Origin of the sequence: Stutzerimonas stutzeri, from assembly GCF_002909485.1 — a bacterium.
GTDB lineage: Bacteria > Pseudomonadota > Gammaproteobacteria > Pseudomonadales > Pseudomonadaceae > Stutzerimonas > Stutzerimonas stutzeri_AH.
Window position 1 is genome coordinate 57,232 of the sequence record NZ_PPXG01000009.1, and the last position, 113,106, is coordinate 170,337.

Below are 113,106 nucleotides of genomic sequence, written 5' to 3' on the forward strand. Positions count from 1 at the left end.
TGCGTAGCATGTGCGGGTTCCTTTGCGTGCGAGTGAACGAAGCCGAGGGCTGCTCGGAAGCTATCAATAATGCGAAAGATTTTCATTTTGTGCAAAGCCAATGCGTGCACAGGCTCTCTCTTCCGTTTCGGTGCAGCCGGTAGAATGCTGGCGTTCTGACGGCCTTTGTCCCTGGAGATGCTATGAGCCTGAGCGCTGTGGTTGTGCTGGTTGTGCTGTTTCTCGTCGCCGCTTACGCGGTGATTCTCTACAACGGGCTGGTGCGTCTGAAGCATGGCGTCGGCAAGGTCTGGGCCAATATCGACGTGCTGCTGCGTCAGCGTCATGAAGAGTTGCCCAAGCTGGTGGAGACCTGCCGGCAGTACATGCAGCATGAACGCAATACGCTGGAGCAGGTGATCAGCGCGCGCAATGCCGTGTCCAGCGCGCGCGAGCAGGGCGATGTGAGCGCGCTGGGGCAAGCCGAAACCGGTCTGCGTGCCGGCCTCGGGCGGCTGTTTGCGCTAGCCGAGAACTACCCCGAGCTCAAGGCCAACGAGAGTTTCCGCCATCTGCAGCAGCGCATCAGCGGACTGGAAAGCGGAATCGCCGATCGCCGTGAGCTGTACAACGAGGCGGTCAACCTGAACAACGTGCGCATCGAGCAATTCCCCGATGTACTGCTGGCGCGGACGTTCGGTTTCAAGGAGGCTGCCCTGCTGCAGTTCAGCGAGGCGGAGAAGGCCGACGTCGATCTCAAGGCGCTGTTCGGCTGAAATGCATCCGGGCCAGGTTTTCACACTCATTCTCGCCGCCCCGCTTTGCGTCGGCGGGGCGTGGATCTGCATCGGTCGCTGGTCGCGTGCCCGTCATTTGCTCGATACCCCGACTTCTCGCATTCGCTCGGCAGCCCAGGGGTATGTCGAGCTGGTTGGCGTGCTACGCGAGCTGATGGTGCCGCAACCGATGGCGCCGCTGACCGGCGAGCGCTGCCTGTGGTGGCGCTACCGTATCGAGGAGTACCGTTCCAACGGCAAGCGCAGCAGCTGGAGTGTGGTCGAACGCGGCGTCAGTGAAGCCTGGCTGCGCCTGGCCGATGCCACCGGCGAATGCCTGATCGACCCGCGTGGCGCGGAGGTCCATCCCGCCTTCCGCAAGGTCTGGACCGGCGATCTGCGCCACCCGCGCGGTGTCGCTCCGAGTGGCTGGGTCGGCCTGTTCAGCATCGGCAAGCGCTATCGCTACACCGAGGAACGTCTGCACGAGGGTGAACCGCTTTACGCACTCGGTGATTTCCGCACGAGCGGCGGCGGGCGACAGGGCCTCGACCTGCAATCCGCCAAGCGCGACGTGATCCGTCAGTGGAAGGGGGATTTCGCCGGCCTGCTGCAGCGTTTCGACAGCAACGCCGACGGTCAGCTCGACGAGCAGGAGTGGAGTCGCGTACGCCTGGCGGCGCGCCTCGAGGCGGAAGATCGGCATCGCGAGAGCAGCGCCGCGCCGGCATTGCACCAGCTGGGGCAGCCCGGGGAGGCGCTGCCTTTCGTACTGTCCAGCCACGGTGAAGAAGTGCTCACGCAGCGCTTCTACTGGCAGGCCGCCGGTGGTGCACTGATGTGCCTGGCTGGCGCCGTCTGGCTGGCGTCGCAGCTGGGTGTGACGGCCTGGTAAACCGGCCGGCTCAGCGCTTGCGTTTTTCGGCGATCCAGATGGTATGCCGGGTGCCGCGGTTGCCGTGGGCGAACACCTGCACTTCTTCGGCCTTGAAGCCGGCCTTGGCGAGCTTGTCGGAAAAGGCGCGGTCGGCGCTGGCCGACCAGACCGCGAGGATGCCGGACGGGCGCAACGCGCGGGCGCAGGCGTTGAGGCCGTCAGCAGAGTACAGCCAACTGTTGCTCTTCTGCGTCAGTCCCTCGGGACCGTTGTCGACGTCCAGCATGATCGCATCGAAGCCCTGGGCTAACTCGGCGACGTCCTGGTTCAGCACCCGTGCGCGGGCATCGCGCAGCGGATTGCCGGACTTCTCGCCGAGTGCACCGCGGTTCCACTCGATCACCCCTGGCACCAGTTCGGCGACCAGCACCTCGGCGTCCGGCCCGAGATGGCGCAACGCAGAAGCGAGGGTAAAGCCCATCCCCAGCCCACCGATCAGCACGCGGGCCTGCGACCGTGCGGCGATCCGTTTGCAGGGAATCTCCGCCAGCGCGTCCTCTGAGCCATGGGTGCGAGTGTTCATCAGCTGATTGCCGTTTCCGCCCTGGATCTTGATGACGAAGTCATCGCCATATTCGAACAGGCACAAGGCGCCGCCAGTGGGAATGGCGGCGGTATCCAGGAGTACGAAGCGTTTCATCGGGGACTCGTTGTAGGCGCGGGCGATAAAAGGCTGGAAGTGTGGCCCATGTGCTCATGACTGGCCAGCGCCAGGGGGTAAGTGCGGGTGGCGATTCGAGGCGGCGATGCGCGCCAGCCGCGCGCTGTCGGGCTAGCGCAGCTCGGAATTGACTGCCCGATCGAATGGCGTCGACTGGCGCAGCAGCAGGTCGAGATCGCGGGCGGGCAGCGGCTTGCTGTAATAGTAGCCCTGGCCTTCCTGGCAACCTTCGGCGATCAGATAGGCTTCCTGCTCCGGTGTTTCGACCCCCTCGGCGATCACCGTCATGCCAAGGCTTTTGCCCAGCTGGATGACCGCGCGCACGATGGTCGCGCCCTCGTCCTGGCCGATGTCCTGGACAAAGCTCTTGTCGATCTTGATCTTGTCCAGCGGCAGGCTCTTGAGATAACTCAGCGAGGAGTAACCGGTACCGAAATCGTCGATCGCGATCAGCGCGCCGGAGCGCCGCAGGCTGTGCAGGTTGTGCGCTGCCGCGTCGATGTCTTCCATCAGCCCTGTCTCGGTCACCTCCAGTTCGAGGGTTTCGGCCGGCAACTGGTGCTTCTGCAGCAGCTCGCCGATCATCTGCGGTAGCTGCGGGTGGCGCAGTTGTACCGTGGAAAGATTCACCGCAACGCGCAGACCGGTGTAGCCCTCGGCATGCCACTGCCGCAGCTGGCTGCAGGCCTGATCGAGCACCCATTTGCCGATCTCGATGATGCTGCCGTTCTGCTCCGCCAGCGGGATGAACAGATCCGGTGGGACCAGCTTACCCTGGGGGTGTTTCCAGCGGATGAGTGCCTCGACGCCGGTGATGCGGTTCTGGCGGTAGTCGACCTGGGGCTGGTAGACCAGATGGAACTCGTTGCGCTTGAGCGCTTCGCTGAGGTCCTTTTCCAGCTCCCGACGGGCGCGCATCTCGCTGTCGATGCTGGCGACATAGAACTGGTAGCGGTTGCGCGAGCGGCTCTTTGCCAGCGTCATGGTCTGCTCGGCCTTTTGCAGCAGCTTCTCGGTATTGTCGCCATCTTCCGGGTACAGCGTGATGCCGATGGTGGCGCGCAACCGAATCGGGTCGCCGTCGAATTCGATGGGGTTTTCCAGATCGTCCAGCAGCGCCTGAGCGAGCTCGGCGGCCTCGTAGGGCTGCTCGATGCCGCTGAGTACGAGGACGAACTGATCGCCGCCCAGTCGTGCCAGCGCACCGAGACGGCCAGCGGAGCCGCGCAGGCGGTCTGCCAGGGCCTTGAGCAGGCAGTCGCCGGCCTGATAGCTGTACTGCTCGTTTACACCCTTGAAGTCGTCAAGCCCCAGACAAAGCACTGCGACGCGCCGCTGCATGCGTCGAGCCTCGTCGAGAATGTGGTCGAGCTGACTTTGCAGCTGCTGCCGGTTCGGCAGACCGGTCAGGGAGTCGTACTGGGTCATGCGATACAGGCTGCCTTCAGCCTCCTGACGCAGGTGCATGTTGTGTTCGATGGAGGCGAGCAAGCCGTTGGCCGTTTCCACCCACAGGCCTAGCTCGTTGCGCTCATGCCCACGGATCATCGGCAACTTGTGCTCGCCGGGCCGGTCGGGGTTGATCCGCGCCAGATGCTCGATGAGCTTGGTCAACGGACGGGTCAGCAGCCACTGGTAGATCAGGAAGAGCACGAAGCCCAGCGTAAGCGCACGGAGGATGCCGACGATGAAGATCACGATGGAGTCGTTGATGAATTCCTGGCCGTATTTGGCGGTGTCCAGGGTTATGCGCAGCTCGCCGTAATATTCGTTGTAAGGCGGCTTGCCGATCAGCGGAATCGAGAACTGTCGATCGCGATGGAGAATCGGATCGGTCAGCCAGCGTGTCGGTAGGTCGATAGGTGGTCTGATCTTCAGCGCCAGCATGCCTTCGTCCGGATGGCCGATGGATGCCATTCGAATCGATTCGTGCTGGAAGAGCCCCTCCATCACCTGGGCGCCCATCTCGCGGTCGAGGCTGTAGATCGCCTGAGTGGATGGGTCGCGGGTCATGCGCAGGATGCGTTGGGCATCGGCTTCGATCAACTGGCGTGTCTTGTAGGCGCCGAAGATGATCTGTGCGCAGCTGAGTACCAGCCCTACCGTAAGCGCCGATAGCAGGACTACACGCAGGAGCTTACGCGACAGGCTATTGCGCATTTCCAGCTTCAAATGAAGGTCCTTTTCCGTGCCGACGCTCGGTTGCGGAAGTATTGTTAGTCATTCGGCAATCGTCAAAGGCAATTAAACCAGTAAGTCAGCAAGCTCCGACTGTGCCGGCAGTACGTCTTAGGATGCAAGCCCAAAGGCGTAATCCTAAGGAAACATTGCGCGTCGATTACCGATACCGTAAGGCGACTTTTTTCCGGGCTGCAAATGTATAGCGGCAGGCGACACCTAACCCTTAAATGAAAATGCCCGCAACAAGTGCGGGCATTTTCGTTAGCGCTGGGTGGCTCAGCCGGCGAAGTTCTTCGCGACGAAGTCCCAGTTGACCAGGTTCCAGAACGCTTCGACGAACTTCGGACGAGCGTTGCGGTAGTCGATGTAGTAGGCGTGTTCCCAGACGTCACAGGTCAGCAGTGGCTTGTCACCTGCAGTCATCGGGTTGCCGGCACCGATGGTGCTTGCCAGGCCGAGGCTGCCGTCGGACTTCTTCACCAGCCAGGCCCAGCCGGAGCCGAAGGTGCCGATGGCGGTCTTGGTGAACTCTTCCTTGAACTTGTCGAACGAGCCGAAGGATGCGTTGATGGCATCGGCCAGCGCGCCAGTCGGCTGACCACCGGCGTTCGGCGCCAGGCAGTTCCAGAAGAAGGTGTGGTTCCAGACCTGAGCGGCGTTGTTGAAGATGCCACCGGAAGAGGTCTTGATGATGCTTTCCAGATCCTTGCCTTCGAACTCGGTGCCCTGGATCAGGTTGTTCAGATTGGTCACGTAAGCAGCGTGGTGCTTGTCGTGGTGAAACTCAAGCGTCTCGGCGGACATGTGCGGCTCGAGAGCGTTCTTTTCGTACGGCAGCGGCGGCAATTCGAAAGCCATGATGTATCTCCTACTCAGGTGTCGAGGATTGATGCGGCCAGCTGGAAGGAGCGTGTGAGGCGTGCCGGCGATACCGGTGAGCAGGAGCGAATGTGCGTCCCGCCCTGACCTCTGTCGTTCCCTTCGCTCGCTACATGCTTGCGCAATCTCTGGCCGTTCACGGTCGGCCGAACAGACAGACTGAAGCCTTCCGCTTCATGTCTGCGAGCCAGCGATCATAGCACCCGACCTGCGGCAAAACCACGCGGCAACTGTATGGAATATAGGTTCCAGAGGGGTTGGCGAGGCGAGGCAGCGGATGCAAACAACTGGCTGCGCCTTGCGTGGACCGCGCCGTCGGGCTGGGCGTTCCTTGCGACCTGCAAAAATGGCGCGCGGCCGGTTGTCGCGCGCCAGGGCGTCAGCTGGCGAATGCGAGCTGTGCGGCAATCGCGAACATCATGGCGGCGACGCCGAGGTCGATCAGATGCCAGGTCAGCGGGCGGGCCAGCCAGGGCGCAAGCCAGGCGCCACCGAGCGCCAGGGTCATGAACCACAGTGTCGATGCACTGGCAGCGCCCAGTGTGTAGGCGCCTGGCTCGGGCTGTTGTGCGCCGAGTGAGCCGATCAGTACCACTGTATCGAGATAGACGTGCGGATTGAGCAACGTCACCGCCAGCGCGGCCAACAGCACCGCCCGCAGCGGTCGCGGCTGCGCATCAGTGCTGCGCAGGCTCTGTGGCTTGAACGCGCGACGCAGCGCCAGGGTACCGTACCAGAGCAGGAAGGCGACGCCGCCCCAGCGGGTGATCTCCAGCAGTAGCGGGTTGTCCGCCAGCACCGCTGCCAGTCCGAATACACCGACGCTGACCAACAGTACGTCACAGACGATGCACAGCGCCGCCACTGGCAGATGGTGCTCCCGGCGCAGGCTTTGCGCGAGCACGAACGCATTCTGCGCGCCGATCGCCATGATCAGCCCCGCCGCGACCAGAAGGCCGTTGATATAGCTTTGCCAGATTGCATTCATGCCGCACGCCTCGTCCGATTTACTGGCGAGTCTGGGCAGTGGGGCGTTATAAGAGAAACAAATTCTCTTCAGGGTGCATTAGGAATACTGATGTTCGATTACAAATTACTCGCGGCGCTTGCGGCCGTTGTCGAGCAGGCGGGTTTCGAACGAGCCGCGCAGGCGTTGGGGCTTTCGCAATCGGCCATATCCCAGCGGATCAAATTACTTGAGGCGCGCGTCGGCCAGCCGGTGCTGCTGCGCGATACGCCGCCCCGGCCGACCGAGTTGGGTCAACGATTGCTCAACCATGTGCAGCAGGTGCGCTTGCTCGAGCGGGACCTGCAAGGGCAGGTCCCGGCGCTGGACGAAAATCGCCTGCCCGAGCGATTGCGTATTGCCCTGAATGCCGACAGCCTGGCGACCTGGTGGGCGGGCGCGGTGGCGTCGTTCTGCGCCGAGCATCGGGTGCTGCTCGATCATGTGGTGGAAGACCAGGCGGTCGGGCTCAAGCGCATGCGCGCTGGCGAGGTCGCAGCCTGCGTGTGCGCGGCGGAACGGCCGCTGGCAGGTGCGCGCAGTCAGTTTCTTGGGGCGATGCGCTATCGCGCGCTGGCCAGTCCGGTCTTTGTCAGTCGGCATTTCCAGCGACCGGCAGCCGCTGCGGATCTGGCTCGGGTGCCTGCCGTGGTCTTCGGCCCGGATGACCAGCTGCAACACCGCTACATGGCAGCAGTCGGCGGGGGAGAGGCGTTCGTCCATCACCTCTGCCCGTCGTCCGAAGGTTTCGTACGCCTGCTGCAGAGCGGGCTTGGCTGGGGGTTGGTGCCGGAGTTACAGGTGCGCGGCGAACTTGCGCGCGGGGAATTGGTCGATGTGCTGTCCGGACCGCCGATCGACGTGCCTTTGTATTGGCATCACTGGCGTAATGGCGGGCAATTGCTCGACGAGCTGACCCGGCATCTGGTGCGTTGCGCCAGCGACTGGTTACTGGTTGATTGAGCGCTCAGGCGAGTACGCGCTGGCCTCGGTAAATGCGTACCGTGGCGCCGCTGCTGGCCGCGCGTGGTGGAGGTGGTGCCGGCAACCGATCACTGAACGCGGCGAGCTGGCGTCCGAGTTCGCGGGTCAGCTCATCGTTGGAGTTCATGCACCCGGCAAGCATTGCCGTAACCGCATCCGGTTGGTCGAGATGGATGTCGAGTTGCTGCTCATCGCGAAGTCTGCGTCGCAGGCTGCGCATGCAGTCGATAACCGCCTTGTTCAGCTCCATGCTGTGTTCCTCGTGAATTGCCCTAAGGCCCAACATCCCTGTCGGAAGTGTCTATCCGCTGGCAAGAGAGACAGAGCAAGTGGCGTACCAATTTCCGGCGTTGCTGCGCGGTTTTTGCATCTGGCAGGCGAAGCGCCCGGCTGGCGAGGCCTGCAGACTGCCCGTAGGCGATGGTCACCGCTGTGGTGCCTGTTCGCGGGGCTGCCGAGTGCGCCATTCGATGCACCGTGATGCGTATCACAAGCGGCGCACTGCTCTACCACGGTGCATCTGCTCCACCGGCGCGCCGTCACTGATGGGCACGCCCTGAATCGTTATACTGCGCGCTGTATTTCGCACCGCGCCATTGAAGGTACCCCATGCGCAACGATGCTCACGACGAACTGGACAACATTCCCAGCCTGACCGCAGGCCGTGACCGCGTGGAGCCCTATCCGGCGCCGGATCTCGAGCCGATCCGCAGAACCGCCGATGAGCCTGTGGATGACGGGCGCTCCCGCCAGAAACGTCGCCCTGCAAGCACTGCTGGCAAGGTGAGTACGGCGCCGCTGTGGGTCATGGTGCTGGCCTTGCTCCTCAGCCTTGGCGCGCTCGGTTGGTGGAGTTATCAGAAGATCGCCATGCTGGAAATGCAGCTGGTCGCCACCCAGGAAAGCTTCGCGCGTATCAGTGAGGATGCCGCCGGACGACTGCAGGACATCAGCGGGAAAGTCGTTGCGACCGAGTCCAATGTGACTACGGAAAGCGAGGCGGTGAAACTGCGCATCAAGCAGCTTGAGCAACAGGCCATCGATCTTGACCGCAAGCAGCAGGCCTTTGCTACCGAACAGCAGAGTCTGACTGGCAAACAGGGCAATCAGGATCGACGCATGGACGAGCAGGGCAAGCGCCTCGAGCAGCTGGGTGCCGACCTGCAGGCTCAGCAGGGGAGTACTGCGACACTGGCAGAGAGCGTCAAGGCGTTGGGCAGCGAGCAGGCGTCACTCAAAACGACCCTGGACGAGCAGGGCAAGCTGGCCGGACGGGTCGACAGCTTGAGCAAGGACATCGCGGCGCTGAAGCAGGGCGGTAACCAGAGTCAGGCGATCAGCCGGCTGGAGCAGGACATCCTGGTGCTGCGCAGTGAGCTGGACAATCGGCCGGCGCCCGCGCCAAACGCGATCAACACCGCCGAGTTCGACTCCTTCCGGGCTCAGGTCACCCGCACCATCAATTCCATGCAGGGGCAGATCGCCAATCTGCAAGGTCAGCTCGACGGACGTTAACCGCGTAAGAGCCGCCGCGCGTATTCGCGACGGCGGCCTTTGCGCTCTACGAACCTTACAGGTCCCAGGCCAGTGACAACCCCACTCCGTGGTCGCGGTTATCGTTGCCGCGGTAATGGTAGTTGGCGCGCAGCGCCAGACCGGGCGTCAGGCGGTGCGTCAGGCCCACGCTGAAGCGCGTCTGGTCGCCGGTCGGTACCGCGCCCGGCAGCTCGAAGCTGTTGCCCGACACGCTGTTCAGCGACATGCGCAGGTCACGCCGATCCTCGTCCTCGCGCTCCACCTCCCGCGCCACCTCGCCGAATAGCCGCGTGCGTTCGCTCAGCGCATAGTCGCCGAACAGGCCGAGTGAGAGGCGCAGCGAATCCAGTTCCTGATCGTCATAGCTCAATGCAGTGGAGCGCTCGCCCTGCTCGCTGTAACCATCGACTTCGACCTTCTGATAGCTGGCACCGACGAATGGGCCGAACTGGAGTTGATCGCCTGGCTGCATCAGGTTGAAGCCAGCCTTCGCCGCCGCACCCCATAGCGTGCCTTCGGTGTCACCCTTTTCCGTGCGCTCGCTGATGCCAAGGGCGAACGTACGCTTGAGGTCGTGGTAGTCCAGATACCCGGCGCTGAGGCTGAAGTCGGCGAACAGACGCTGGTATTCGTAACGGGCGAAGGCCGTGGCCAGGTAGCTGCGCATGTCGTACTCGGAGTCGTTTCTGCCCAGTTCCAGCGAGTTTTCCGCCAGGCCCAGGCTGACGCCGGCCAGCCACGTCTCACTCAAACGCTGGGTAACACCAAGCGACAGACTCAGGCCGCTACCGTCACCGCCACCGTAACCGTCGTACTCAGGCCGGTTGTAACCACCCTGGACGAAGGTGCGCCAGGCGCCGACCGCCTGCCAGTCGCCGCGCCGCGCAGACAGTTCGTTGTCCAGTTGCTGCAGGTGAGCGCGCAGTGCCGAGCGGCCCATTTCCGGTAGCAGGGATACTTCCCACGGAGCGGAAATGATCGAGTACAGGTAGTCGGCGCTGATCTGATGAACAGCGGTGGTTGGATGGACGGCGTCGTTGAACAGCAGGCGGCTAGGATCAGGTGCTGTGCCGCCTAGGCTGTAGGTCGGGTCCGGCAGGCAGGTGCCGCCCGACGCATCGAAACACACGGCTGTCTGTGCCACGTTGGGGTCGAAGCCGAAGGCAGCCAGGTCAGCACGTACCTCGGCCAGCAACAGGCGGTTGTTCACCAGCACGTAGTTGCCACCCTGGGCTTGCAGCTGGCTCGCCAGCTCGGTGTTGAACTGGTCGCTCAGAAAGTTGAATGTGGCGGCCTGGCCAGTGATGAAGCCCAGTGGCGTGGTGCCGACGTCCGGCAGATCGGAGACGATGATGTAGCGCGCGCCCGCGGCCTGTAGTGCAGCGACGCCAGCCACCAGATTACCGGCGGCGTCAGCCATCGTGACCGGGTTGGTGCCGAGCTGGAAGATGTCGTTACCGCCGCCGTTCAGGTAGTACAGAGCATTGCTGTCGACGCGCGGGTTCTCGACCAGATAGCCGGGCCGGGTCCGGGTAGAGCCGCCCGCGGAAACGGTCGAGTCGAGGGTGATCGAATCGAGAATCTGGTCGGTGCGGTAACCGCCGACGGCATAGTTGGTGCCGTCCGGATTGCCTGTGAGGACTGCCGGTAACAGCGGCGTGGAGGGTAACGATTGAAGGCCCAGCATGCTCGCCAGGCGTTGCGTGCCGACCTCGCCGATATATTCGCCGGCACCGTAGGTAGGGCCGGTGCGGTTGGTGAAGCGCAGACCTCCTGTAGGGTTGCCCCCGAGGGTCGGGCTTTGCAGGTCGGGAAAGTTGCCAGCATCGCTCAGCGAGTCGCCGAACACGACGAACTGACTGAACGGGCCATCATCGGCGATGGCCGCGTCTGTCGCGCAGGTGAGTAGAACGGCTGCCGCAAGCGGTTTGAGGGCGCTCTGCACGGGTAACTCCTTATTGTTCTTTTTGTTTGGATGCATCGCTCGCACATGCGCGGGCGATCCGGCCACGCTATTGGGAGCCGCCAGCGGGTATAAGCGCCCGAAAGGGCGATTTTTCCGAACGGTAGATCGTTCTTAGGAGTTACTGGCAGCTTTGATTTCATTGTCCTGGCTCAAGGGTTTTTGATGGCCAACTGATACCATTCGCCGCGCTTGCGCTTCTGTGGACGCCCAATGCGCCGCCGAACGGTGATGCGTTGAGACGGATATTGAAAAGCAGCGAGCGGCAACCGGAGCCGTCCGCTGTGTAAAGAACCTTCCCTGCCTGGGAGCACAATAATAAATGCCATCGATTCTCGACCTGCTGCGCAGTCGCCTGAGCTCGTTGCTGCCCAGCGAACTCAAGCCCAGCGAGCTTCGCCATCTGCTGAGCCCGCGACGCCATCCACTGCTGCTCTGCCAGCGCCGCGCGACCTTGATCGTCAACCGCGTTCGCCTGTTCGCCTTTCTGTTCGCAGTGCTCACCCCGCTGTGGAGTCTGATCGATCTGATGGTGTTCGAGCCCAGGCTGTGGGCGGCGCTAGCCGGTTTTCGGATGATGGCGTGCCTGGCGTTCACTTGCCTGCTGTTGTTCTACCGCCCGAGCGGCAATCTGCTGGACGCCTATCGGGCGATCGCAATCCTGTTCGCCATTCCGACCATCTTCTACATCGCCTCACATACCTTGCTCGGCAGCTATCAACTGGCGCAGTTCTCCGCCGTGGTCGGCGCCGGCTACGCCTTTCTGCCGTTCGTGCTGATGGCCGGGCTTACCATTTTCCCGCTGACCCTGGTGGAGAATCTGGTGCTCTCCAGCCTGTTGCTGCTGGCCCAGGCGCTGGCCGGCTATCTCAGCTGGGCGACGCTGAACTGGCCGTCGTTCGCCGGTGCCTTCTGGCTGTTGATCCTGATCGCCGGCGTCGCCAGCCTGGCCAGCATGAGCCAGCTGGCGTTCATGTTCGCGCTGGTGCGCCAGGCCATCCGTGATCCGCTCACCGGGGTTTTCTCCCGCGGCAGCGGCGAGGAGATCCTCCGGTTGCAGTGGGACAGCGCACAGCGCAAGGATGGTCCGCTGGCGCTTGCATTCATCGACCTCGACCACTTCAAGTCGATCAACGACAACCATGGCCATGAGTCCGGCGATCAGGTCCTGCGCGAGGCGGCCAGGCGTCTGGTTGCGACGCTGCGAGGCTCCGACAGCCTGCTGCGCTGGGGCGGCGAAGAGTTCCTGCTGATCATGCCGGAGACCGACATGCAGCAGGCGCACCTGGCGCTCGAGCGCATCGTTGGCCAGGGCCTCGGCGTGCGGCCGGACGGTGCGCCGCTAACGGCGAGCATCGGGTTGGCCGAGCGCCGTTGCGATCAGGTGGCGGACTACCGGGACCTGCTGGAGCTGGCAGACAAGCGCATGTACTACGCCAAGACGAGCGGGCGTAATCGCCTCTGCGCCATGGAGCCGGAGGCTGTCCAGCCGCCGCAGGCATTGGCCATGGGCGGCTAGCCGTCAGCCATTGGCCAGGCCGAAGACGTGCCGCATGTAGCTGACGAATGCCTCGTCGCGGCACATGGTCTTGCCTGGCGAGTCGGAGATCTTCGCCACCGGCTGACCATTGCAGGCGGTCATCTTGATGACCATGTTGGTCGGCTCGACGCCCGGGATGTCGCAGGTCAGGCCGGTGCCGATGCCGAAACTCGGATTGCTGCGCCCGATCAGCGCGCGATGGAGTTCCAGCGCTCTGGCCAGGTCCAGGCCATCGGAGAAGATCAGCTGGCGGGTTTTCGGATCGATACCCAGGCGCTGGTAATGCGCGATGGCCTTCTCTGCCCACAGCAGAGGGTCGCCAGAGTCATGACGCAGGCCGTCGAACAGCTTGGCGAAGTACAGATCGAAATCGCGCAGGAAAGCATCCATGGTGATGCAGTCGGTGAGCGCGATGCCCAATGCCCCACGATATTCGCGAACCCAGCAGTCCAGCGCCGCAACCTGGCTGTCGATCAGCCGCGGGCCGAGTTGCTGGTGCGCCATGATCCACTCATGGGCCATGGTGCCCATCGGCTTCACATTCCGCGTGCGTGCCAGATGCACATTGCTGGTGCCGGCGAACCGGCCGGGAAAATCGCATTGCAGTCGGTCCACCACCATCGCCTGCACGGCAAAGGAGAAACGACGGCGTGTGCCGAAATCCGCCAGGGTGAAGCTGGCCAGTTCGTCGCTGCTGGCCTGGCTGCGTAGCCAGTGCAGCTTCTCATCCAGCCGGTCGCGCGCCTGGCCCAGCGTCACCGCCGGGTAGCGCGCGCGGTTGCGCACCTCGCTGACGATGGCCAGCAGCGGCACTTCGAACAGGATCACATGGAGCCAGGGGCCGCGCAGGTGCATCACCAGCTCGCCGTCCTCGATGCTCACCTGCAGATAACGCAGATCGAAACGGAACAAACCGAGGAAGCGGATGAAGTCGGGCTGCATGTAGGGGATGCGCTCGAGGTAGGCCAGCTCCTCGGTTGTCATCTGCAGCTCGGCAAGCGCCTCGATCTGCTGGCGGATCTCGTCGAGGTAGGGCGTCAGGTCCTCACCGGAGCGGCTGCGGAATGCCCACTCCACCTCTGCGTTCGGATAGTGATGCAGCACTGCCTGCATCATGGTGAGCTTGTAGAAATCGGTATCCAGCAGGCTCTGGACGATTCGTTCGGAAAAGGCGCTGCTGTTCATCGACCGCTCCAGCTTGAAATGCCTGTCGATGATATCGACAAACGGCAAGGGATGCAGGTCATCGTTATAAGTTGGGAATGAATAAAATAACGGCAGATATCAGCTTCTGCCTGGCCGTCGCTTTGCGCAAACGGCTTAAAAATATAATTCCGCCGGCTATACATCGTTCGGATAGCAATATCGCATTACTTTGCAATTTCGTTTTTTGATTATTCGCTTAAAAGATTGAATGGAGAAATGAAGAAGGGCAGGGCCGTACGGCGCCTGCCCCTCTTCATTTCTTCAGCTTTTAGCTGCTGCGGCCACCGCCGTGGCTGTTCTGGCCACCCTTGCGTCCGGCCTCGGAGGCCTTCTCGCGGTCGTTGGCGAAGTTGCCGCCGCTGTTGTGGCCACCCTTGCGGCCGGCCTCGGAAGCTTTCTCTCGATCGTTGGCGAAGTTGCCAGGATTACTATTTGCCATGTGTTTTTCTCCTCAATTGGATAGACACGTTCACAAACGGCTGAAAGAGAGAGATCAATCAGCCTCACTGTGTCAGAGGAAGACTTCAGGCAAGAGTTTCGGTGAATTCAAAAGTGTAGACGAATGGTTTTCCCCATGTTGCGTATGACTATGGCGGACTGAAATTACAGGCGAAGCGGCAAAGTTGCAGGAACGAATTACGATTATCCGAGCGCGGACTTATCCAGCCGCGCCTCAGGCCGCAAGTTTCGTCTTGCGCTCGGCCAGAAGGCGCATCACGTAGCCGATTTTCAGCGCCGTGGGGCCGAGGATGACCAGCGCATGGGCCGCGATGATGCTGCCCATCGCCAGATGTCGATCGAACAGGTAGGCGCCGCTGATGCCCAGCAGCAGGAGCAGTATGCCTGCGACCATCAGCGCATTTGCGGCGCCCATCAAGCGTTGTGGAGAAGCTGAGTGATAAAGCATGACTGAATCTCCTTCGGGGAGAGGCTCGCGCCGGGCGAGCCTCCGAATGGATCAATCGAGTGCCGAAGCGGGACCGAAGAACTCGTAGCGGGTTTGCTGTTCCGGCACACCGAGTGACTTCAGCTGACGGCGGACGGCAGCCATGAAGGGTTTCGGCCCGAGGAAATAGGCGTCCACGTCGCGGTCTTCCGGTAGCCACCTGCCAAGCTGTTGCTCGGTCAGGCGGCCAACGGCATCCGGCGCGGCATCTGCGCCGTCGTGCTCCTCATAGCAGTAGAAACGCTTGAGCTGGGCGTGACGCTCGGCCAGCGCGTCCACGCTGCGGCGGAACGCATGCACGCCGGCATTGCGCGCGCAGTGGATGAAGTGCACCGGTCGTGCGCTGGCCAGAGCCTGTTCCAGCATCGCCAGGGTAGGCGTGATACCGACGCCGCCGCTGATCAGCACCAGGGGCTTGTCGCCCGGTTCGAGGGTGAACTCGCCAGCCGGCGCGAACAGCTCCAGCACGGCACCTTCGGGCATGGCATGCAGCGCGTTCGAGGCGACGCCGCCGGGCTCGCGCTTGACGCTGATGCGGTATTCGCTGCCATTGCTGGCGGCGGACAGCGAGTAGTTGCGGCGCACCTCCTGGCCGTCGACCTCCAGGCGCAGGCCGATGTACTGGCCGGGCAGAAAGTCCATCAGCGCGCCGCCATCTTCCGGCTGCAGGTGAAAGGAGGTGATCTCTGCGCTTTCGACGATCTTGCGCGCAATGCGAAAACGCCGCGCCCCCCGCCAGCCACCATCCGCCTCGGCCTTGGTCTGGTAGAGATTCTCCTCCTGACCGATAAGGATGTTGGCGAGTTGCTGGTAGGCGGCGCCCCAGGCGTCGATCACGGCGTCGGTAGCGATCTCGTCACCGAGCACTTCGCGGATCGCCCGCAGCAGGCAGGAGCCAACCAGCGGGTAATGCTCTGGCAGTACCTGCAGCGCGACATGCTTGTTGATGATCTGAGCGACCAGCGGGCCGAGGGCGTCGAGCCGGTCGATGTGTTTGGCATACATCAGCACGCCGTTGGCCAGTGCACGCGGCTGTTCACCGCTGGCCTGGTGGGCCTGATTGAACAGCGGGCGCACTTCGGGATGCTCACTGAGCAGCAGGTTGTAGAAATGGGTGGTCAAGGCCTCGCCGCCGCTTTCCAGCAGCGGCACGGTGGCTTTGATAAGGGCAGCCTGTTCAGCGCAAAGCATTGCTAACTCCTCTGATGGGAAAGTCGTCCTGTATTCGCGGGGCGAACACGAAACGTTCTGCCATAGAGGCTTTCAACAATCGTTCCAGGTCGAAAATTGACTTGAATCAAGGTTTGCAGGATGTGCGAGGTAAAAAGAACCTTGGCTTTCCATGGTGATATGGACCTTATAGGGTCGAAATTACCTTGACGGTGACGATCGAACCTCGCCCGCTGACAGCTTTCTTACCAGGGGCGATCCGCGATATTTCATTCAACAGCAGGAGAGAGGGCCATGGAGATCTACCACATCACCCACGAAGATGACCGCTGGGTGCTACGCGAAGAAGGCGATCAGCGCGCGTTGCTCGAAGCCGGGAATCGACAGGACATTCTCGATGAGACGCGCGACTACATGAAGCTGCGTACTGCGCTGGTGAACGTCCACGGCGACGACGGCAGCATCGAGGAGGAGCATCGCTACCCGCAGGAGCAGAACCCGCTGGAGACCAAGGGCTGACCGCTTGGCCATTGTGCGCTGGGTGGGTTGCCGACCTAGTCGAGGACTTCGATGCGCAGCGTGTTGGTGGTGCCAGGTTGGCCGAGCGGCACGCCAGCGGTGATCAGCACCGTGTCACCACTGCCGGCCATGCCCTGGGCGCGCGCCAGCTCGAGGGCGTGGCTGCTGACCTGCTCCATATCGCGCATCGGTGCATCCACCACCGAATACACGCCCCAGGCCACCGTGAGCTTGCGCGCGGTGGCGGTGCTCGGCGTCAGGCTGAGGATCGGCGTGGCCGGGCGCTCGCGCGAGGCGCGCAGGCTGGAGCGGCCTGATTCCGTGTAATTGACCAGCACCGCAATCGGCAGGATGCCACTGATGCGGCGGATTGCGCAGCTGATGGCATCCGGCAGCGTTGCCTCGGCATTCGGTCGGTGCACATCGAGCTGGGCCTGGAAATCCGGGCCGCTTTCCACCTGACGGATGATCTTGCTCATCATGCTCACCGCTTCCAGCGGGTAGTCGCCCGAAGCGGTTTCCGCCGACAGCATCACCGCGTCCGCACCCTCGGCAACCGCGTTGGCCACGTCGGTGACCTCGGCGCGCGTCGGCGCCGGGGCGAAGCGCATGGATTCGAGCATCTGCGTGGCCACCACCACCGGGCGGCCGAGCTGGCGGCAGATGCGCACGATGTTCTTCTGAATGCGTGGCACATTCTCCGGCGGCACCTCCACGCCGAGGTCGCCACGCGCGACCATGATCGCGTCGGACAGCCGCGCGATCTCGCGCAGGTGCTGCACCGCCGAAGGTTTCTCGATCTTCGCCATGAGGAAGGCGCGCTCACCGATCAGCTTGCGCGCTTCGTGGATGTCCTGTGGGCGCTGGACGAAGGACAGGGCCACCCAATCCACGCCCAGCTCAAGGCCGAACGTCAGGTCGCGGCGATCCTTCTCGGTCAGCGGACTAAGCTCCAGCACTGCTTCCGGCACGTTGACGCCCTTGCGGTCGGACAGCTCGCCGCCGGCGACCACGCGGGTGTCGATGGCATCGCTGTGGCGCGCGGTGACCGTCAGACGCAGGCGGCCATCGTCGATCAGCAGCTGCATGCCCGGCTCCAGCGCGGCGATGATCTCCGGGTGCGGCAGGTTCACGCGTCGGTTGTCGCCCGGCGTCGGGTCCAGATCCAGACGGAAGGCCTGATCGCGATCCAGCCGCACCTTGCCCTCGGCGAAGCGGCCGATCCGGAGCTTGGGCCCTTGCAGGTCCATGAGGATGCCGATCGGTTGGTTCAGCTCACGTTCCACCTCGCGAATCCAGGCGAAGCGTTCGGCATGGTCGGCGTGCTCGCCATGGCTGAAGTTCAAGCGGAACAGGTTGACCCCGGCGGCGACCAGCGCCCGTACATCATCGATGCTGCGGGTGGTGGGGCCGAGGGTGGCAAGTATCTTGACCTTCTTGTCGGGTTTCATGGCGGGCTCGCTGGCAGGTGAGCGCCCTCGGTCTAGGCCGAGGGCGGCAGAATCAGGATGGCGCGGAAATCGTTGACGTTGGTGCGTGTCGGACCGGTGACGATCAGGTCGTCCAGCGCGGCGAAATAGCCATAACCGTCGTTATCGGCCAGCGCATCGGCGGCGCGCAGGCCCAGGGTTTCGGCGCGGGCATAGCTGTCCGGCATCATCAGCGCCCCGGCGTTGTCTTCCGAGCCGTCGATGCCGTCGGTGTCGCCGGCCAGCGCATAGACGTTCGGCAGGCCTTGCAGGTTTTCGGTGAGGGCGAGCAGGAATTCGGCGTTACGCCCGCCACGGCCATTACCGCGCACGGTCACCGTGGTCTCGCCGCCGGAGAGGATCACGCAGGGCGCGGCGATCGGCTGGCCGTGCAGCACCACCTGGCGGGCAATGCCGGCATGCACCTTGGCCACCTCACGCGCTTCGCCTTCCAGGTCGCCGAGGATCAGCGGGGTGATACCGGCGGAGCGGGCCACCTCGGCCGCGGCGTCGAGCGACTGCTGCGGCGTGGCGATCAGCTGGAAGTGGCTGCGCGAGAGCATCGGATCGCCCGGTTTCAGCGTTTCCGAGCGTGGGTCTTCGAGCCAGGCGCGCACGTTGGCCGGCACCTCGATGTGGTAGCGCTCGAGGATCGCCAGCGCCTCGGCGGAGGTAGTCGGGTCGGCCACGGTGGGGCCGGAGGCGATCACCGTGGCCTCGTCGCCGGGCACGTCGGAAATCGCGTAGGTGTACACGCTGGCCGGCCAGCAGGCCCTGGCCAGGCGGCCGCCCTTGATCGCCGAGAGATGCTTGCGCACGCAGTTCATCTCGCCGATGTGCGCGCCGGAACGCAGCAGCGCCTTGTTGATCGCCTGCTTGTCCGCCAGCGAGATGCCCTCGGCTGGCAGTGCCAACAGCGAGGAACCGCCGCCGGAAAGCAGGAAGATCACCCGGTCGCTTTCCTCAAGGTTGCTGACCAGTTCCAGCACGCGGCGGGCGACGCGCTCGCCGGCATCGTCCGGGACCGGGTGTGCGGCCTCCACCACCTCGATGCGGCGGCAGTCGGCGTGATGTTCATAGCGGGTCACCACCAGGCCGGACAGCTCGCCTTCCCAGACCTTCTCGATGGCTTCGGCCATGGCCGCAGCCGCCTTGCCGGCGCCGATGACGATGGCTCGGCCGCTGCGGTCTTCGGGCAGATGGTCGGCGAGCACATGGCGCGGATGGGCGGCCTCGATGGCGCTATCGAACAGCTGGCGCAGCAGGGCTTGGGGATCGATGGGCATCTCTGGCTCCTTGGGTCTTTTTGCAGAGGACGATTGCAGACCTTAGGGCTCGGCAATGCAAGCGCTAAGGGTTGAAATCGACCCGCCCGGCAGTAGGGCCGTGACTCCTTGTGCCGGGCGAATCGAAAAGGTGCCGTCCGCAGACGGCGATTGGTGTGCAGGCGCGCGGGGCCCTGGTCGTGGGGGAGATGCGATGATTCCGACCCCGCGTACCTGCACACCAACCCTTTGAGCATCACTGGTGCCGAGCGTTGCGCTGATCCCACCACCTGGTCTGTCTGTCCCTGAAGGTGGGGGCGCAGGCCGACTCAGTGCGCTCGAAGGCTTTACTCCTTGCGGATCGAGAAATTGGCCATGTGCTCCAGGCCCTTGATCAGTGCCGAGTGGTCCCAGCCGCTGCCGCCGATGGCTGTGCAGGTGCTGAACACCTGCTGGGCGCTGGCGGTGTTGGGCAGGTTGAGGCCCAGCTCGCGGGCACCGGCCAGGGCGAGGCTGAGGTCCTTCTGGTGCAGGCTGATGCGGAAGCCCGGATCGAAGGTGCCCTTGATCATGCGCTCGCCGTGCACCTCGAGGATCTTCGAACCGGCGAAACCTCCCATCAGCGCCTCGCGCACCTTGGCCGGGTCGGCGCCGTTCTTCGCGGCGAACAGCAGGGCCTCAGCGACCGCTTGAATGTTCAGCGCGACGATGATCTGGTTGGCCACCTTGGCGGTCTGGCCGTCGCCGTTGCCGCCGACCAGTGTGATGTTCTTGCCCATTGCCTGGAACAGCGGCAGGGCGCGCTCGAAAGCCGCTTCGCTGCCGCCGACCATGATCGACAGGGTGCCTGCCTTGGCGCCGACTTCACCGCCGGATACCGGGGCGTCGAGGTACTCGGCGCCGGTGGCCTTGATCTTCTCGGCGAACTGCTTGGTGGCGCTGGGGGAGATCGAGCTCATGTCGATCACCACCTTGCCCGGGCTGACGCCAGCGGCGATGCCCTGGTCGCGGAACAGCACGTCCTCGACCTGCGGGGTATCCGGCACCATGACGATGATGAACTCGGCCTCCTGCGCGACTTCCTGCGGGGTGGCCAGGGCGATGGCGCCGGCCTGCACCAGGTCGGCGGGTGCCTTGTCATGATGTTCGGAAAGGAATATCTGGTGGCCTGCGTTCTGCAGGTTGCTTGCCATGGGTTTGCCCATGATTCCGGTGCCGATAAATCCGATCTTAGCCATGGTCGTTTCTCCTCAAATTCTGTTCGGGTCAGATGGCGTTGTGTGTCTTCAGCCAGGCGAGGCCTTCGGCGGTGCTGGTGGCCGGCTTGTACTCGCAGCCGACCCAGCCCTGGTAGCCGATGCGATCCAGATGCTCGAACAGGAAGCGATAGTTGATCTCGCCGGTGCCCGGCTCGTTGCGACCGGGGTTGTCCGCCAGCTGGATATGGTTGATGGCCGCCAGGTTGTTCTCGATGGTCCGCGCCAGGTCTCCCTCCATGATCTGCATGTGGTAGATGTCGTACTGCAGGAACAGGTTGGCGTGACCGACCTTGCCGCGAATCTCCTGCGCCTGGGAGGTGTTGTTGAGGAAAAAGCGCGGGATGTCGCGGGTGTTGATCATCTCCATCACCAGGCGAATGCCGGCTTCCTCGAGCTTCTGCGCGGCGTAGCGCAGGTTTTCGATAAAGGTGATTTCCAGCTGGCCGAGGTCGGCGCCACGCGGGGCAATGCCGGCCAGGCAGTTGACCTGGGTGTTGCCCAGCACCTTGGCGTAGGCGATGGCCTGGTCCACGCCGGCGCGAAATTCCTCGACCCGCTCCGGCAGGATGGCGATGCCGCGCTCGCCACCAGCCCAGTCGCCGGCCGGCAGGTTGAACAGCACCTGGGTCAGCTGGTTGGCGTCCAGCCGGGCCTTGATCTCCTCGGCCGGGTGGTCGTAGGGGAACAGGTATTCGACGCCGGTAAAGCCGGCTTCGGCAGCGGCGGCAAAGCGGTCAAGGAAATCGACCTCGGTGAACAGCATGGACAGATTGGCGGCAAAGCGGGGCATGGTTCTCTCTCCTGATCTGTAGGGATCAAACTCGGTTCTGCATTACGGCGGTGTGGTGACCACCCTGGGTGTTGCGTTGCGGTGGATATGCTTCGCGATATCCACCCTATGGTTGCTTCGGTGCCCGTCGCTGATAACTGCGGCGGCCGGTAGGACGGGTGGCCGCCCCGTGGAAGAGCGCGAAGCGTCTTCCACGCGGTTGTGGTTACGGGCGAATCAGTCCAACAGCCCAACCGCCGTCGGCGCGTCTTCCCGGCCTTCGGCCAGCGCCTCGAACTCGTTGATGGCGTCGATCTCGGTGCCCATGGCGATGTTGGTCACCCGTTCGAGGATCACCTCGATCACCACCGGCACCTGATGCTCGGCCATCCAGGCCTGGGCCTGTTCGATGGCCGGGCGCAGGTCTTCCTGCTTGAACACGCGCAGTGCTTTGCAACCGAGGCCCTCGACCACCGCAACGTGATCGACGCCGTAACCTTCCATGCCGCTCTGGTCGGCATTGATGTTCTCGAAGCCGAGCTGCACGCAGTAATCCATCTCGAAACCGCGCTGCGACTGGCGGATCAGCCCGAGGTAGGCGTTGTTCACCAGGATGTGGATGTACGGCAGCTTGAACTGCGCGCCCACCGCCAACTCCTCGATCATGAACTGGAAGTCATAGTCGCCCGAAAGCGCCACCACCTTGCGCGCCGGGTCCGCGGCAACCACACCGAGCGCTGCCGGAATGGTCCAGCCGAGCGGGCCGGCCTGGCCGCAGTTGATCCAATGGCGCGGCTGGTAGACGTGCAGGAACTGCGCGGCAGCGATCTGCGACAGGCCGATGGTGCTGACGTAGCAGGTGTCCTTGCCGAAGGCGTTGTTCATGCACTGGTACACACGCTGCGGCTTCATCGGCACGCTGTCGAAGTTGGTCTTGCGCAGCATGGTGCGCTTGCGCTCCAGGCAGTCGGCGGCCCAGGCGCGACGATCCGGCAGACGACCTGCGGCCTTGCGCTCCTTGGCTACCTCGACAAACAGCTCGAGCGCGGCGCGGGCGTCGGAGACGATGCCGTAGTCCGGCGCGAACACCCGGCCTATCTGGGTCGGCTCGATGTCGACGTGAACGAAGGTGCGGCCCTTGGTATAGGTTTCCACCGAGCCGGTGTGGCGGTTGGCCCAGCGGTTGCCGATGCCGAGCACGAAGTCGGATTCCAGCATGGTCGCGTTGCCGTAGCGGTGGCTGGTCTGCAGGCCGCACATGCCAGCCATCAGCGGATGGTCGTCGGGGATCGAGCCCCAGCCCATCAGCGTCGGGATCACCGGCACGCCGACGGTCTCGGCGAACTCCACCAGCAAGGTTTCGGCCGCGGCGTTGTAGATGCCGCCGCCGGCGACGATCAGCGGACGCTCGGCGGCGCAGAGCATGTCGATGGCCTTCTCGATCTGCTTGCGGGTCGCCGCCGGCTTGTACACGGCGAGCGGCTCGTAGGTGTCGATGTCGAATTCGATCTCGCCCATCTGCACATCGAACGGCAGGTCGATCAGCACCGGTCCGGGACGCCCCGAGCGCATCACATGGAAGGCCTGCTGGAACACCCGCGGCACCAACGCCGGTTCGCGAACGGTAACCGCCCATTTGGTCACCGGCTTGGCGATAGATTCGATATCGACGGCCTGGAAATCTTCCTTGTGCAACTTGGCGCGCGGCGCCTGGCCGGTGATGCAGAGGATCGGGATCGAGTCGGCCGAGGCGGAATACAGGCCGGTGATCATGTCGGTGCCGGCCGGGCCAGAGGTGCCGATGCACACGCCGATGTTGCCCGGCTTGGCACGGGTATAGCCCTCGGCCATGTGCGAGGCACCCTCGACGTGGCGGGCGAGGATGTGGCGGATGCTGCCGTCGGCCCGCAGGGCGGAATACAGCGGGTTGATCGCGGCACCGGGGATGCCGAAGGCGGTGTCGATGCCTTCCTTGCGCAATACCGCGACGGCGGCGTCGATTGCTCTCATGCGGGCCATGGATCACACCTCTTATTCGATAGTTTTTCTACGTGGCTCAAGCATGCCGCCCTGGATTCGCTGGCGGAATTGGTCGAGACTTCAATTCTGTCGATATCAGGAGTATCGAATGGATCGCTATACGACCCTGCGCAGCTTCGTGCTGGTGGCCGACTGCGGCAGCTTCGCCGCGGCTGCGCACAAGGAGAACGTCACCCCGGTGGTGATGGGCCGGCGGCTGGATGCGCTGGAGCGGCATCTGGGTGTGAAGCTGATGCACCGCTCGACGCGCGGGCTGTCATTGACCGATCTGGGTGAGCAGTATCTGGAGCGCGCCCGCGGGCTGCTGAAGGATTTCGATGAGGTGGATGCCAGCATCAGCCACGACCGCACCTCGGTACGTGGCCATCTGGTGGTGTCGGCGCCGGCGGCATTCGGGCGTCGGCATATCGGCCCGCACGCACCGGCGTTCCAGGCGCGCTATCCGGACCTGCAACTGTCGTTCAACTTCACCGACAGCGTGGTCGACCTGGTGCGCCACGGTTACGACATGGGCATTCGCATCGGCGAGGTGACCGACCCCAACTATGTGGCGGTGCGGCTGTTTCCGAACAGGCGGGTGGTATGCGGCTCGCCGGAGTACTTCGCCCGCCATGGCACGCCGACGGCATTGGAAGAGCTGACGCAGCACAACTGCCTGGCCTTCAACCTGCAGGGCGGGCAGCAGCGGGGCTGGACTTTCCTGCGCGACGGCAGGCAGGTGGCGATCCGCGTGGCTGGCAATCTGGACTGCAATGACGGTGAGCTGCTGTTCGACTGGGTCAAGCAGGGCCTGGGCATCGGCTGGCGCTCGACTTGGGAGATCCAGGCCGAGCTCAAGCGTGGCGAGCTGGTCACGGTACTCGACGAGTACGCGCTGCCGGCCTACGACATCCAGGCGGTGTACCCGCAGCAGCGCTATCTGCCGGCCAAGGTGCGTTTCTTCATCGACTACCTGAAGGACATCTACAACGCACCGGGCTATTGGGAAGTGCGCTGAGCAGCTCAGTTGCCGCGGTAGGTGGAGAAGCCGTAGGGGCTCAGCAGCAGCGGGATGTGGTAGTGCTCGACGCTGCCATCGGCTTCGAAGATCACCGGAACTTCGGGGAAAAAGGTGCTGGCCTTCTGCGTGGCGAACCAGTCGCCGGTCATGAAGGTGACGCGGTAGGTGCCCTTCTCCAGCGCCTTGCCTTCGGGATACAGCGCCGTGATCCGACCCTGCGCGTTGGTCTCGCCACTGTTGAGTGATTTCCAGGTGTCGCCCTGGCGCTGTTCCAGGGTGACGCGCACATCCGGTGACGGCAGGCCGCTTTCCAGATTGAGCACATGCACGCTGAGCGGATTGCCGGCGGCCAGGGTGAGACCGGACAGGCCGCTGAGCATCAAGCCGGCGGCGATTGAACGTAGTGCTTTCATGGGGTTTTCCTTTTCTTCAGTGGGAGGAGGGCAGCAGTTTTTCGATGGCGGCCATGGCGCAGGCCTCGTCGTTCTTGGCACCGCCGGCACCGGCCACGCCGATGGCACCAATCACCTCGTCGCCGACCTTCAGCGGCACGCCACCGCCGAGCAGCAACAATTCATCCAGCGTGTTGAGGTTGGCGGCATCCGGCGTAGCGGCGGCGCGTTCGGCGAACAGGCGGGTCGGGGTCTTGCTCGACAGCGCGGTGTAGGCCTTGCGCTGCGCCGCGAGGGTGTTGTGCGGGCCGACGTTGTCGTCGCGGCGCAGGGCCACGAGGTTGCCGCCGCGATCCACCACCGCGACCACCGCCGTGCGGTTTTCCGCGTGGCACTGGTCCAGCGTGGCCTGGATCAGGCCGTCGGCCAGGGCCAGCGAGACGTTCTGCTGGGTGATCGGTGCTGGCGTGGCGGCGTTGGCGCTTAGGGCCGGGGTAAGTAATGCCAGCGTCAGCAATGACAGTGTGGCTGCGATACGCATATCGGTTTCCTTGGGTGGCTGAGCTTCGGGGCGCATGGTGCCGATGCCTGCCCGTCAGAACCGTTGCCTGCGCATTACGCTTTTGTAATGGCTCGCAGTGCGCCGACTCCCTAACCTAGCAGGCAGTTGAAGAACTACCTGCGTTGCCATCGCTGCGTTGAAAACAGGCTCAAAATGCTCATTTACCACTTGTAAACTGCGCTTTTTCGCCTCTTTTCGCCTTGCGCTGGCTGCCTCGCTGACGTTCTTCAACGACCTGCGGCGCACATTCAGCGAGGTGATCCGATGCGAATTCTGGTGGTGGAGGACGAGGCCAAGACGGCCGACTACCTCAAGCGTGGTTTGGAGGAGTCCGGCTACCGTGTGGAGGTCGCGCGCAACGGCGTCGACGGCAAACATCTGATCGAGGAGGAGCCGTTCGACCTGGTGATCCTCGACGTCATGCTGCCGGGGCTCGATGGCTGGCAGCTGGTGCAGGTGGTGCGCAAGCGTTCGACGCATACACCGGTGCTGTTCCTCACCGCGCGCGATGCGGTGGAAGACCGTGTGCGCGGGTTGGAGCTGGGCGCCGACGACTATCTGGTCAAACCGTTCTCCTACGCCGAGCTGCTGGCGCGGGTACGCACCCTGCTGCGCCGCGGGCCGCCGCGCGAGGTCGAACGCTTCCACGTCGCCGATCTGGAGCTGGACCTGCTGCGCCGCCGCGTTACTCGCCAGGGCGAGCGCATCAGCCTGACCAACAAGGAGTTCGCCTTGCTGCATCTGTTGCTCAGTCGCCAGGGCGAGGTGCTGTCTCGCGCGCAGATCGCTTCGCAGGTCTGGCAGATGAATTTCGACAGCGACACCAACGTGGTCGACGTCGCGATCCGGCGCCTGCGCGCAAAGGTCGACGATCCCTATCCGCTCAAGCTCATCCACACCGTGCGCGGTATGGGTTACGTGCTGGAGACGGCATCGTGAGGCTGTTGCCGCGCTCGCTCAGCCTGCGCCTGGCCATCGCTTTCGCCCTGGTGGCGGTGGTGCTGCTCGGTGCCATCGGCCTCTATCTGTACCGCTCGCTGGACCGGGAAATCAGTTGGCGTGACGATCAGGCGCTGCTCGGCCGGCTGGAGCGCATGCAGGCCCTACTCGAGGACAGCGCCAGCGTCGAGGCGCTTCGGCAGCGTCCCCAGCTTTACGAAAACATGCTGGGCAATCGCGACAGCCTGCTCTGGTTGCTCGACGCTCAGGGACGCGCGCTGATCGAGATCAACCCGGCGCGGCTGGCGATACCACCACTGCCGGCCGGCGATGCTGCGGAGCTGACCGATACTGATGGAGCGCGGCTGGCCTGGCGGCGGCTGCCGGGCGAGGCGGGGTTGACGCTGGTCGCCGGGCGCATGCTCGTCGAGCGCGAACAGATGCTCGCCGCCTACCGTGTGAAGCTGTGGTGGGCGTTGAGCCTCGGTGCGCTGCTGGCGTCAGTGCTTGGCTGGCTGATCAGCCGGCGCGCCTTGCGCCCGGTGCGGCACCTGACGCGTCAGGCGCTGGCCATCGATGTGCAGCATCTGCACCTGCGCATCAATGACTCGACGATGCCCAGCGAACTGGAGCCGCTGCGTGGGGCGCTGAACCAGATGCTCAATCGCTTGGAACAGGGCTTCGCGCGGCTGTCACGCTTCAGCGAAGACCTTGCCCACGAGATGCGTACGCCGCTCGGCAATCTCATGGGGCAGACCCAGCAACTGTTGCACAAGGACCGCGATGCCGAGGCCTATCACGCACTGCTGGTGTCCAACCAGGAAGAGTACGAGCGTCTGGCGCGGATGATCGACAGCATGCTGTTCCTCGCCCGTGCCGAGCAGCCGGCTGCGGCCATCGAGCGGCAGCGCTTTGCATTGCCGGCACTGGTCGAGCAGCTGTGCGACTACTTCGAAGGCGTCGCCGAAGAGCGCGGCATTCAGCTGCTCGACGAAACCGAGGGTGAGCTGGTCGGTGACCCTGAGATGATCCGCCGGGCGCTGGCGAACCTGCTGGCCAATGCGTTGCGCTACGGCGCCAGTGACAGCCCGGTGCGCATCGTCAGTGGCTCAGGAGTAGGTTGGCGGTCGGTCAGCGTGATCAATCTGGGACCTCCGATCCCGCCCGAGCATCTGCCGCGGCTGTTCGATCGCTTCTACCGCTGCGACCCATCGCGCGCCGAGCCGGGCGATACCGGCGGCCTGGGGTTGGCCATCGTGCGCTCGATCATGCAGCTGCATGGCAGCGAGGTGAGTGTTCGCAGCGACGCCGGGGTGACCGAATTCACCCTGCGTTTCGCCGAAACGCCGGCCTGATTCCGATCATTGGCACCGGATCGGGACGCCGCACTGCGCTGTCACAGCTAAGGTGGATATAACCGCCTGTGAGAGACGCGCTTGTGGATAGTCTGAAAATCGCTACCTACAACATCAATGGCATCCGTGCACGTCGGGCCAATCTGCTCGAATGGCTGGCGCGCGAGCAGCCCGATGTGGTCTGCCTGCAGGAGCTCAAGGCGCAGGACGCCGATTTTCCCATCGATGACATCCGCGCGGCCGGCTATAGCGCCATCTGGCATGGGCAGAAGTCCTGGAACGGGGTGGCGATTCTGGCCCGCGATTGCGAGCCGCTGGAGATCCGCCGCGGGCTACCGGGCGATCCCGATGACAGCCACAGCCGCTATCTGGAAGCGGCCGTGCAAGGCGTGATCGTTGCCTGCCTCTACCTGCCCAATGGCAACCCGCAGCCGGGGCCGAAATTCGATTACAAGCTGGCCTGGTTCGAGCGCTTCATTGAGCACGCCGCCGGCCTGCTCGCCAGCGGCCACCCGGTGGTGCTGGCCGGCGACTACAACGTGGTGCCGACCGACGAGGACATCTACAACCCGCGCTCCTGGAAGAAGGACGCGCTGCTGCAGCCGGAAAGCCGCGAATGTTTCGAGCGCCTGCTGGCGCAGGGCTGGACCGACGCGTTGCGCGCCAGGTACCCCGACGAGCGCATCTACACCTTCTGGGACTACTTTCGCCAGCACTGGCAGAAGAACTCCGGGCTGCGCATCGACCATCTGCTGCTCAGCCCGGACCTTGGGCCGCGGCTGCAGGATGCCGGCGTCGATCGCTGGGTACGCGACCAGGAGCATGCCAGTGACCATGCGCCTACCTGGATAACCCTGAAAGGTGGCGCGGGCGCGGCGGCCGAGCCGGCGAAGTCGAGCAAGCGTGGCAAGACGGGGGCGAGCAGCTAGAGGCCGGCGGTGCGAGGCGGGGCTCGAACGATGCGGCAACGTGCGACGCGGCCGGTTCTGCAAGGCCTTGTGCCAATCGTCGCTGAGACATCGGCAGATCGACGGTCGCGACTAGTATCCGGGCAACTGGTCGGCAAACGACATCGCCGGCTCCAGCGGCTCGCTGTCGACGGTATTCATACGGCAGCAATGGCAGCCAGCAAACGGGGAGGGACTCCATGTCTGATGACATACAGCAGGATCAGGTCGATCGATTCGGGGTGGCCGATGATCCGCTCTCCATTCTGCGTCGCCTGGAGAGCGCCAACCTTTCATTGAGCGAGATGCTCGTCGAAACCCTGCATGCCGTGCGCACGCATCTGGGGATGGATGTCGCGTTCATCAGCGAGTTTCGCGGCGGCAGCCGGATTTTTCGCTACCTGGACGGCAATTTCGTACCCCTGCAGCTCGAGGTCGGGGCGTGCGATCCTCTGGACGACAGTTACTGTCAACGCGTGCTCGACGGGCGCTTGCCCGAGCTGATTCAGGACGCGGCGACTCTACCGGAGGCGTTGGCCATGCCGGTGACCAAAGCCTTGCCGGTCGGCGCGCACCTCAGTGTTCCGCTGCGCTTCAGCGATGGCCGGCTCTACGGCACCTTCTGTTGCTTCAGCACCACGCCGGACAACAGCCTCAACGAGCGAGATCTGAATACGCTGCGGCTGTTCGCCGACTTCGCCGGCAGATTGCTGGAACGCCATGCGCTCAATGAGATTCGCTATGCCGAGACGCTCACGCGCATCCGCTCGGTGCTCGAGCAGCGCGCGTATTCGGTGGTGTACCAACCCATCGTGCACCTGGTGGAAAACCGCATCGTTGGCCACGAGGCGCTTGCGCGGTTCACCGACGAGCCTGTGCGCAGCCCGGACAAGTGGTTCGCCGAGGCCGGGCTGGTCGGCTTGCAGCAGGAGCTGGAGGTCGCCCTGATCGAGGCGGCCCTGCACGACTTCGATCAGCTGCCGGCAGATAGCTACCTTTCGCTCAATGTTTCGCCGGAAACCATCCTCGCTGGCGCGCTTGGCACGGTGCTCGCCGATCAACCGCTGGCGCGGCTGATGCTCGAGGTGACCGAACACGCATCGGTACAGGACTACTCGCAGCTGGCCGAGGCGCTCGAACCACTGCGCAGCAAGGGGCTACGGCTGGCGGTTGACGATGCCGGCGCCGGCTACGCGAGTTTCCGCCATATCCTCAAACTCAAGCCGGACGTGATCAAGCTCGACAGCAGCCTGATCCGCAATGTCGACAGCGACACCGGCTGCCGCGCGCTGGCCGCCGCGTTGATCCGCTTCGCCGAGGAAACCGGCTGCAAGGTCGTCGCCGAAGGGGTTGAGACCCAGGAGGAACTGGCCATGTTGCGGCGGCTTGAAGTGAACAAGGCGCAGGGCCACCTGATCGGTCGCCCGATGCCATTGCATCACGGGCTCGCCATGAGCCGACAGGCATAGCCGGCGTTGCCGGGGGATGAGCCAGGAGGGTGCCTTCGGGCGGTTTCGCTGAACCTTTATGGTGCGTGGGCAGTCGACTTTATAACGCGGGCGGCAGCGATGCAGCCCTTTCCGAGTCGACTTGTCAGGAGGTACAAGATGGATACGAAAGACACGATTTCAGTGCTCAACGACCTGATTGAAACCAGCAAGGATGGCGAAAAGGGCTTCCTCGAATGCGCCGAAGACCTGCGCGATCCGCAGCTCAAGAGCACCATGAATCAGCGTTCGCGCGACTGCGCCACGGCCGCCGCCGAGCTGCAGCAACTGGTTCGCTCCATGGGCGGCGATCCGGAGACCAGCACCAGTGTGGCTGCCGACATGCACCGTCGCTGGGTCGACCTCAAGTCGATGATCACCGGCAAGGACGACGAGGCCATTCTCAACGAGTGTGAGCGTGGTGAGGATGTCGCGGTTAAGAGCTACCGTAAGGCGCTGGAAAAAGACCTGCCAGCCGAAGTGCGGATCGTGGTCGAACGTCAGTACCAGGGCGTACAACGCAACCATGATCAGGTGAAGGCTTTGCGCGACGCGGCTCGCGCCCGGAGCTGATGCTTCGCCAGCCGGTCAGGGTTTGAAGAACGCCAGCGCATGCTGGCGTTTTTCGTTTCCGCCGGTCAGTCGGCCTGTGTGGGCTCGGCGATTTCGCAACCCTTGAGTACCAAGCGAATGATGGTGTCGGCCGCCGCATCGTAGTCGGCGTCGTCGAGGCGGTTCTTGCCGGTGACGGTGCTGATCTGCCAGTCGAAATCGGCGTAGGTCTGGGTCGCCGCCCAGATGCTGAACAGCAGGTGATTGGCATCGACCTTCGCCATCAGGCCGTCGTCGATCCAGCGCTGGATGCAGGCGATGTTGTGTGCGGCCTGGGCGTTGAGTTGCGCAGTGCGTTCCGGGGACAGGTGCGGAGCACCGTGCATGATCTCGTTGGCGAACACCTTCGAGGCGCAGGCGTGGTCGCGGGAAATCCTGATCTTGGTGCGGATATAGGCGCGCAGGACCTCGGCCGGATGGCCTGGCTGGTTGAACGGCGCCGAGGCTTCGAGCAAGGGTTCGACGATGCTCTCCAGCACCTCGCGGTAGAGATTTTCCTTGGACTTGAAGTAGTAGTAGACGTTGGGCTTGGGCAGTCCGGCGCGGGCGGCGATGTCACTGGTCTTGGTCGCGGCGAAGCCCTTTTCGGCGAATTCTTCGCTGGCGGCTTTGAGGATCAGCTCTTTGTTGCGCTCACGGATACTGGACATGGGGGCCTTTCGCTGGCTGCCGGCGATACGAACAAGCGCCCGCATGCTAGCACCCTGGTCGCAAGCCCCTCAACCGAAGCGCCGGAGGAGAGGCGAAGGGGCGAGGAGCCCCTTCGCGACAGCACTCAGAAATGCGCTTTGACGATAGCGCTGAAGGTGTTCTGGTCGGTTTTGCCAACGAAGTTTTCGCTGACGAAGCCGCCATTCTCGATGCCGTACTTGTCCGACCAGTAGTCGTACTCGATACCGACGTAGAGCTGCTTCTCGCCCCAGTTCATCGCCTTGCCTAGGTCGTACTTGATCTGCGGGTTGATGTGCAGGTTGGCGTGATATTCCTCACCGCGGGAGTTGCTGTCGTTGTCGACCACCCAGTCGATGAAGCCGTCGAAGAGGATGTCGGAGTTGCCCACCGGCAGGGTGTAGCCCCACACCGGGGTGACCTGCCAGGTGCCGTCGCCTACGCGGTCACCGTCAGTGTCGCGGTGGTAGACGTTCACCGAGACATAGTCGAAGCCGGGCACGTCCAGATCGAAGCCCGGGCCGATCATGTAGGTTTCCACATCGCCTTCGCCGAACTCGTAGGTCATTGCGACCAGCACATCCTTGATCGGGCCGAAGCTCAGGTCGCGCTGGAAGATCTTGCCGAACGACAGGCGCGGCGAGAATTCGCCGTAGAAGGTGCTGTCGTCGTTGCCGTTGTCGTTACCCTTGCCGTTGAAGTGGATCGAGTCGAGAAACAGGAACGTATCGCCATACTTCCAGCCGTTGACGTGCTCGAAGGTGACAGTCTGCTGGATCGGCGCATCGATCTTGTAATCCTTGCCGTACAGGTAGGTCAGGCTGTTGCTGTGCCAGTGGAGCAGACCTTCGGCCATCGCCGGGGCGGTCAGCAGGCTGCCGGCGAGCGCGACGGCGAGGGGAGCGGTCTTCAGTTGCATGTGGATTTCCTTGAAGTGGGTGACGGCTTTTTTTGGGCGCCATTGTCTTTCAAGACTGGCGTGGCGAGAAGCGCACGATGGCGTGATTCTGACCATCAGACGGATCGCCCCGCACAGGAAGTCGTGGCGTTATCCCTGCGTGCCGAATAGTCAGGAATATTCACCGACAGCGTATTCGTGCCGACGGCATCCTCGACCAGCTCCTCGGGGTCGAATACATCGACTTCGCTCGGTTCGCGCGGCAGGAACAGGTTGAGCAGGATGGCGCTGAAGGCGCCGATGGTGATCGGCGAGCCGAAGATGTTCTTCAACACCTCGGGCATCGCGCTCAGCACTTCCGGCACGCCGGCGACACCCAGGCCGAGACCCAGGGAAATCGACACGATGAGCATGTTGCGGCGATGCAGGCCGGCTTCGGCGAGGATCTTGATGCCGGCGATGGCCACGGTGCCGAACATGATCAGTGTGGCGCCGCCGAGCACCGGCTTGGGCATCAGCTGCAGCACACCGCCGACGAAGGGGAACAGACCCAGCAGTACCAGGACCGCGGCGATGTAGTAGCCAACGTAGCGGCTGGCGACGCCGGTGAGCTGGATGACGCCGTTGTTCTGGCTGAAGGTGGTCATCGGCAGGCTGTTGAACACCGCGGCGACCGCCGAGCTGCAGCCATCGGCGAGGATTCCCGATTTGATCCGCCGCAGATACACCGGCCCACGCACCGGCTGACGCGAGATCATCGAGTTGGCGGTCAGGTCGCCGGCGGTTTCCAGCGGGGTGATGAGGAAGATCACCGCGATCGGAATGAAGGCCATCCAGTCGAATGCGAAACCGAAGCGGAACGGTTGCGGCACGCTGAGCAGCGGCAGTTCGCCCAGCTCGGCGAAGTCCACCTTGCCCATGGACCAGGCCACCAGATAGCCCGCGGTCAGCGCGATGATCACCGCCGACAGCCGCAGGATCGCCCAGGGAAAGCGGTTGAGCACCACGATGATGCCGATCACCAGGCCGGCCAGCGCCAGGTTGGGCAGGGCGCCGAGGTCATCGGCGCCGTAGCCGCCGGCGATATCGGTCATCGCCACCTTGATCAGCGAAAGGCCCATCAGGCAGATGATGGTGCCGGTGACCACCGGCGTGATCACCCGGCGCAGCTTGTTGATGCACTGACTGAAGGCGATCTCGACGAACGCGGCGCAGAAACTCACGCCGAACAGCGTGGCGAGGATCTCCTCCGGCGTGCCGCCACGCGCCTTGACGATGAAGCCGGCGCTGAGGATGGCGCTGAGAAAGCCGAAGCTGGTGCCCTGCAGGCACAGCAGTCCAGAGCCGATGGGACCGAAGCGCCGGGCCTGGACGAAGGTACCGAGACCGGAGACGAACAGCGCCATGCTGACGAGGTAGGGAACGTACTGATCGAGGCCAAGCGCGCTGCCGACGATCAGGGTGGGGGTGATGATACCGACGAAGCTGGCCAGCACGTGCTGCAAGGCGGCGAAGGTCGCGGGTAGCGGGCCGGGGCGATCATCGAGTTGATAGATGAGGTCCTGGTTCGCCTGCGGAGCGGTGCCGCTCCTGTTTTCGGTTGCGGTCATTGTTAAGCCTGCCATTTGTTGTTTTACGGTCATGGGCTTGCGAGGCTTCACGGCACCTCTATCGCTGTCCGTCGAAAGCTGTTCGATCGGTCAGGACGCCTGGACTATAACAACCTGTAGACAGGCTGATAAACAATAAATCAGAAAATTGTGCACAATTGGATCGGCGGCAGTTGGCCAAGATCGCGCGAACGCGTCTGGACCAGGCCTCAGCGCGGTGCCTGCAATTCCCGCGAGACATTCTCCGCAAGGCCCGCACCGGCCTCGCTCATGGTCAGGTAGGTGCGGTCGGCGCCGGCTTCCTGGATGCGCTGGGCGATATCCTCGTACATCGCGTGGGACACGATGAGCCCGCCGAAACCGCTTTCACGCAGCTTGCGGGTGGAGATGATCTTGGCCTCGGGATCGTTCATCGCTAGGATCACCGCCTCGACCTCGTTCATCTCCAGGCTCTGCCAGAACATCTGGTCCTCGGCATCGGCGAAGAGGATGTGCCGGCCCTCGGCGGTGTTCTTTTCCACCATGACCGGGTCGGAATCGAGGCTGACCAGGGCGAAACCCTTCTCCGCCAGGTAGTCGTAGGCGGCGCGCCCGGTACGGCCCATGCCCATGATCAGAATGCGCGCATCGCCCAGGGACACCGGTTGTTCGTCGGGGTGGCGAATGTTGCGCTCGTAGCGGAGCAGACGCGGCGCCAGGCGTTCGTACAGCGGGTGGGCGAAACGGTTGATCTGCGCCGAAACGATGAACGAAAACGCGACGGTGATCGCCAGCGGCATCAGCCACTGCGGCAGCACCACGCTGACGACGATCAGGCCGAACTCGCTGTAGTTGGTCAGGCTGGCAGCGCTGAGAAAGGCGCTGCGGGCGCGCAGACGGAAGGCGACGAACAGGCCGAAGAACAGCACCGCCTTGAGCGGCAGCAGCAGCGACATGGCGAAGGCGAACCAGAGGGCGTCGGCGTCTGGCAGCCCACCGATGCCGATCTTCAGGAAGAAGCCAACCAGAAACACTTCCTTGATCGCCCACAGCGAATTCGACAGCTCGCTGGCACGCTTGTGTTTGGCGAGCATGGCGCCGAAGGCCAGCGCCCCCAGTTCGGAACTCAGGCCGACGTATTCGAAGCCGAGACCGCCGGCCACCAGCGCCAGCATCAGGCCCAACAGCACCATCAGCTCTTCGTGGCCGCTGTGGTCGAGCAGGCGGAACAGCACGGGGCGCAGCAGCGGCAGCAGGAACACCAGCAATGCCCAGGCGGAGGGGACCTTGCCCGCGGCGAGGCTCATGACCACCAGAGCGATGAGGTCCTGGATGATCAGCACGCCGATGGCGACGCGGCCGTGAAAGGCGCGCAGCTCGCGCTTGCTTTCCAGCACCTTGGCCGCCAGCACGGTGCTGGAGAACGACAGCGCGATGGCCAGCAGCATGGCCTCGCGCCAGCTGTTATCGAGGATCAGCATGATCGCCGGCATCACCAGCACGCTGGAGATGAAGAAGTGCAGCAGGCTGCCGCCGATGACTTCGCGGCGAACCAGATTGCCGAGCTTGAGCTTGAGCCCCACGGTGAACAGCAGCAGGAGCACGCCCAGATGCGACAGGTGATCGAGAATGATGCTGTCGTCACGGGTCACGCCCACGTAGTCGCCCGCCGCGGCCAGCGCGAAGCCGGCACCGAGGTAACCGATCAGCGGCGGCAGGCCGATGAAGCGGGCAAGCAGCCCGAGGGCGAAAGCGAAGGCAATCCAGCTGGCTTCAATCACGGGGCGGCGTCCGGCGTCGAGGGAGGGCGCGGCATTTTAACGGGGCGTCGGCGATTGGGTAGCGTTGGCAGCGATATTCCTTGCGGGAATCTGCTCGTTCGTCGTCGTGGAAGGGGAGTTGCCGTACCGCAGCGCTAGCTGGCCAATGCCGCCTGGGGCGCGGAGGAGGGGATGGCGGTCAGTGCGCCAATGGGCACGGTGCGGAAGGGGAAACGCCGCGCGGATGGCGCGCGGCGTCTTTGCTCAGTCGATGGACGCGCCCTTGGCGATCCAGTCACCCAGCAGGTCACGCTCGTCCTGGGTCATCTGGGTAATGTTGCCCAGCGGCATGATCTGGCTAGCCACGGTCTGCGCATGGATCTTCGCCGCCTGCTCGCGTATCTGCTCGGCGGTATCGAACATCACGCCCGCAGGGGCCGCGCTGAACAGCGGGCTGCTCGGCTGCGCTGAGTGGCAGACGGTGCAACGCTCGTGAATCACCTCGCTGACCTGGTCGAACTGGCTGGCACTGGCGCCGCTCTGCTGTGCACTCGTGCTGGCCTGCTCCGGCGAGGTCGCCGCCAGGTTTGGTGCTGTCGGCTGACGATTCGGCGCGGTGACGTAGGCCAGGCAGATCATGCCCAGTGCCGCGGCCGGTAGCGCCCAGGCAAAGCGATTACTGTTGTGGCGGGTGTTGAAGTAGTGGCGCGCCAGCACCGAAAGCGCGCCGAGCGCGGCGAGGATCAGCCAGTTGTATTCGCTGCCGTAGGTGCTCGGGAAGTGGTTGCTGATCATGATGAACAGCACCGGCAGGGTGAAATAGTTGTTGTGCCGCGAACGCAGCAGGCCCTTGGCCGGCAGCACCGGATCGGGCGTGCGGTTCTGTTCGATGGCGGCGACCAGCGCACGCTGGGCCGGCATGATGATGCGGAACACGTTGCCGACCATGATGGTGCCGATCAGCGCGCCGGTATGAATGTAGGCTGCGCGGCCGCTGAATATCTGCGAATAGCCCCAGCACGCGGCGATCACCAGCACGAACAGCACCAGGCCGAGCAGGGTGGGGGTCTTGCCCAGCGGCGAATCGCAGAGCAGGTCGTAGACGAACCAGCCGACGATCAGCGAGCCGAAGCCGATGGCGATGGCCGCCGCAGGGGACAGTTCGCTGCCCGGTGCGATCAGGTACAGGCTGGGGTTGAGGTAGTACACCACCATCAGCAGCGCCACGCCCGATAGCCAGGTGGTGTAGGCCTCCCACTTGAACCAGTGCAGGTTTTCCGGCATCTGCGGCGGCGCCAGCTTGTATTTCTCCAGGTGGTAGATACCGCCACCGTGGATGGCCCAGAGATCGCCCGACAGGCCCTCACGCGGGTTGGCGCGGTTGAGGTTGTTCTCCAGCCAGACGAAATAGAAGGAAGCACCGATCCAGGCGACGCCAACGATCATGTGAATCCAGCGGATACTCAGGTTCAACCATTCGGTCAGATGGGCGTCCATTTGTCATGCACCTCTTGCGGCCTGCAGGCGGCCGTATTTCTTCTTATTGGAATCGGCTTGAGCGCGGCGCGAACGCAGGCAAGGCAACGCCGAATGAGCCAGCGCAGTAGCGGTCATGTCGATTCCGGTTGGGGGTCGAGGAGGAGTTGCTGATCCTCCGTGAAGAAGTACTCGTCGCAGTTGTTGCCAGAACCGCTGCGATCGACCACCAGGAATTCATCCCGCTTTTCGATCGTCAGCACCGGGTGGTGCCAGACGCCGCGGTGGTAATTGACGCCCTGCCTGCCGTTGCTGCGGAAGGCGCGGGCGTGGCCCGGTACAGGTGCATCGCCAAGTGGCGCGACCACGACCAGAAAAGGGTTGCCGAGCAGCGGGATGAAGGCCTGGCTGCCCAGCGGATGACGTTCGAGCATGCGGATGACCAGCGGCATCTCCAGCGCCTCGGCGGCGAAGATGCTGATGATCGCCTGGTCCTCGGGCGCGGCGGTCTCGACCGTGGCCAGCTTGTGATAGCGACGGGTCGAGCCGTTGTTGATCATGAAGTAGTCGCTGCCTTCGGTCTCGATGACGTCGCCGAAGGGGGCGAAGGCTTTCTTGGTCAATGGCTCGATGGTCAGGGTGCGCATGGTGTGCTCGTTCTTTGTTGAAGGATCGTTATTCGCGTGGGGCTGCTCCCCCTCACCCTAACCCTCTCCCCGGAGGGGAGAGGGAACTGGCGCGGAGAAACGGCTGACCTCGTTCCTCCCTCTCCTCTCGGGGAGAGGGGAAACCGCTTCCTACTTCGCCACCTTGCCAAACAACCGCAGCCGGCTCACACCGCCGTCTGGGAAGATGTTCAGGCGCACGTGGGTGATCGGGCCGAGCTTGGCGATCTGCTCGCTGAACTCGTGTTCGGCGTGCATCGACAGCTTCTGGCTCGGCAGCAGTTCGCGCCAGAACAGGCTCTGGGTCTCGATCTGGCTGTCGGTGCCGCCTTTGACGTAAGCCGCCTGGATCGAGCAGCTGTCCGGGTAGTTGCCCTTGAAGTGCAGGGTATCGACGACGATGCGCTCGATCTCGCCCGAATGGCCGAGGGCGACGATGACCCAGTCATTGCCGGGCGTGCGACGGCGGGCGGTTTCCCAGCCGTCGCCCATGTTCTCGCCACGGTTCGGGTTGAGGATGTTGCTCATGCGGCCGAAATGCTCGTCCGAGCAGGCCAGCGCACGACCGCCATTCAGTGCGGCAGCCAGGTCGATCTGCTCGTTATCGCCGACGCTGCTCCAGTCGCGGAACGGGATGCCGTGCACGCGCAGACGCGCCACGCCGCCGTCCGGGTAGATGTTGAAGCGCAGGTGGCTGACCGGCTTGTCGAAGGCGATCTCGTGGTAGTGGTGGCTGTTGCCCTGGAGCTCGACCGCCGGGAGGATTTCCGTCCAGACGGTGTCGTCGCTCGGATCGCCGTCGGCGACGAAGCAGGCTTCCAGCGAGGCGGACGGCGGGTAGTTGCCGGTGAAGTGGCTGGTGTCGATATCCACGCCCTTGATCTGACCCGGCACGCCCAGGCGGATCACCGCATGGTCGTAACCTTCGAAACGCTTGCGGCGCGACTCCCAGCCGTCCATCCACTTGCCGTTGTCATCGAAAACGCCCTCCTTCCATACGGCCGGTGTTGGCTGGAACAACCGGTTGACGTCGGCGAACCAATCGTCGGTGACGGAGATGGCGCGGGTGCCCAGGCGGGCATCGGCCAGGTTGACGTATTTTTCGAAGGGTACGGCGTAAGCTTTCATGGACTCGTCTGCCTTGGATGAGAAGCGGTTTCTGTCATTACTGCCTTTGTTGCGGTTGGTGCTCGTTACATCGCCTGCAGGCGGAACAGGGCGATCTTGTTGATTTCCGCCAGCGCCCGGGCGAATTCCTGTTCGGGATCGTTGTGGATGCGTTCTTCGAATGCGGCGAGGATCTGGTGCCGGTTGCTGCCCTTGACCGCCATGATGAAGGGGAAGCCGAACTTGGCCTTGTAGGCCTCGTTGAGTTCGGTGAAGCGGGCGAACTCCTCCGGCGTGCATTCGTGGATGCCGGCGCCGGCCTGCTCCGAGGTGCTGGAGGCGGTCAGCTCGCCACGCACGGCGGCCTTGCCGGCCAGGTCGGGGTGAGCATTGACCAGTGCCAGCTGAGTGTCATGGTCGGCGGCGAGCATCGCCTGGGACAGGCGGGTATGCAGCACCTCGATGTCGTCCAGCGTCTCGTCGACGCCCGCCTGGTAGACGGTTTCGGCAACCCAAGGCGAGTGCTCGTAGACGTCGGCAAAGGCGGCGACGAAGGCGTCGCGATCCAGCGTCGAGGGTTTGATCGTCTTGAACGGGGTCATCAATTGCGCTCCGCGGTAAAAGGGTGGGTGGCGTGCCAGTGGCGGGCGATGTCGACACGACGGGTGCACCAGACCTTCTCATGACCCTTCACGTACTCGATGAAGCGGGCCAGCGATGCCAGGCGCGCCGGGCGCCCGAGCAGCCGGCAGTGCATGCCGATGGACAACATTTTCGGCGCGCCTTCGCAGCCTTCGGCGTAGAGCACGTCGAAGGCATCCTTCAGGTAGGTGAAGAAGTCATCGCCGCTGTTGAAGCCCTGCACCTGGGTGAAGCGCATGTCGTTGGTGTCCAGCGTGTAGGGGATCACCAGATGCGGCTTTTCCGGCGTCGACTCGGGGTCCCAGTAGGGCAGGTCGTCGTCGTAGGTGTCGGAGTCGTAGAGAAAGCCGCCTTCCTCGCGTACCAGGCGCCGGGTGTTCGGGCCGGTGCGGCCGGTGTACCAGCCCAGCGGGCGCTCGCCGGTGATCTCGCCGAGGATGCGGATGGCTTCCTGCATATGCTCGCGCTCCTGCGCCTCATCCATGTACTGGTAGTCGATCCAGCGGTAACCGTGGCTGCAGATTTCGTGTCCGGCGCCGGCCATCGCCTTGATCAGTTCGGGGTGACGCTGGGCGGCCATGGCGACGGCGAAGATGGTCAGCGGGATGTCGTGCTTGTCGAACAGCTTGAGCAGGCGCCATACGCCAGCACGGCTGCCGTATTCGTAGAGCGACTCCATGCTCATGTGGCGCACGCCTTGCAACGGTTGCGCGGCGACCATCTCGGAGAGAAAGGCCTCGGATTCCTTGTCGCCGTGCAGCACGCAGCGTTCGCCACCTTCCTCGTAATTCAGCACGAAGGACAACGCGATACGCGCATCGCCCGGCCAGTGCGGGTGCGGTGGGTTGCTGGCGTAACCGATCAGGTCGCGTGGGTAGTCGGCGCTCACTGGGGTGCTTCCTGTATGGCAGGTCGTCATGGCACGACCGGATGGCTGGATTGTATACAAATTGAATGAGGCTTTGTAAATAGCAATTTTCATCCTTTCGCTATAGCTGGTATCTGCCGTGTCGCGATCAACCATGCTCAGAGGCATCTGCAGCTTGCAGGTAACGGGCCAACCGATGCTTGAAAAACTGTATACAAAAATATCTGCAGATTGTCTTGAGCGATGTGGGGAGGATGGTTATGCTCGGGGCAGTTTCCATTCAACAGAGCGGAGGTGCCCGTGGGCCGATTGACCACACACGTACTCGACGCCGCCCACGGTTGCCCGGGCAGCGGAATCAAGGTGGAGCTGTATCGCGTCGAGGATCAGGCGCTGACCCTGGTCGCAACCCGTGAGACCAATGCCGACGGGCGCTGCGACAGTCCGTTACTGGAAGGTGCGGATTACCTCTCCGGTGTCTATCAGCTGCAGTTCAGTGCCGGCGACTATTACCGCCGTCGCGGCGTGGTCCTGGCGGATCCTGCGTTTCTCGATGTGGTGGTGCTGCGCTTTGGAATCGATTCGGCGCAGGAGCATTACCACGTGCCGTTGTTGGTATCGCCGTATAGCTATTCGACGTATCGGGGTAGCTAGTCGCTTTTCCCTTCAGTGCTGACTCTTGTGGAGTCCCTTTGCCCGCCGTAATGGCGGGTTAATGAGATGGTCACCCCCACACCCTGTCAGGGCTAGGCTTTGACAGGGTGTTTTATTTTCGGAGGCCATCATCATGAGCACTGCAACGCTGGTCGGCATCGACCTCGGCAAGCACAGTTTCCACCTGCATGGGCAGGACAAGGCCGGACGAGAAGTCTTTCGCAAGAAGACGACACGCCAGCAGATGATGCGATTGCTAGGCAACCTGCCGAGTTGCACGGTAGTGATGGAGGCTTGTGCGGGATCGCACTTCCTGGCCCGGCAACTGATGGCGTTCGGGCATGAGGTGAAGCTGATCTCGCCTCAGTTCGTGCGGCCCTTCGTCAAGGGCAACAAGAACGACTTCATCGATGCCGAGGCGATCTGTGAAGCCGCTTCCCGGCCCACCATGCGCTTCGTGACACCGAAGACCGAAGCCCAGCAGACGTTGTCGGTATTGCACCGGATGCGCGAGTCCCTGGTGCGTGACCGGACGAAGACGGCCAATCAGGCCCATGGTTTCCTGCTGGAGTTTGGCATCAGCTTTCCCAAGGGGCTGTCGCTGGTCAGGCGGCTGCCATGCACGCTGGGCGAGCACGAGCTGCCACCTCGCCTGGCCACACTGCTGAAGCGCTTGCACGAGCACTTCTGCTATCTGGACGAGCAGATCAGGGCCCTGGACAAGGAAATGGACAACCAGCTTGCCGCTGACGATCTGGGTAGCCGCCTGCTGAGCATCCCCTGCGTGGGGCCGATCACGGCCAGCCTGCTGTGTGCCGAGATGGGCGATGGCAAACAATATGGCGGAAGTCGTGATTTCGCGGCATCGGTGGGGCTGGTGCCACGCCAGTACAGCACGGGCGGCCGGGCCAATCTGCTGGGGATCAGCAAACGCGGCGACAAGAACCTGCGCCGGTTGCTGGTGCAGTGCGCCAGGGTTTACCTGCAGCGCCTGGCGTTCCAGCAAGGGGCTCTGGCCGACTGGGTTCGCTCGCTGCGTGAGCGGCGCCACTCGAATGTAGTCGTGTGCGCCTTGGCCAACAAGTTCGCCCGGATCGCCTGGGCCATCGCGGCTAATCACTCAGAATTTGAAGCAGGGCCAAGCGCGCTCGCCGCCTGACCCCGCGTCTACCGCTGTACCACGAAACACCCTTTCAGGTTTTGCGATGCTGAACATCCGATGACGTGAACGGCCCACCGGCCTGGCGAAGAACCTGTCCATAAAATCGGCTTCAGAAGCCGCCGGGTTTTTCAGGATCGCCAGGCGCGACTCTCATCGTGGCGCGGGGCATGCCCCATATGGACGCCGGATAGATTTAGGCAAGCCAACCACTCATCGCTGATCGGTGTTGCAGAAACGGGGGTGACCATAGATTTTTATGGGTTGAATTTGGTTAGCGTGAGGCGCTCGGCGCTGGTTTTTAGCCTGAGTGACCTAGGCACCTGTGGCGTGAGGTTCGTGCAATGGCGCGGCGCTTTTCTCGGCCCGACCGGTAGGTTGCGCCTCTCACGGCGCGTCACTTTTTCTTGCTTGGCCAAGAAAAAGTAACCAAAAAGAAGGCCACCCCGGCATCCGGCCATTCGCTGCGCGAAGGGTTCCCTCACTCCATCGCCATTGCAGGGACACGCTGCGAAGGGCCATCCATGGCCCATCACAGCTCTCGTGGCATCCATGCCGCTCAACCCCTGCCATGACGATTACGCTCGGCCTACTGACGGGGCCCAGTGTCCGAGTCGCCTATGACTTCTAAGCGACGAAGGAAAACGCGCATTGCTTGCTCCTACTTGCACGGCCTAGCAGGCAACGTTCATCTTCCGCGACTGGAAAAAGTGAATTGCCCAGCAGCGCGGAACCAATGCCTCAGCCAGGAGCCTGGCTAAGGGGCGAGCTGCAGAGCGCTACCGACTCATCAAGGACGCTGCCCCCGCGCCCCCAAACAGCGCTGCACTTGTCCGGTTGAACCACACATGCCCCTTCCCGGTGCGCAGGTAACGTGCCGCCCCCTGCGCGCCCAACCCGTAGGCCAGCTTGCAGAGCAGATCGAGCACGGCCCAGGTAAGGATCATCACCAACAGCTGCGACAGCAACGGCTGCCCGGCGCTGAGAAACTGTGGCAGAAAGGCGGCGAAGAAGAGGATGTCCTTCGGATTGCTGCCGCCCAGCAGAAATGCCCGGCCGAACAGCCGGCTGAAGCGCGGGGCGAGGGTAGGGCTTTCGATCTCGCGCGCGGCGGGGGTGCGACGTGCCTCCTGCCAGCTCTGCCATGCCAGGTAGAACAGATACAGCGCGCCGACGAGCTTGAGCGCGCTGAACAGCCGCTCAGATGCCATCAGTAGCGCACCGAGCCCCAGCGCCGAGGCGCTAAGCAGCGCCAGCGAAGCCAGTACGCCACCGAGAAACGCCGGCCAGGAGCGGCGAACTCCATAGTTCAGGCTGTTGCTGATCATCAGCAATGACAGCGGCCCGGGGATCAGGATTACCACCAGCGCCGCACCGGCGAACAACGACCATATCTCCAGAGTCATGACGGCCTCCTACAGCCAATGCAAAAGCCCCACTGCGAAGCAGGCTATCAGTGAGCCGGACGCTGCCGGCCCGGTTTAGAGAAACGCGAACTTGGCGATGAAGATCACGCACAGCACATACAGGCTGATCGAGACCTTGTCACGCTGACCGGTCAGCAGCTTGAGCGTGGCGTAGGTCAGGAAGCCCAGCGCGATGCCGTTGGCGATGGAAAAGGTCAGCGGCATCATCACTACCGTAACGATCGCGGGAATGGTGTCGGTATGGTCCTTCCAGTCGATGTTGGCCAGCCCGCTCATCATCAGCATCGCCACGTAGATCAGTGCGCCGGCAGTGGCATAGGCTGGGATCATGCCAGCCAGCGGGGCAAAGAACATGGCGATCAAAAACAGCACGCCGACGGTGACTGCGGTCAGCCCCGTGCGCCCGCCAGCGGCTACACCCGCAGCGCTTTCCACGTAGCTGGTAACCGGTGGGCAACCGACGAAGGCGCCGACCACGCTGGAGCTGCTGTCGGCCTTCAATGCGCGGGAGAGGTTTTCGATCTTGCCTTCGTCGTTCACCAGGTTGGCGCGGTGGGCGACGCCCATCAGGGTGCCGGCGGTGTCGAACATGTTCACGAAGAGAAAGGCTAGGATCACGCTGATCATCGCCACGTTTAGTGCGCCGGCGATGTCCATGGCCAGCCAGGTCGGCGCCAGGCTAGGCGGCATCGAAACCAGGCCGTTGTACTCGACCAGACCGAAGGCCCAGCCGATAGCGGTCACCGCTAGCATGCTGACGAGAATGGCGCCGAATACGTTGCGGTGGCTGAGCACGGCGATCATCAGGAAGCAGACAGCTGCCAGCAGCGCCGGTGGTTCGGCGAATGAGCCCATCGTCAGCAGTGTGGCGGGGCTCGCAACGACGATCCCGGCCGTCTTCAGGCCGATCAAACCGAGGAACAGGCCGACGCCCGCGCCCATGGCGAAGCGCAGGCTCATGGGGATGCTGTTGAGCAGCCATTCGCGAATGCGCGACAGACTCATGATCATGAACAGTACGCCGGAGATGAACACCGCGCCGAGGGCGATCTCCCAGCTGTAGCCCATCTCGCCGACCACCGTGTAGGTGAAGAAGGCGTTGAGGCCCATGCCCGGTGCCAGGCCTACCGGCCAGTTGGCGTACAGGCCCATCAGCAGGCAGCCGAGCGCCGCCCCGATGCAGGTGGCGACGAAAGCCGCGCCGTGGTCGATGCCGGCGTCGGCCATTATGTTTGGATTGACGAAGATGATGTAAGCCATGGTGACGAAGGTCGTCAGGCCGGCGAGTAGTTCGGTACGGATACTGGTGCGGTGTTCTGTGAGTTTGAACAGGCGGTCCAGCCATACGGGGGCGGTGCGCTGCAAGGGTGCTGCCTGGGGCTTGCGCTTGATACTTTCCACTGGGCGTTCCTCATCGTTCTTGTTGTCGATCACCCGGAGCGTGAGTACTCCCGAGGGGCGGGTGATGGTGGGCCTTCTGTATCGGTAGTTGACTGAAAGGTCAGAAAGGCTTTCCGGATTATGATTTTGTATACAAGAATTGCAAGCGGTAAATGGATGATGCGGCCTGAATCGCGTGGGCTTATGCGTTAATCAAGGCTCGTTAGGTGGAGTGGAGCACGCACAAAATTGTGCACAAGGTAAATGACGTGTCGGCGTATTTATTTGTCCACCGAACTGCCTGTAGCGGCGTGAACCCAGTAAAGTTCGGCCTTGCCGACACCTAATTTGCGAGCCATCGATGAACGAACAGTTGCAGCCCCTGAAGAAGCCTACGAAGTCCGGCAAGCCTCGTACCGGGACACAGGACGATATTGTTTATGCGCATATCTTCGATGCCATCCTTGAGCAGCGCCTTGCTCCGGGGACCAAGCTCAGCGAAGAGGCGCTAGGCGAGATATTTGGCGTCAGCCGCACCATCATCCGCCGCGCGCTGTCACGCCTGGCGCATGAAGGGGTCGTGCTGCTGCGACCTAATCGGGGGGCGGTGGTAGCTAGTCCGAGCGTCGAGGAGGCGCGGCAGATCTTCTTCGCCCGCCGCTTGGTGGAGCGCGCCATTATCGAATTGGCCGTACAGCATGCCAGCGAGGCGCAGCTCGCCGAATTGCGGCAGATGGTGACCGATGAACGTGATTGCTTCGACCGTGGTGATCGCGGAGCGGGCATCCGCCTCTCCGGTGAGTTCCACCTCAAGCTCGCCGAGGCGGCGAAGAACGCTCCGCTGGTGAGCTTCCAGCGCAGCCTGGTTTCGCAGACGTCACTGATCATCGCCCAGTATGAAAGCGGCAATCGCTCGCACTGTTCCTATGACGAACACAACGAACTGATCGACGCCATCGCTGCCCGCGATAGCGACAAGGCGGTGCGCCTGATGATGCACCACATGGACCATATCGACAGCAAGCTCAATCTCGAGGAAGACAGTGCCTCGGGCGACCTGCACGCGGTGTTCTCGCATCTGGCCCTAGCGAAGAAAAAGCCTCGCACCGCTCGCTAGACTCCCGTCGGTTCGCGCTGACGCGCATTGCGTCAGCGCCGGGCAGTGGCCCGCCGCCGACCGTGGCGCAGTCTGGCTGCCGGCGTTCAGCATCACTCTGCGGAAGCCCTCTGTCTCGATACTGCTGAAGTGCGGACGCTGCTCGATCCTGCGCTTTGGCGCGTTCTGCTTTTCACCCCCCAACATCTCACACGCGTTTCTACCCCGTTTGGGTCAACGCAACTCGGTTGCGGCACTCCGAGCTGATGCGCATAATGTTATGTTATAACTAATACATATGTATATTAGTGGCGCTCTCGTACGCTTTTCTGGACAAGCTTTTTGCGGTGCCGAGGGCGAATAACGGGTGGCCGAAGCTACTCAATTACCGAGGTAACAATGATCGAATGCCATGGCTTGCAATGGGGCGCCGGTGGCCGCGCCCTCACGCCCCCGCTGGATTTGCAGCTCACCGCAGGCAGCCTGACCGCAGTCATCGGCAGCAATGGATCGGGGAAAAGCAGCCTGCTCAAGGTGATCGCGGGATTGGACCGGCCCCTGGCAGGGCGAGTCGACGTCAACGTATCGCTCTTGGGTGGGGTGTCCTATCTGCCGCAACAACAGCATGTAGATCGGCAGTTCCCCATCCGCCTTGCCGAACTGGTCAGTGCCGGTTTCTGGCGCAGCCGATTGGGGCGTAGCGAGCGTCAGGCGCGGCTGCGTCAGACGCTAATGGATTGGGGATTGCTCGACCTTCAAACCCAGGGCTTGCATGCGCTGTCCGGCGGCGAATTGCAGCGTGCCCTGCTGGCGCGTCTGAGCTTGACCGATGCTCAGGTGCTGTTGCTCGACGAACCCGAGGCGGCATTGGACGACGTAGGGCTGCGTTTGCTCTGGCAGCACGTCGAGCGCTGGCAGGAGGAGGGGAGGACGCTGCTATTGGTCAGCCATAACCTTGCCGGGTTGGAGCAGAACAATTGCGAGGGATTGCTGATCGCGCGCAGCGGTTGCATCAGGGCGCCGATCCGCCAGTTCATGGCCGAGCGGCAACGGCTCGGTCAGGTCGCGTGACGCCGGATATTCTCTGGGCGCCTTTCAGCGAGTTCGCCTTCATGCGCCGAGCGCTTTTTGGCGGCGTGGCGCTGGCCTGCAGTGCCGCGCCGCTGGGCGTGTTCCTGATCCTGCGTCGAATGAGTCTGATCGGTGATGCCATCGCCCACGGCATTCTGCCCGGTGCAGCATTGGCATTCTGGCTGTTCGGCATGAGCCTGCCAGCATTGACCGCGGGTGGGCTGGTGGCAGGGCTCGGTATGGCGGGCGCAGCAGCCTGGGTCACGCGGCGTACCGGGCTGCGCGAGGATGCCAGCCTGGCTGCGCTTTATCCGATTTCGCTGGCCAGCGGCGTGCTCCTGCTTGGACTGGCCGGACGCAAGCTGGATCTGTTGCACCTTCTGTTCGGCTCGGCGCTGGCGGTCGATACGACCACGCTGTACGGCATGCTCGGCACCGCGGTGTTCAGTCTGGTGGTGCTCGCGCTGAGCTATCGCGCCCTGGCGCTGGACAGTCTCGATCCGTTGTTCCTGCGCAGCATCAGTCGCTTCGGGCCGTTGGCGCATGCCGCTTTCCTGACGCTGGTCGTGCTCAATCTGGTGATCGGCTTCCAGGCGATCGGCGCGCTGATGGTGGTGGGGCTGATGATGCTGCCCGCCGCAGCGGCGCGCTTCTGGAGCCGCCGACTGCTGGTCCTGCTGCCGCTTGCTGCGCTGATCGGTGCGGTGTGCGTGTGGCTTGGGCTACTGCTTTCCTTCTACGCCAGCCTGCCCAGCGGGCCAAGCATCGTGCTGTTGGCCGGCATTTTCTATTTGTTCTCAGTCGTAGCCGGCCCGGTTCACGGTCTGCTGCGCTCGTCTCCATTTCCCATGACTGTTTGAGGTGCTCATCATGCGTTACCTGCTTTTTGCCCTGGCCTTGTGGCTGCCTATGTCGTTGCAAGCGGCGGAAAAACTGAATGTGGTGACGAGCTTCAGCATCCTGGCTGATCTGACCCGCGAAGTCGGCGGCGACCAGATTGATCTGATCAATCTCGTGGATGCCGATGCCGACGCGCATCTTTACGAGCCCAGCCCGGATGATGCCAAGGCTTTGCTGCGTGCAGACCTGATCATCGCCAACGGCCTCGGCTTCGAACCATGGCTGGAGCGCGTGCTTGCCAGCAGCGAGCCCACCGGCAAACGCATCAATGCCAGTGCGGGTGTCGTTCCGTTGATGCTGGATGAGGACGGTGAGCGAGTGCCGGATCCGCATGCCTGGCAGAGCCTCACCAATGCCGAGATCTACGTGCGCAACATCGCCAAGGCGCTTGGCGAGCTGGACCCAGCCCACCGCGATGCTTACGCCGAGCGGCGCGATGCCTACCTGACCCGCCTGCATGCGTTGCTGAAGAAAGCCGATGCCCAGATTGCGAGCTTGCCGCCCAGTCAGCGCAAAGTGGTGACGAGCCACGACGCATTTGGCTACCTGGGGCAGGCCTGGCAGCTGGAATTCATCGCGCCGCAGGGACTATCCACCCATGACGAGCCCTCGGCGGCTGACGTTGCCGCGCTGATCCGGCAGATACGCAGCGAAGGTGTGCGGGCCGTGTTCGTCGAGAATATCCGTGATCCGCGGCTGATAGAGCAGATCGCTGACGAGGCCGGAGCCACCGTCGGCGGCACCCTGTATTCGGATGCACTGGCCAGCGAGGGGCCAGCCAGCACGTACCTTGGCATGTTCGAGCACAACCTCGATACGTTGATGGCCGCGCTGAAGCCGTAGGGTGGTTCCCGCTTCACGGATCCACGCGTTTATTGAGCTCCGTGCGAACCGGTGGTGGATGTGAAAAGCGACATCCACCCTACGGGCCGCGGTTTTGGCTCCGATCCGTAGGATGGATCCCGCTTTACCGATCGACGTGTTCAATGGGTTCGGTGCGATCTGGTGGTGCATGTAACGACGACATACGACCTACGAGCGGCGGTTGTGCCTCCGAGCCGTAGGGATCACGCTTCACCGATCCACGCGTCCAACAAAACACGCATCAACGGCTGTTGATGATTAAGTCCGCGACCTGCTGCTCACGAATCCTTTCGGTGCACCGAAACCCCTGCGGCGTAGGTTTCTTTCACCGCGCGGTCGTCACCCAGAATCATCAGGGCGAAGAGTTTTTCCTGCAGCGTCGTGGCCTGGCTCAGGCGGTAGTCGATCAGCGGCGTCGCCTTGTAGTCGAGCACGACGAAGTCAGCGTCTTTGCCCGGCTGCAGATTGCCGATCTTGTCGTCCAGATAGAGCGCGCGTGCGCCGCCGAGTGTGGCGAGGTACAGCGCCTTGAACGCATCGAGCTTCTGGCCCTGCAGCTGCAACACCTTGTAGGCCTCGTTGAGGCTGGCGAGCTGCGAGAAGCTGGTGCCGCCGCCGACATCCGTACCCAGGCCTACCCGTACGCCGTAGCCTTCCAGCTTGGCCAGATCGAACAGGCCGCTACCGAGGAACAGGTTGGATGTGGGGCAGAAGGCGACTGCCGAACCCGTTTCGCCGAGGCGTTTGCACTCGTCATCGCACAGGTGGACCCCATGGGCGAACACCGAGCGCGCGCCGATCAGGCCGTGGTGGTCGTAGACGTCCAGATAGCCCTTACGATCCGGGAACAGCTCCTTGACCCACTCGACCTCCTGCTTGTTCTCGGAGATATGCGTGTGCATGTACAGATCCGGGAATTCGGCGAACAGTTTGCCGGCGAGGGTCAGCTGTTCTGGCGTGCTGGTCGGTGCGAAGCGCGGAGTGACGGCGTAATGCAGGCGACCCTTGCCGTGCCAGCGCTCGATCAACTCTTTGCTGTCGGCATAGCCTGATTCGGCGGTATCGGTGAGGAAATCCGGCGCATTGCGATCCATCAGCACCTTGCCGGCGATCATTCGCAGGTTGAGCTTTTCCGCCGCTTCGAAGAAGGCATCCACCGATTGCTTGTGCACCGTGCCAAACACCAGCGCCGTGGTGGTGCCGTTGCGCAGCAGCTCACCGAGGAACAGGTTGGCTTGCTCGCGGGCATGCGCCATGTCGCTGAAACGGCCTTCGTTGGGAAAGGTGTAGGTTTCCAGCCAGTCTAGTAGTTGCGTGCCGTAGGAGCCGATCACGCCAACTTGCGGGTAATGGATGTGTGTGTCGATAAAGCCGGGGGTGATCAACGCGTCTTGATACTCGACGACTTCGGTGCCCGCGGCTAGCGCCGGCAACAGGTCGGCAGCGGCGCCGATGCGCGCGATCTTGCCGTCTTCGACGACCAGCAGGCCGTCTTCGAAATATTCGTGTGATTGCTCGATGCCCACCTCGCGCGGATCGGCGATGCAGTGGAGCAGGGCGGAACGGTAGGCTTTGGCGCTGGACATGGTGAGTCTCGGAATCGTTGTAATGAGTACGTTGCTTTGCGTTGTGGGAGGCCCGCCCTCGGGGCGAAGCGCTTGGCGCGGCCGCGGTCCATTTCGCCGCGAGGGCGCGCGCCTCCCACAGGCTTTATCTGATCAGTTGGCCTGGGAGCGGCGTGAGGCGGGCACGAGCATTGGCACTGGCTTTTCGCCGCTGGCCGTTTTCTCTCCGCTCTTTTCACCGAAATGGGCGTTGTAGGTCGCGATCACTTCGCCAGCGATGGACACGGCAATCTCGATCGGCAATTTGCCCTTCACCTCGGCGATGCCCATCGGGCAGCGCATGCGCTGTACGGTTTCCGGCTGGAAGCCGCGGTCACGCAGGCGATGCTCGAACCGGGCGCGTTTGCTCTTCGAGCCGATCAGGCCGTAGTAGGTGAAGTCATTGCGCGCGAGGATTGCGGCGGTCAGTTCCAGGTCGAGTTGGTGATTGTGGGTCATGACGATGAAGTAACTGCCGGCGGGCATGTTTTCCACCTCGTCCACCACCTCGTCGTTAAGCACTTTCTCGACACCCTGAGGAATCTGCTCAGGAAATTCGCTCTCGCGGGAATCGATCCAGCGCACCTTGCACGGCAGGCTGGCAAGCAACGGAACGAGGGCGCGCCCCACGTGACCGGCGCCGAACACGGCGATATGCGCCTGGGGCTGGCCCATGGGTTCGAACAGCAGCACGGTGGCGCCGCCGCAGCATTGGCCCAAGCTCGCGCCAAGGGAGAAGCGCTCCAGGCGGGTGTCGCGGCTGCGCTTTTCCAGCATCTCGCGGGCGATCTCTTGCGCCTTGTATTCCAGATGGCCGCCGCCGATCGTGTCATACAGGCGCTCACGGCTGACCACCATCTTCGAGCCGGCATTGCGCGGCGTGGAGCCGCGCTCCTCGATGATGGTTACCAGCACGCAGGGTTCGCCTTGGTGTTGCAGGTCGGCGAGTGCTTCGATCCAGGCCGTATTGCTCATGTAAATGTCCTTCGTAGTGCGGGTGGCCGCCCCGTGGAAGACCGCGAAGCGTCTTCCACCATAACGATCAAGTTGTGTCGATGGTGGACAAGCACAGCGTTGTCCACCCTACGTCAGGCCAGCGTCGTCTCCGTTGCCGCAGACTTGCTCGCCGCCTGCTTCAACTTGCGCATCTGCTCCACGCCCCAGAGCACGCGCTCGGGCGTCGCCGGTGCATCGATCTGCGGCTGGGCCCGGTAGTCGGCCAGGCTGGCGACGGCATCCTTGATCGCGCACCAGACCGAGATGCCGAGCATGAACGGCGGCTCGCCGACGGCCTTGGAGTGGAACACGGTGTCTTCGGGATTCTTGCGGTTCTCCACCAGCTTGACCCGCAGATCCAGCGGCATGTCAGCCACCGCCGGGATCTTGTAGCTGGCTGGGCCGCTGGTCATCAGCTTGCCCTTGTCGTTCCAGACCAGCTCTTCCATGGTCAGCCAGCCCAGGCCCTGAACGAAGCCGCCCTCGACCTGGCCGATGTCGATGGCCGGGTTCAGCGAGGCGCCGACGTCATGCAGGATGTCGCTGCGTAGCATCTTGTATTCGCCGGTCAGGGTATCGACGATCACTTCCGAACAGGCCGCGCCGTAGGCGAAGTAGTAGAACGGCCGTCCGCGCGCCTGGCTGCGGTCGTAATAGATCTTCGGTGTGCGGTAAAAGCCGGTGGACGACAGCGAAACCTGGCCGAAATAGGCCTGCTGGATCAGTTCATCGAAGCTGATGTACTGGTCGCGCAGGCGCACCTGGCCGTTCTTGAACTCGATGTCTTCCTCGAAGATCTGCCACTTGCGCGCGGCAAACTCGGTCAGCCGCTGCTTGATGGTCTGCGCCGCGTTCTGCGCTGCCTTGCCGTTGAGGTCGGTGCCGCTGCTAGCTGCGGTCGGCGAGGTGTTCGGCACCTTGTCGGTGTTGGTCGCGGTGATCTGGATGCGTTCGATGTCGACCTGGAACACCTCGGCCACCACCTGGGCCACCTTGGTGTTCAGACCCTGACCCATCTCGGTGCCACCATGGTTCAGATGGATGCTGCCGTCGGTGTAGACGTGCACCAGTGCACCACCCTGGTTGAGGAAGCTTGCCGTGAAGCTGATGCCGAACTTCACTGGCGTCAGCGCCAGGCCTTTCTTCAGGATCGGGCTGTTGGCATTGAACGCGCGGATTTCCTCGCGGCGGCGTACGTATTCGCTGCTGGCCTCGAGCTCGGCGGTCATCTCCTCGAGCATGTTGTGCTCGACGGTCTGGTAGTAGTGGGTGACGTTGCGCTCGGTCTTGCCGTAGTAGTTGCGCTTGCGCACCTCGAGCGGGTCCTTGCCCAGCTCGCGTGCCACGGCATCCATGATCTCCTCGATGGCGACCATGCCTTGTGGGCCACCGAAGCCGCGGTAGGCGGTGTTCGAGGCCAGGTTGGTCTTGCAGCGATGGCCATTGATGGTGGCGTCGCCCAGGTAGTAGGCGTTGTCGGAGTGGAACATGGCGCGGTCGACGATGGAGCCGGAAAGATCCGGTGAATAGCCGCAGTTGCCGGCCAGGTCGATCTCGATACCGTGCAGCAGGCCGTCGTCATCGAAGCCGACGTCGTATTCGACATAGAACGGGTGGCGTTTGCCGGTCATGGTCATGTCTTCCATGCGTGGCAGACGCATCTTGGTCGGGCGGCCGGTGAGGTGCGCGATCACCGCGCACATGCACGCCGGGCCGGCGGCCTGGGTTTCCTTGCCGCCGAAGCCGCCGCCCATGCGACGCATGTCGATGACGATCTTGTTCATCGAGACGCCGAGCACTTCTGCAACCAGCTTCTGAACCTCGGTGGGGTTCTGCGTCGAGGTGTAGACGATCATGCCGCCGTCTTCTGTGGGCATGACCGAGGAAACCTGAGTCTCCAGATAGAAATGCTCCTGGCCACCGATGTGCAGCGAGCCCTGCAGGCGCCGCGGCGCGCTGGCCAGGGCGGTGGCCGAATCGCCGCGCTGGTGGGTATGACTGTCGAGCACGAAGTGCTTCTTGTGCAGCGCATCGACCACGTCGAGCACTGGCTCCAGATCCTCATATTCGATGACTGCGGCCATGGCCGCCTTGCGCGCGGTTTCCAGGCTGTCGGCGGCGACGGCAATCACCGGCTGGCCGATGTATTCGACCTTGCCGTCGGCGAGCAGCGGATCACCCGGCAATACAGCGCCGATATCCAGCTGCCCAGGTACATCCTGAGCGGTGATGGCAATGGCGACGCCAGGCACTTCATAGCAGGGCGCGGTGTCGATGCGGACGATGCGTGCGTGGGCCCGGTCGCTCATGCGCGCATAGATATGCAGCTGGTTGGGAAACTCCAGGCGGTCGTCGACGTACACCGCTTCTCCGGAGACGTGCTTGGGCGCGCTGTCGTGCTTGACGCTCTTGCCGACGCCGGTGACCAGATCCTCGGTAAACAGCGCCGCGATTTCTTCCTGAGTGCGGGTGGTTACGTGGTTAGACATAAGCGATCACCCTCGTTTCGGTTTTCGGTGCGTGTTGTTCGAGGAAGCATTTGCGCAGCAGGTTCTGTGCGACCAGCAGGCGATATTCGCGGCTGGCGCGGAAATCGGTCAGCGGCGTGAAATCCTCAGCCAGTGCATCGCAGGCCGCCTCCACGGTTTGCTGGTTCCACGGCGCGCCGTTCAGCGTCGCCTCGCAGGCCGCGGCACGCTTGGGGATTGCCGCCATGCCGCCGAAGGCGACGCGGGCATCGGCGATCATGCCATCAGTGATTTTGAGATCGAACGCGCCGCAGACCGCCGAGATGTCGTCGTCCAGTCGTTTGGAAACCTTGTAGGCACGGAACAGGCGATCCGGCGAGGCGTGCGGCACGCTGATCTTCTCGATGAACTCGCCGGGTTGTCGTACGGTGACCTTGTAGTCAAGGAAGTAATCTTCCAGCGGCAGGGTACGGCTGGCGTCGCCCTTGCGCAGCATGACCTCGGCGCCCAGGGCGATCAGCAGTGGCGGCGCATCGCCGATGGGTGAGGCATTGCCGATGTTGCCGCCCAGCGTGCCCTGGTTGCGGATCTGCAGCGAGGCGAAGCGCTGCAGCAGCTCGCCGAAGTCCGGGTAGTCGGCGGCCAGCGAGGCGTAGCAGTCGGTCAACGGTGTGGCGGCGCCGATCTCGATGTGCGTGTCAGTGACTACGACCTGCTTCAGTTCGGCAATCTGCCCGACATGGATCATTACCGGCAGTTCGCGATGGAACTGGGTGACCTCCAGCGCCAGGTCGGTGCCACCGGCGAGCAGCCGGGCTTCCGGGTTGGCGGCATACAGCTCGGCCAACTCAGCGACGGTCAGCGGTGACAGGCTGCGCTTGCTGCCGTCGTTCAGTTCGGCCGTTTCACGCGGCGCGATGCGTTGCAGCTGGGCAATGGTCTCCGCCTCACGGGCGTCGAACTGGTCCGGTGCGGTCTTCCCGCAAGCCTGTTCGGCAGCGGCGAGGATCGGCCGGTAGCCGGTGCAGCGGCAGAGGTTGCCGGCCAGGGCTTCGTGGGTCTGGTGTGGATCGTAGGTCTGCACGCCGTCGCCGCAATTCTTCTGCAAGGCGAACAGGCTCATGACGAAGCCGGGGGTGCAGAAGCCGCACTGCGAGCCGTGGCAATCGACCATCGCCTGCTGGACGCTGTGCAGCTGGCCTTGGTGCTTGAGGTCTTCGACGGTGATCAGCTGCTTGCCGTGCAGGGCACAGACGAAGGTCAGGCAGGAGTTGAGGGTACGATAGCGCAGGCGCTCGCCCACCAACTCGCCGACCACCACGGTACAGGCGCCACAGTCGCCGGAGGCACAGCCTTCCTTGGTGCCCGTCTTGCCGCGGTGTTCGCGCAGGTACTGCAGCACCGTGGTGTTGGGGTCGAGAGTCTGCTCGCTGCGCAGCTCACGATTGAGGAGAAACTGGATCAAGGCGGTGCCTCCGACTGTTGTTGTTCTGTCGCGCAAATTATCGCTATCTGACTTCTCGGTCAACTTATTCTTGACCCAAAAGTCAATGCGGCATGCGCGCGCAGGTCGGGCGAGGGCTCGGTGGCCATCGCCCGGTTTTTCCTACTGCAAGTAAAGCCCGCTCAGGCCGATTCGGCCGCGCCCTGCCGTCGGTAGGCGTAGGTATCGGCAAAGCGCGAGAGCATGTACCGGCTGCAGGTGGTGCTGGGATATTTCGGCGGATTGTCGTCGCTGTAGCAGCCGGCCAGGCAGCTGATTTCGGTGTCCGGATGCGGCTCGGCGAAGAACGGCATCGAATAACGATCCACCCCCAGCGGGCTGACCACGCGATGCGGCGTCGACTTGTAACGATCATTGCTCCAGCGCGCCATCATGTCGCCGATGTTGACCACGTAGGTGCCTTCGATCGGCGGTGCATCGATCCATTCGCCCTTGACGTTCTGCACCTGCAGACCACCGGCCTGATCCTGATAGAGCAGGGTGACGCAGCCGTAGTCGGTGTGGGCGCCGGCACCCTTTTGCTCGGCGCTGGTGGCCGTCTGCCGGGGCGGGTAGTGGATCATGCGGAACACGCTGATGGGCTCGACAAAGCGCTTGTCGAAGAAATCCCGGCCGATGCCCAGCGCCAGGGCGATGGCGCGTAGCAGGGTGCAGGCGAGATCCTGCATGTCGCGGTAATGGCCCTCCATCAGCTCGGTCCAGCCTTCGATCTGGAGCGGATGACGGTTGGGCCCGCGCAGCGGCTTTTCGGCCAGCACTTCCGGGTGATCTGCAGGCATATGGAAACCCATGTCGAAGGTTTCCTTCAGGTCGCACGGCTGGCTCGGGTCGAGCTGCTCGGTGGCGACAGCGCCGTAGCCGCGGTGGTGGCCGCTCTTGGTGATGTCGATCTTCAGCTTTTCTTCGGCGGGTAGCGCAAAGAACCGCTGGGCATGGTCGGTGAGGGTGGCGATGCGCTCGGCGCTGATCGGATGACCCTTGATATAGAAGAAACCCCACTCGCGGCAGGCGCGATCAATCGCCTCGGCTACCGCCAGATGGCCGGCTTCGTCGGCGCGGTAGAGTGGGGAAATGTCGATGATCGGCAGTGCATTCATGGCTGACTCCGGTACGGCGCCGCCGGTCTTCTCGTACCGGCGGCTTTCGAGGGCAAAGCCCCCTGCGTGCGGTTCGCCTATGGGCGGGACGGCACGCAGATTCCGCAGTACGCCGGCACACAGCCGGCGCGGGTGATGCTTACTTCGGTATTTCAGCCTTGAGGCCTTCGACGTAGTAATTCATCGAGGCGAGGTCCTTGATGCTGGCGGTCTCGCCCTCGGCGATGCGCACTTCCCCTGCCTGATCCTTGATCGGGCCGGTGAACGGATGGAATTCACCGCTCTTGATGCTGGCGATGATTGCCTCGGCTTCTGCTTTCACGTCGGCCGGTACCAGGTCGCTGATCGGCAGGCTGATGCTTTCTTCTGCCAGGCCACCCCAGAAATCCTCGGATTTCCAGTTGCCGGCCATCACCGCTTCGGCGGACTTGGCGTAATGCGGGCCCCAGTCGTTGACGATGGAGGTCAGTACGGCCTTGGGCCCGAAGTGTTGCATGTCCGAGGCGTAGCCTACGGAGTAGGCGCCACGGCGCTCGGCGGCCTGGATCGGTGCTGGGCTATCGGTGTGCTGGAAGACCACGTCAACGCCCTGATCGATCAGTGCATTGGCTGCGTCAGCTTCCTTGCCCGGATCGAACCAGGTGTTGACCCACACCACCTTGATTTCGGTGCCCGGGTTGTATTTGTCCAGCGCCAGTTGGATGGCGTTGATGTCGCGGATCACTTCCGGAATAGGGAAGGAGGCGATGTAGCCGACCTTTTTGGTCTTGGTCATCTTGGCAGCGAGGAAGCCGCCAACGTAGCGGCCCTCATAAGAGCGGGTCAGATAGGTGCCGACATTATTTGCCTGCTTGTAGCCGGTGGCGTGCTCGAAGGTGACCTTGGGGAACTGCTTGGCGACTTTCAGCGTGGGGTTCATGTAACCGAAGGAGGTGGTGAAGATCAGGTCGTAGTCGCTCTTGGCCATATTGCGGATCACCCGCTCGGCATCGGCGCCTTCCGGAACGTTCTCGACGAAGCTGGTTTTCACCTTGTCGCCCAGCTTTTCTTCCATGTACTTGCGGCCCTGCTCGTGCTGGTAGGTCCAGCCGTGGTCGCCGATCGGGCCAATGTAGACGAAGCCGACCTTCAACGGGTCAGCGGCCGAAGCGGCGGCGGTGGTGAGGGCGGCGCTGAAGCCGATCGCTGCGGCGAGGGCGCGCAGCAGGGTTTTCCGTGAGTTGTTCTGCATGGCGGGTGACGCTCCTGTTTGTCTAGCTACAGAGCCTTGTTGGCTGATAGCTGGTTAGCAAAAAGCTGACCAACTGGACAGATACCTTGATCGAGCCGGAATGCGGCGCCTTTGAATCGTTGGGCACAGCTGGCCGAGGCTTGCACTGGTGCGTCGGTAATTCGTGCTGCCCAGCTTTGGTGCAAGCCTGGCGCGTAGTCGATCAGCCGTTTACCAGCTGCCGGGCCGCTTGCTGGTGATCGGCGATCAGCTTCTGCACGTCGAGGCCATCGATCTGGCCATCGACGACTCGCCATCTGCCGCTGATCATCACTCGGTCGGCACGGTCGGCGGCGCAAAGCAGCAGCGCGGCGATGGGATCGTGGCTACCTGAGAAGCGCAGTTCGTCCAGCTTGAAAAGGGCAAGATCAGCCTGCTTGCCGACTGCCAGCTCACCAATGTCGCTACGCCCAAGCAAACGTGCCGAGCCGCGGGTCGCCCAACCCAGTACCTTCTCCGGCGTGACTTTCTCGGCGCCGTAGCGCAGGCGCTGGATGAACAGCGCCTGGCGCGCTTCGAGCATCATGTTGGAAGCATCATTTGACGCCGAGCCGTCGACGCCCAGGCCGATGGTGGCGCCCTTTTCCTCAAGTTCCAGCGTGTGACAGATGCCGGACGCCAGACGCATGTTGGAGCTCGGGCAGTGGCAGATGCCGACTCCGGCCGCGCCCAGGCGATGAATCTCTGCCTGATTGAAGTGGATGCCGTGGGCCAGCCACGTACGCGGGCCCAGCCAGCCGACACTCTGCAGGTAGTCCACGGTGCGCATACCGAAGCGTTTCGCGCAGAACTCCTGCTCGTCGAGCGTCTCGGCCAGGTGCGTGTGCAGCCGCACGTCGCGTGCTTCGGCTATCTCGGCACAGGCGCGCATGATGTCGGAGGTGACCGAGAAGGGCGAGCATGGCGCCAGGGCGATCTGAATCTGCGCACCGTTGCCGCGCTCATGGTAGCGATCGATCAGCCGCTCGCTGTCGGCAAGGATGGTCTCGGCGTCCTGCACCACGCTCTTGCAGGGAAGGCCGCCGTCGGCCTTGGACAGATTCATCGAGCCGCGGGTGAGCATGGCGCGCATGCCCAGCTCACGTACGGCCTCGGCTTGAATGTCGATGGCGTCTTCGAGCCCGCCGGGAAACAGGTAGTGATGATCCGCCGCGGTGGTGCAGCCGGACAGCAACAGCTCGGCCAGCGCCACCTTGCTTGCCAGCTCCAGCGCCTGCGGCGTCAGTCGAGCCCAGACCGGATAGAGGGTCAGCAGCCAGTTGAACAGCGGCTCGTTGACCACCGGGCCCCAGGCGCGCGTAAGGGTCTGATAGAAGTGGTGATGGGTATTGACCAGCCCCGGCAGCACGACGTGTTCGCGGGCGTCGAATGTCTCGTCCACAGGCTGCCCTGGCGAGGCACCGGCGGCGAGCATTTCGGTGATGACGCCGTCTTCGATCACCAGTCCGCCAGGGGCCTTGTTGTCATTGGCGGAGAAGAGGGCGAGGGGATTCTTGATCCAGATACGATGAGCAGCCATGGCTGGCTTTCTCCTGAATGGTTGAGTTCAGAGTAGCCAGCTCAGTTATGCCCTGTCTGCTGATCCAGGGGGGGGCGCCCGCCGGAAGCGGTGCGCCGCTGCAGAAAGATAAGGGTTTGGCGTGGGTTTGTCACAGGGGCCTTGCCAAAGGCTTATCGGTGGAGCGGTCTTGGCCGCGGATGGATCTGCACCGAGTGCGTCCTTTCACCGCCAGCCGACTCCCAAGATAAACCTGGGCGCCTATCACCAGGGCAGCGCCTCCCCTTGGTAATCGACATACCGATGTCCACCCTGCCCAATGGCCCGGGTAACCTGTTCGACCATGCCACGTGTGCTGGTCTCCACATCCAGCGGCGCCTGGTCGCCGCCCATGTCGGTCTTGACCCAGCCGGGATGCATCGACAGCACGGTCAGCCTGTTCTCGCCCAGACTGGCGACGAAGGTACGGGTCATGTGATTCAACGCAGCTTTGCTTGCGCCATACAAATCCATACCCATGCCAGGACCGATCTCGACGCTGCCGAGGATGGAGCTCATGAACACGACAACGCCCTGTTCGGAATCAACCATTGGTAGCAGACGCTCGGCCAGGCGCACCGGAGCAACCGCATTTGTGAAAAACAGGTGACCGACTTCGGCTTCGTTTGCCTGCGTGGCGGGTATGTCCTGCGGGCCAGCGACACCGGCGTTGATGAACAGAACGTCCAGCCTGGTTCCAGCCAGGCGCTTGACCAGCTCTTCGACGCTGGTCGCATCGGCCATGTCGAGCGTTTCGAGACGCAGCTGGGGAATCTGATTGAGCGCTTCCGCCTGATGTGGGTTGCGTACAGTGGCGATCACCTGCCAGCCTTCGCTGGAGAACTGTTTGGCCAGGCCGAGGCCCAGGCCACGGGAAGCACCGATGATGAGAACGGTCTTTTGCATGGGAAATCCTCGAGTTCAAGACTGGCAAATAAGGATAGCGTGCCTGGCGTGCTCACGGACGTCGGGCGCAGAGTGCGTCATTCTACCGCTGGATGAGTGTTGCAATCCGTTTCGCTGCGATGGCGGCGGAGGCTCTATTTCGGGTCTTATGGACTAGCTTCGTCGGTGCGCCCGGCATCACCAAACCAATATCAGGGGAATTCAATGCCCGAACAGCAGACTCAATCGAATCGCTGGCACGCCAGCCAGGCGGAAGAGGCCTTGCTTGAGCTGGAGTCTTCGAGCGCCGGCCTGACGCACGCACAGGCCCAGGAGCGGTTGCTCAGGTATGGCCCCAACCGGCTCGATGAGGCCAAGCCTGCAAGCATCTGGCAGCGCCTGCTGCGACACGTCAACAACGTGCTGCTGTATGTGCTGATCGCCGCAGCATTGGTCACCGCATTGATGGGGCACTGGGTCGACACCTTCGTGATCATGGCGGTGGTGGTGCTCAACGTCGTGATCGGTTTCGTGCAGGAAGGCAAGGCGGAGAAGGCATTGCAGGCCATCCGTCATCTGCTGGCGCCCCACGCCGTGGTGCTGCGCGATGGCCGCCAGCAGGAGATCGATGCCGCCGAGCTGGTGCCTGGCGACGTGGTGCTGCTGGCCTCGGGTGACAGCCTGCCGGCGGATGTGAGGCTGCTACAAGCACGCAATCTGCGCATTGACGAGGCGGCGCTGACCGGTGAATCGGTGCCAGTGGACAAACAGGTCGACGCTGTCGACGGCGAAGCCGGCATTGGTGATCGCCTGTGCATGGGATACGCCGGAACGCTGGTAACCCAGGGTCAGGCGCGTGCGGTAGTTGTCGCCACCGGTGCAGCGACGGAAATCGGCCGCATCGGCCGCATGCTGGAGTCGGTGGAGCAGGGCACAACGCCATTGCTACGCAAGATGGAGGACTTCGGTCGCATCCTCACGATGGTCATTCTGGCTGCCGGCGCGTTGTTGTTTCTGTTCGGAACGCTGGTGCGCGGCATGGGTGCTGGCGAGATGTTCATGGCAGCGGTGGGGCTATCAGTGGCGGCGATTCCGGAAGGACTGCCGGCCATCATGACCATCACCCTGGCCATCGGTGTGCAGCGCATGGCGACCCGTAATGCGGTGATCCGACGCCTGCCTGCGGTGGAAACCCTGGGTTCGGTGACCGTGATCTGTTCGGACAAGACCGGCACGCTGACACGTAACGAGATGACGGTGCAGCAGGTGATCTGCGCCGGCCAATCGCTGGAAGTCGAAGGTGCCGGATACGCTCCGCAAGGCGCGTTACTTTCCGAGGGTATGGCAGTCGAGCCGACCGCGCTGCGCACGCGCTCTCTGGCGGCCCATTCTCTGGTCGAAGCTGCGGCGCTGTGCAATGACGCCAGCCTGCACGAGAAGGATCAGGTCTGGGTTCTGGCCGGCGATCCCACCGAGGGTGCGTTGCTGACCCTGGCCATGAAGGCAGGGTTGACCCCAGGGACGCTGCAGGCCGACCGCCCAAGGTTGGATGTAATCCCCTTTGAATCCGAACATCGCTTCATGGCGACGCTGCACGCCTGCGATGGAGGCACCGAGGTCCTGGTCAAAGGGGCGCCCGAACGGATCCTGGCGATGTGCTCGCGCCAACTCGAGGCTGATGGCGAAGAGCGGCCGCTGGAGGAGTCGCACTGGCACGGGCAAATCGAAGCGCAGGCGCGTGCCGGTCGCCGCGTGCTGGGCTTGGCTCGGCGCCGGTTGCCGGCCGACAAAACAGCGCTTGAACATGCTGACGTCGCCAGCGAGCTGACGCTGCTGGGCCTGGTCGGCATCATCGATCCGCCGCGAGACGAGGCCATACGCGCCGTCGCGCAATGCCGCGCGGCCGGCATCCGGGTGGTGATGATTACCGGTGACCACGGCGTGACAGCCAGTGCGATTGCCAGGCAGCTCGGTATGGGGGACGACATCAAGGCGATTACCGGACCGGAACTGGAGCAGATGGACGAAGCGGCCATGCGCCAGGCCGTCTCCGAGGCCCGGGTATTCGCCCGTGCCAGCCCTGAGCACAAATTGCGCCTGGTGCGGGCGTTGCAGGCCAATGGCGAGGTGGTTGCCATGACCGGCGATGGGGTCAACGACGCCCCGGCGCTGAAGCAGGCCGATGTCGGCGTGGCGATGGGCATGAAGGGCACCGAGGCGGCCAAGCAGGCCGGCGCCATCGTGCTGGCAGACGACAATTTCGCGTCGATCGCCCATGCGGTAGAGGAAGGGCGAACCGTCTACGACAATCTGCGCAAGACTGTGATCTTCCTGTTGCCGATCAATGGCGGTGAGTCGCTCTCGCTGCTGCTTGCGGTGCTGCTGGGCATTGCGCTGCCGATCACGCCGGTTCAGGTGCTCTGGGTCAACATGGTCAGCTCGGTAGCGCTGGCACTGGTCCTGGCCTTCGAGCCGACGGAGGCGGATGTGATGCAGCGTCCACCACGGCGCCCGGACGAACCGATGCTGTCACGTTTCGTCATCTGGCGGATTTTCTTCGTGTCTGCGCTTTTCCTGGCCGGCATCTTCGGCATGTATCAGTGGATGCTCTCTCAGGGCGCGACGGTCGAGGCGGCACGCACGGTCGCCGTCAATACGCTGGTCTGCATGGAAGTGTTCTATCTGTTCAGCGTGCGTTACCTGAAGGCGCCTTCCTTTACCGTGCAAGGCGTGAAAGGCACGCCACGGGTGCTGATGGCGGTGTTCGGGGTGTTCGCGTTGCAGCTCTTGTTCACCTATGCGCCATTCATGCAGTCGCTGTTCGCCTCCGAGGCGCTGCCGCTGGCTACTGGCGTGGTGGTGGTTTTGGTCGGAGTTGCAGTGCTGGTGATTCTGGAAATCGAGAAGGCGCTGTTGCGCCGTATGGGAGCAGGCCTGTCCTGATGCATAGCCGCCGCTATAGGCAAGCTCGGCTTAGAGCGGCGGTAGCTCCTCCATCAGGTCGGTGGCGTAGATGCCAGGGATGTGGAGCTCGCTTTTAGCCAGCTGCTGACCTTCCATCTGTGGTTGAGTCACCCACGTGAGAATGTCGTAGTAGCGCCGAACGTTCGCCACGAAGTGCACCGGCTCGCCACCGCGGGCGTAGCCGTAGCGGGTTTTGCTGTACCACTGCTTCTGCGACAGGCGCGGCAGCATCTGCTTTACGTCCAGCCACTTGTTGGGATCCAGCCCTTCGGCTTCGGCCAGCTTGCGCGCGTCCTCAAGGTGGCCGCCGCCGACGTTGTAGGCGGCTAAGGCGAACCAGGTCCGGTCGGGTTCGAGAATGCTTTCCGGCAGACTCGCGTGCACTTTTACCACGTATTTGCCGCCACCCTGGATGCTCTGCACCGGGTCCAGGCGGTTAGTCACACCCATGGCGTTGGCGGTGCGCAGGGTCAGCATCATCAGGCCGCGCACGCCAGTCTTGGACGTAGCCTCGGGCTGCCAGTGGGATTCCTGATAGCCGATCGCTGCCAGCAGTCTCCAGTCGATGCCGTGCTCCTTGGCGGTCTCGCGGAAGGCCTTTTCGTAGCGCGGCAGGCGCTGCTGCAGGTGTTTGGCGAAGGCGTACGCGCCGACGTAGCCGAGCACGTCGACATGGCCGTAATAGCGTTCACGCAGGCGCTGCAAGGTGCCGTTCTGCTGAGCCTGTTCGAGGAAGGCATCGGCAGCCTTGAGCAGGCTGTCATCCTCGCCCTTGGCGACGACCCAGGCCAGGCTGTTCTGTTCGCCAACATCGAAACCGGCACGGATGTTGGTGAAATACACCTGGTTCATGGACATCTCATTGGATTCCACCAGGGTCAGGTCGATCTGTCCTTCATCGACCATGCGCAGCAGGTCGACCACTTCCACCGCGTCGGATTCTTCGTAGCGCAACTCCGGCAGTTCGGCTTGCAGCGCCGCGAGTTTCTCCGCCTGGCTACTGCCCTTGAGCACGAGGATACGTTTGCCGATCAAGTCCCGGGGGTTGGTCGGCCGCCGCTGGCCGCTGCGATAGACGACCTGAGTGGTGACGTCCAGGTAGGAGCGGGTGAAGCGCGCCAGTTCCTGCCGACCTTCGCTGGCCACCAGACCCGCTGCAGCCAGCGCCGGACCGCCAGGGCGGTTGAGCCGAGTGAAGATATCGTCGATGTTGTCGGCGGTTTCGATCTGTAGTTCGACGCCGAGATTGCTCGCAAAACGCTTGACCAGCTCGTACTCGAAGCCGGCTTCACCATTACGATCCTGGAAATAGGTGGACGGGCTGTTGCGGGTGATCACGCGCAGTACGCCTTCCTCCTGTATGCGCTCGAGCTCGCTGGGCTTTTCAGCGCAGCTGCCGAGCATCAGGAAGATTCCGATCGCCAACAGCCAGATGGCGCAGCGCTTGCGGAACACGGTATGGGCAAACATCGGCGCAGTATACGCAAAGGCGAACCGCCACCATATCTGGACAGCGAGCCGGCTCTCTGCTAAGCGGAGGCGCGAATTGCCGCCGTGGCGGCTGGATGTACCGCACGAGTTCGGCATAATGCCGGCCCGATTGTCGTCGCCCATCGAGGCTTTTTCATTCCATGACCGAGGTCCCGACAAAGCAGTGGTTCGTTTATCTGGTGCGTGCTGTCAATGGTGCTCTTTATTGCGGCATCAGCGACGATGCACAGCGGCGCTTTGCCGAACATCAGCGTGGGCGTGGGGCGCGGTTCTTTCACTCCAGCCCGGCGCAAGCGCTGGTGTATGTCGAGGCTTGCGCCAGCAAGGGTGACGCGCTGCGCCGTGAGATCGCCATCAAAAGGCTGGACAAGCGCGCCAAGGAGCGGCTGGTAAGCCTGGCCGGCTCCGTCGCGTGAATGACGTACTAATCAGCCGGTAGGCTCGATCGAGCGGAGCGTCTAAGCTGAAGCCCTTTCCATGGGGCGACGCCCCGATCTCGATACCCTCTGGCGGAGCCTGTCATGCACGAGCTGATCCTGCACCACTATCCCACCTCGCCCTTCGCCGAGAAGGCGCGCCTGATGCTGGGGTTCAAGCAGTTGTCCTGGCGCTCGGTGATGATCCCCCCGGTCATGCCCAAGCCCGATCTGACGGCGCTCACCGGGGGTTATCGGCGCACGCCAGTGCTGCAGGTCGGCGCCGATGTCTATTGCGATACCGCACTGATTGCCCGGCGGCTCGAGGCCGAGAAAGCCACGCCGGCGCTGTTTCCTGAAGGCCAGGAGTTCACTGCCGCGACACTCGCCCAATGGGCCGACTCTGTGCTCTTCCTGAACGCCGTCAGCCTGGTTTTCCAACCTGAATCCATGGCTCTGCGCTTCGCTCAGGTGCCCAAGGAATTCGTTCAGGTTTTCAGCAAGGATCGCGCACAGCTGTTTGCCAACGGCTCGGTGAGTCGCATCCCGCTGGAGCAGGCGAAGAGTGCCTGGCCTGCATTCATGACGCGCCTGCAACAGCAGCTGGCCCGAGAGGAGGGCGAGTTTCTGCTTGGGGCGGCGCCATCGATTGCCGATTTCGCGGTCGCGCATTGCCTGTGGTTTTTGCGTGCGACGCCGGTCACCGCGCCACTGGTGGATGACTATCCAGAGGTTCATGCCTGGCTCGGCAAGGTGCTCGGCGTGGGGCATGGTTCGAGCAGCGAACTCTCCGCCGAAGATGCGCTGCGTATGGCGCTCGAAGCCGAGCCCGCAGCGCTGCCGGGCGAGGCTTTCAGCGAGCCAAACGGTTTCCAGGAAGGGCAGCAGGTGGCCATTGCCGCAGTGGATTACGGCGCGGACCCGGTCGAGGGTGAATTGGTCTTTGCCGGCGCCGAGCAGCTGATTCTACGCCGTAGCGACGATCGTACCGGTGTCGTGCATGTGCATTTCCCGCGCATCGGCTATCAAATCGAAGCGCGTTGACCGCCGCTTTCAGTGCGGTGCGGGTAATGCCGAGCTGCGTAGCCTGGGTTGTTCTGCGGCGAGATCGCGGAAGTACGCGATGCGTTCGTAGCAGAGGGTGAGCTCGCCGCTTACTCGATTGAACCAGGCATCTGGCGCGCCGCAGGTGCTCATGCGTAGAACCAGGTCGCGGGGCAGATCGAAGGCATCGCTGGCCTTGGCCGCGACCGCTTCGAGCTCCCCGCTGGCGCGAATCTTCTCGAGCAATTCGGCACCACCCGGTAGATGACCAGGTGGTGTGTCGTAGATGACGTGAATGCGGTGTCGCGCCGGTTGCTCATCGCTACGGCCGAAGTGCTCACGAAACCACCGTACGGCATGGGCGACCTGTTCGTACTCCTCCGGGCAGTACAGCGCCCGCTCTACCGGCAACCCGCTGACCTCCAATACCCAGTCCAGCCGGTCTGGATCGCTGCCGTAGGCCAGGCAGGCGATGTTGTAGAAGCGCTGGGCATCCAGTGCATGGGCGTCCCACACGGGAACTTGTGCTCCGCTGCGTTCCGCGTTTTGCCATTCCAGCCGCCAGTAATCGGCGACATCCATCAGCTTGGCGTAGAAATCGTCACGGTGCTGTTCCTCTTGCAGCAGGAACAGCCCCATGAAGCCGAGGTGGTCGGCAGCATCTTCTTCGCGGCCCAGCACTGGCAGTTGCAACTCGCTGATCAGCAGATGCCCCATTTCGTGCATCAGGGTGAACTCGGCATTGGCCACGGTGAAGCGCACCTCGTCGACCGACAGCTTAGCCGCCGTGTCGCCTTGTTGCGCCTCGGCCAGCAGGGGTAGAAGCAGCAGTAGTAGCGCCAGACCAATGCGCGTCACGAGGTGCTGTCCAGATCGGCATGGCTGAATGGCGCCGGGCGTGCGGGCCAGTCGAGTGCCAGGCGCTCGAACTCGCGGGCGAGCAGGCTGGCCACGATCAGGTCGCGCAACCAACGGTGGTCGGCCGGGATCACGTACCAGGGCGCTTCGCGGCTGTGACTTTTACTCAGCACATCAGCCCATTGCGCCTGTTGCTGGGCAAAGAGGCGGTGGTCCTGCAGATCGCCAAGGGTCAGCTTCCAGCGCTTTTCCGGCTGTTCCAGGCGTCGATGCAGGCGCTGTTTCTGCTCATCGGCGGACAGTTGCAGGTAGCACTTGAGCGTGTGGATTCCGCGGGTTGGCAGCTGGCGTTCGAAAGATTCGATCGCGGCCTGACGCAGCGGGATATCGGCGGGTGCACACAGGCCGTCGCGCAGATCGCTGACCAGTGCCTCGTAATAGCTGCGATTGAATACGCCGAGCATGCCGGGGCTGGGCAGGCGCGTTCGATAGCGCCAGAGGAAATCATGCTGACGTTCGTCCTCGCTTGGCGCCTGGAAGCTGAGCGGCGAAAGACCCAGCGGGTCGAGGCCACCCAGCACACGGCGGATCACTCCATTCTTGCCGGAGCAGTCCGGCCCCTGCAGTACCAGCAGCAACGCATCGCGGCGGTTGGCCCAGAGCATGGTCTGCTGCACGCGCAGCCAGTCTTTCAGGCTTGCCAGCTGCGTCTGTGCCTGCAGCTTGTCGAAGCCATGGCAGCGCGCCGGATCGCGCGCCAGCGGTGCAGCTGGATCGCACAGACACTCATCGAGAATGGCGTCCGACAGGCGCATGGCGATGTCACTCCTTGCGCCGTTTCAACTGATCCTTCAGTTGGGTCGGCAGCTGGCGGATGATCAGCATGTCCCGCGCCTCGTCGTATTCGACCTTCGAGCCCAGCAGATGCGATTCGAAGCTGATCGACAGGCCCTCGGCGCGCCCGGTGAAACGCTGGAACTGGTTGAGCGTGCGCTTGTCGGCGGGTATCTCCGGCGACAAGCCGTAGTCCTTATTGCGGATGTGCTCGTAGAAGGCGCGCGGACGTTCCTCGTCGATGACCCCGGACAACTCTTCCAGCGACATGGGTTCGCCGATCTTGGCCTGACTGCTGGCATAGCCGACCAGAGCGCTGGTCTTCTCCCGTGCCTTTTCCTCTGGCAGGTCCTCGCTCTCGACGTAATCGCTGAAGGCCTTGAGCAGGGTGCGCGTTTCGCCTGGGCCGTCGACACCTTCCTGACAACCGATGAAGTCGCGGAAGTACTCGGACACCTTCTTACCGTTCTTGCCCTTGATGAAGGAGATGTACTGCTTCGACTGCTTGTTGTTCTGCCACTCGGAGATGTTGATTCGCGTCGCCAGGTGCAACTGGCCGAGGTCGAGGTGCCTGGCTTCGGTCACGTCCAGCGAGTCCGTAACGGTGACGCCGTTGCTGTGATGCAGCAAGGCGATGGCCAGATAGTCGGTCATCCCCTGCTGATAATGAGCGAACAGCACGTGGCCGCCGGTGGACAGATTGGATTCTTCCATCAGCTTCTGCAGGTGCTCGACCGCCTGGCGGCTGAATGCGGTGAAATCCAGATTGCCTTCCATGTATTGCGCAAGCCAGCCGCTGAACGGATAAGCGCCGGACTCCTCGTGGAATAAGCCCCAGGCCTTGCCCTGCTTGGCGTTGTAGCTTTCGTTAAGATCAGCCAGCAGGTTCTCGATGGCCTGGGATGTGCCCAGCTCCGAATCACGGGCGTGGAGCACGGCGGGGGTGCCGTCCGGCTTTTTCTCGATCAGATGGACGATACAGTGGCGGATGGGCATGGTGATCTCACGGCTGGAATGCAACAGGTGGGGCAGTTTACCCGAGAGCAGGCATCGCGTGGTCCGTGTGCCGAAGCTGTTGCCTGGTCGAGAGAGCGGTGCGGCTACCGCAAGCGCCTGCTCGGCAATGGACACGGATCTGTGTCAAGGACCGCTGGCAGCGTTGGCGTTAGCCTGCCGTACGCAAGGTGCATCGTTGGGGCGGAAAGATGAGCGGAACCTGGGACTGGCTTGGCGTGGTGCGTGGTCGTTTCCTGCTGCTCACGTTGAGCTGCGTAGCGCTCGGGCTGGCTTTGGCCGCGCGCGGGCGATCGGATGCGATTCCCGCCGTAGACGCCGTGCTGGTGCTACTTGGCGCTCTGGCTGCCCATGTCGCTGTCAACGCGCTGAACGAATGGAGCGATTACCGTAGCGGTCTCGACCTGCGTACCCGCCATACCGCCTTCAGCGGCGGCAGTGGCACCTTGCCGGCGCATCCGCACTTGCTTGGCCGCACGCTGCTGCTCGGTCTCGGCAGCCTGCTGACCTGTGCGCTGATCGGTCTGTTTTTTCTGCTGCGCCAGCCTCAGCTTTTGCTCAGTCTGGCGCCACTTGGCCTGACGGGCGTGCTGCTGGTGCTGGCCTATACCCCCTGGCTGACTCGTCATCCCTGGCTGTGCCTGTTTGCGCCGGGCCTGGGTTTCGCGCTCATGGTGCTGGGTACGCGCATCGTTATCGGCGGTGCGCCGGACCTGGGTGATCTGGTCCTGACTCTCGCGCCTCTGCTGCTGTGCAACAACCTGCTGTTGCTCGGCCAGTTTCCGGACATCGAGGCTGATCGAGCCGCCGGCCGGTGTACCCTGCCGATGCACATTGGCTGCGACAAGGCCGTGTGCGTGATGCTCGCGCAGTGGCTGCTGGCCTACGGCGTGCTGCTGGCCGTGCTGCCCCAGCCCGGCCTGTCCGGGGCCGCTCTAGGGCTGTTGAGTCTGCCCCTTGCCCTGCGGGCGGCGTGGCTGCTGCGTCGAGAACCTTCGCGGCCGCAACATCTGCTGCCGGCGCTGGGGCTGAACGCGGTAGTCAGCGTGGCGACCCCTCTGCTGATGGCAGTAGGGCTGATGACGCTATAGCGGTCCACCAGCGCGGCGCGTCCGCCCGTGGGTAGCTCGGGCGGACACATGGGGTGACGAAAGAAAGGCTTAACTGAGTAAACTGGTCGCCTTTTTTCCAAGGAACGTCGCTCATGAGCTCTGTCTGGCGCAACTCAGCCTGGATTCTCGCGGGTGGTTCGCTGATCCTCGCCATCTCCCTGGGGGTACGTCACGGCTTCGGCCTGTTCCTGCCGCCGATGAGCGCCGAGTTCGGCTGGGGCAGGGAGGTCTTCGCCTTCGCCATTGCCATACAGAACCTGATCTGGGGCCTGGTACAGCCGGTCACCGGCGCGCTTGCCGATCGCTTCGGCGTCGCACGGGCGGTGCTGATCGGCGGCATTCTCTATGCGGTCGGACTGGCGCTGATGGCGGTATCCGATTCGCCGACAACCCTGACGCTGAGTGCCGGTCTGCTGATCGGGCTGGGGCTTTCCGGCACCTCGTTTTCGGTGATCCTCGGTGCGGTCGGGCGTGCCGTGCCGCCGGAAAAACGCAGCATGGCGATGGGTATCGCCAGCGCCGCCGGCTCCTTTGGCCAGTTCATCATGCTGCCGGGCAGCCTCGGCCTCATCGAGTGGCTTGGATGGTCCTCAGCGCTTATGGCGCTCGGTTTGCTGGTGGCGCTGATCGTGCCGCTTGCCGGGATGATGCGCAGCCCAGCGCAGCCCCCAGCGGCGCCCGGTGCGCAGCAGTCGCTGGGCGAGGCGCTGCGCGAGGCTGTCGGGCATTCAGGGTTCCGGTTGCTGGCGCTAGGCTTCTTCGTGTGTGGTTTTCAGGTGGTCTTCATCGGTCTGCATCTGCCAGCCTATCTGGTCGATCAGCACCTTCCGGCTCAGGTCGGTACCACGGTGCTGGCGCTGGTCGGACTGTTCAATGTCGTTGGCACCTATACCGCAGGTTGGTTGGGCAGTTGTTACTCCAAGCCGAAGCTGCTGGCCGCGCTGTACTTGATCCGTGGTGTGGTGATCAGTGTCTTCCTGCTGGCGCCGTTGAGTGTCTGGAGCGCCTACGCGTTCGGCATCGCCATGGGTTTGCTGTGGCTGTCCACGGTACCGCTAACCAACGGAACGGTGGCGACCATGTTCGGCGTACGCAACCTGTCGATGCTCGGCGGCATCGCCTTTCTCTTTCACCAGCTGGGCTCATTCTTCGGTGGCTGGCTGGGCGGCTGGCTTTATGACCGCACTGGCAGTTATGACTTGGTCTGGCAGATCGCAATCGCGCTGAGCTTGATGGCGGCGGTGCTTAACTGGCCGATTCGTGAGCAGCCGGTCGAGCGGCTGCGTACGGCGCAGGCCGACTGATGCGGCTGCTCTGGCGTGCTGTGGCGGGGGGCGTGCTGTTTAGCCTGCTGGCGCTGGCCTGGTGGGGCTGGCAGCGAGGCGGCCTGGCGCTGTTGCAGATGGGGCTGGGCACCTGCTGATTCCAGCTGGCCTGCGATCTCGTAATTCCTTCTTTTCCGCGTGGCCGGTTTATCCGGTCGCGCCGAAGCTGTCATGCCCGCAATACCGATCTCATGGCCTCGCTCTGCAGTTCGAAAGCGGCGACGAACGTGACGGAATCAATTCGGTATTCATCGCTCCAAAGCGAAGCGGCGTAGAAGACGTTAAGAACAAATCGCCGGTTCTTAGCAGCAACCTATCGGCTTTTGTGCGTACGCCCGCGATCGAGTGGCAGCCTGGAAATCCCGTCCTAAGCTCGGCTGTCGCATAACCGTCATCAACAGTTGGTAAATACCTGCGGCACGCAGTCAATGGAGCAACAAGCAATGTCCACCCTTACCGAACTCGCCCAACAAATCGCCAAGCTCTATCCGTTGAAGGACAAGCGTGTAGGCAAGCGTTATCGCGTGGTAGGCGAGCTGGCCGGGATGACCGAACTGGAAGAGATCAACGGCGAACCGCGCTACATCCAGACCATGGCGCTGAAGAACAAGCAACTTTGGGATGTCGCGATCTGAGACGCGTTTGGTGGCCCTGTTTGCCGCCGCGCTTTACCTGTGCTGCCAGCGCTCGGCCCGCCAGTTCGCCTGGTCGGCTTCGCTTAGAAAGGTCCAGGCGACGAAGCGGCTCTTCTTTTGCCCTTGGGCCATGTCCAGGGTATGTACCTGGCGGGCGCCCAGGCGCTTGAGTCGCGCCACCAGCGGCGCCACGTTAGCGCCCTTCGATACCAGTGTGCTGAACCAGTAGACCTGACCGGCGAACTGCGCGCTTTCCTCCGCCATGCGGGAGATGAAGGCTACCTCTCCACCGTCGCACCATAGCTCTGCCGCTTGACCGCCGAAGTTGAGCGCAGGCAGCTTGCGGCTTGGATCGAGCTTGCCGAGGTTGCGCCACTTGCGCTGACTACCGCTGTTGGCTTCTGCCTGCGAGGCATGAAAAGGGGGATTGCACAGCGTCAGGTCGAAGCGCTCCTCCGGTAGTACAACGCCCTTGAAGATCAGCCTCGGCGCTGCCTGCTGTCTTAACTCGATCGCCTTGGCGAGGCCATTGGCCGAGACGATGGTGCGCGCCGAGGCCAGGGCAGTGGCATCGATATCGCTGCCGGTGAAGTGCCAGCCATATTCCCGGTTGCCAATCAGGGGGTAGATGCAGTTGGCCCCGGTACCGATATCCAGCGCTCGTATGGCGCCTCCTTGAGGGATGGCGCCGTTCTGTTCCTTGCCGAGCAGGTCTGCCAGGCCGTGCAGATAGTCGGCGCGTCCGGGCACTGGCGGGCAGAGGTAGCCCGGCGGGATATCCCAGTGCTTGATACCGTAGAACTGCCGCAGCAGCGCGCGATTGAATACCCGCACCGCGTCCGGATTGGCGAAGTCGATGCTCTGCTTGCCGTAGGGGTTGACGATGACATGCTCGGCCAATTCCGGACAGCTGGCGATCAGGGCCGGGAAGTCGTAGCGGCCGGTGTGGCGGTTGCGCGGGTGCAGAACAGCCTTGCGGGGTTCAGCCCGGGCAGGTTGCGAGGATGAGGGCAAAGGTGGGGATTTGCGCGGCATTTGATCGGCGGGACATTGGCGGCTGGGGCGCGCATTGTCCCACAACCGCCGTGCGCGGATAGCTCGAAGTGCTAGCGCCTGCGCGGCACCATCAGCATCCACAATAAACCCCAGAGCAAGGCTGCGGCGCCGAGCCAGAAGGCGCTATGCAGACTGCCGCCCATGCCCATCCAGATACTTGTCAGCCAGGGTGCTGCCAGTTGGGTCAGACCATAAAGCGCAATCAGCGCCGCCGACAGCCGTGGCCCCTGGTGCGGATGCAGTGCCCGCGCCAGGCGCTGAGTCAGCAGCACGGTGCCAAGAAAAGTGCCGCCGACCAGCACCGCGCAGATCAGGATACCAACGGCTCCAGGCAGCAGCAGTGCAGCCAGTACGCCAAGCAGTTGGGTCAGATAGCTCAGGCGTAGGGCGATATCGTCACCCATGCGCACACCAAGACGATTCCACAGCCAGGGCGATGGCAGCGTCGCCAGTGCCACTACCAGCCAGCTACCTCCGATCAGGAAGTCGCCAGGTTCGACTTGTAGACGCGCGACCATGGGCAGGAAGGTCATTGGCAGGATGTAGCCCATTCCCGCGCCGGCGTAGGAGAGAAACAGCGGGGTGCTGGAGCGATCGAGCAGCTTGCCGCTAGGCGGCGTAGCCGACGGGTGGGCCATTTCCTCGGGGGGCATGTCCAGCCGCGACAGCTGGCGCCAGCCCCACCAGGCCAGCGGTATCGACAGCAGTGCTGCTGGCCACCAGCGCTCGGCACCCACAAGCAAGCCATCGCTAAGGCTCACCAGCAGGCTAGAGATGATCAGGCCAACGCAGACGCCGAGATAGACGAGACCGCTGGATGAAACGCGCTGGTGTCGCGCCAGCCATTCGAGGACCAGTGAGGGGGCCTGGACGAACACCAGGCCGTTGCTGATGCCATTGACCAGTCGCAGCGCCGCGAGGGCATCAGCCGATTCCGCCTGGGTCTGTAGCAGGCTGCTCAACACGTGTAGCGCGAGCGCCCAGGGTAGAGTGCGGCGAATCTGCGCGACGCGATGCCAACGTACCGCTAGCAGCGCTCCGATCAGATAGCCCAGGTAGTTCCAGCTGGCGATACTGGCACCCTGCTGCACGCTTAGCAGGCCGTCTTCTACCAGCCAGGGTAGCAAAGGGGTATAGACGAAGCGGCCCAGGCCATGGACGACCAACAACAGAACGGCACCGGCCAGCAGGACCGGAAACAGGGCGACACGCTGAGGCATGGGCTTGTTCTTTTTCGAGTGAGAGCACGAGCTTAACGGCTGGACCTGTTAGCCGCTATGCCACTTTTCGACAGCAGCCTGTAAACAGACGATCCACCGCTGGACGCACTCAAAGTGGAAACAGCAACGGCACCAGCAACACGGACACGACCATTACCAGCGCGGTGAAGGGCACGCCAACACGCACGAAGTCGGAGAAGCGGTATTGCCCAGGGCCAAGCACCAGCGTGTTTACTGGCGAGGAGATCGGCGTCATGAACGCTGCAGAGGCAGCCAGTGCAACGATCATGGCGAACGGGTAGGGCGAAGCGCCCAATTGCTCGGCGGTGGAAAGCGCGACCGGAGCCATCAGCACGGCCGTCGCCGTATTGGAGATGAACAGGCCAATCAGCGCAGTCAGCAGGAACAGACAGGCGAGCAGGGCGTGCGGCCCAGCGTCGCCGAGCAGGCCGACCAGTCCTGCGGTGGCCAGGGCTATGCCGCCGGTTTTCTGCAGCGCCAACGCAAACGGCAGCATGCCGACGATGAGTACCAGGCTTTGCCAGTGGATCGCTTTATAGGCGCTGTCCATGTCGATACAGCGGAACATTCCCATGACCAGGCAACCGATCAACGCGGCGAGTACGTTGGGCACCAGGCCGCTGACCATCAGCACCACCATTACCGCCAAGCCGAGCAGCGCGAACGGTGCCTGGTTGGCCGCTGGCGCGACATCATCCACTTCCGCCGGCAGGCTGAGCACCAGGAAGTCGCGGTTCATGCCCTGCAGGCGGTGGATGTGTTTCCAGCTGCCAGCAACCAGCAGGGTATCGGCTGGCTTGAGCTTCTCGTCGACCAACAAGCCCTGTAGCGCCTCGCGGTTGCGTCGCAGACCAACTACGTTCAGCTTGTGTCGGCTGCGAAAGCCCAATTGTTGGATGGTCTTGCCCGGCAGGCGCGAATCCGGTGGCAGCGCCACTTCCGCCAGCCCCAGCTCGCGGCCGTGAACCGAGTAATAGGAGGTGCTGAGTTGCAGGGGCTCTAGGCCCAGCTCCTGATAGGCGCCGAGCAGGCCGATGGCCGGGCTGGCGAGGTCTACCAACAGCACATCGCCGACGAACAGTTCGGTATTGCCCGTTGCGATCAGCAGGAGGTTGCGAAAGCGGTCATGGCGCTCCACGGCAATGACGTTGATGCCGTACTGAGTGCGCAGTTGTAGTTCGTCCAGCGCCTGGTTGGCGAGAATCGATCCCGGCAGTACTCGCAGCCGTCGCTCGCGTTCTTCCAGCCGGTAGTTTCGGGCCAGATCAGCCAGGGTGTGACGATGCTCCACCGCCTCGCTGTGTTGGTCGTTGCCCAGCCAACGGCGTGCCAGCAGCATGTAGCCGATACCGAGCAGGAGAACGGCCAGGCCGATCGGCGTGAAGTCGAAGAAGGCGAAACCGTCGAGGCCGGCGCGACGCAGCTCGCTGTTGACCACCAGGTTCGGCGGCGTTGCCACCAGGGTGAGCATGCCGCTGATCAGACCGGCGAATGCCAGCGGCATCATCAGCCGCCGCGGAGATACCTTCATGCGATTGGCAATACCTAGCACCACGGGAATGAAGATTGCCACCACACCGGTCGAGCTCATGACCGACCCGAGACCCGCGACCGCCAACATCAGCAGGATCAGCAGGCGGGTTTCGCTGCTGCCAGCGGCACGCATCAGCCAGTCGCCCAGGCGATAGGCGATGCCGGTACGCACCAGGCCGTCGCCGATGACGAACAGGGTGGCGATCAGCACCACGCTCGGGTCGCTGAAGCCGGCCAGCGCTTCCTGCACGCTGAGGACGCCGGTGAGCGGCAGGGCGACCATGGCCAAAACCGCTACCACGTCCATGCGCGGCTTGTTCAGTGCAAACAGGCCGACGCAGCCCGCCAGCAATGCGAGTACCAGCAGCAGATCGCCACTCATGGGTGATCAGGGGTATTCAAGAATGGATTTGATGCGGGGCAGGTTGCGCTCGATCCAGCGCTTGTCGATGGCACCCCAGTCGCGGATGGCATAGCTGCCGGCGTTGTGCCGCTCGCCATCGTCCTGCAAGAACGTGCATTCGATATCCAGGTCTGCGAGGGCTGCAAGGGTGTCCTGGGCGGTGCGCCGCGGCATACCGGTCGCTGACATCAGTGCCGGAACGCTGCTGGCAGTGCCGCTGTCGATCAGCCAGGCGACGTAGAGTCGGCGGTAGAAACTGGTTTTGGTCTTGCTGACGGTCATGCGGGGTCCCTGGCCAGGTCGTTGGTGGCGTCTCTCGACATCAACGACCTGACCGGGCGGTAGGCTCAACGCAGGGCGAGCATGCCGACGTAGGTCGCTGCACCAGCAGTGTAACCGAGGAACGCCAGCAGGCTGACGCGCTTGATGTACCAGGTGAAACTGATCTTTTCCATGCCCATGGCTGCAACGCCGGCAGCCGAGCCGATGATCAGCGTGCTACCGCCGGTACCCGCGCAATAGGCAAGCATTTCCCAGAAGTTGCCGTCGACGACGAACTGCGACATCCAGCCGAGTTCTTCTGCGGCGGTGCCAGCGAGCATCTTCTCGCTGACTAGCGGATACATCTTCATCGCACCTGCAACCAGCGGCACGTTATCGACCACCGCGGACAACAGCCCAATGGCGTAGTTGATCGCATAGATATGACCGAGCGATTCGCGCAGTGCGGTGGCTACCTGAGTCAGATGGCCCGCTGTGGCTAGGCTGGATACGGCCAGCAGGATACCGAGGAAGAACAGAACGCTGGGTGTATCCACCTTGCGCAGAACGCCGACCACTGAAAGCGGGTGCTTGTCCTCGTCATTCTTGTTGCGATGGATGATCTCTGTGGCCACCCAAAGTATGCCGAGGCCGAAAAGGATGCCCATATAGGGGGGCAGGTGAGTCACGGTCTTGAATATAGGAACGAACAGCAGGGCGGCAAGACCGAGACCGAGCACCAGATTGCGCTCGAAAACGCTGGTCGACGGCGGATGCTTCTCGGCCAGGTGAGCACGTGGCCGAGGCCGTGGAGCTTCGCCATGCAGTGTGAAGCTGAGGATGATCAGCGGCACCAGCAGGCAAACCAGACTAGGGATGAACAAGTTGACGATCACGCCAGATGCAGTGATCTGGTTACCGATCCAGAGCATGGTGGTGGTCACATCGCCGATCGGCGACCAGGCGCCGCCAGCGTTGGCGGCAATCACCACGACGCCAACGTACAACCAGCGCTCGGGACGTCCGCGAATCAACTTGCGCAGCAACGAAACCATGACGATGGTGGTAGTCAGGTTGTCCAGCGCGGCAGAGAGGAAGAAGGTCAGAAAACCGATGATCCATAGCAGATGCACACGCTTGCGTGTCTGGATGCGGTCGGTAATGGCCTTGAAGCCTTCGTGGGAGTCGATCAGCTCGACGATGGTCATCGCTCCGAGCAGGAAGAAGAGAATCTCCGACACCTCGCCCAGATGATGGCGCAGCGCCTCGACCACTACGGCTGATGAGTCTGCCGGGTCATGCGTGCCGGGTTGAAGCAGCGGGAGGATCTGGTCGGCGCCTAGCACCAGAATGGTCCAGGTCAACACCGCGGTCAGGATCGCCGCGGCTGCCTTGTCGATTTTCAGCGGATGTTCAAAGGCTATGCATAGATAGCCTAAGACGAACACTACAGCCATGAGTGCATACATCGGAGGGACTCCATCTTGGGGAACCTTGCCGGGCATGCGGACGTGCGACGCAGCCTCAGCGGCTGGCAGAGATACGATCGGCTGTCGAAGGTGAAACAAGTCGGGAACCGCGGGTGCAAGGCAACTGCCTGCCCCTAAATTACGGTCGCGCGTTCGGCGAAATGCGTACTACGCATCACGCTTCGCAGCTGGGGGCTCATTTCATTTCGAGCTGTTCGTCTTGGCTTTAACGGCCTGCCAGTTTGTAAAGGGGTATTTCATGTGCGACATAGTGTATCAGCGTTACCGGTAATAACTTGTCATCAATCAAGATGACCTCCTTAAGCAAAAAGGCCAGCACCTTTCGGGCTGGCCTTTTTTGGTTTTCCCCGTCGAACGTCAGAGCGTAGCGATGCGATCGCGTTGCTCTTGCAGCTGGGCCTTGGCCTGTTCGGCCTCAGCCAGCTTGGCTCGCTCCTTGTCGATCACCTCGGCCGGCGCCTTGTCGACGAAGCCGGCATTGGACAGCTTGCCGCCGACGCGCTTGACCTCGCCATCGAGTCTGGCAATTTCCTTGTCGAGGCGAGCGAGTTCGGCACCTTTATCGATCAGGCCAGCCATCGGCACCAGTACCTGCATGTCGCCGACCAGCGCCGTAGCAGACAGCGGGGCCTCTTCGCTGGCGGCAAGAACGCGAACGGTTTCCAGCTTGGCCAGCTTTTTCAGTAGCGGCTCGTTCTCGGAAAGCCGACGCTGGTCAGAATCACCGGCGTTGCCCAGCACCACGTCGATGCGCTTGGCCATGGATATGTTCATCTCGCCACGGATCTGGCGGATGCCCAGCATGAAGGCCTTCACCCACTCGATATCGCCTTCGGCGGCTTCGTCGATGCGCTCGGGGTTGAACTCCGGCCACGGCTGCAGCATCAGGGTCGGTCCGGACTTGCCTGCGAGCGGTGCAACGCGCTGCCAGATTTCCTCGGTGATGAACGGCATGAACGGATGCGCCAGGCGCAGTGCCGTTTCCAGCACGCGCACGAGCGTTCGACGGGTGCCACGCTGGCGCTCGACGCTGGCAGTCTCGTCCCACAGCAGCGGCTTGACCAGCTCCAGGTACCAGGCGCAGTACTCGTCCCAGATGAACTCGTAGAGTGCCTGGGCGGCCAGGTCGAAGCGGAAGGCTTCCAGCTGGCGGGTTACCTCGGACTCGGTGCGCTGCAGTGCGGAAATGATCCAGCGATCAACCGACGACAGCTCGACCGGCTCGTCATTGGCGCCGGTGTCCTTGCCTTCGGTGTTCTCGAAGACGAAATTGGCGGCGTTCCAGATCTTGTTGCAGAAGTTGCGGTAACCCTCGACGCGGCCCATGTCGAACTTGATGTCACGGCCGGTGGAAGCCAGTGAGCAGAAGGTGAAGCGCAGGGCGTCGGTGCCGTAGCTGGCGATGCCTTCGGGGAACTCGGCGCGGGTCTGCTTGGCGATCTTCTCGGCCAGCTTGGGCTGCATCATGCCGCTGGTGCGCTTGGTCAGCAGCTCGTCAAGCTTGATGCCATCGACGATGTCCAGCGGGTCGAGCACGTTGCCTTTGGACTTGGACATCTTCTGCCCCTGGCCATCGCGGACCAGGCCGTGCACGTAGACGGTCTTGAACGGAATCTGCCCGGTCAGGTGCGTCGACAGCATGATCATCCGGGCGACCCAGAAGAAGATGATGTCAAAGCCGGTGACCAGAACGTCGGTGGGGTGGAACGTCTTGAGGAACTCGGTCTGCTGCGGCCAGCCGAGAGTGGAGAAGGTCCACAGCCCGGAGCTGAACCAGGTGTCCAGCACGTCCTCGTCCTGACGCAGTTCGACGTTGTTGCAGAGGTTGTACTTGCTGCGCACCTCCACTTCGTCGCGGCCGACGTAGACGTTGCCGGCTTCGTCGTACCAGGCCGGAATGCGGTGCCCCCACCACAGCTGACGGCTGATGCACCAGTCCTGAATGTCGCGCATCCAGCTGAAGTACATGTTCTCGTACTGCTTGGGCACGAACTGGATCTCGCCACTTTCAACGGCGGCAATGGCTTTTTCGGCCAGCGGCTTCGTTGAGACGTACCACTGGTCGGTCAGCCAGGGCTCGATGATGGTGCCCGAGCGATCGCCGCGCGGCACTTTCAGCGCGTGGTCATCGATCTTTTCCAGCAGGCTCATCGCCTCGAACTCGGCGACGATGGCCTTGCGCGCATCGAAACGGTCCATGTGCGCATAGCCGTCCGGCAGGCTGCCGTCGAGCTTGTCGTTCACTGAGCCATCGATGTTGAACACCTGGGCACGTGCCAGCACGCAGGCGTTCTGGTCGAAGATGTTGATCAGCGGCAGATGATGGCGCTTGCCCACTTCGTAGTCGTTGAAGTCGTGTGCCGGGGTGATCTTCACGCAGCCGGTGCCGAACTCGAGGTCGACATAGTCGTCTGCAACGATCGGGATCAGGCGGTTGACCAGCGGCAGCATGACGTGACGGCCGATCAGGCTCTTGTAGCGCTCGTCTTCGGGGTGCACGGCTACTGCCGCATCACCGAGCATGGTTTCCGGGCGGGTGGTGGCGACTACCAGGTAATCCAGGCCATCGGCGGTCTTGCAGCCATCGGCCAGCGGATAGCGCAGGTGCCAGAGGTGGCCCTTCTCATCGTGGTTCTCCACTTCCAGGTCGGAAATGGCGGTATGCAGTTTGGTATCCCAGTTGACCAGACGCTTGCCGCGGTAGATCAGACCGTCTTCATGCAGCCGTACGAAGGCTTCCTTGACCGCTTCGGACAGACCTTCGTCCATGGTGAAGCGTTCGCGCGACCAGTCCACCGATGAGCCCAGGCGACGGATCTGCCGGGTGATGGTGCCGCCGGATTCTTCTTTCCACTGCCAGACCTTGTCGAGGAATTTCTCACGACCCAGGTCATGACGGCTGGCGCCCTGGGCGGCCAGCTGGCGCTCGACCACCATTTGCGTGGCGATACCGGCATGGTCGGTGCCCGGCTGCCAGAGGGTATTGCGGCCCTGCATGCGGCGCCAGCGAATCAGCGCATCCATGATGGCGTTGTTGAAGCCGTGACCCATGTGCAGGCTGCCGGTAACGTTCGGCGGCGGGATCATGATGGTGTAGGGCTCGCCGGAACCTTGCGGGGCGAAATAGTTGTTCGATTCCCAGGTTTGGTACCAGGAAGTCTCGATGGCGTGCGGCTGGTAGGTCTTGTCCATGCGGCGGGACCCTTAAAACGGCTGGTCGGAAAAACGGACAAGTATAAAGGCAAACGGCCGCGAGGTTTCGCAGCCGTGCTGGATTAACTGCCGATAGGCGCGAGTAGCGGGCCGGTCAGGGGCGCGGCGTGCGGACCAGCCGTTCGATGCGGCTTTCCAAGCGGCGCTTTAGCTCCGCCTCGATCTGCGGCACGAAGTCGTCGATTACTTCCTGCAGGATCAGGTTGGCCGCAGTGCGCAGCTCATGGTCGATGTGCCGTTCGGCCAGGGTGCGAAAGGCGGCGCGTACGCTGGGCTCACGTGGCCCTTCGTCGTTATCGACACTGGCGTTCTCGACAGGCTGCTGTTCGACGATGTCGGAGAGCAGTGGAATGCTGTCCGGGTCAAGCGCGTTGCTGGCTGGCGGGCTATCGGGAAAATCGTCGCCGAGCAGTGCGCGGATGGACTCGAGGTCGCTCAGCAGCTCGGTGGGTTTGGTTGGTGTTTTCGGCGTCATCTCAGAATTCCGGGGCTTGCGCATCCAGGCGGCCGCAGGGTGTGTCCCTGGCTGTCGAAAAGAAAGGTCCTAGAGCTCGACCCTTTGTGGATCATAGCCTTGGCGGCGATACAGGCGGAAATTCTCCCGGCAGGCGGTCAGCAGTTGCGGCTCCTGATTGACGATCTCGATGACCCGGCTGAACTGATCGATGTGAGCAGAAAGCGTGGGCGCGAGGTTGATCAACAAGCCCTGCAGCGAATGAGGGGCCTGTTCAAGCCCAATAACCACCGGGGCTTGAGGATCGTCGGCATGCTGCTCATGGGGTATGAAGCGCTCGGCGCGAAAGCTCCAGAGCAGCTCGTCGAGTTGACTCGATTGTGTTTCATCGACGCAGCGAATGAACACCTGCATGCCGTGCTGCCAACCTTTGGCTGCCAGCTGGCAGGCCGCCCGAAGGCGGCCGAGCGGGTTGGCATCCGGGAGTACATAGAACTCGATCCGCTTCATAGCCGCGCCTCACGACGGCCGGGCAGCCGAAAGCTGCTCCGGTCGAGGTGTGCATGTGAGGCGACTGCGCGCATCTCAGTTGGCCCGGTCCAGCAGGTACTGCGTCAGAAGGGGCACGGGGCGGCCAGTGGCACCTTTTTCCTTGCCGCCGCTGGTCCAGGCCGTACCGGCGATATCCAGATGCGCCCAGGCGTACTTCTTGGCGAAGCGCGAGAGGAAGCAGGCTGCGGTGATGGTGCCTGCCTTGGGCCCGCCGATGTTGGCGATATCGGCGAAGGGGCTGTCCAGCTGCTCCTGATATTCGTCGAACAGCGGCAGTTGCCAGGCGCGGTCGGCGGCTTTTTCCCCTGCGGTCAGTAGTTGTTGCACCAGTTCATCATCGTTGCCGAGCAGCCCTGAGGTGTTGCTACCCAGAGCGACGATGCAGGCGCCGGTCAGGGTAGCCACGTCGATTACCGTACGCGGCTCGAAGCGTTCGGCGTAAGTCAGCGTGTCGCACAGCACCAGACGGCCTTCGGCATCGGTATTGAGGATTTCCACGGTCTGGCCACTCATGGTGGTGACGATGTCTCCCGGGCGTGTCGCACCGCCGCTGGGCATGTTTTCGGCGCAGGCCAGCAGGCAGACCAGGTTGATCGGCAGCTGCAGCTCGAGTACGGCCTTGAGGGTGCCGAATACGCTAGCAGCACCACCCATGTCGTACTTCATTTCGTCCATACCCTGGCCGGGCTTGAGACTAATGCCACCGGTGTCGAAGGTGATGCCTTTACCCACCAGGGCATAGGGCTTGTCGCCCTTCTTGCCGCCGTTGTACTGCATGACGATGATGCAGCCCGGCTGGTCGCTGCCCTGGGAGACGGCCAGAAATGCGCCGGCGCCCAAGTCACGCAGTTTCTTCTCGTCGAGCACCTCGACCTTCAGACCCTTGTACGCTTTGCCCAGCTGCTTGGCCTGATCGGCCAGGAAGTTGGGGTGGCAGATATTCGGTGGCAGGTTGCCCAGGTCGCGAGTGAAGGCCATTCCCGTGGCGATTGCAGAGGCTTCTCGTACCGCGCGCTCCACGCCTGGCTGTTCGGCTTTTTCGCACAGCACAATGATCTTCTGCAGCGCTCGTGGATCGGCCTTCTTGCTTTTGAACCGGTCGAACACGTACTGGCCGTCGGCGAGGATCTCCACCAGCAGGCGCGTGCGGGCATAGCTGTCGCGGTTTTTGACCTGAACATCCTGCATGGCGAAGGTCGCGTCCACTCCGCCGAGGTGCTTGATCGCGACCTGCGCGGCATTGACGACCTTGCGCCACTGCCGGGTGTCGAGCTCTTCGGCCTTGCCGATTCCGACCAGCAGCACGCGTTCTGCCTTTAGATTAGGCAGGCTGTGCAGCAGCAGCGTCTGCCCCGGCTTGCCCTGGATGTCTCCACGCTTGAGTGCACCGCTGAGCGCACCACCGCTGGCGCTGTCTACGCTCTGGGCAACGCTGCCGAGGATGCAGCCCTCGGCAAGTGGAAGAATCAGGGTGGCGGTCTTCTGGATGGAGGCTTTGGCGCTTTTGACAACAAATTCCATGACGTGGTGTCCCCAAGACAAAGAGTCGGGTTTGCAGGATAATGCCGGGCTTATTTTTCCGGTGGTTCGCCTGTACGGTCGTTGCTAACGACTGCGCTAGGCTAGAAACGTTGCAATCGACCGTGTTTCTGCGATTGCCTCGGCGCGGTGGTCCGCGTCCGGCCGGCGTCATTATCTATTTCCAACGGTCTGCTACGGCGGGCCGGCAACTGGCGGCTAGTTTGAGCGTTGCCGCCAGAGCCTGACAACCCTGGAGTGTCTGGTTTGATCGTCTTTCGTTACCTGTCCCGAGAGCTGCTTGTCACCATGAGCGCCGTCAGCGCCGTGCTATTGGTGATCATCATGAGCGGCCGCTTCATCAAATATCTGGCCCAGGCCGCTCAGGGGGTGCTCGATCCCGGTGTGCTGTTGTTGATCATGGGTTTCCGTCTGCCAGGCTTTCTACAGTTGATCCTGCCGCTCGGCTTGTTTCTCGGCATTCTGCTGGCCTACGGCCGTCTCTACCTTGAAAGCGAGATGACCGTGCTGTCGGCGACCGGCATGAGCCAGCGTCGTTTGCTGGTGTACAGCTTGGCGCCGGCTGCACTGGTTGCAGCAATCGTCGGCTGGTTAAGCCTTGGGCTGGCCCCGCAAGGCATTGCCGAGGTGGATCGCATCCTCAATCAGCAGGACTCCCTGACCGAATTCGACACGCTGGTTCCGGGGCGTTTCCAGACACTGCGTGGGGGCTCACGTGTCACCTACACCCGTGAACTCTCTGCAGATCGCAGCGAGCTCGGCGGTGTGTTCATCTCCGAAACCAACGTCTCGCGTCAAACCGGGAAGGAGAGCGGGCTGTCAGTGCTGGTAGCTGAAAGTGGTCGTCAGGAGATCCAACCTGACGGTAGTCGTTACCTGATACTGGAAAACGGCTATCGCTACGATGGCAGCCCGGGGCAGGCGGATTATCGAGCGATTCAATACGACACCTATGGTGTGCTGCTGCCCAAGCCGGAAGTGAGCATGGAGCTAAGCGAACGTGAGGCGCTGCCGACCCGAGAGTTGATGGGTAGCGATAACGTTCGTCACCAGACCGAACTGCAATGGCGGCTTTCGTTGCCGCTGCTGGTTTTTGTCGTCACGGTACTTGCAGTGCCGCTAGCCAAAGTGAATCCGCGGCAGGGGCGCTTTCTCAAGCTGTTACCAGCGGTGCTGCTGTACATGACGTATCTCGCGCTGCTGATCGCGGTTCGAGGCGCTATGGATAAGGGGCGCATCCCCTTGACCTTGGGACTTTGGTGGGTGCACGGGCTGTTCCTCGCTATCGGTTTGCTGATGCTTTTCTGGGAGCCGATCAGGTTGCGAATGAAGAAGCGTCGCTCGCAGCTGGAGGTGGCTCGTGGTTAAGCTCGATCGTTACATTGGTGTACAGGTCTTTCTCGCCATTCTCAGTGTGCTGGGCATCATTGTCGGATTGGCCCTGCTGTTTGCCTTCATCGACGAGCTTGGTGATGTCGAGGGCAGCTATGGGCTGGGCGATGCGCTGCAATACGTGCTGTTCACATCGCCGCGGCGACTGTACGAAATGCTCCCAATGGCCGCGTTGATAGGGTGCCTGATCGGCCTGGGCACGCTGGCCAGTAGCAGCGAGTTGACCATCATGCGCGCGGCCGGGGTCTCCCTGGGGCGCATCGTGTTGGCGGTGATGAAGCCCATGCTGGTGCTGCTTGTCGCGGGCATTCTGATCGGTGAATACGTAGCGCCCTGGAGCGAGGACATTGCCCAGGCTCGGCGGTCACTGGCGCAGGGCGCGGGCGAGGCGCAAAGCAGCAAGCGCGGTCTGTGGCATAGGCAAGAAAACGAGTTCGTGCACGTCAACGCGGTACAGCCAGGCGGAGTGCTGGTGGGGGTGACGCGTTATCGCTTCGATGAAGAACGGCGCTTGTTATCCTCCAGCTTTGCCCGTCGCGCCAGCTACGAGGGTAATTACTGGCAACTGCAGAACATATCGACCACGCATTTTCGTGGTGACCACACCGAGGTGCTGCGTGCTGCCGAAGAGCGCTGGGACGTCCAGTTAACGCCGCAGCTGCTTGGCACTGTAGTGATGGAGCCGGAAGCGCTGTCGATCACCGGCCTGTGGCGTTACATCCACTATCTCGGAGAGCAGGGGCTGAATAACGGGCGCTATTGGCTGGCGTTCTGGAACAAGGTCCTGCAGCCGGCGGTTACCGTGGCGCTGGTTCTGCTGGCGATCTCGTTTATCTTCGGGCCGCTGCGCTCGGTTACGCTCGGGCAGCGGATATTCACTGGGGTGGTAGTCGGTTTCGTGTTTCGCATCATCCAGGACCTGCTAGGTCCGGCAAGTCAGGTGTTCGGCTTTTCACCGTTGCTTGCTGTAGTGCTGCCGGCGGCGGTCTGTGCGTTGATCGGTGTGTGGCTGCTGCGTCGAGCGGGGTGACGCAGCGCGGGACGCTGGCTATGCCCGCTCGGGCGTGATGGTTAGCGGCACCGGTGCTGGAGTGGCACCGGTAGCGCCGGCTATTTTTTGTGGATGTTCTTCGGTAGCTGAACGGCTTGGCTTTCAGAGTAGATGTCATGCCAGGTGCGTTTTTGCTTGTCCACTAGCATCCACCAGTAGCCCAGTCCCAGGCAAACCAAGGACACGAGTGCGATCAGAAAGCGCAGCAGTGCTTGCCACAGGTCGACGGCGGTCCCGTCAGCATTCTGGATTCGAATCCCCCATACCTGCATTCCCAGTGTTTGGCCGGTGTGGGTCCAAAACTTGGCGAAAAAGGCGAAAAGGCTGAACAGCAGTAAGGTCGAGAGCAGGGGGTCGATGTCCAGGCGGCCTGCTTCGGCAAGTGCCTGTAATTGGTCGCTGCCGTAGAGCAGGCGCAACAGCACTTGTTGGTAGAGCAGTGTCACCACCATCATCAGGGCGATGCACAGTAGGCTGTCGTAGAACATCGCGGCGAGTCGGCGAACCAGTCCGGCGGCGGGAAATTGGCCTTGCGGGCTCAGCAGGTGTCTACGCATGGCATGTCTCGATCATTGTGCGGGTGGCGCATTCTACGGAATTGCGTGCATAAAAAAGCCCCTGATGTTGCCATCAGGGGCTTTTAGGAGCGGGGGCTTATTCCTGGATTTGAACCTGGTCAGCCTGCATGCCCTTTTGACCTTGCACTGCGACGAAGCTGACTTTCTGGCCTTCTTTCAGGCTCTTGAAGCCATTACCTTCGATTGCGCGGAAGTGCACAAACAGATCCGGACCGCTTTCGGGAGTGATGAAACCAAAACCTTTTTCGTCGTTAAACCACTTGACGGTACCGTTCTGACGATTCGACATGTCTTTGTATCCTTGAAACTCAAAAGTAGAATTGCCCCTGCGTTGCAGGAAGCTGTAACTGGTTGCAAGGAGTAAGAGAGTCGAGCGGAGTAGCGGATCTGAAGATCTACTGCACCAGGTCACGATTCAACAGCGACCCATGCAAACACAGTGGGCACACTCTACGATAACTCGCCGGGGAATGCCAACCCCTCGGAGCCATAGAATTTGCCTGTCCAGGCGACGCCATTTTAGGCGCTTTTTGAAGTGGTCTGACTGGCTAAGTCCGCTGCCGCGGAACCGTCGATGCCACAGCGCTGCTGTACTTGTCGGATGTACGCCGGCGCGGGAAACGATGAAAACAGATGTATTGCTGTCTGTGCTGCTGGCCCACGCTGTATCGGTGGGTGCGCACAGCTTTTCGCTGTTTGAAGCTTCGCTACAGTTTGGACTCTCGCAGGTGGTCCGGGCTTCCGGGCGACTGAGCGTGCAGTTTGGCTGCCTTGTAGCGATTCACTGATGGTGCCTCGAGAGAGACTCGAACTCTCACGTTGTTACCAACGGCGGATTTTGAATCCGCTGCGTCTACCGATTCCGCCATCGAGGCACAGTGGCGGCGCAGTATAGAGATGCAACGCCGGGTGGTCAATCGTTTGGCGTGGCCACATCGACGTCTTTCGGATAAGATTTGCGCCCTTTCCGTATCCTGACTTCGGACCATGCAAGTCGCTGACTTTTCTTTCCAGCTTCCCGACTCCCTGATCGCAAGACATCCTTTGGTGGAGCGGCGCGCAAGTCGTCTGCTGGTGCTTGATGGGGAAACTGGAACGCTCTCGCACCGCAATTTCGCCGATCTGTTGGATTACGTTCGTCCTGGCGATCTCATGGTGTTCAACGATACCCGGGTAATTCCTGCGCGGCTATTTGGCCAGAAGGCAACGGGCGGCAAGCTGGAAATTCTTGTCGAGCGTGTGCTTGGCATCCGCAGCGTTCTGGCACATGTGCGTTCGAGCAAGTCGCCCAAGGTCGGGTCGAAAATCTCGCTCGATGGTGGAGGCGAGGCCGAAATGGTCGCTCGGCATGACGCCCTGTTCGAGCTCGAGTTCGACGAGGATATTCTTCCGCTACTCGATCGTATCGGGCATATGCCATTACCTCCTTATATAGACAGGCCTGACGATACCGCCGATCGCGAGCGTTACCAGACCGTCTATGCTCAGCGCGCTGGAGCCGTTGCTGCTCCCACCGCGGGGCTGCATTTTGATCAGGCTCTGCTGGATGCGCTGCGCGAAGCGGGGATAGAAACGGCGTACGTCACCCTTCATGTCGGCGCCGGTACTTTTCAGCCAGTACGTGTAGAGCGTATTGAAGAGCATCACATGCATCGCGAATGGCTGGAGGTGAGTCAGGATGTGGTCGATGCGGTGACCGCCTGCCGTGTGCGTGGCGGGCGGGTGATCGCCGTTGGCACCACCAGCGTGCGGTCGTTGGAAACGGCAGCGCGTGACGGTGAGCTCAAGGCATTCAGCGGCGATACCGACATCTTCATCTACCCGGGCAAGAGTTTCCATGTGGTAGATGCCCTGGTGACTAATTTCCATCTGCCGGAGTCCACGCTGCTGATGCTGGTTTCCGCCTTTGCCGGCTACCCGGAAACCATGGCGGCCTACTCCGAGGCCGTGGCCCAGCGCTATCGCTTCTTTAGTTACGGCGATGCCATGTTTATCACCCGCAATCCCGCCCCCCGTGGCCCCGAGGAAACCCAATGACCCGCTCCTGCCATATGTCCTTCGAGCTGCTGGCTACCGACGGCAAGGCCCGCCGCGGGCGTCTGACCTTTCCGCGTGGCACCGTCGAGACGCCAGCGTTCATGCCAGTAGGCACCTACGGTACCGTCAAGGGCATGCTGCCGCGCGACGTCGAGGCCATTGGTGCGCAGATTATTCTCGGCAACACCTTCCACCTGTGGCTACGTCCTGGGACGGAAGTGATCAAGCGCCACGGTGATTTGCATGACTTCATGCAGTGGCAGGGGCCGATTCTGACCGACTCAGGTGGCTTTCAGGTGTTCAGCCTTGGGGCGATGCGCAAGATCAAGGAGGAGGGTGTCTATTTCGCCTCTCCGGTAGATGGTGCCAAGGTGTTCATGGGGCCGGAAGAATCGATGCAGGTTCAGCGTGACCTGGGTTCGGATATCGTAATGATCTTCGATGAGTGCACGCCTTATCCTGCCGACGAAGACGTGGCGCGGCGCTCGATGGAGCTGTCGCTGCGCTGGGCGAAACGCTCGAAGGTCGCCCACGGCGACAGCCCCGCAGCGTTGTTCGGAATTGTTCAAGGTGGGATGCATGAATCGCTGCGCATGCGTTCGCTGGAGGGGTTGTGCGATATCGGCTTTGACGGTCTGGCGATCGGCGGGTTGTCGGTCGGTGAACCCAAGGAAGAAATGATCCGCGTGCTGGATTTTCTGCCGCAGCAGATGCCTGCCGAGAAGCCGCGCTATTTGATGGGGGTGGGCAAGCCTGAGGATCTGGTCGAGGGTGTGCGCCGTGGCGTCGACATGTTCGATTGTGTGATGCCGACACGCAATGCCCGCAACGGCCACCTTTTTACCGACACCGGCGTAGTGAAGATCCGCAATGCCGTGCACAGGCACGACGATGCTCCGCTGGATCCGAGTTGTGATTGTTACACCTGCAAACACTTCTCTCGTGCCTATCTTCACCATCTGGATAAGTGCGGCGAAATGCTGGGTAGCATGTTGAATACCATACATAACCTGCGGCACTACCAGCGGGTGATGGCTGGTTTACGCGACGCCATCCAACAAGGTACATTGGCGGCCTTTGTCGACGCCTTTTATGCCAAGCGCGGTCTGCCAACCCCGCCGCTTGCGTGACGTGCCAGAGCAAAACAATCCTTTCTGCAACAGGAGTGCTACATGAGCTTTCTGATTCCCGCCGCCTATGCTCAGGAGGCTGCCGCTGGTCCTGCTGGTACTGGTTTTGAGTGGGTCTTTCTGGTCGGTTTTCTGGTCATTTTCTACCTGATGATCTGGCGCCCGCAGTCCAAGCGTGCCAAAGAGCACAAGAACCTGATCGGCGGCCTGCAGAAGGGCGATGAAGTGGTTACTTCCGGCGGCATCGCTGGCAAGATCACCAAGGTCGCCGATGACTTCGTAGTGATCGAAGTTTCCGACAACGTTGAGCTGAAGTTTCAGAAAGTGGCGATTGCCGCAACATTGCCCAAGGGCACACTGAAAGCCATCTGAGCTGACTTCATTCAACACCGACGGGGCGCGCAAGGCGCCCCGCGTTCATTAAACGGGCTGCGTCATGCTCAATAGATTCCCTCTCTGGAAATACCTGCTGATTCTGGCAGTGCTCGCGATTGCCTTTGTTTATTCGGCGCCCAACCTCTATCCGGACGATCCGGCGATTCAGGTTACCGGTGCCAGTACGGCCCAGGAAATCGGCGATGCGGACCTTGAGCGCATCAGCAAGGCGCTTGTAGATGGCGGTATTGCTGTCAAGTCCGCCTCTCTGGATGAACAGGGACGCGGCGGCCTGGTGCGCCTGGAACGTCAGGACGATCAGTTGCCGGCCAAAGATATCGTCCGCCGTACGCTAGGCGATGCCTATGTCGTTGCGCTCAATCTGGCGCCTACTACGCCCGACTGGCTGCGCAGCCTTGGCGCCAGCCCGATGAAGCTTGGTCTGGATCTTTCCGGTGGTGTGCACTTCCTGTTGGAAGTCGACATGGAGAAGGCGATCGAAACACGATTGAACGTCTCCGAAGGTGAGGTCAAGAGTCTGCTTCGCAAGGAGCGCGTGCGCTATCGCAGCCTGCCGAACCTGAAAGATGCCGTGCAGTTGGGCTTCGCCGATCAGGAAACTCTAAGCACTGCTCAGTCAGTCATTCGCAAGAACTTCACCGATTTTGAATTGACCACCAGCGAGCGTAACGGTCAGTTCGTGCTGCGGCTGACGCTTACCGAAGCCAAGCTGGCGGAAATTCGCGAATACTCGATCAAGCAGAACCTGACTACGGTGCGTAACCGTGTCAACGAGCTGGGTGTGGCTGAGCCATTGGTGCAGCGCCAGGGCGCCAACCGGATCGTGGTGGAACTGCCTGGCGTGCAGGATACCGCCGAGGCCAAGCGTATTCTTGGCAAGACTGCGAATCTGGAGTTCCGTCTCGCGGCCGACTCCGACGCGTCGCGGGCTTCCACAGAAACCTTCGGCTTCCGCGAGGAGGGCCGCCCGCCGGTCCAGCTGGAGCGTACGCTGATCATCACGGGCGATCAGGTTACCGACGCTCAGGCTAGTTACGACGAGAACGGCCGCCCGCAAGTCAATATCCGTCTCGATGGTCACGGCGGCGACCTTATGAACCGCGCCACGCGGAACAATGTAGGGCGCAGCATGGCGGTGATCTTCATCGAGCAGCGGCCGATGACCCGGTACGTTCGCCAGATGGTCGACGGTGTCGAGCAGGAAGTGCGTGTCGAAACCTTCCAGGAAGAGAAGAAGATCATCAGTTTGGCAACCATCCAGTCGCCGCTCGGTAGTCAGTTCCGTATTACGGGCCTCGATGGCCAGGGTGAGTCGTCCGAGCTGGCGTTGCTGTTGCGCGCAGGTGGCCTGGCCGCCCCCATGTACTTCGCTGAAGAGCGCACCATCGGCCCGAGTCTTGGCGCAGAGAACATCAAGCTGGGCGTCCAGGCTGCGATGTGGGGTTTCCTCTTCGTCGCCATTTTCATGGTGCTGATCTACAAGTTCTTCGGCGTGCTGGCGACGATCGCACTGCTCTTCAATATGGTGGTGCTGACTGCTCTGATGTCAATGCTCAATGCCACGCTGACCTTGCCTGGTATCGCTGGCATCGTGCTGACCATGGGTATGGCAGTGGATGCCAACGTGCTCATCTTCTCGCGCATTCGCGAAGAGATCGCAAATGGCATGTCCATCCAGCGTGCCATCCACGAGGGCTTTGATAGGGCCTTTTCGGCGATCGTCGACGGTAACCTGACGACTCTGTTGGTCGGCGGCATTCTGTTCGCCATGGGGACGGGTCCGATCAAGGGCTTTGCGGTCACCCTGTCGATCGGCATCCTGACGTCGATGTTTACCGCAATCATCGTGACGCGAGCCATGGTCAATCTGATCTACGGTGGCCGCGATCTCAAGAAGCTGTGGATTTAAGGGGCTAGCACGATGAAACGCGTAATCAATTTCATGGGCGTTCGCCACTTGGCCTTTGCCCTGACTGTGCTGTTGACGGTCGCTTCGCTGGCAAGTCTGGTCGTCAAAGGGCTCAACTTCGGGCTGGACTTCACTGGGGGTACGTTGATCGAGCTGGGCTACGAACGCCCGGTAGAGCTTGAGCAGGTGCGTGGGCAGCTTGCGAGCTCGGGTTTTTCCGATGCAGTTGTGCAGAGCTTCGGTGCGACCACCGATGTGCTGGTGCGAATGCCCGGCGATGATCCGCAGCTAGGCGAGCGCGTTGCCGAAGCGTTGCGCAGTGCCGATAGCGGTAACTCCGTTAGTGTCAAGCGAGTCGAGTTCGTCGGTCCGGCGGTAGGTGAGGAGCTGCGCGATCAGGGTGGGCTCGGAATGTTGCTCGCGTTGGGTGGCATCCTGGTTTACGTGGCGTTCCGCTTTCAGTGGAAGTTCGGCTTCGGTGCGGTGCTTTCGCTGTTTCACGATGTGATTCTGGTTCTGGGGGTGTTTTCCTTCTTCCAGATATCGTTCGATCTCACCGTGCTGGCGGCGGTGCTCGCGGTTATCGGCTATTCGCTGAACGATACCATCGTCATTTTCGACCGGATACGGGAGAACTTTCGCCTGCTGCGCAAGGCTGAGTTGCTGGAAAATATAAACATTTCCACTACGCAGACGCTGTTGCGTACCGTGGCGACATCGGTATCCACGCTGCTCGCTGTCGGTTCGCTAATGGTGTTCGGTGGCGAGAATCTGTGGGGCTTTTCACTGGCGCTGCTGATAGGCGTTGGCGCAGGCACCTACTCGTCGGTCTATGTCGCGGGCATGCTGCTTGTCTGGCTCAAGCTGACGCGTGATGATCTGATTCCGCCGGTGGTGGAAGAAGAGGTTGATGAGCGTCCCTGAGATATCTTGCGAACTTCCGCAGCCATATGCTGTCCAAGGCTGCGGAACGGGTTAATCCCTTAGGAAGAGGATGTCGCAGTGAATAAGTCCATGTTGGTCGGTACGGCACTTGGCGTGGTAGTCGCCACGGCCGGCGGCGCTTTCGCTACCTACAGTCTCGTTGATCGCGGGCCAAAATTCGCCGAGGTGCTGGCGGTCGAGCTAATCAAGGAAACCATCAAAACGCCTCGTGAGGTCTGTAAGGACGTCACGGTCACTCGCCAGAAGCCAGTGCAGGACCAGCATCGTATCGCCGGGACCGCTGTAGGTGCGGTAGTCGGCGGTCTGCTTGGCAATCAGGTGGGCGGGGGGAGTGGCAAGAAGATCGCGACTGTCGCCGGCGCTGTTGGCGGTGGTTATGCCGGCAATCAGGTGCAGGGACAGATGCAGGCGAACAGCACCTACGCCACCACCGAAACGCGCTGCAGTACGGTGACCGACACGCATGACAAGATAGTCGGCTACGACGTGAAGTATGATCTTGCTGGCAAGGTTGGCCGCGTACAAATGGACCGTGATCCGGGTAGCCAGATTCCCGTGCGGGACGGGCAGCTAGTGCTTTCTCAGCAATAAGCTGGACCCTGGATCAAAGCGCAGACGAAAAAAACGCCCCATTGGGGCGTTTTTTTTGATCCATTTTTAGCGTTTGAGCGACGGCGTCAAATGCGGCTGGATTGTGGTGAGTACGGCCTTGAAGCACTTGGTATTGCCGGCAACGATCTGTCCTTTCTCAAGGAAGTCGTGTCCGCCGCTGAAATCGCTCACCAGGCCGCCAGCTTCCTGGATCAGCAGGGCGCCTGCTGCCATATCCCATTCGCAGAGACCGAACTCCCAGAATGCATCGAAGCGGCCTGCAGCAACATAGGCCAGGTCGAGGCTGGCGGCACCGGCGCGGCGCAGGCCGGAGGTTTGACCCACCAAGCTGCGGAACATATTCAGATAGCTTTCCAGGTTGTCCATCTGGCCGTCTTTGAACGGAAAGCCAGTGCCAAGCAGGGCGCCGTCCAGGCTCTTGCGTGCGCTGACTCGCAGGCGTCGACCGTTTAGGGCGGCGCCGCGGCCGCGACTTGCGGTAAATTCTTCCTGGCGCACTGGATCAAGAACGACAGCATGCTCAAGACGACCGCGATATTTGCAGGCGATGCTGACGGCATAATGAGGGATGCCGCGAACGAAGTTGGTGGTGCCATCAAGTGGGTCAATGATCCACAAGTAATCAGCGCCGTCACCGGTTCCTTCGAGCAGCCCACCTTCTTCGCCGAGGATGCCGTGATTCGGATAGGCTTTGCGCAGCGTATTGATGATGTTCTGCTCGGCAGCCCTGTCGATTTCAGTGACGTAATCCTTCGCTTCTTTCTCGTTGACCGAGATTGCATCCAGGCGATCGGTGGAGCGGACAATCAGTTCCCCGGCGCTGCGGGCGGCGCGCAGCGCGATATTCAGCATGGGCTGCATGGATCTATTACCTGGTCGTTAAAGAAAGCGCGAAATTCTATCAGGAAAGCATCGGCGCATGTAGCGTCAGCGGTGCGTTTGCAGGGTGCGGTAGATGGCGAATCGGGACGTGCTTCCTGTAAGCTTTCCGCTCGCTTTCAAGCCGAGAATCAATGTGTCGCTGCAAAATATTCGTGTGGTATTGGTCAATACCAGTCATGCCGGCAATATCGGTGGCGCGGCTCGGGCCATGAAGAACATGGGGTTGTCGCGTCTGGTTCTGGTGGATCCAGAGGACTTCCCGAGTCCTAACGCTATCGCCAGAGCATCTGGCGCGACCGATATTCTCGACGCCGCGCAGGTCGTTTCCACGTTGGAAGAGGCTCTGGTTGGTTGCAGTCTAGTGCTGGGGACCAGTGCGCGTGACAGGCGCATTCCATGGCCGTTGCTGGATCCTCGAGAGTGCGCGTCGGTATCGGTGGAGCAGGCTGCCTCGGGAGGTGAGGTTGCGCTGGTGTTCGGTCGCGAGTATGCGGGGCTGACGAACGAAGAGCTGCAGCGATGCCAATACCATGTGCATATCCCGTCTGATCCGCAGTTCAGCTCGTTGAACCTTGCTGCCGCCGTACAGGTGCTCACCTACGAGGTACGCATGGCCTGGCTGGCTACCGAGGGGCGTCCAACCAAGGTTGAGAAGCTGGAAACTACTGCGATGCTGGATGCTCAGCCAGTCACCGTCGATGAGTTGGAGCATTACTTCGGCCATCTCGAGCAAACCCTGGTGGATATTGGCTTTCTGGATCCGGCCAAGCCTAGGCATCTGATGCCTAGGCTGCGACGCCTCTACGGGCGCAGCAGTATCAGCAAGCTAGAGATGAATATCCTGCGCGGCATTCTCACCGAGACACAGAAGGCGGCCCGCGGCGAGCCTCATAAGCGGAGAAGTGAATGATGTTCGAACGCATGCGCGAAGACATTCAGAGTGTTTTTCATCGCGATCCGGCGGCCCGCAATGCGTTCGAAATCCTGACCTGCTACCCAGGGCTGCACGCCATTTGGATGCATCGACTTTCCCATTGGCTGTGGGTGCACGAGTGGAAGTGGCTCGCGCGCATGTCATCGAATCTAGGGCGCTGGCTGACGGGGGTTGAAATACACCCGGGAGCCAAGATCGGGCGACGTTTCTTCATTGATCACGGGATGGGTATCGTGATCGGTGAAACTGCCGAAATTGGGGATGACGTGACGCTTTATCATGGCGTGACGCTTGGCGGCACCAGCTGGAATAAAGGCAAGCGCCATCCAACGCTCGAAGATGGCGTCATTGTGGGGGCGGGCGCCAAGATTCTGGGCCCGTTCACGGTCGGCGCAGGCGCCAAGATCGGCTCCAATGCCGTGGTTACTCGCGAAGTGCCGCCGGGCGCTACCGCTGTGGGGATTCCGGGGCGGGTCATCGTCAAATCCAGCGACGAGCAGGAAGCCAAGCGCAAAGCCATCGCTGAGAAGATCGGTTTCGATGCTTATGGGGTCAGCGAGGATATGCCGGACCCGGTCGCGCGTGCCATCGGCCAACTACTCGATCATGTGCAGGCCGTCGAGGAGCGTCTGGAAGGGATGTGCGGAGCCCTCAAGGCGCTAGGTAGTGACTACTGTGCCAAGGACCTGCCGGAGCTGCGAGAAGAGGACTTCGTCGAGGTGAAGTCTGACGCCGGTGAGGCGCGCTCCTGAAGTGCGGTGGCTGGCCGCAGCTGGTATCATGCTGACCTGCGGCGTTGCTCTTCTGCTCGTGCTGCGCAATGTTAAATCCGGCTAAAGACCTACTGGATTAATAGGTCTTATAGTTGACTTAAATACTCGGGAATTGCATAATTGCGCCAAACCGTAAAGCTTGGTGCAGACCGATGCGATTAACCACCAAAGGCCGTTATGCCGTTACCGCCATGCTCGACTTGGCGCTACATGCGCAGCATGGGCCGGTCTCCCTGGCCGACATTTCCGAGCGGCAGGGGATTTCCCTTTCCTATCTCGAACAGCTGTTCGCAAAGCTGCGCCGTGGCAGTTTGGTGACCAGTGTGCGTGGTCCAGGCGGGGGCTACCAGCTGTCGCGCGACATGGCAGGCATTCAGGTTGCCCAGGTCATCGACGCTGTTAACGAGTCTGTCGATGCCACGCGCTGCCAGGGTTTGGGAGGCTGTCACTCCGGCGATACCTGTCTGACCCATCATCTGTGGTGCGATCTCAGCCAGCAGATTCACGAGTTTCTCAGTGGTATCAGTCTGGCCGATTTGGTCAAGCGCCAGGATGTACAGCAGGTCGCGCTGCGCCAGGATATGCGTAAGTCTGGCGGCACCTCGCCGCAGATGGACAAGATAGAAACGTCCGCCGTCGAATGAGCAGGGCGACTGCCTGATAGGAGATATCTGAATGAAATTGCCGATTTATCTGGACTACTCCGCGACCACACCAGTGGATGCGCGTGTTGCCGCGAAAATGATTGAGTGTTTGTCTGTCGAAGGCAATTTCGGAAATCCGGCGTCGCGCTCGCATGCTTTTGGATGGAAAGCTGAAGAGGCGGTTGAAAATGCTCGTCGTCAGGTGGCTGAGCTGGTTAACGCAGATCCACGGGAAATCGTCTGGACATCCGGCGCGACCGAATCCGATAACCTGGCCATCAAGGGCGTAGCGCATTTCTACGCCTCCAAGGGCAAGCACATCGTTACCACTAAGATTGAGCACAAAGCGGTGCTGGATACCACCCGCCAGCTCGAGCGAGAAGGTTTCGAGGTTACCTACATCGAGCCAGGCGAGGATGGCATCGTGACCCCGGCGATGGTCGAAGCCGCGCTTCGCGATGACACCATTCTGGTTTCGGTAATACACGTCAATAACGAGATCGGCACGATCAACGATATTACTGCGATCGGCGAGCTGACTCGGTCTCGCGGCATCCTGCTGCATGTCGACGCGGCACAGTCCACCGGCAAGGTAGAGATTGATCTAGAGAAAATGAAGGTCGATCTGATGTCCTTCTCTGCCCACAAGACTTACGGGCCAAAGGGCGTTGGTGCGTTGTATGTTCGCCGTAAGCCGCGCGTACGTCTTGAGGCGCAAATGCATGGCGGTGGGCACGAGCGCGGCATGCGCTCCGGCACCTTGGCGACTCATCAGCTCGTCGGTATGGGTGAAGCCTTCCGTATTGCGAAGGAAGAGATGGCCCAAGAGAACGAGCGCATCCGTGCGCTGCGTGATCGCTTCTACAAGCAGGTCGAGCATCTTGAAGAGCTCTATGTGAACGGCAGCATGACCGTTCGCGTCCCGCACAACCTCAATCTCAGCTTCAACTACGTTGAGGGCGAGTCGTTAATTATGGCGCTCAAGGATCTGGCGGTCTCTTCTGGTTCCGCCTGTACGTCCGCCTCGCTGGAGCCGTCTTACGTTCTGCGTGCGCTCGGTCGTAACGACGAGTTGGCGCACAGCTCCATTCGCTTCACCTTTGGCCGTTTCACGACTGAAGAAGAGATCGACTACGCAGCGCAGAAGGTTTGCGACGCTGTGACCAAGCTGCGTGAGCTCTCGCCCCTGTGGGATATGTTCAAAGACGGTGTCGACATTTCCAAGGTCGAGTGGCAAGCCCACTGACCGGCGTCAAGCGCCGCATAGCCTGATCTAAGAGGATTGCACCATGGCATATAGCGATAAGGTCATTGACCACTACGAAAATCCGCGCAACGTCGGCAAGTTCGACGCTGAAGATCCGAACATCGGTACCGGCATGGTTGGCGCGCCGGCCTGCGGCGACGTGATGCGCCTGCAGATCAAAGTTAATGAGCAGGGTGTCATCGAAGACGCCAAGTTCAAGACGTACGGCTGTGGTTCTGCCATTGCCTCCAGTTCGCTCGCCACTGAGTGGATGAAGGGTAAGACTCTGGAGGAGGCTGAAACCATCAAGAATACTCAGCTGGCCGAGGAGCTGGCGCTGCCGCCGGTGAAGATTCACTGCTCCGTGCTCGCCGAAGATGCGATCAAGGCCGCGGTGCGCGACTATCGCGAGAAAAAAGGTCTGCTCTAAAGGAGGTTGCGATGGCTATCACCATGACGCCTGCTGCAGCTCAGCATGTTCGCCGCTCGTTGGACGGGCGGGGCAAGGGTGTGGGTGTAAGGCTTGGGGTGCGTACTACCGGCTGCTCCGGACTGGCTTATGTTCTTGAGTTCGTCGATGAGACGGCGGATGAAGACTCAGTGTTCGAAAGTCACGGGGTGAATGTGATCATTGATCCGAAGAGCCTTGTGTATCTCGATGGCACTGAGCTCGATTTCGTTCGTGAAGGCCTCAATGAGGGCTTCAAGTTCAACAATCCGAACGTTCGTGGCGAATGCGGCTGCGGCGAGAGCTTCAATATCTGAGGACGCCGTGGGTACTCCCTGTCATTTTGCACTGTTTGAGCTGAAGCCCGATTTCGAATTGGATCTCGCGCATCTTGCTGATCGTTATCGAGACCTTGCTCGCCAGGTTCACCCGGACCGTTTTGCGGATGCGGGTGAAAGCGAGCAGCGTCACGCGCTGGAAAGTTCTGCCAATCTCAATGAGGCGTACCAGACGCTGAAGAGCCCAAGCCGGCGTGCGCGTTATCTGCTCGCGATCGGGGGGCATGAAGTGCCGCTGGAGGCTACGGTTCAAGACCCTGCTTTCCTTATGCAGCAAATGCACTGGCGCGAAGAGCTCGAAGAGCTGCAGGAGCAGGCAGATCTTGATGGCGTTGCTGCATTCAAGTCTCGCTTGAGGCAAGCGCAGCAGGAACTTAACAGCGATTTTGCCCAGATCTGGCGAGATCCGGCGCGCCGTGCAGATGCGGAGCGCTTGGTTCGACGCATGCAGTTTCTCGACAAGCTGACCCAGGAAGTGCGCCAACTCGAAGAGCGCCTCGACGATTAACCCCGCGTAGCGCTCGGCGCTGCGCCCGATATCAGACAGACATGGCCTTACTTCAGATTGCCGAGCCCGGACAAACCCCTCAGCCCCATCAGCGGCGCCTGGCTGTCGGTATAGACCTGGGTACCACCAATTCCCTCGTTGCTGCTCTGCGCAGCGGCATTACTGCGCCGCTGGCTGACGCCGATGGGCAGGTAATCCTGCCGTCCGTGGTGCGTTACCACGCTGATCATGTGGAGGTCGGTGCGCAAGCCAAGCTTGCCGCAGCTACTGATCCCTTCAATACCATCAGTTCCGTCAAGCGTCTGATGGGGCGTGGTCTCGCCGACGTCAAGCAGCTTGGCGAGCAGCTGCCTTACCGCTTTCGCCAAGCTGAATCGCAGATGCCCTTCATCGAGACGGTACAGGGCGCCAAGAGCCCCGTGGAAATCTCCGCCGAGATTCTTCGTGCGCTTCGTCAGCGCGCTGAGGCGAGTCTGGGCGGCGAGTTGGTTGGGGCGGTGATCACTGTACCGGCTTACTTCGATGATGCGCAGCGCCAGGCGACCAAGGATGCTGCCAGGCTTGCCGGACTCAGTGTTCTGCGCCTGCTCAATGAGCCAACTGCGGCCGCCGTGGCGTATGGCCTGGACCGCCAGGCGGAGGGCGTCGTCGCCATTTACGATCTGGGTGGCGGTACGTTCGATATTTCGATTCTGCGCCTGACCAAGGGTGTGTTCGAGGTGCTGGCTACCGGCGGCGACACCGCTCTGGGTGGCGATGATTTCGACCACGCCGTGGCCGACTGGATTCTTGAGCGCGCCGGTGTTTCCGGCGATCTCGAGCCGGGTGCGCAACGTGAACTGCTAAAGATTGCCTGTGACGCCAAGGAGCGTCTCAGTGATGTCGCGGCGGTGGACGTTGCTTATGCTGGCTGGACGGGTGAGCTGCATCGAGAGGTGTTCGATGCTCTGATCGAGCCGATGGTGGCGCGCAGTCTCAAATCCTGCCGTCGCGCAATTCGCGACTCGGGTGTGGAGTTGGAAGAAATCACAGCTGTGGTCATGGTCGGTGGCTCTACCCGCGTGCCGAGGGTGCGTTCTGCGGTGGGCCAGTTGTTCGGTCGAGAGCCGCTGACCGATATCGATCCCGATGAGGTCGTGGCAATCGGCGCGGCAATTCAGGCCGAAACGCTGGCTGGAAACAATCGTGATGGTGACGAACTGCTGTTGCTCGATGTGATCCCGCTGTCGCTTGGGCTGGAGACCATGGGCGGGCTGATGGAGAAGATCATTCCGCGCAATACCACGATCCCGGTCGCCCGCGCTCAGGATTTCACAACTTACAAAGATGGCCAGTCGGCCATGATGATTCATGTGTTGCAGGGCGAGCGTGAGCTTATTTCCGACTGCCGTTCGCTGGCTCGATTCGAGTTGCGCGGCATCCCGCCGATGGTTGCCGGGGCGGCAAAGATTCGCGTCACCTTTCAGGTCGATGCTGACGGCTTGCTAAGTGTGTCGGCGCGTGAGCTGGCGTCCGGCGTCGAAGCCAGCATTCAGGTCAAGCCTTCCTATGGTCTCACCGATGGCGAAATCGCCAGAATGCTGGAGGATTCTTTCCGCAAGGCGGATGCGGATCGAGATGCTCGCGCACTGCGTGAACAGTTGGTAGATGCCCAGCGCCTGCTAGAGGCTGTCGAGGCAGCGCTGGCTGTCGACGGTGAGCGCCTCTTGTCCGCCGAAGAGCGCACGGCGATCGACTTGCAGGCGGCTGAATTGCGCGGACTGCTGGACAGTCAGGACGTGGTCGCCATTGAGCGCCAGACCAAGCGCCTAAGCCAGATTACCGACGCCTTTGCTGCGCGCCGGCTGGACTCCACCGTCAAGGCCGCACTGGCCGGGCGGCGGCTAAACGATATTGAGGATTGACCCTGATGCCGCAGATTATTTTCCTGCCCAACGCCGACCATTGCCCCGAAGGTGCCGTTATCGAGGCGCAGACAGGCGAGACGGTACTGGACGCCGCGCTGCGTAATGGCATCGACATTGAGCATGCCTGCGAAAAATCCTGCGCCTGCACCACCTGCCACGTGGTGGTGCGCGAAGGGTTTCAGTCGCTCGAAGCCTCCGATGAGCTGGAGGACGATATGCTCGATAAGGCGTGGGGTTTGGAGCCTAATTCGCGGTTGTCCTGCCAGGTGGTCGTCGCTGACGCCGATCTGGTGGTAGAGATACCCAAGTACACCATCAATCAGGTTTCCGAAGGGCATTGAGGGCATCGTCATGCAGCTTAAATGGAGTGACGTGCAGGAAATCGCCATCGAGCTGGCCGAGCGCAAAGCTGATGTCGATCCTCGCTATGTGAATTTCGTCAATCTGCATCGCTGGGTTTTGGAGCTGCCGGACTTCGCCGATGAGCCCAGTAGAGGTGGCGAAAAAGTACTCGAGGCCATCCAGGCGGCCTGGATCGAAGAGGCTGAGTAGGCCTGCTTAAGGCCTCGACTGCTCTTTTAAGCACGAATGGCAGGCTGTCCGACGGTCTGCTTCATCGTCCCGAGTCCAGCCCTCTACCCTTATGTTTTGACATGAACCCGCGTATAATCCGCGGGTTTACTCGTTCGCTTTAACCCATCAGTTTTGGAGTCCTACATGGCCCTGCAACGCACCTTCTCCATCATCAAGCCCGACGCTGTCGCCAAGAACGTGATCGGCGAAATCACCACCCGTTTCGAGAAGGCCGGCCTGCGCGTCGTCGCTTCCAAGATGGTTCAGCTGTCCGAGCGCGAAGCGGCTGGCTTTTACGCCGAGCACAGCGAGCGTGGCTTCTTCAAGGACTTGGTTGCTTTCATGACTTCCGGTCCGGTAATTGTTCAGGTTCTGGAAGGCGAAGATGCCATCGCCAAGAACCGTGAGCTGATGGGCGCTACCAATCCGAAAGAAGCTGCTGCCGGCACCATTCGCGCTGATTTCGCCGTTTCCATCGACGAAAACGCCGTGCATGGCTCCGACTCGGAAGCATCCGCTGCCCGTGAAATCGCTTACTTCTTTGCTGCCACCGAAGTGTGTGCACGCATTCGCTGATTGAGCGAAGGTGAATTCAATGATTGCCACGACCGGTAAAGTGAATCTGCTCGGGCTTACCCAGTCGCAACTGGAGAGCTTCTTCGAGTCCGTCGGGGAAAAGCGTTTTCGCGCCGGTCAGGTGATGAAATGGATTCACCACTTTGGCGTCGATGATTTCGATGCCATGAGCAATCTCGGCAAGGCCTTGCGTGAAAAGCTCAAGGCCTGCGCCGAGATTCGCGGCCCGGAGGTCGTCAGTGAAGACATCTCCAGCGACGGCACCCGCAAGTGGGTCGTGCGTGTCGCCTCGGGCAGCTGTGTGGAAACCGTATATATCCCGCAGGGCGGGCGCGGAACGCTTTGCGTCTCGTCGCAGGCTGGTTGTGCGCTGGATTGCAGCTTCTGCTCCACCGGCAAGCAAGGATTCAATAGCAATCTCACTGCGGCCGAGGTTATCGGTCAGGTCTGGATTGCCAACAAATCATTCGGTTCCATTCCGGCGAAAATCGATCGCGCGATCACCAATGTGGTGATGATGGGGATGGGTGAGCCGTTGCTGAATTTCGACAACGTTGTCGCCGCCATGCACATCATGATGGACGACCTCGGTTACGGTATCTCCAAGCGCAAGGTGACGCTCTCGACCTCCGGCGTTGTGCCAATGATCGATGAACTGGCCAAGGTCATCGACGTCTCCCTGGCTTTGTCATTGCACGCGCCTAACGATGCGTTGCGCGACCAGTTGGTGCCGATCAACAAGAAGTATCCGTTGGATATGTTGCTCGCGGCGTGCAAGCGCTACATATCTCTGCTTGGCGAAAAACGCGTGCTGACTATCGAGTACACGCTGCTCAAAGGCATCAACGATCAGCCCGAGCATGCCGAGCAGATGATCCCGCTGCTGGCAAACATTCCCTGCAAGATCAACCTGATTCCGTTTAATCCATTCCCTCATTCCGGATATGAGCGGCCGAGCAACAATGCCATCCGCCGTTTTCAGGACATCCTGCACAAAGGTGGGCACAATGTGACGGTGCGTACCACCCGCGGCGAAGACATCGACGCGGCTTGCGGTCAGCTCGTCGGCCAGGTTCTGGACCGGACGCGTCGAAGCGAGAGATACATCGCTGTGCGTGAGCTACAGAGCGAGCCAGGTACGGCGCAAATTGCTTCGAACCGATCCTGAGGGGGATGCTGATGATTCTGCGCGCTGCGCTGCTGCTTCTAATGACCGGCCTAATGGCCGGTTGTGTGTCTTCTGGATCCGTTGATCCGTTGAAAACCGACCAAGGCAGGCAGCAGGCGCGTGACGCCTATATTCAGCTGGGTATCGGTTACCTGCAGCAGGGTGCCGCGGCTCGTGCCAAAACACCGTTGCGCAAAGCGCTTGAGATGGACCCGCGCAGTGCGGATGCGCATGCGGCGCTGGCTCTGGTATTTCAGACGGAAATGGAAAACGATCTGGCTGACAAGCATTACCGTGAGGCGCTATCCAGCCGAAAGGATGCTCGCATCCTGAACAACTACGGTAGTTTTCTGTTCGAACAGAAGCGCTATCCTGAGGCCATGGAGCGTTTTCGGCAGGCGGCCGAGGATAATCTGTACGCTGAGCGTGCACGTGTCTTTCAGAATCTTGGAATGACTGCCCTGCAGCTGGGCCAGCGTGAGGAGGCCGAGCGTCACTTCACCCGCTCGCTGCGGCTCGATGGGCGTCAGCCACGTGCCTTGCTTGAACTGGCGCTGATGTCCTTCGATGACAAGCAATACGTCCCTGCAAAGCGTTACTACGATAGTTTCAGCCAGCTTGCGGAGCAGAACGCACGCAGCTTGCTACTCGGTATCCGTCTGGCCAACATCCATCAGGACCGCGATACCGCTGCGAGCCTTGGATTGCAGCTGAGACGGTTGTATCCCGGTACGGATGAGTACAAGCAATATCTTTCGGAGCAACGATGACCGCGCCGCACCAAGAATCCGCTGCACCGATGGGCAACAATCCAGGCGATACCCTGCGTAATGCGCGCGAAGAAAAGGGCTGGACCCTGGCAGCGGTCGCGCAGCAGCTGAATCTCACTGAGCGCTCTCTGGCCCGCATAGAGGCTGGAGACTTCAGTCAGCTCCCCGGACACACCTTCGCCCGGGGCTATGTCCGTGCCTATGCCAAGTTGCTGGGCCTGGATCAGACTCGTCTGGTCCAGGAGTTCGACCAGCACACCGGTACCAATGCATCGGGTAGCAGTGTCCACAGCCTGGGGCGTATTGAAGAGCCGGGCCGTTTATCGCGCAGTTTCATGCGTTTCTTTGGCTTCGCACTGCTGCTGGTCCTTGCTGCGGCGGCCTGGTTCTGGTGGCAGGAACATTCTGCCCAAGAGGCCACTACGCGACCTGTTTCAGCTCTGGAACGAATCGAAGTTGAGGGCGCTGACGGGACGACGCAAATTCACCTGCTCGATCGGGCTGACGAAGTTGCCGAACAACAGGCGGAGCAACAAGCTGAGGAGGCAGCGCAACTGCGCTCAGGTGAAGTGTCCGAGCCTTCCGAGGCAACGGAAGCTCCTGCTGATCCGAACGCCGGTGCAGGTGACGTCGAAGCGCAGTCACTTCCGCTGACGCTGCCGGAAACGGTTTCCGAGAACACCGCCGCTCAAACGCCGCAGCCAGTGGCGACGAGCGACTCTGCCAGGGCCGTGGCGCCAGTACCCGGCGAGTCGCAGCTGGAGTTGAGCTTTACCGCCGATTGCTGGACGCGCGTTAGCGATGCCGATGGTCGGGTGCTGTTCAGTGCGCTGGCCAAGGCCGGAACCAGCAGGACGGTAAGCGGCAAGCCGCCGCTGGATGTGCACCTGGGGTACGCCCGCGGCGCCAAACTCAGTTACAACGGCGAGGCTGTGAACCTTGCCTCTCACATGCGCGGCGAGACTGCGCGCCTCAAGCTCGGACAGTAACCTGACCATGCATTCCGAATCTCCTATCAAGCGCCGCCAATCTCGCAAGATCTGGGTGGGTAGCGTTCCGGTCGGTGGCGATGCGCCGATTTCCGTACAGAGCATGACCAATACCGAAACCTGCGATGTCGAGGCGACGGTTGCGCAGATCCAGCGCCTGGCCAATGCTGGCGCCGATATCGTCAGGGTTTCGGTTCCATCGATGGAGGCAGCTGAAGCGTTTGGCCGCATCAAACGGCTCGTTCAGTTGCCTCTGGTGGCCGACATCCACTTCGATTATCAGATCGCGTTGCGCGTGGCCGAGCTTGGCGTCGATTGCCTGCGTATCAACCCGGGCAACATCGGGCGTGAGGATCGAGTGCGCGCCGTGGTCGACGCGGCACGCGACAAGGGAATCCCGATCCGAATCGGCGTGAATGCCGGTTCGCTGGAAAAGGATCTGCAGAAGAAGTATGGCGAGCCGACGCCGCAAGCGTTGGTGGAGTCCGCATTGCGCCACGTCGATCATCTTGATCGGCTGGACTTCCAGGATTTCAAGGTCAGCGTCAAAGCGTCCGACGTGTTCATGGCGGTGGAGGCCTATCGCTTACTGGCCGGGCAGATCGAGCAACCGCTGCATCTCGGCATTACCGAGGCGGGCGGATTGCGCTCCGGCACGGTGAAGTCTGCGGTGGGCTTGGGCATGTTGCTGGCCGAAGGCATCGGCGACACCATTCGCGTGTCGCTGGCGGCTGATCCCGTCGAGGAAATCAAGGTTGGCTTCGATATCCTCAAGTCTCTGCGTCTGCGTTCGCGTGGTATCAACTTCATCGCCTGCCCGAGCTGTTCACGGCAGAATTTCGATGTGGTCAAGACCATGAACGAGCTGGAAGTCCGCGTGGAAGACCTGCTGGTGCCGCTGGACGTCGCGGTGATCGGCTGTGTGGTCAATGGCCCGGGCGAGGCCAAGGAGGCGCACGTGGGCCTGACCGGTGGCAGCCCGAACAACCTTGTCTACATCGATGGCAAGCCGGCACAGAAACTGAACAACGAAAACCTCGTCGATGAGCTGGAGCGGCTCATCCGGCGCAAGGCCGCCGAGAAGCTCGCGGCCGACGCGGCGGTCATCGCGCGCAGCTGATCTTTAAGGAATCCCATTGAGCAAGTCCCTGCAAGCCATTCGTGGCATGAACGATATTCTGCCCGCGCAGACCCCGATCTGGCGTTACCTGGAAAGCACTTTCGCGCAGCTGCTTGATAGCTACGGTTACAGCGAGATTCGTCTGCCAATCCTGGAGTTCACCGACCTGTTCGCCAGAGGTATCGGTGAAGGTACCGATGTGGTGGACAAGGAGATGTATACCTTTCTCGATCGCAATGAAGAATCCCTGACCCTGCGCCCCGAAGGAACAGCCGGTTGTGTGCGCGCTGTGCTCGAGCATGGGCTAACCGGTGGTGGCCAGGTGCAGAAACTCTGGTACACCGGCCCGATGTTTCGCTACGAAAAGCCGCAGAAGGGGCGCTATCGCCAGTTTCACCAGATCGGCGTGGAGGTTTTCAACCAGCCGGGGCCGGATGTCGACGCCGAGCTGATCGTGCTGACGGCGCGCCTTTGGAAGCAACTCGGCCTCGCCGATGCCGTAACGCTGCAGCTCAACAGTCTTGGCTCCAGCGAAGCCCGTGCAAGCTATCGCGATGCTTTGGTTGTCTACCTGCAGCAGCGCTTCGACCAGCTCGATGAGGACAGCCAGCGGCGTCTGACGACCAATCCGCTGCGTATTCTCGACAGCAAGAACGCCCAGACTCAGGCCCTGTTGGCCGATGCGCCGACGCTGCATGATTACCTCGATGACGAGTCGAGGGTGCATTTCGACGGTCTGAAGGCACGCCTCGATGCCGTGGGTATTGCCTACGAAATCAATCCCAAGCTGGTGCGGGGACTGGACTATTACGGCCGTACCGTTTTCGAGTGGGTCACAGACAAGCTTGGTGCTCAGGGTACGGTCTGTGCTGGCGGCCGCTACGACGGCCTGATTAGCCAGTTCGGTGGTAAGCCGACACCGGGCGTTGGGTTCGCCATGGGCGTCGAGCGCCTTGTGCTGCTGCTGGAAACCCTCGAACTGGTGCCGGAAGCGTTGAGCCCGGTGCCGCATGCCTATATCTGCGCCTTTGGCGAGGCTGCCGGGCTGGCTGCCCTTGCCCTGGCCGAACGCTTGCGTGACGCGTTGCCAGGCCTTCGCCTGCTGGTCAACGGCGGTGGTGGCAGTTTCAAGAGCCAGTTCAAGAAGGCTGACAAGAGCGGCGCGCGCTTTGCGCTGATTCTGGGTGAGGACGAATTGGCTGGGCGCGTGGTAGGTTGCAAACCGCTACGCGACGACACTGAACAACAAAGCATTGCCTGGGATGCTCTACCCGAGCGTCTGGCTGCCTGCCTCGAGCAGGTCTGAGACTAAGCGAATGAAAGGAGTGACAGCGTGACCTCGGGTACCGAAGAAGAAACACTGGCGCAGATCAAAGACTGGTGGCAGCGCAACGGCAAGCCTCTGCTGCTAGGGGCTGTGCTGGCCCTGGTATTGGTATTTGGCTGGCAGTTCTGGCAGAAGCATCAGATCAACCAGGCGCAAAGCGCCTCGCTCGTTTACCAGCAGTTGCTGGTCGCTGCGCTGGAATCCGGTGAGGCCGACGCCGCCGAGGTCTCGCGACTGGGCAACCTGTTGAAGAAGGACTTTGCCAGCACGCACTACGCGCAGTACGGCAGTCTGTTCATGGCCAAGGTGGCGGTCGAGTCCGGTCGACTGGATGAGGCTGCTAGCGAGCTCCGCTCCGTCGTCGACAAACCTGCCGACAAAACGCTGGATGAACTGGCACGTCAGCGACTGGCGCGTGTTCTGGCTGCGCAGGACAAGGCTGATGAGGCGCTCAAGCTGTTGGATGGCAAGGTCGATCAGGCATTCGTCGCCAGCCGCGAAGAGCTTCGCGGCGATCTGCTCGTGCAGCTGGGCCGCAGCGACGACGCTCATGCCGCTTACACCAAGGCCAAGGAGTCGCTGTCTCAGGATGCCGCCATTGGTGGCCTGCAAATGAAGCTGGATGATCTGGCCCGAGGGGAGGCATAAACGATGCGCTGGAAGACTGCAGCGTTGCTGACCTTGGCCGTACTGGCCGCGGGTTGCAGCAGCAAAGATACTAAAGAACTGGAGCCGGCCGAACTCACCAAGTTCAAGGCGGAGATCTCCCTGAAGAAAGAGTGGAGCCGCTCGATCGGTGAGGGGCAGGGCAAAACCTATAACCTGCTGACCCCGGTGGTATACGGCGATCAGATCTACGCCGCCGATGTCGAAGGGCTGGTGGTGTCCATGGATCGGTTGACCGGCAAGGTCAATTGGAAGAAGAAGCTCGACAAGCCGGTTTCCGGCGCGGTGGGTGCCGGCTACGGCCTCGTGCTGGTCGGCACCCTGCGTGGCGAAGTGATTGCGCTGGACGTTAGCACTGGCGAGGAGCGGTGGCGCAGTCAGGTCAGCAGCGAAGTGCTTGCTGCCCCGGCCGTCAACGGCGATATCGTTCTGGTGCAAACCCAGGATGATCGCCTGATCGCTCTGGAGATCGATACCGGCGCCCAGCGTTGGAGCTACGAAAGCTCGCCTGCGGTGCTCACCCTGCGTGGTACCGGCGCGCCGTTGTTGACCAATCAGCTGGCCGTCGCTGGCCTGTCGAGTGGCAAGGTCATTGCGCTTGATACCCGTCGCGGACTCCCGGTATGGGAGCAGCGCGTGGCTATTCCGCAGGGGCGTTCGGAGCTTGAGCGGGTTGTAGATATCGACGGCGGCTTGCTGTTGTCCGGCGGCACGTTGTACGTGGCGAGCTACCAGGGCCGTGCTGCGGCGCTGGAGCTGGAAAGTGGCCGTGTGCTTTGGCAGCGCGATGCCTCCAGCTATTCCGGTGCGGCGCTTGGCTATGGCAGCGTCTACCTGAGCCTTGCCGACGGTACGGTTGAAGGCATCGATGAGCGTTCGACGACTGCCCTGTGGCGCAACGAATCCCTGGCCCGTCGCCAGCTTTCAGCCCCAGCGGTGTTTTCCAGCTATGTTGTTGTGGGTGACATCGAGGGCTATCTGCATCTGCTAAGCCAGGTCGATGGTCGTTTTGTCGCCCGCGAGCGTATCGATAGCTCCGGCGTCCGCGTTCGTCCGGTAGTCGAGGGCGACTGGCTATATGCCTTTGGCAACGACGGCAAGCTGGTTGCACTGACAATCCGTCAGGCTGACTGACCGCACGTTGCGCCCACGGCTCCGCTCGCGGAGCCCTGTATATTCGGCCGCTGCCTTGCAGCGGCCTTCGTGTTTTCTGAAATATCGCAGTGGAGAGCCGCATGGTTCCCGTAATCGCCCTGGTGGGCCGCCCGAACGTCGGCAAGTCCACCCTGTTCAACCGCCTGACCAAGAGCCGCGACGCCATCGTGGCCGAATACGCCGGTCTGACTCGAGATCGCCAGTACGGCGAGGCCAAATGGCAGGGCCGCACCTACATTGTCATTGACACTGGCGGTCTGACCGGCGACGAGGAGGGCATCGACGCCAAGATGGCCGAGCAGTCCCTGCAAGCCATGCAAGAGGCTGATGCAGTGATGTTCATGGTCGATGCGCGTGCAGGCATGACGCCTGGCGATCAGATGATCGCCGAGCACCTGCGCAAGATGAACAAGCGCCACTTCCTGGTGGCAAACAAGGTCGACAGCATCGATCCGGATATCGCCCGAGCAGAATTCAGCCCGTTGGGCCTGGGCGACGCCCTGCCGATCGCCGCCGCCCATGGCCGTGGTATCACCCATATGCTCGAGCAGGCGCTCGGCATGTTCCCCAAGGACAACGCCGAAGTTGCCGAAGGCGAGGGTGAAGAGGGCGAGGCGGTTGCTGAAGGTGAAGAGCTCAAACGCATCCCTGGACCGAGCGAAAAGGATGGCATCAAGATCGCCATCATCGGTCGGCCCAATGTGGGCAAGTCGACGCTGGTCAACCGCATGCTCGGCGAGGAACGGGTCATCGTTTATGACCAGGCCGGTACAACCCGCGACAGCATCTACATTCCCTTCGAACGTGACGACGCGAAGTACACACTGATCGACACGGCCGGTGTGCGCCGCCGTGGCAAGATCTTCGAGGCCGTAGAAAAGTTCTCGGTGGTCAAGACACTGCAGGCGATCCAGGACTCCAACGTCGTGATTTTCGTCATGGATGCCCGCGAGGGCGTGGTCGAACACGATCTGAACCTGCTTGGTTTCGTGCTGGAAAGCGGTCGGGCGCTGGTCATCGCACTGAACAAGTGGGACGGCATGGAACCGAGTGAGCGCGACTACGTGAAGACCGAGCTGGAGCGCCGGTTGTTCTTCGTCGAGTTCGCCGACATCCATTTCATCTCCGCCAAGCATGGCACCGGCGTCGGCAATCTGTACAAGTCGGTACAGGCCTCGTTCACCTCAGCTGTTACGCGATGGCCCACCAGCCGTCTGACGCAGATCCTTGAAGATGCGGTTCGCGAGCATGCGCCGCCGATGGTTGCCAGCCGCCGGATCAAGCTTCGTTACGCGCACTTGGGCGGCGCCAACCCACCGCTGATCGTGATCCACGGCAATCAGGTCGACTCGATTCCCAAGTCCTACACCCGTTATCTGGAAAATACTTACCGGCGCGTTCTGAAGCTGGTTGGTACGCCCATCCGTATCGAGTACAAGGGCGGGGAAAACCCTTACGAGGGCAAGAAGAACACGCTTACCGACCGCCAGGTCAACAAGAAGCGCCGCCTCATGTCTCACCACAAGAAGGCTGAGAAGAAGCGCCGCGACAAGCGCTGACTGCTCAGCGATCTCCGTCGAACGACTGGTCCATATCCAGGGCCGGTCGTGCGTGGCGCGGCGTGCCGACTTGGCGTGCCGGATTGCCGACCACTGTGGTGTGCGGCGCAACGGCATGCAGCACGATGCTGCCGGCGCCGACCTTCGCCCCCTCGCCAATCTCGATATTTCCCAGAATCTTCGCGCCAGCGCCGATCATCACGCCGCTACGCACCTTCGGGTGACGATCACCGCCTTCCTTGCCGGTACCGCCCAGGGTAACGCCCTGCAGGATCGACACGTCATCGCCCACCACGGCGGTTTCGCCAATGACGATGCCGGTACCGTGGTCGAGCATGATGCCACTGCCAATCCGGCTGGCCGGATTGATGTCGATACCCAGACGTTCGTTGCTGCGTGCCTGAATGAACATCGCCAGCAGGCGTTCCCCCCGTCCATGCAAAAAGTGCCCGACGCGATAGGCCTGTAGTGCCAGGTAACCTTTCGAGAACAGGAATACTTCGAGCGCCGTGTCGAACGCCGGATCGCGACTGACGATTGCCTGCAGGTCGCAACATGCCGCCTCAGCGAGCCGCGCGTTCTGGTGGTGGATGCCGGCGAAGCGATCGGCAAGCGTGTGGCTCTGCTCGGTGCTTTCCGCCAGTGCATTGCCGATACGGTAGGCAAGCGCGGAGCCGAAGTCGGGGTGGTCGAGGATGGCCTGGCGGAAAACAGCGGCCAGGGTCGGCTCCGTATCCAGCGCGTGTTGCGCCTGGGCGCGCAGGTCGCTCCACAGCGTGCTGACAGGATGACTAGGCATGGAAGGTTCCTTATGGTCGATACGAGTGGATGCCCGTTCGCTGCAACTGTAGCAGCCCCACGGCGGGTGCTGCGTACCCTCGTATCGTGCATCGGTCATCGGCTATCCTGTTGCCTTCCTGCTGAACCCCCACGCGGCAGGCCTGTCGGAAGGCTGACATGCTTATCAGTAAACTGCCCAACGTTGGCACCACTATTTTCACCACGATGTCCCAGTTGGCGGCGGACACCGGTGCGTTGAATCTTTCTCAGGGCTTCCCCGATTTTGACGGCCCCGACGCGCTGCGCGAGGCGCTGGCCCGTCATGTCATGGCGGGACACAACCAGTACGCACCGATGACCGGCCTGCCGGCGCTTCGCGAGCAGGTCGCGGCGAAGGTTGCCGTTCTGTATGGACGGAAGGTAGATGCCTCCAGCGAGGTCACCATCACGCCCGGTGCTACCCAGGCGATCTTCTGCGCGATCCAGTCGGTGATCCAGCCGGGCGACGAGGTCATCGTCTTCGACCCTTGCTATGACAGCTACGAGCCATCGGTACAGCTTGCCGGTGGCATCTGCATCCATCAGCCGCTGACTCTGCCGGATTTTCACATCGACTGGCAGCGCTTGGCCGACGCCATTACCCCGCGCACGCGGATGATCGTGCTCAATACGCCGCATAACCCCAGCGGGGCGCTGATCGACGGTGATGATCTCGATCGCCTGGCAGCGCTGATTCGCGAGCGCGATATATACCTGCTCAGTGACGAGGTCTATGAGCATCTGGTATTCGACGGCCGCGAGCATGCCAGCGTGTTACGCCATGATGAGCTCTACCAGCGAGCCTTCGTCATCAGTTCCTTCGGCAAGACTTACCACGTCACTGGCTGGAAGACTGGCTATGTAGTGGCGCCGCCTATGCTCAGCAGTGAGCTGCGCAAAGTGCACCAGTACGTCAGCTTCACTGGGGTGACGCCGCTGCAGTGGGCCCTGGCCGATTTCATGGCTGAACATCCCGAGCACGTCACCGAGCTGCCGGCCTTCTACCAGGCCAAGCGCGATCTGTTCTGCGATCTGCTGGCTGGGTCTCGCTTCAGCTTCACTCGGGCTGCGGGCACCTACTTCCAGCTTGCCGACTATTCAGCGATCCGCCCTGATCTTGATGATGTCGCAATGGCCGAGTGGCTGACCCGCGAACACGGCGTTGCAAGTATTCCGATTTCGGTGTTCTACCAGAACGCCCCGACCGATTTGCGGCTGGTGCGTTTCTGCTTTGCCAAACGAGAGGAGACGCTG

106 protein-coding genes and 1 tRNA gene (2 of these 107 cut by a window edge) are annotated in these 113,106 nt (G+C 62.0%); 52 read left to right on the forward strand and 55 right to left on the reverse strand.

Annotated elements, in window-relative coordinates; all coding sequences use genetic code 11:
• Nucleotides 1–10, reverse strand: partial view of an imelysin family protein gene (locus CXK91_RS19555; protein ID WP_103457709.1) — the start only. It extends 1,325 nt beyond the left edge of the window; the window shows 10 of its 1,335 coding nt (coding positions 1–10); the start codon lies at nt 8–10; the stop codon falls past the left edge of the window.
• 172 nt (nt 11–182) lie between these two features.
• On the opposite strand from CXK91_RS19555, the gene CXK91_RS19560 reads away from it, so the two are divergent.
• On the forward strand, nt 183–755 hold the full coding sequence (locus tag CXK91_RS19560) for a LemA family protein (RefSeq protein ID WP_103457710.1): 573 nt from the start codon (nt 183–185) through the stop codon (nt 753–755).
• A gap of 1 nt (nt 756) precedes the next feature.
• Complete coding sequence (locus tag CXK91_RS19565) at nt 757–1,650, forward strand: GIDE domain-containing protein (protein ID WP_103457711.1); 894 nt, start codon at nt 757–759, stop codon at nt 1,648–1,650.
• A gap of 10 nt (nt 1,651–1,660) precedes the next feature.
• Here CXK91_RS19565 and CXK91_RS19570 read toward each other — a convergent pair whose 3' ends face one another.
• The 4 genes from CXK91_RS19570 to CXK91_RS19585 all read right to left on the reverse strand — a co-directional run bounded on the left by CXK91_RS19570 (nt 1,661) and on the right by CXK91_RS19585 (nt 6,401).
• Nucleotides 1,661–2,332 (reverse strand): spermidine synthase, encoded by a 672-nt coding sequence (locus tag CXK91_RS19570; RefSeq protein ID WP_103457712.1) that lies wholly within the window; start codon nt 2,330–2,332, stop codon nt 1,661–1,663.
• 132 nt (nt 2,333–2,464) lie between these two features.
• The gene (locus CXK91_RS19575) at nt 2,465–4,525 is read right to left on the reverse strand and encodes a putative bifunctional diguanylate cyclase/phosphodiesterase (RefSeq protein WP_103457713.1); all 2,061 of its coding nucleotides are present in this window, start codon (nt 4,523–4,525) and stop codon (nt 2,465–2,467) included.
• A gap of 285 nt (nt 4,526–4,810) precedes the next feature.
• Complete coding sequence (locus tag CXK91_RS19580; protein WP_103457714.1) at nt 4,811–5,392, reverse strand: superoxide dismutase; 582 nt, start codon at nt 5,390–5,392, stop codon at nt 4,811–4,813.
• A 400-nt stretch (nt 5,393–5,792) separates the two neighbouring features.
• The gene (locus CXK91_RS19585) at nt 5,793–6,401 is read right to left on the reverse strand and encodes a LysE/ArgO family amino acid transporter (RefSeq protein WP_103457715.1); all 609 of its coding nucleotides are present in this window, start codon (nt 6,399–6,401) and stop codon (nt 5,793–5,795) included.
• A 90-nt stretch (nt 6,402–6,491) separates the two neighbouring features.
• Here CXK91_RS19585 and CXK91_RS19590 point away from each other — a divergent pair, with 90 nt between their 5' ends.
• Complete coding sequence (locus CXK91_RS19590; protein ID WP_014819388.1) at nt 6,492–7,382, forward strand: LysR family transcriptional regulator ArgP; 891 nt, start codon at nt 6,492–6,494, stop codon at nt 7,380–7,382.
• A 4-nt stretch (nt 7,383–7,386) separates the two neighbouring features.
• On the opposite strand, the gene CXK91_RS19595 is transcribed toward CXK91_RS19590, so the two are convergent.
• Nucleotides 7,387–7,653, reverse strand: a complete 267-nt coding sequence (locus tag CXK91_RS19595; RefSeq protein WP_023444113.1) for a hypothetical protein — start codon at nt 7,651–7,653, stop codon at nt 7,387–7,389.
• A 359-nt stretch (nt 7,654–8,012) separates the two neighbouring features.
• On the opposite strand from CXK91_RS19595, the gene CXK91_RS19600 reads away from it, so the two are divergent.
• Nucleotides 8,013–8,918, forward strand: a complete 906-nt coding sequence (locus tag CXK91_RS19600) for a hypothetical protein (RefSeq protein ID WP_023444114.1) — start codon at nt 8,013–8,015, stop codon at nt 8,916–8,918.
• A gap of 55 nt (nt 8,919–8,973) precedes the next feature.
• Here the strand turns inward: CXK91_RS19600 and CXK91_RS19605 are convergent, their stop codons facing one another.
• Entirely contained in the window at nt 8,974–10,884 is a 1,911-nt protein-coding gene (locus CXK91_RS19605; protein ID WP_103457716.1) for an autotransporter domain-containing SGNH/GDSL hydrolase family protein, read from the reverse strand.
• Nucleotides 10,885–11,224: 340 nt separating this feature from the next.
• On the opposite strand from CXK91_RS19605, the gene CXK91_RS19610 reads away from it, so the two are divergent.
• Nucleotides 11,225–12,421, forward strand: a complete 1,197-nt coding sequence (locus tag CXK91_RS19610) for a GGDEF domain-containing protein (protein ID WP_103457717.1) — start codon at nt 11,225–11,227, stop codon at nt 12,419–12,421.
• Between the two features lie 3 nt (nt 12,422–12,424).
• Here the strand turns inward: CXK91_RS19610 and pncB are convergent, their stop codons facing one another.
• From pncB to hmpA, 4 genes are all read right to left on the reverse strand, one after another.
• Nucleotides 12,425–13,627 (reverse strand): nicotinate phosphoribosyltransferase, encoded by a 1,203-nt coding sequence (gene pncB / locus CXK91_RS19615; protein ID WP_014819393.1) that lies wholly within the window; start codon nt 13,625–13,627, stop codon nt 12,425–12,427.
• A gap of 289 nt (nt 13,628–13,916) precedes the next feature.
• Nucleotides 13,917–14,087 (reverse strand): general stress protein, encoded by a 171-nt coding sequence (locus CXK91_RS19620; RefSeq protein WP_003299895.1) that lies wholly within the window; start codon nt 14,085–14,087, stop codon nt 13,917–13,919.
• 234 nt (nt 14,088–14,321) lie between these two features.
• Nucleotides 14,322–14,555 (reverse strand): hypothetical protein, encoded by a 234-nt coding sequence (locus tag CXK91_RS19625; protein WP_014819394.1) that lies wholly within the window; start codon nt 14,553–14,555, stop codon nt 14,322–14,324.
• Nucleotides 14,556–14,606: 51 nt separating this feature from the next.
• On the reverse strand, nt 14,607–15,785 hold the full coding sequence (gene hmpA / locus CXK91_RS19630) for an NO-inducible flavohemoprotein (protein WP_103457718.1): 1,179 nt from the start codon (nt 15,783–15,785) through the stop codon (nt 14,607–14,609).
• A gap of 273 nt (nt 15,786–16,058) precedes the next feature.
• Between hmpA and CXK91_RS19635 the strand changes: the two genes are divergently transcribed.
• Nucleotides 16,059–16,283: a DUF2188 domain-containing protein gene (locus tag CXK91_RS19635; protein ID WP_003285107.1), complete on the forward strand. Its 225-nt coding sequence runs from the start codon at nt 16,059–16,061 to the stop codon at nt 16,281–16,283.
• A gap of 35 nt (nt 16,284–16,318) precedes the next feature.
• On the opposite strand, the gene pyk is transcribed toward CXK91_RS19635, so the two are convergent.
• From pyk to gcl, 5 genes are all read right to left on the reverse strand, one after another.
• Nucleotides 16,319–17,734 carry a pyruvate kinase gene (gene pyk / locus CXK91_RS19640; protein ID WP_103457719.1) on the reverse strand — a complete coding sequence of 472 codons (1,416 nt, stop codon included), beginning with the start codon at nt 17,732–17,734 and terminating at the stop codon, nt 16,319–16,321.
• Nucleotides 17,735–17,766: 32 nt separating this feature from the next.
• Nucleotides 17,767–19,038: a glycerate kinase type-2 family protein gene (locus CXK91_RS19645; RefSeq protein ID WP_103457720.1), complete on the reverse strand. Its 1,272-nt coding sequence runs from the start codon at nt 19,036–19,038 to the stop codon at nt 17,767–17,769.
• Nucleotides 19,039–19,364: 326 nt separating this feature from the next.
• Nucleotides 19,365–20,255 carry a 2-hydroxy-3-oxopropionate reductase gene (locus CXK91_RS19650; protein ID WP_103457721.1) on the reverse strand — a complete coding sequence of 297 codons (891 nt, stop codon included), beginning with the start codon at nt 20,253–20,255 and terminating at the stop codon, nt 19,365–19,367.
• A 28-nt stretch (nt 20,256–20,283) separates the two neighbouring features.
• Nucleotides 20,284–21,066: a hydroxypyruvate isomerase gene (gene hyi, locus CXK91_RS19655; RefSeq protein WP_023444122.1), complete on the reverse strand. Its 783-nt coding sequence runs from the start codon at nt 21,064–21,066 to the stop codon at nt 20,284–20,286.
• Between the two features lie 216 nt (nt 21,067–21,282).
• The gene (gene gcl, locus CXK91_RS19660) at nt 21,283–23,064 is read right to left on the reverse strand and encodes a glyoxylate carboligase (protein ID WP_103457722.1); all 1,782 of its coding nucleotides are present in this window, start codon (nt 23,062–23,064) and stop codon (nt 21,283–21,285) included.
• A gap of 109 nt (nt 23,065–23,173) precedes the next feature.
• On the opposite strand from gcl, the gene CXK91_RS19665 reads away from it, so the two are divergent.
• Nucleotides 23,174–24,082 carry a LysR family transcriptional regulator gene (locus CXK91_RS19665; protein WP_014819402.1) on the forward strand — a complete coding sequence of 303 codons (909 nt, stop codon included), beginning with the start codon at nt 23,174–23,176 and terminating at the stop codon, nt 24,080–24,082.
• 5 nt (nt 24,083–24,087) lie between these two features.
• Here the strand turns inward: CXK91_RS19665 and uraH (CXK91_RS19670) are convergent, their stop codons facing one another.
• Complete coding sequence (gene uraH, locus CXK91_RS19670) at nt 24,088–24,498, reverse strand: hydroxyisourate hydrolase (protein WP_101274596.1); 411 nt, start codon at nt 24,496–24,498, stop codon at nt 24,088–24,090.
• Between the two features lie 16 nt (nt 24,499–24,514).
• A complete protein-coding gene (locus tag CXK91_RS19675; RefSeq protein WP_058065211.1) occupies nt 24,515–25,018 on the reverse strand; it encodes a GlcG/HbpS family heme-binding protein in 504 nt (167 codons plus the stop codon).
• A gap of 285 nt (nt 25,019–25,303) precedes the next feature.
• Here CXK91_RS19675 and CXK91_RS19680 point away from each other — a divergent pair, with 285 nt between their 5' ends.
• From CXK91_RS19680 to CXK91_RS19700, 5 genes are all read left to right on the forward strand, one after another.
• Nucleotides 25,304–25,978, forward strand: a complete 675-nt coding sequence (locus CXK91_RS19680) for a heavy metal response regulator transcription factor (protein WP_042922416.1) — start codon at nt 25,304–25,306, stop codon at nt 25,976–25,978.
• Nucleotides 25,975–27,333 (forward strand): heavy metal sensor histidine kinase, encoded by a 1,359-nt coding sequence (locus tag CXK91_RS19685; protein WP_103457723.1) that lies wholly within the window; start codon nt 25,975–25,977, stop codon nt 27,331–27,333. Before CXK91_RS19680 ends, CXK91_RS19685 begins: the two co-directional genes overlap by 4 nt.
• 83 nt (nt 27,334–27,416) lie before the next feature.
• A complete protein-coding gene (gene xth / locus CXK91_RS19690; RefSeq protein WP_103457724.1) occupies nt 27,417–28,262 on the forward strand; it encodes an exodeoxyribonuclease III in 846 nt (281 codons plus the stop codon).
• 218 nt (nt 28,263–28,480) lie between these two features.
• Complete coding sequence (locus CXK91_RS19695; RefSeq protein WP_103457725.1) at nt 28,481–29,749, forward strand: sensor domain-containing phosphodiesterase; 1,269 nt, start codon at nt 28,481–28,483, stop codon at nt 29,747–29,749.
• Between the two features lie 138 nt (nt 29,750–29,887).
• Nucleotides 29,888–30,340: a PA2169 family four-helix-bundle protein gene (locus tag CXK91_RS19700; protein ID WP_014819409.1), complete on the forward strand. Its 453-nt coding sequence runs from the start codon at nt 29,888–29,890 to the stop codon at nt 30,338–30,340.
• Between the two features lie 65 nt (nt 30,341–30,405).
• Here the strand turns inward: CXK91_RS19700 and CXK91_RS19705 are convergent, their stop codons facing one another.
• The 9 genes from CXK91_RS19705 to puuE all read right to left on the reverse strand — a co-directional run bounded on the left by CXK91_RS19705 (nt 30,406) and on the right by puuE (nt 40,074).
• A complete protein-coding gene (locus CXK91_RS19705) occupies nt 30,406–31,029 on the reverse strand; it encodes a TetR/AcrR family transcriptional regulator (protein WP_103457817.1) in 624 nt (207 codons plus the stop codon).
• Between the two features lie 125 nt (nt 31,030–31,154).
• Nucleotides 31,155–31,967, reverse strand: coding sequence for an outer membrane protein OmpK (locus CXK91_RS19710; RefSeq protein WP_103457726.1), 813 nt, complete (start codon nt 31,965–31,967; stop codon nt 31,155–31,157).
• Between the two features lie 95 nt (nt 31,968–32,062).
• Nucleotides 32,063–33,556 carry a uracil-xanthine permease family protein gene (locus CXK91_RS19715; protein WP_181003985.1) on the reverse strand — a complete coding sequence of 498 codons (1,494 nt, stop codon included), beginning with the start codon at nt 33,554–33,556 and terminating at the stop codon, nt 32,063–32,065.
• 209 nt (nt 33,557–33,765) lie between these two features.
• Nucleotides 33,766–35,316 carry a cation:proton antiporter family protein gene (locus CXK91_RS19720; protein WP_103457727.1) on the reverse strand — a complete coding sequence of 517 codons (1,551 nt, stop codon included), beginning with the start codon at nt 35,314–35,316 and terminating at the stop codon, nt 33,766–33,768.
• 243 nt (nt 35,317–35,559) lie between these two features.
• The gene (locus tag CXK91_RS19725; protein WP_103457728.1) at nt 35,560–36,792 is read right to left on the reverse strand and encodes a urate hydroxylase PuuD; all 1,233 of its coding nucleotides are present in this window, start codon (nt 36,790–36,792) and stop codon (nt 35,560–35,562) included.
• Between the two features lie 113 nt (nt 36,793–36,905).
• Nucleotides 36,906–37,418, reverse strand: coding sequence for an ureidoglycolate lyase (locus CXK91_RS19730; RefSeq protein WP_103457729.1), 513 nt, complete (start codon nt 37,416–37,418; stop codon nt 36,906–36,908).
• A gap of 150 nt (nt 37,419–37,568) precedes the next feature.
• On the reverse strand, nt 37,569–38,564 hold the full coding sequence (gene alc, locus CXK91_RS19735) for an allantoicase (RefSeq protein WP_014819416.1): 996 nt from the start codon (nt 38,562–38,564) through the stop codon (nt 37,569–37,571).
• Nucleotides 38,565–38,629: 65 nt separating this feature from the next.
• On the reverse strand, nt 38,630–39,145 hold the full coding sequence (uraD, locus tag CXK91_RS19740) for a 2-oxo-4-hydroxy-4-carboxy-5-ureidoimidazoline decarboxylase (RefSeq protein WP_014819417.1): 516 nt from the start codon (nt 39,143–39,145) through the stop codon (nt 38,630–38,632).
• Complete coding sequence (gene puuE, locus CXK91_RS19745; RefSeq protein ID WP_014819418.1) at nt 39,145–40,074, reverse strand: allantoinase PuuE; 930 nt, start codon at nt 40,072–40,074, stop codon at nt 39,145–39,147. Before puuE ends, uraD begins: the two co-directional genes overlap by 1 nt.
• A gap of 279 nt (nt 40,075–40,353) precedes the next feature.
• Here puuE and uraH (CXK91_RS19750) point away from each other — a divergent pair, with 279 nt between their 5' ends.
• Both uraH (CXK91_RS19750) and CXK91_RS19755 read left to right on the forward strand, forming a co-directional pair.
• Entirely contained in the window at nt 40,354–40,707 is a 354-nt protein-coding gene (gene uraH / locus CXK91_RS19750; protein ID WP_003284729.1) for a hydroxyisourate hydrolase, read from the forward strand.
• Between the two features lie 133 nt (nt 40,708–40,840).
• Nucleotides 40,841–41,866 (forward strand): IS110 family transposase, encoded by a 1,026-nt coding sequence (locus CXK91_RS19755; protein ID WP_103457730.1) that lies wholly within the window; start codon nt 40,841–40,843, stop codon nt 41,864–41,866.
• A 779-nt stretch (nt 41,867–42,645) separates the two neighbouring features.
• Here CXK91_RS19755 and CXK91_RS19765 read toward each other — a convergent pair.
• Together CXK91_RS19765 and CXK91_RS19770 are read right to left on the reverse strand one after the other, a co-directional pair.
• Nucleotides 42,646–43,272: a LysE family translocator gene (locus CXK91_RS19765; protein ID WP_103457731.1), complete on the reverse strand. Its 627-nt coding sequence runs from the start codon at nt 43,270–43,272 to the stop codon at nt 42,646–42,648.
• Between the two features lie 75 nt (nt 43,273–43,347).
• Nucleotides 43,348–44,694, reverse strand: a complete 1,347-nt coding sequence (locus tag CXK91_RS19770) for an NCS2 family permease (RefSeq protein WP_103457819.1) — start codon at nt 44,692–44,694, stop codon at nt 43,348–43,350.
• A gap of 340 nt (nt 44,695–45,034) precedes the next feature.
• On the opposite strand from CXK91_RS19770, the gene CXK91_RS19775 reads away from it, so the two are divergent.
• From CXK91_RS19775 to CXK91_RS19790, 4 genes are all read left to right on the forward strand, one after another.
• Entirely contained in the window at nt 45,035–45,790 is a 756-nt protein-coding gene (locus tag CXK91_RS19775) for a GntR family transcriptional regulator (RefSeq protein ID WP_103457732.1), read from the forward strand.
• A gap of 378 nt (nt 45,791–46,168) precedes the next feature.
• Entirely contained in the window at nt 46,169–46,840 is a 672-nt protein-coding gene (locus CXK91_RS19780; protein WP_103457733.1) for a metal ABC transporter ATP-binding protein, read from the forward strand.
• 41 nt (nt 46,841–46,881) lie between these two features.
• A complete protein-coding gene (locus CXK91_RS19785) occupies nt 46,882–47,700 on the forward strand; it encodes a metal ABC transporter permease (RefSeq protein WP_181003987.1) in 819 nt (272 codons plus the stop codon).
• Nucleotides 47,701–47,710: 10 nt separating this feature from the next.
• Entirely contained in the window at nt 47,711–48,583 is an 873-nt protein-coding gene (locus tag CXK91_RS19790) for a metal ABC transporter substrate-binding protein (protein WP_103457820.1), read from the forward strand.
• A 299-nt stretch (nt 48,584–48,882) separates the two neighbouring features.
• Here CXK91_RS19790 and guaD read toward each other — a convergent pair whose 3' ends face one another.
• The 8 genes from guaD to CXK91_RS19830 form a co-directional block, all read right to left on the reverse strand.
• Nucleotides 48,883–50,190, reverse strand: a complete 1,308-nt coding sequence (gene guaD / locus CXK91_RS19795) for a guanine deaminase (protein WP_103457735.1) — start codon at nt 50,188–50,190, stop codon at nt 48,883–48,885.
• 132 nt (nt 50,191–50,322) lie between these two features.
• Nucleotides 50,323–51,183: a xanthine dehydrogenase accessory protein XdhC gene (gene xdhC, locus CXK91_RS19800; protein ID WP_103457736.1), complete on the reverse strand. Its 861-nt coding sequence runs from the start codon at nt 51,181–51,183 to the stop codon at nt 50,323–50,325.
• A 113-nt stretch (nt 51,184–51,296) separates the two neighbouring features.
• Entirely contained in the window at nt 51,297–53,693 is a 2,397-nt protein-coding gene (xdhB, locus tag CXK91_RS19805) for a xanthine dehydrogenase molybdopterin binding subunit (protein WP_103457737.1), read from the reverse strand.
• Entirely contained in the window at nt 53,686–55,137 is a 1,452-nt protein-coding gene (gene xdhA, locus CXK91_RS19810; RefSeq protein WP_103457738.1) for a xanthine dehydrogenase small subunit, read from the reverse strand. Before xdhA ends, xdhB begins: the two co-directional genes overlap by 8 nt.
• Before the next feature lie 161 nt (nt 55,138–55,298).
• On the reverse strand, nt 55,299–56,273 hold the full coding sequence (locus CXK91_RS19815) for a 2-oxoglutarate and iron-dependent oxygenase domain-containing protein (protein ID WP_103457739.1): 975 nt from the start codon (nt 56,271–56,273) through the stop codon (nt 55,299–55,301).
• A gap of 139 nt (nt 56,274–56,412) precedes the next feature.
• Nucleotides 56,413–57,504, reverse strand: a complete 1,092-nt coding sequence (locus tag CXK91_RS19820) for a BMP family ABC transporter substrate-binding protein (RefSeq protein WP_103457740.1) — start codon at nt 57,502–57,504, stop codon at nt 56,413–56,415.
• Nucleotides 57,505–57,706: 202 nt separating this feature from the next.
• Nucleotides 57,707–59,062 carry an 8-oxoguanine deaminase gene (locus tag CXK91_RS19825; RefSeq protein ID WP_103457741.1) on the reverse strand — a complete coding sequence of 452 codons (1,356 nt, stop codon included), beginning with the start codon at nt 59,060–59,062 and terminating at the stop codon, nt 57,707–57,709.
• A 243-nt stretch (nt 59,063–59,305) separates the two neighbouring features.
• A complete protein-coding gene (locus tag CXK91_RS19830; RefSeq protein ID WP_103457742.1) occupies nt 59,306–59,986 on the reverse strand; it encodes an SDR family oxidoreductase in 681 nt (226 codons plus the stop codon).
• A gap of 204 nt (nt 59,987–60,190) precedes the next feature.
• Between CXK91_RS19830 and CXK91_RS19835 the strand changes: the two genes are divergently transcribed.
• On the forward strand, nt 60,191–62,908 hold the full coding sequence (locus tag CXK91_RS19835; protein WP_103457743.1) for a cation-translocating P-type ATPase: 2,718 nt from the start codon (nt 60,191–60,193) through the stop codon (nt 62,906–62,908).
• A 30-nt stretch (nt 62,909–62,938) separates the two neighbouring features.
• Here the strand turns inward: CXK91_RS19835 and mltF are convergent, their stop codons facing one another.
• Nucleotides 62,939–64,399 (reverse strand): membrane-bound lytic murein transglycosylase MltF, encoded by a 1,461-nt coding sequence (mltF, locus tag CXK91_RS19840; RefSeq protein WP_103457821.1) that lies wholly within the window; start codon nt 64,397–64,399, stop codon nt 62,939–62,941.
• Between the two features lie 161 nt (nt 64,400–64,560).
• Here mltF and CXK91_RS19845 point away from each other — a divergent pair, with 161 nt between their 5' ends.
• Both CXK91_RS19845 and CXK91_RS19850 read left to right on the forward strand, forming a co-directional pair.
• The gene (locus tag CXK91_RS19845) at nt 64,561–64,836 is read left to right on the forward strand and encodes a GIY-YIG nuclease family protein (RefSeq protein WP_103457744.1); all 276 of its coding nucleotides are present in this window, start codon (nt 64,561–64,563) and stop codon (nt 64,834–64,836) included.
• A 105-nt stretch (nt 64,837–64,941) separates the two neighbouring features.
• Entirely contained in the window at nt 64,942–65,880 is a 939-nt protein-coding gene (locus CXK91_RS19850; RefSeq protein ID WP_103457745.1) for a glutathione S-transferase family protein, read from the forward strand.
• A 9-nt stretch (nt 65,881–65,889) separates the two neighbouring features.
• Here CXK91_RS19850 and CXK91_RS19855 read toward each other — a convergent pair whose 3' ends face one another.
• From CXK91_RS19855 to yejK, 3 genes are read right to left on the reverse strand one after another with little or no spacing between them, the layout of a single operon-like run.
• Complete coding sequence (locus CXK91_RS19855) at nt 65,890–66,729, reverse strand: DUF4344 domain-containing metallopeptidase (protein ID WP_103457822.1); 840 nt, start codon at nt 66,727–66,729, stop codon at nt 65,890–65,892.
• A gap of 5 nt (nt 66,730–66,734) precedes the next feature.
• Nucleotides 66,735–67,553, reverse strand: coding sequence for a hypothetical protein (locus tag CXK91_RS19860; RefSeq protein ID WP_103457746.1), 819 nt, complete (start codon nt 67,551–67,553; stop codon nt 66,735–66,737).
• Between the two features lie 7 nt (nt 67,554–67,560).
• Complete coding sequence (gene yejK, locus CXK91_RS19865; RefSeq protein WP_103457823.1) at nt 67,561–68,568, reverse strand: nucleoid-associated protein YejK; 1,008 nt, start codon at nt 68,566–68,568, stop codon at nt 67,561–67,563.
• Between the two features lie 209 nt (nt 68,569–68,777).
• Here yejK and CXK91_RS19870 point away from each other — a divergent pair, with 209 nt between their 5' ends.
• The 3 genes from CXK91_RS19870 (at nt 68,778) to CXK91_RS19880 (ending at nt 71,658) form a co-directional block, all read left to right on the forward strand.
• A complete protein-coding gene (locus CXK91_RS19870; protein WP_103457747.1) occupies nt 68,778–69,677 on the forward strand; it encodes a prenyltransferase in 900 nt (299 codons plus the stop codon).
• 113 nt (nt 69,678–69,790) lie between these two features.
• A complete protein-coding gene (locus tag CXK91_RS19875; protein WP_103457748.1) occupies nt 69,791–71,002 on the forward strand; it encodes an MFS transporter in 1,212 nt (403 codons plus the stop codon).
• A 464-nt stretch (nt 71,003–71,466) separates the two neighbouring features.
• A complete protein-coding gene (locus CXK91_RS19880; RefSeq protein ID WP_103457749.1) occupies nt 71,467–71,658 on the forward strand; it encodes a hypothetical protein in 192 nt (63 codons plus the stop codon).
• Nucleotides 71,659–71,691: 33 nt separating this feature from the next.
• On the opposite strand, the gene rlmF is transcribed toward CXK91_RS19880, so the two are convergent.
• The 9 genes from rlmF to CXK91_RS19925 form a co-directional block, all read right to left on the reverse strand.
• Nucleotides 71,692–72,693 carry a 23S rRNA (adenine(1618)-N(6))-methyltransferase RlmF gene (gene rlmF / locus CXK91_RS19885; RefSeq protein WP_103457750.1) on the reverse strand — a complete coding sequence of 334 codons (1,002 nt, stop codon included), beginning with the start codon at nt 72,691–72,693 and terminating at the stop codon, nt 71,692–71,694.
• 71 nt (nt 72,694–72,764) lie between these two features.
• Nucleotides 72,765–73,934, reverse strand: a complete 1,170-nt coding sequence (locus CXK91_RS19890; RefSeq protein WP_103457751.1) for a YbfB/YjiJ family MFS transporter — start codon at nt 73,932–73,934, stop codon at nt 72,765–72,767.
• Between the two features lie 109 nt (nt 73,935–74,043).
• The gene (locus tag CXK91_RS19895; RefSeq protein WP_103457752.1) at nt 74,044–75,870 is read right to left on the reverse strand and encodes an SLC13 family permease; all 1,827 of its coding nucleotides are present in this window, start codon (nt 75,868–75,870) and stop codon (nt 74,044–74,046) included.
• Between the two features lie 6 nt (nt 75,871–75,876).
• Nucleotides 75,877–76,173, reverse strand: a complete 297-nt coding sequence (locus CXK91_RS19900; RefSeq protein ID WP_103457753.1) for a winged helix-turn-helix domain-containing protein — start codon at nt 76,171–76,173, stop codon at nt 75,877–75,879.
• A gap of 65 nt (nt 76,174–76,238) precedes the next feature.
• Nucleotides 76,239–77,621 (reverse strand): sodium:proton antiporter NhaD, encoded by a 1,383-nt coding sequence (gene nhaD / locus CXK91_RS19905; protein WP_103457754.1) that lies wholly within the window; start codon nt 77,619–77,621, stop codon nt 76,239–76,241.
• Nucleotides 77,622–77,999: 378 nt separating this feature from the next.
• Complete coding sequence (locus CXK91_RS19910; RefSeq protein WP_103457755.1) at nt 78,000–80,834, reverse strand: valine--tRNA ligase; 2,835 nt, start codon at nt 80,832–80,834, stop codon at nt 78,000–78,002.
• Between the two features lie 115 nt (nt 80,835–80,949).
• Nucleotides 80,950–81,330 carry a DNA polymerase III subunit chi gene (locus CXK91_RS19915; RefSeq protein WP_103457756.1) on the reverse strand — a complete coding sequence of 127 codons (381 nt, stop codon included), beginning with the start codon at nt 81,328–81,330 and terminating at the stop codon, nt 80,950–80,952.
• A 69-nt stretch (nt 81,331–81,399) separates the two neighbouring features.
• Nucleotides 81,400–81,819, reverse strand: coding sequence for a DNA polymerase III subunit chi (locus CXK91_RS19920; RefSeq protein WP_103457757.1), 420 nt, complete (start codon nt 81,817–81,819; stop codon nt 81,400–81,402).
• Between the two features lie 75 nt (nt 81,820–81,894).
• A complete protein-coding gene (locus tag CXK91_RS19925) occupies nt 81,895–83,382 on the reverse strand; it encodes a leucyl aminopeptidase (RefSeq protein WP_103457758.1) in 1,488 nt (495 codons plus the stop codon).
• Nucleotides 83,383–83,646: 264 nt separating this feature from the next.
• Between CXK91_RS19925 and lptF the strand changes: the two genes are divergently transcribed.
• Together lptF and lptG are read left to right on the forward strand one after the other, a co-directional pair.
• Nucleotides 83,647–84,768, forward strand: a complete 1,122-nt coding sequence (gene lptF, locus CXK91_RS19930) for an LPS export ABC transporter permease LptF (protein WP_103457759.1) — start codon at nt 83,647–83,649, stop codon at nt 84,766–84,768.
• Entirely contained in the window at nt 84,761–85,822 is a 1,062-nt protein-coding gene (lptG, locus tag CXK91_RS19935) for an LPS export ABC transporter permease LptG (protein WP_103457760.1), read from the forward strand. Before lptF ends, lptG begins: the two co-directional genes overlap by 8 nt.
• Before the next feature lie 80 nt (nt 85,823–85,902).
• Here lptG and CXK91_RS19940 read toward each other — a convergent pair whose 3' ends face one another.
• From CXK91_RS19940 to CXK91_RS19950, 3 genes are all read right to left on the reverse strand, one after another.
• Nucleotides 85,903–86,400 carry an RDD family protein gene (locus tag CXK91_RS19940; protein WP_103457761.1) on the reverse strand — a complete coding sequence of 166 codons (498 nt, stop codon included), beginning with the start codon at nt 86,398–86,400 and terminating at the stop codon, nt 85,903–85,905.
• 97 nt (nt 86,401–86,497) lie between these two features.
• On the reverse strand, nt 86,498–86,710 hold the full coding sequence (locus CXK91_RS19945) for a cold-shock protein (RefSeq protein WP_003284681.1): 213 nt from the start codon (nt 86,708–86,710) through the stop codon (nt 86,498–86,500).
• Between the two features lie 499 nt (nt 86,711–87,209).
• Nucleotides 87,210–87,296, reverse strand: a tRNA-Leu gene (locus CXK91_RS19950).
• Between the two features lie 112 nt (nt 87,297–87,408).
• On the opposite strand from CXK91_RS19950, the gene queA reads away from it, so the two are divergent.
• The 6 genes from queA to CXK91_RS19980 all read left to right on the forward strand — a co-directional run bounded on the left by queA (nt 87,409) and on the right by CXK91_RS19980 (nt 93,429).
• Nucleotides 87,409–88,458 carry a tRNA preQ1(34) S-adenosylmethionine ribosyltransferase-isomerase QueA gene (gene queA / locus CXK91_RS19955; RefSeq protein ID WP_103457762.1) on the forward strand — a complete coding sequence of 350 codons (1,050 nt, stop codon included), beginning with the start codon at nt 87,409–87,411 and terminating at the stop codon, nt 88,456–88,458.
• A gap of 14 nt (nt 88,459–88,472) precedes the next feature.
• Nucleotides 88,473–89,588, forward strand: a complete 1,116-nt coding sequence (tgt, locus tag CXK91_RS19960; protein WP_103457824.1) for a tRNA guanosine(34) transglycosylase Tgt — start codon at nt 88,473–88,475, stop codon at nt 89,586–89,588.
• Between the two features lie 42 nt (nt 89,589–89,630).
• The gene (gene yajC, locus CXK91_RS19965; protein ID WP_058065257.1) at nt 89,631–89,960 is read left to right on the forward strand and encodes a preprotein translocase subunit YajC; all 330 of its coding nucleotides are present in this window, start codon (nt 89,631–89,633) and stop codon (nt 89,958–89,960) included.
• A gap of 64 nt (nt 89,961–90,024) precedes the next feature.
• A complete protein-coding gene (gene secD, locus CXK91_RS19970; protein WP_103457763.1) occupies nt 90,025–91,893 on the forward strand; it encodes a protein translocase subunit SecD in 1,869 nt (622 codons plus the stop codon).
• A gap of 12 nt (nt 91,894–91,905) precedes the next feature.
• A complete protein-coding gene (secF, locus tag CXK91_RS19975; protein ID WP_103457764.1) occupies nt 91,906–92,817 on the forward strand; it encodes a protein translocase subunit SecF in 912 nt (303 codons plus the stop codon).
• Between the two features lie 78 nt (nt 92,818–92,895).
• A complete protein-coding gene (locus CXK91_RS19980) occupies nt 92,896–93,429 on the forward strand; it encodes a glycine zipper 2TM domain-containing protein (RefSeq protein ID WP_103457765.1) in 534 nt (177 codons plus the stop codon).
• 66 nt (nt 93,430–93,495) lie between these two features.
• Here the strand turns inward: CXK91_RS19980 and suhB are convergent, their stop codons facing one another.
• Nucleotides 93,496–94,311: an inositol-phosphate phosphatase gene (gene suhB, locus CXK91_RS19985; RefSeq protein WP_103457766.1), complete on the reverse strand. Its 816-nt coding sequence runs from the start codon at nt 94,309–94,311 to the stop codon at nt 93,496–93,498.
• A 94-nt stretch (nt 94,312–94,405) separates the two neighbouring features.
• Between suhB and trmJ the strand changes: the two genes are divergently transcribed.
• The 19 genes from trmJ (at nt 94,406) to der (ending at nt 111,033) form a co-directional block, all read left to right on the forward strand.
• Entirely contained in the window at nt 94,406–95,242 is an 837-nt protein-coding gene (trmJ, locus tag CXK91_RS19990) for a tRNA (cytosine(32)/uridine(32)-2'-O)-methyltransferase TrmJ (protein ID WP_256055765.1), read from the forward strand.
• The gene (gene cysE, locus CXK91_RS19995; protein ID WP_103457826.1) at nt 95,242–96,018 is read left to right on the forward strand and encodes a serine O-acetyltransferase; all 777 of its coding nucleotides are present in this window, start codon (nt 95,242–95,244) and stop codon (nt 96,016–96,018) included. The genes trmJ and cysE (CXK91_RS19995) overlap by 1 nt, the downstream gene beginning before the upstream one ends.
• Before the next feature lie 173 nt (nt 96,019–96,191).
• Nucleotides 96,192–96,683 carry a Fe-S cluster assembly transcriptional regulator IscR gene (gene iscR, locus CXK91_RS20000; protein WP_103457767.1) on the forward strand — a complete coding sequence of 164 codons (492 nt, stop codon included), beginning with the start codon at nt 96,192–96,194 and terminating at the stop codon, nt 96,681–96,683.
• 31 nt (nt 96,684–96,714) lie between these two features.
• A complete protein-coding gene (locus CXK91_RS20005) occupies nt 96,715–97,929 on the forward strand; it encodes an IscS subfamily cysteine desulfurase (protein ID WP_103457768.1) in 1,215 nt (404 codons plus the stop codon).
• Nucleotides 97,930–97,972: 43 nt separating this feature from the next.
• Nucleotides 97,973–98,359 carry a Fe-S cluster assembly scaffold IscU gene (gene iscU, locus CXK91_RS20010; RefSeq protein ID WP_011914136.1) on the forward strand — a complete coding sequence of 129 codons (387 nt, stop codon included), beginning with the start codon at nt 97,973–97,975 and terminating at the stop codon, nt 98,357–98,359.
• A gap of 11 nt (nt 98,360–98,370) precedes the next feature.
• Nucleotides 98,371–98,694, forward strand: coding sequence for an iron-sulfur cluster assembly protein IscA (gene iscA, locus CXK91_RS20015; protein WP_103457769.1), 324 nt, complete (start codon nt 98,371–98,373; stop codon nt 98,692–98,694).
• Nucleotides 98,695–98,701: 7 nt separating this feature from the next.
• On the forward strand, nt 98,702–99,223 hold the full coding sequence (hscB, locus tag CXK91_RS20020; protein ID WP_103457770.1) for a co-chaperone HscB: 522 nt from the start codon (nt 98,702–98,704) through the stop codon (nt 99,221–99,223).
• Between the two features lie 41 nt (nt 99,224–99,264).
• Complete coding sequence (gene hscA / locus CXK91_RS20025; protein ID WP_103457771.1) at nt 99,265–101,127, forward strand: Fe-S protein assembly chaperone HscA; 1,863 nt, start codon at nt 99,265–99,267, stop codon at nt 101,125–101,127.
• Between the two features lie 5 nt (nt 101,128–101,132).
• Nucleotides 101,133–101,471: an ISC system 2Fe-2S type ferredoxin gene (gene fdx / locus CXK91_RS20030; protein WP_103457772.1), complete on the forward strand. Its 339-nt coding sequence runs from the start codon at nt 101,133–101,135 to the stop codon at nt 101,469–101,471.
• Nucleotides 101,472–101,481: 10 nt separating this feature from the next.
• Nucleotides 101,482–101,682 (forward strand): Fe-S cluster assembly protein IscX, encoded by a 201-nt coding sequence (gene iscX / locus CXK91_RS20035; RefSeq protein ID WP_003284656.1) that lies wholly within the window; start codon nt 101,482–101,484, stop codon nt 101,680–101,682.
• A 165-nt stretch (nt 101,683–101,847) separates the two neighbouring features.
• The gene (ndk, locus tag CXK91_RS20040; RefSeq protein WP_003284654.1) at nt 101,848–102,279 is read left to right on the forward strand and encodes a nucleoside-diphosphate kinase; all 432 of its coding nucleotides are present in this window, start codon (nt 101,848–101,850) and stop codon (nt 102,277–102,279) included.
• Between the two features lie 19 nt (nt 102,280–102,298).
• A complete protein-coding gene (gene rlmN / locus CXK91_RS20045) occupies nt 102,299–103,447 on the forward strand; it encodes a 23S rRNA (adenine(2503)-C(2))-methyltransferase RlmN (RefSeq protein ID WP_103457773.1) in 1,149 nt (382 codons plus the stop codon).
• Between the two features lie 11 nt (nt 103,448–103,458).
• Nucleotides 103,459–104,217, forward strand: a complete 759-nt coding sequence (pilW, locus tag CXK91_RS20050; protein WP_103457827.1) for a type IV pilus biogenesis/stability protein PilW — start codon at nt 103,459–103,461, stop codon at nt 104,215–104,217.
• Nucleotides 104,214–105,206: a RodZ domain-containing protein gene (locus CXK91_RS20055; protein ID WP_103457774.1), complete on the forward strand. Its 993-nt coding sequence runs from the start codon at nt 104,214–104,216 to the stop codon at nt 105,204–105,206. Before pilW ends, CXK91_RS20055 begins: the two co-directional genes overlap by 4 nt.
• Before the next feature lie 7 nt (nt 105,207–105,213).
• On the forward strand, nt 105,214–106,326 hold the full coding sequence (gene ispG / locus CXK91_RS20060) for a flavodoxin-dependent (E)-4-hydroxy-3-methylbut-2-enyl-diphosphate synthase (protein WP_103457775.1): 1,113 nt from the start codon (nt 105,214–105,216) through the stop codon (nt 106,324–106,326).
• A 16-nt stretch (nt 106,327–106,342) separates the two neighbouring features.
• Nucleotides 106,343–107,632 (forward strand): histidine--tRNA ligase, encoded by a 1,290-nt coding sequence (gene hisS, locus CXK91_RS20065; protein WP_103457776.1) that lies wholly within the window; start codon nt 106,343–106,345, stop codon nt 107,630–107,632.
• 27 nt (nt 107,633–107,659) lie between these two features.
• Nucleotides 107,660–108,301 (forward strand): tetratricopeptide repeat protein, encoded by a 642-nt coding sequence (locus tag CXK91_RS20070; RefSeq protein ID WP_103457777.1) that lies wholly within the window; start codon nt 107,660–107,662, stop codon nt 108,299–108,301.
• Nucleotides 108,302–108,304: 3 nt separating this feature from the next.
• Nucleotides 108,305–109,453, forward strand: coding sequence for an outer membrane protein assembly factor BamB (gene bamB, locus CXK91_RS20075; RefSeq protein ID WP_103457778.1), 1,149 nt, complete (start codon nt 108,305–108,307; stop codon nt 109,451–109,453).
• Nucleotides 109,454–109,554: 101 nt separating this feature from the next.
• Nucleotides 109,555–111,033, forward strand: coding sequence for a ribosome biogenesis GTPase Der (gene der / locus CXK91_RS20080; RefSeq protein WP_103457779.1), 1,479 nt, complete (start codon nt 109,555–109,557; stop codon nt 111,031–111,033).
• A gap of 4 nt (nt 111,034–111,037) precedes the next feature.
• Here the strand turns inward: der and cysE (CXK91_RS20085) are convergent, their stop codons facing one another.
• Nucleotides 111,038–111,832, reverse strand: coding sequence for a serine O-acetyltransferase (gene cysE / locus CXK91_RS20085; RefSeq protein ID WP_103457780.1), 795 nt, complete (start codon nt 111,830–111,832; stop codon nt 111,038–111,040).
• A gap of 158 nt (nt 111,833–111,990) precedes the next feature.
• On the opposite strand from cysE (CXK91_RS20085), the gene CXK91_RS20090 reads away from it, so the two are divergent.
• On the forward strand, nt 111,991–113,106 hold the 5' portion of the coding sequence (locus CXK91_RS20090; protein ID WP_103457781.1) for a pyridoxal phosphate-dependent aminotransferase. It continues 33 nt past the right edge of the window; only the first 1,116 of its 1,149 coding nucleotides appear in the window; the start codon lies at nt 111,991–111,993; its stop codon lies beyond the right edge, outside the window.

What these genes read in the sequence shown, in the direction of transcription:
- CXK91_RS19560 (WP_103457710.1), top strand. Translation starts at nt 183, where the DNA reads ATGAGCCTGAGCGCTGTGGTTGTGCTGGTTGTGCTGTTTCTCGTCGCC.
- CXK91_RS19565 (WP_103457711.1), top strand. Translation starts at nt 757, where the DNA reads ATGCATCCGGGCCAGGTTTTCACACTCATTCTCGCCGCCCCGCTTTGC.
- CXK91_RS19570 (WP_103457712.1), bottom strand. Translation starts at nt 2,332, where the DNA reads ATGAAACGCTTCGTACTCCTGGATACCGCCGCCATTCCCACTGGCGGC.
- CXK91_RS19580 (WP_103457714.1), bottom strand. Translation starts at nt 5,392, where the DNA reads ATGGCTTTCGAATTGCCGCCGCTGCCGTACGAAAAGAACGCTCTCGAG.
- CXK91_RS19585 (WP_103457715.1), bottom strand. Translation starts at nt 6,401, where the DNA reads ATGAATGCAATCTGGCAAAGCTATATCAACGGCCTTCTGGTCGCGGCG.
- CXK91_RS19590 (WP_014819388.1), top strand. Translation starts at nt 6,492, where the DNA reads ATGTTCGATTACAAATTACTCGCGGCGCTTGCGGCCGTTGTCGAGCAG.
- CXK91_RS19595 (WP_023444113.1), bottom strand. Translation starts at nt 7,653, where the DNA reads ATGGAGCTGAACAAGGCGGTTATCGACTGCATGCGCAGCCTGCGACGC.
- CXK91_RS19600 (WP_023444114.1), top strand. Translation starts at nt 8,013, where the DNA reads ATGCGCAACGATGCTCACGACGAACTGGACAACATTCCCAGCCTGACC.
- CXK91_RS19610 (WP_103457717.1), top strand. Translation starts at nt 11,225, where the DNA reads ATGCCATCGATTCTCGACCTGCTGCGCAGTCGCCTGAGCTCGTTGCTG.
- pncB (WP_014819393.1), bottom strand. Translation starts at nt 13,627, where the DNA reads ATGAACAGCAGCGCCTTTTCCGAACGAATCGTCCAGAGCCTGCTGGAT.
- CXK91_RS19620 (WP_003299895.1), bottom strand. Translation starts at nt 14,087, where the DNA reads ATGGCAAATAGTAATCCTGGCAACTTCGCCAACGATCGAGAGAAAGCT.
- CXK91_RS19625 (WP_014819394.1), bottom strand. Translation starts at nt 14,555, where the DNA reads ATGCTTTATCACTCAGCTTCTCCACAACGCTTGATGGGCGCCGCAAAT.
- hmpA (WP_103457718.1), bottom strand. Translation starts at nt 15,785, where the DNA reads ATGCTTTGCGCTGAACAGGCTGCCCTTATCAAAGCCACCGTGCCGCTG.
- CXK91_RS19635 (WP_003285107.1), top strand. Translation starts at nt 16,059, where the DNA reads ATGGAGATCTACCACATCACCCACGAAGATGACCGCTGGGTGCTACGC.
- pyk (WP_103457719.1), bottom strand. Translation starts at nt 17,734, where the DNA reads ATGAAACCCGACAAGAAGGTCAAGATACTTGCCACCCTCGGCCCCACC.
- CXK91_RS19645 (WP_103457720.1), bottom strand. Translation starts at nt 19,038, where the DNA reads ATGCCCATCGATCCCCAAGCCCTGCTGCGCCAGCTGTTCGATAGCGCC.
- CXK91_RS19650 (WP_103457721.1), bottom strand. Translation starts at nt 20,255, where the DNA reads ATGGCTAAGATCGGATTTATCGGCACCGGAATCATGGGCAAACCCATG.
- hyi (WP_023444122.1), bottom strand. Translation starts at nt 21,066, where the DNA reads ATGCCCCGCTTTGCCGCCAATCTGTCCATGCTGTTCACCGAGGTCGAT.
- gcl (WP_103457722.1), bottom strand. Translation starts at nt 23,064, where the DNA reads ATGGCCCGCATGAGAGCAATCGACGCCGCCGTCGCGGTATTGCGCAAG.
- CXK91_RS19665 (WP_014819402.1), top strand. Translation starts at nt 23,174, where the DNA reads ATGGATCGCTATACGACCCTGCGCAGCTTCGTGCTGGTGGCCGACTGC.
- uraH (WP_101274596.1), bottom strand. Translation starts at nt 24,498, where the DNA reads ATGAAAGCACTACGTTCAATCGCCGCCGGCTTGATGCTCAGCGGCCTG.
- CXK91_RS19675 (WP_058065211.1), bottom strand. Translation starts at nt 25,018, where the DNA reads ATGCGTATCGCAGCCACACTGTCATTGCTGACGCTGGCATTACTTACC.
- CXK91_RS19680 (WP_042922416.1), top strand. Translation starts at nt 25,304, where the DNA reads ATGCGAATTCTGGTGGTGGAGGACGAGGCCAAGACGGCCGACTACCTC.
- CXK91_RS19695 (WP_103457725.1), top strand. Translation starts at nt 28,481, where the DNA reads ATGTCTGATGACATACAGCAGGATCAGGTCGATCGATTCGGGGTGGCC.
- CXK91_RS19700 (WP_014819409.1), top strand. Translation starts at nt 29,888, where the DNA reads ATGGATACGAAAGACACGATTTCAGTGCTCAACGACCTGATTGAAACC.
- CXK91_RS19705 (WP_103457817.1), bottom strand. Translation starts at nt 31,029, where the DNA reads ATGTCCAGTATCCGTGAGCGCAACAAAGAGCTGATCCTCAAAGCCGCC.
- CXK91_RS19710 (WP_103457726.1), bottom strand. Translation starts at nt 31,967, where the DNA reads ATGCAACTGAAGACCGCTCCCCTCGCCGTCGCGCTCGCCGGCAGCCTG.
- CXK91_RS19715 (WP_181003985.1), bottom strand. Translation starts at nt 33,556, where the DNA reads ATGACCGCAACCGAAAACAGGAGCGGCACCGCTCCGCAGGCGAACCAG.
- CXK91_RS19725 (WP_103457728.1), bottom strand. Translation starts at nt 36,792, where the DNA reads ATGGACGCCCATCTGACCGAATGGTTGAACCTGAGTATCCGCTGGATT.
- CXK91_RS19730 (WP_103457729.1), bottom strand. Translation starts at nt 37,418, where the DNA reads ATGCGCACCCTGACCATCGAGCCATTGACCAAGAAAGCCTTCGCCCCC.
- alc (WP_014819416.1), bottom strand. Translation starts at nt 38,564, where the DNA reads ATGAAAGCTTACGCCGTACCCTTCGAAAAATACGTCAACCTGGCCGAT.
- uraD (WP_014819417.1), bottom strand. Translation starts at nt 39,145, where the DNA reads ATGACCCCGTTCAAGACGATCAAACCCTCGACGCTGGATCGCGACGCC.
- CXK91_RS19755 (WP_103457730.1), top strand. Translation starts at nt 40,841, where the DNA reads ATGAGCACTGCAACGCTGGTCGGCATCGACCTCGGCAAGCACAGTTTC.
- CXK91_RS19765 (WP_103457731.1), bottom strand. Translation starts at nt 43,272, where the DNA reads ATGACTCTGGAGATATGGTCGTTGTTCGCCGGTGCGGCGCTGGTGGTA.
- CXK91_RS19775 (WP_103457732.1), top strand. Translation starts at nt 45,035, where the DNA reads ATGAACGAACAGTTGCAGCCCCTGAAGAAGCCTACGAAGTCCGGCAAG.
- CXK91_RS19780 (WP_103457733.1), top strand. Translation starts at nt 46,169, where the DNA reads ATGATCGAATGCCATGGCTTGCAATGGGGCGCCGGTGGCCGCGCCCTC.
- CXK91_RS19785 (WP_181003987.1), top strand. Translation starts at nt 46,882, where the DNA reads ATGCGCCGAGCGCTTTTTGGCGGCGTGGCGCTGGCCTGCAGTGCCGCG.
- CXK91_RS19790 (WP_103457820.1), top strand. Translation starts at nt 47,711, where the DNA reads ATGCGTTACCTGCTTTTTGCCCTGGCCTTGTGGCTGCCTATGTCGTTG.
- guaD (WP_103457735.1), bottom strand. Translation starts at nt 50,190, where the DNA reads ATGTCCAGCGCCAAAGCCTACCGTTCCGCCCTGCTCCACTGCATCGCC.
- xdhC (WP_103457736.1), bottom strand. Translation starts at nt 51,183, where the DNA reads ATGAGCAATACGGCCTGGATCGAAGCACTCGCCGACCTGCAACACCAA.
- xdhB (WP_103457737.1), bottom strand. Translation starts at nt 53,693, where the DNA reads ATGTCTAACCACGTAACCACCCGCACTCAGGAAGAAATCGCGGCGCTG.
- CXK91_RS19815 (WP_103457739.1), bottom strand. Translation starts at nt 56,273, where the DNA reads ATGAATGCACTGCCGATCATCGACATTTCCCCACTCTACCGCGCCGAC.
- CXK91_RS19820 (WP_103457740.1), bottom strand. Translation starts at nt 57,504, where the DNA reads ATGCAGAACAACTCACGGAAAACCCTGCTGCGCGCCCTCGCCGCAGCG.
- CXK91_RS19825 (WP_103457741.1), bottom strand. Translation starts at nt 59,062, where the DNA reads ATGGCTGCTCATCGTATCTGGATCAAGAATCCCCTCGCCCTCTTCTCC.
- CXK91_RS19830 (WP_103457742.1), bottom strand. Translation starts at nt 59,986, where the DNA reads ATGCAAAAGACCGTTCTCATCATCGGTGCTTCCCGTGGCCTGGGCCTC.
- CXK91_RS19835 (WP_103457743.1), top strand. Translation starts at nt 60,191, where the DNA reads ATGCCCGAACAGCAGACTCAATCGAATCGCTGGCACGCCAGCCAGGCG.
- mltF (WP_103457821.1), bottom strand. Translation starts at nt 64,399, where the DNA reads ATGTTTGCCCATACCGTGTTCCGCAAGCGCTGCGCCATCTGGCTGTTG.
- CXK91_RS19845 (WP_103457744.1), top strand. Translation starts at nt 64,561, where the DNA reads ATGACCGAGGTCCCGACAAAGCAGTGGTTCGTTTATCTGGTGCGTGCT.
- CXK91_RS19850 (WP_103457745.1), top strand. Translation starts at nt 64,942, where the DNA reads ATGCACGAGCTGATCCTGCACCACTATCCCACCTCGCCCTTCGCCGAG.
- CXK91_RS19860 (WP_103457746.1), bottom strand. Translation starts at nt 67,553, where the DNA reads ATGCGCCTGTCGGACGCCATTCTCGATGAGTGTCTGTGCGATCCAGCT.
- yejK (WP_103457823.1), bottom strand. Translation starts at nt 68,568, where the DNA reads ATGCCCATCCGCCACTGTATCGTCCATCTGATCGAGAAAAAGCCGGAC.
- CXK91_RS19870 (WP_103457747.1), top strand. Translation starts at nt 68,778, where the DNA reads ATGAGCGGAACCTGGGACTGGCTTGGCGTGGTGCGTGGTCGTTTCCTG.
- CXK91_RS19875 (WP_103457748.1), top strand. Translation starts at nt 69,791, where the DNA reads ATGAGCTCTGTCTGGCGCAACTCAGCCTGGATTCTCGCGGGTGGTTCG.
- CXK91_RS19880 (WP_103457749.1), top strand. Translation starts at nt 71,467, where the DNA reads ATGTCCACCCTTACCGAACTCGCCCAACAAATCGCCAAGCTCTATCCG.
- rlmF (WP_103457750.1), bottom strand. Translation starts at nt 72,693, where the DNA reads ATGCCGCGCAAATCCCCACCTTTGCCCTCATCCTCGCAACCTGCCCGG.
- CXK91_RS19890 (WP_103457751.1), bottom strand. Translation starts at nt 73,934, where the DNA reads ATGCCTCAGCGTGTCGCCCTGTTTCCGGTCCTGCTGGCCGGTGCCGTT.
- CXK91_RS19895 (WP_103457752.1), bottom strand. Translation starts at nt 75,870, where the DNA reads ATGAGTGGCGATCTGCTGCTGGTACTCGCATTGCTGGCGGGCTGCGTC.
- CXK91_RS19900 (WP_103457753.1), bottom strand. Translation starts at nt 76,173, where the DNA reads ATGACCGTCAGCAAGACCAAAACCAGTTTCTACCGCCGACTCTACGTC.
- nhaD (WP_103457754.1), bottom strand. Translation starts at nt 77,621, where the DNA reads ATGTATGCACTCATGGCTGTAGTGTTCGTCTTAGGCTATCTATGCATA.
- CXK91_RS19910 (WP_103457755.1), bottom strand. Translation starts at nt 80,834, where the DNA reads ATGGACAAGACCTACCAGCCGCACGCCATCGAGACTTCCTGGTACCAA.
- CXK91_RS19915 (WP_103457756.1), bottom strand. Translation starts at nt 81,330, where the DNA reads ATGACGCCGAAAACACCAACCAAACCCACCGAGCTGCTGAGCGACCTC.
- CXK91_RS19920 (WP_103457757.1), bottom strand. Translation starts at nt 81,819, where the DNA reads ATGAAGCGGATCGAGTTCTATGTACTCCCGGATGCCAACCCGCTCGGC.
- CXK91_RS19925 (WP_103457758.1), bottom strand. Translation starts at nt 83,382, where the DNA reads ATGGAATTTGTTGTCAAAAGCGCCAAAGCCTCCATCCAGAAGACCGCC.
- CXK91_RS19940 (WP_103457761.1), bottom strand. Translation starts at nt 86,400, where the DNA reads ATGCGTAGACACCTGCTGAGCCCGCAAGGCCAATTTCCCGCCGCCGGA.
- CXK91_RS19945 (WP_003284681.1), bottom strand. Translation starts at nt 86,710, where the DNA reads ATGTCGAATCGTCAGAACGGTACCGTCAAGTGGTTTAACGACGAAAAA.
- queA (WP_103457762.1), top strand. Translation starts at nt 87,409, where the DNA reads ATGCAAGTCGCTGACTTTTCTTTCCAGCTTCCCGACTCCCTGATCGCA.
- tgt (WP_103457824.1), top strand. Translation starts at nt 88,473, where the DNA reads ATGTCCTTCGAGCTGCTGGCTACCGACGGCAAGGCCCGCCGCGGGCGT.
- yajC (WP_058065257.1), top strand. Translation starts at nt 89,631, where the DNA reads ATGAGCTTTCTGATTCCCGCCGCCTATGCTCAGGAGGCTGCCGCTGGT.
- secD (WP_103457763.1), top strand. Translation starts at nt 90,025, where the DNA reads ATGCTCAATAGATTCCCTCTCTGGAAATACCTGCTGATTCTGGCAGTG.
- secF (WP_103457764.1), top strand. Translation starts at nt 91,906, where the DNA reads ATGAAACGCGTAATCAATTTCATGGGCGTTCGCCACTTGGCCTTTGCC.
- suhB (WP_103457766.1), bottom strand. Translation starts at nt 94,311, where the DNA reads ATGCAGCCCATGCTGAATATCGCGCTGCGCGCCGCCCGCAGCGCCGGG.
- trmJ (WP_256055765.1), top strand. Translation starts at nt 94,406, where the DNA reads ATGGCGAATCGGGACGTGCTTCCTGTAAGCTTTCCGCTCGCTTTCAAG.
- cysE (WP_103457826.1), top strand. Translation starts at nt 95,242, where the DNA reads ATGTTCGAACGCATGCGCGAAGACATTCAGAGTGTTTTTCATCGCGAT.
- iscR (WP_103457767.1), top strand. Translation starts at nt 96,192, where the DNA reads ATGCGATTAACCACCAAAGGCCGTTATGCCGTTACCGCCATGCTCGAC.
- CXK91_RS20005 (WP_103457768.1), top strand. Translation starts at nt 96,715, where the DNA reads ATGAAATTGCCGATTTATCTGGACTACTCCGCGACCACACCAGTGGAT.
- iscU (WP_011914136.1), top strand. Translation starts at nt 97,973, where the DNA reads ATGGCATATAGCGATAAGGTCATTGACCACTACGAAAATCCGCGCAAC.
- iscA (WP_103457769.1), top strand. Translation starts at nt 98,371, where the DNA reads ATGGCTATCACCATGACGCCTGCTGCAGCTCAGCATGTTCGCCGCTCG.
- hscA (WP_103457771.1), top strand. Translation starts at nt 99,265, where the DNA reads ATGGCCTTACTTCAGATTGCCGAGCCCGGACAAACCCCTCAGCCCCAT.
- fdx (WP_103457772.1), top strand. Translation starts at nt 101,133, where the DNA reads ATGCCGCAGATTATTTTCCTGCCCAACGCCGACCATTGCCCCGAAGGT.
- iscX (WP_003284656.1), top strand. Translation starts at nt 101,482, where the DNA reads ATGCAGCTTAAATGGAGTGACGTGCAGGAAATCGCCATCGAGCTGGCC.
- ndk (WP_003284654.1), top strand. Translation starts at nt 101,848, where the DNA reads ATGGCCCTGCAACGCACCTTCTCCATCATCAAGCCCGACGCTGTCGCC.
- rlmN (WP_103457773.1), top strand. Translation starts at nt 102,299, where the DNA reads ATGATTGCCACGACCGGTAAAGTGAATCTGCTCGGGCTTACCCAGTCG.
- pilW (WP_103457827.1), top strand. Translation starts at nt 103,459, where the DNA reads ATGATTCTGCGCGCTGCGCTGCTGCTTCTAATGACCGGCCTAATGGCC.
- CXK91_RS20055 (WP_103457774.1), top strand. Translation starts at nt 104,214, where the DNA reads ATGACCGCGCCGCACCAAGAATCCGCTGCACCGATGGGCAACAATCCA.
- ispG (WP_103457775.1), top strand. Translation starts at nt 105,214, where the DNA reads ATGCATTCCGAATCTCCTATCAAGCGCCGCCAATCTCGCAAGATCTGG.
- bamB (WP_103457778.1), top strand. Translation starts at nt 108,305, where the DNA reads ATGCGCTGGAAGACTGCAGCGTTGCTGACCTTGGCCGTACTGGCCGCG.
- der (WP_103457779.1), top strand. Translation starts at nt 109,555, where the DNA reads ATGGTTCCCGTAATCGCCCTGGTGGGCCGCCCGAACGTCGGCAAGTCC.
- cysE (WP_103457780.1), bottom strand. Translation starts at nt 111,832, where the DNA reads ATGCCTAGTCATCCTGTCAGCACGCTGTGGAGCGACCTGCGCGCCCAG.